We start from the raw sequence: 113,536 nt of genomic DNA on the forward strand, positions 1-113,536 counted from the left end.
TCCTCGAAAACATTGTTCAAGTTGACCGTGGCGGACTGGCTGAAAACCTCACCGAAGATCGCCGCCATCCTGTTCGTGAACGAATCTCCCATAAGCGCCACTTTGACCTTTCGGACGTGGCTGTTTTCGTAATAAGTGAGGCGACTCCCCACCGGCAGCAGGGCCGTTGACGCCGGCGGCGGCGGTGAAGTGAAGCGATATTCACCGTCCGGAACGGGGACCCAACTTGCATCTTGAAATGGCAACCCCATCATCCTCCCGAAGGCGGTTGGCTGGTAATAGTCGATCTTGAGGCTGTAGGGAGGGAAGGCAGATGGGGCAATTTGCGGAAAGTATCGCTCAATATGGGAGGCCAGCTGCTGGAAGGCCACGAAGGTACCGTGCTGGGTAGCATGCGGGTCTGTGCGATAGTAGAGTTCGGCGGTCTGCGAGGCTTTTATCATAGCCTGTCGAACCGGGACAATGCTTTCCGGCATGATGTCGTTGAGCGCTTTATAGAGTTGCTCCGACTCCGTTGGAAGGTTTTCATCGAAATGCCAGCTCTCGGGCATGTATCTATTGCCGTAGATCGCCGTTTTCGTAGGCATGAAGAGGACGAGCATATGAATGCCGCGCTTATCGAGCCAAGCCTTTCGCTCGATAAGGGCCTGCTTTGCCTTGGCTATATATTCGTCGCTTAGCGTACGCGGGCCGACCGAGCCCTGCCCATCGAATTCGGCGCCGAATATCCAGCCGTCCCTGCCAACAACAACGTTGCGGGCGAGCGTGGAATCGAAGCCGGAATAGAGCGTTTTATTGAAGGCAAAAACTAAAGGCTTTCGAAAAGCGAAGTTATCCGTGAGCCATGCGTCAAGACCTCTCACATAGGCGCTAAGGCTGTCGTTCCACGCCGGCGGCTTTGCCATCTCTCTGTTTTCATCAACGTTCGACGGGGCCTGCCATCCCATGAAGGTGAGAGCGGCGTTGCATGTCAACGCGGTCAATAGGACAGAGGGAAGTAGGAGTTTTAGAGCGACGCGCATGGCCTAGAACCTGAAATAGAGGAAGGCTTGCAGGGTGCTGGCGGCGGCGGCTGACAGGGCTATTGCACCTACAACGACCAACGTTAAGTTTCTCGTTGCCTCCTGAAGAGAGCTAGCAACAAGGACGTCCGATGCCTCGCCAGAGGCCACACGGCAACCGAATATTCCCGTCACTTTTGGATATGCTCCGATGGCAAGCGCTGCTCCAATGCAAAAAGCCGAAAGGAGGAAGGGATTGTAGAGCCGGAGTATGTCTGCAGGCGCCCCATCAAAGCCTCCGAAGAACAGCGCATAGAGATAGCCGGTTGCGTGATCGACGTTTTGGGATCGAAACCATACCCATCCTATCAGCACGGCAACAATTGTGTAGGAACGACGAACCACAAGTGGCCAGCGTTCAATGGACCTGCCCACTCTGGTCCGCTCCAGCGTCAGAAGGGCGCCGTGCCAGAGGCCCCAGATTAAGAATGTCCAATTGGCGCCGTGCCAGATACCAGTTGTTGCAAAGACAATCCAAAGGTTGATGGTGGTCCTCACCTGGCCGTGCCTATTCCCGCCGAGCGGTATATAGAGATAGTCGCGAAACCACCTCGATAGCGTCATGTGCCAACGCCTCCAGAAATCCTGAACGCTTGACGCCGTATAGGGCATGTCGAAATTTTCGGGAAAGTGGAACCCGAACATCTTGGCGAGGCCGATCGCCATATCAGAATAAGCGGAGAAATCAAAATAGATCTGCAGCCCGAATGATGCGATGCCCATCCAAGCGAGCGGGCTGCTGAGATCGCCGGCATCGGCGCGAAAGATGACGTCGACCGGGATGGACAGCGGATCGGCAATCAGGAGCTTTTTGGCTAAGCCGATGACAAATCGCTCGGCGCCCGCCGAAAAGCTCTCAAGTTTTACAGTTCTATCTCGCAGATCCCCAGCTATCTCCTTGTAACGGACGATCGGGCCGGCGATCAGCTGCGGGAAGAATGCTTTGAACACTCCCATGCGGATCAAGTTTCGTTCCGGCTGAACGTCTCGTCGGTAAATATCGACGAGATAGCTTATCGCCTGGAATGTGAAGAACGATACACCTAGCGGAAGCAAGATATGGGGCACGGGCACTTCCGGCAGGCTCACCTGTCTCAGCAGGATATCCAAGTTGTCCACGATGAACGCGGCATACTTGAAAATTATGAGCACAAGGAGGTTGACCGCGACGCCAATTCCCAGGAGCAGGCGCTTGTAACGACCTGCCTGATGGATCGAAAGGCCGAAGACATAGTTGAAGACGATAATAAAGATCAGAAGCCAAACCATGACCGGGTCGCCCCAGGCATAAAACGCCAAGCTTAAAATCAGCAGCGTCACGCTGCGGAACGGCAGCAAAAAGTAAGTGAAGATCGCTAGCGGAAGAAAAAAGCTGACGAATACGGGCGATGAAAACAGCATTCGCTTTTCCGAGAATTAGCCAAGGCGGGAATACATAGTAGGCACCGATAGGTCAACCGGTCGGCGGTCGTTTCCCACTACTTACAACGGGAGACGTCCATGCTCGTCCATAACTGGCGGGAGGTGCTGAAGCGTGCCTGGTCGGTGCGGTTGGTGGCACCGGCGTTGCTTATCATCATTCTAGAGGCCGTCTACATCTCTTTGCCGAGGCTTGGGTTTCTTACAACATCTATATCCAACTCGTGATGTCAGCGGTCACTGGCCTTCTTACCGCGGCCGCCGTCGTGGCGCGCATCGTCTTCCAGCAAAAAATCTCAGGAGATTTGAATGGCAAACCGCCTGCAGAAGCGTAGTGCCGCCGCGGCCATGGCCGTTGCGGTGGTCGCAAGTTTTGAGGGGCTGCGCCAGAATGCCTATCGCGATCCGGCAACGCAGGGACAGCCATGGGCGATCTGCTATGGCAGCACCAATGGCTTCTAGCCGGGGGATTACAAGACAGTGGAGCAGTGCAAGGCGCGCTGATGTCTCTGGAACTGCAGACCTATGTGGCCGGGATAGAGAAGTCCGTCAAGGTTCCATTGCCGGATGCCCGTTTTGTCGCCCTGACCTCGTTCAGCTATAATGTCGGTGTCGAAGCTGCGTGTGGATCCAGCGCGGTCAAACTCATCAACGAGGGCAAGACTGCTGAAGGCTGCGAAGCCCTTCTGAAGTGGAACAGTGCCGCCGGCATCGTCTTTCCCAGTTTAACCAGGCGCAGCCAGAAAGAAAGTCAGTTCTGCATTGAGTGCTTATGATGGGCATCCTTGATGCGCTCAAGCTCGGGGCAGGCGGGGCCGCTGGGCGCTGCTGTATCCCTCTATACCGTCTTGATCGGCTATCCGTCCGCAGCGCGCGAGGCGAGCGTAGGATATTTCCTCGTGGCCGAAAAGACTGCAGCAGAGGCCAGAGCTTTTCAGATGGAACGCCAGCGCAACGCGACAGCCCAGGCTAGCGACGAGCACCGCAAGCGCCTTGCCGCCGCCGAGCGGGCTGCCAGAGATACCTTCGAAATCGAGATCCAATCCTATGAGCTTCAGCATTCGGAAAAGAACTGCGCTTGCGCTGTCACTGCTGAGCGCCTCAACCGTGCGGCTACCCTCAAAGGGCAGGCGCAAGCCGGCATTGTCTTCCGCCGCTTCCTGATGATCTCCGCAAGGAGGAAGCCCACGCACCCGTCGAGGAAAGCCAGGCGTTGATCGCTGTCCTCGCCCGCGAGCGCCAGGCGCTTGACCGCGCCAACGGCCAGGGGCGCACCGGGATTTCACTGTGGTAAATTCCTGACACTCGTCAATTCTTATCGCGATGTAGTTGTCAAATCCGATTGAATTGCATCTTAAAGTCAATCTGAAAGAGCATTTGTAGGGGCGGCTTCATGCGGGCGAGCAATGTGTTTCACAGAACGAGGAAAAAGAAGCTTCTTTCAGGGATCTGCTTGGCGGCGCTGACCCTCGGCTGTCCGTTTGTTACTCCGGTTTCGGCGGCGACTTACACGGCGAACAGTGAGGCGCAGCTCAACGCTGCTATCACGGCGGCGAATGCCGATCCCGACCCAACCGCGACGATCCAGCTGACCACGAGTTTCTCGGTTTCAAGCGCAGCTCTCAATGCACCCGGCAAGCCGATCACCATCGACACCCAGGGCTTCACGCTGTCCGGCTCCGTCGACCCGAGCGGCGACGGCCTCGCGCCTCTCTTTCAAGGAGGAAGCGGGTCGTTCACGCTCGTGGGTAATGTGGTGGGCGGAGAAGGGTCGTTTCCTTTGCTGGGAGAAGGAGGCAGCGGCGTAAGGCTCGAGCAGAGCGCAAGTGTGATCAATAACGGCACGATCACGGGCGGTTTCGGCCCGGACAACGATGGCGGAGACGGCGTATTCATTGATGTGAGCGCAGCTCCGGGCGTGACCTTCATCAATAATGGAACGGTGCGAGGCGGGGACGGCAACCCGTTCGGCGGCAACGGTATTGTGGTCGCCTCTGCCACCAACGGCGCAATCGTCAATACCGGAACTATTTATGGTGGAGACTGGTCAGTCGCAATTTTCGCCAACTCAGCTGCCGTCAGCCTCAATTTGATCAACAGCGGCACAATCGTATCGGGCCCCAGGGAAGAGATTGCGATCCTGCTGACGCCGGGTGCCACGAACGGCATCACGCTGGAACTTCAGGCCGGCTCGAAAATCTTCGGCGAGGTCGTCGGCAATGCAGCCGCGGCCAACGACACGCTGCGGCTCGGCGGAAGCGGCACCGACAGTTTCGACGTTTCGGAAATCGGCCAAAAATACCGGAACTTCGATACCTTCGAGAAGACCGGCACTGGCACCTGGGCGCTGATTGGAACCGGCACGGTTGCGACGGACTGGGATATACAGGACGGCACCTTGCAGATCGGCGACGGCAGCATCCTCGGTGATATAAGGAACAATGCAACGCTCGCCTTCAACCGCTCGGACGTCTTCACTTTCGACAATCTCATCTTCGGCAACGGCACCATCCGCCAGGTCGGCACCGGTAGAACGATCCTGAGCGCCGACAATTCCGCCTTCGCCGGCAACACCATCGTCGAAGCCGGTACGCTGTCGGTGAATGGTATCCTCGGCGGTACGTTGGATGTTCTGGCGGGCGGACGGCTCCAGGGCAACGGCCAGGTCGGCACGACCGACAACGCCGGCACCATCGCGCCTGGCAACTCGATCGGGACGCTGACGGTATCAGGCGACTATGTCGGCAGCGGCGGCACACTCGAAATCGAGAGCGTGCTCGCCGGCGATTCTTCCCCTACCGATCGTCTCGTCGTCACCGGCGACACATCAGGCACGACCAATGTCAAGGTCATCAACCTCGGCGGCGTTGGAGCGCAGACCGTCGAAGGCATTAAGATTGTTGATGTCGGCGGCACTTCGGCCGGCTCCTTCTCGCTGCTCGGCGACTATGTGTTCGAAGGGGACCAGGCCGTTGTCGCCGGTGCCTATGCCTATCGGCTTTACCAAGGTGGCGTCAGCACCCCCGCTGACGGCGACTGGTATCTGCGCTCAGCGGTTCTCGCGCCGGCCGTGCCGCTCTACGAGGCCTTTGCTGGCGCGCTGCAGAGCCTCAACGAATTCGGCACGCTGCGCCAGCGCACCGGCGGGCGCGAGGTGGACGATGGTCAATCCGCCGACGCCGCCGCGAACGACCCTACCAAAGGGATCTGGACACGCATCGACGGAAGTCATTCGCATTTCGAGCCGGAGACCTCGACGACGGGCACCGAATACGACGTCAACAGCTGGACGCTGCAGGCGGGCGTGGACGGAATGCTGCATGAAAGCGGGGCGGGCGTCTTGATCGGCGGGATCAGCTTCCATGTCGATACTGCCTCGGCGGACGTCTCCTCGCGCTTTGGTAAGGGCGACATCGATACGACAGGCTACGGCTTCGACGGCACCTTGACCTGGTACGGGAACAGCGGCTTCTACATCGATACGCAGGCTGGCGTGACCTGGTACAGCAGTGATCTCAAATCCTCGACGCTTCACACCACGCTTGCCGACGACAATGGCGGCTTTGGCTATGGCCTGAGTGTCGAAGCCGGCCAGAAGATTGCGCTGTCTAACCGGTGGTCGCTGACGCCGCAGGCGCAGCTTGCCTATTCCTCCGTGCGTTTCGACGACTTCACCGATCAATATGGCGCTGCGGTATCCCTTGACGATGGCGACAGCCTGACCGGCCGCCTCGGCATCTCGGCCGATTACGACAGCGACTGGAAGGATGCCTCCGGAAAGATCGGCCGCTCGAAGCTCTACGGCATCGCCAATCTCTATTACGACTTCCTCGACGGCTCGGATGTCGATGTCTCGGGGACCAGCCTCGTCAGCGAGAACCAGGCGCTCTGGGGCGGCCTTGGCATGGGTGGCTCGCTCAGTTGGGCGGACGACCGCTATGCCGTCAACGGCGAAGCCTTTGCCCGAACCAGCCTCAAGGACTTTGGCGACAGCAACGCCATCGGGGCGAAGGTCGTGTTCAGCGCGAAATGGTAGAGTAATGCCACTCTTGTCATGCACTTCGGTCGAGAACATGATACCGCCGCCTTAGTCCGTTATGGGCCATTTCCCTGCCGGCAATGCAGTTCCAGCAGCTTATCATAATGCTCCTCGACCCTCCGGCATGCCTCCCGCGAGGTCTCCTCCTATCCGTTGTAAGGCAATAAGTGCTCTCTGACCCAACGTACGTGGGTGGCGTTCCACTTCCACATGCCCGACTTGCCGTCGCTCGTTTGGTCAGGCTGGATGCGGCCGAAAGACTCTCGCCGTCGAACCGGTGAAACTCTGATGTCCTTGTCCTGGCCACGTCTCGCGCCATCTGAACTTTGGCTGATATCGATCTCATTGGAGTAGGTGTCATATGGCCCCAGTTCCAAACCATTCCGATTTGCGTTATGTCAAAACGCAAGCGTTTAGGCTGCTGACATGATCAAAACTTTCGTCAAGGGTTCCACGATTTGTCAATCCACTCACGCAGCAGGTCAACAGCATGACTGCGAATCTCGCTTGGTTATGTCGCTGCCAATTATTCCTTTAAGGATCTCCAGGTGCCCTTTGCAAACCGTCTTGACCAGCCTCAGCAGTAACGCAGTTTGTTCTGCAAGCCAGCCAAGAGCCTCCTCGCTGATCTCGTAATGTGTGGAATAGCGAGCCTTCACATAGGCCTCGTTCAATGTGTTGAACCAGGCGCGTTCCTTGTGCTGATCACGCGGAAAGGCTTCGGCCAGGCGACGGTCCTGCTCCTCGGCGAGTGAGCGCAGGAACTTGATGTTGTGCGATGGCGGGCCGTAATTGGTCAGAGTGAGCAGAACGCAGGAATAGGCTTGTTCGAGTGCTTGATGCAGACTGAATGAGGACAGGTTTGACCAGGCATCCCCGGTCCTTTCCGACTTGCTGAGTTGAAATTCAGCTGTTGCAAGAAAAGCGCTGGCTTCGCTAAACCTTTGCTCGAAATGCTCCTTCGCCAGCCGCAGCCGATCCTCCTTCGAAAGGGGCTCGGGCTCGACCAACGGCTCATCGTCGAGCTCATAAAGGACGATGCCTTCCTTGCGAATATCTGAGAAAAAATACTGCCCTTCCTTGAGGTAGGTGTTCACCTCGCGTCTGGAATGGACGATGAAGCTCACCGGCGTTTCGACTGAGGCTTCGTGGATCAGCCGGTCCGCTGCCTTGTGCCAGTATTCGGCGAACTCGCAGAGCTTGCGGTTGTTGACGATGATCAACAGATCAAAATCGCAGCGATACCCCTTCATGGTGAAGGGTTAATCGACCCATCCGCCCTTGGCGTAGGAGCCGAACAGGATGATCTTTAGGATCCTGCCGCGCTTCTTGAAGTCGGCCGTGCCTTCCTTGAGCGCATCTTCGAATTCCTCGTGGACGATTTCGAGGACGCGGCCAAGTTCTCGCTGCTTGCGAAGCGGCATATGTTCAAGCGACGATTTCATGAGCAATCGATAGGCGAAAGATCCAACATCGTCTACTGGCAATTTTAGCATCGCTCAACTCCTTTTTTGCCCTTATGTCCCATCCCGTTGCCAACTCCACTCTAGGGATTGATGAAAAGCTTCAAGCGCTTAGGGACAAAAATTGTCTGATTCCGGCGTAGTTGGAACGCTGTGCCATAGGGCGAACAAAGTGTGAAACAGGTTTCAGATTAAACTACCTTGAATAGAACAGTTAAATCGCTTATTTGTCGCAGTTAATGGACCCGCGCGAAAACCGGAGACAAGCGCGGAGCGCGTCAGTCGTTCGGTCTGACTATTGTGAAAGACCGATGTCGCTCGTTGGTGCAACTGCTCCGGATATGCGAGGACAATCATGGCGATCATGTTCGTCAGAGCGCAGGTGATCAGCCGGGGAGCGGGACGCAACGTCGTCGCCGCCGCCGCCTATCGTCATCGCACCCGGATGATGGACGAACAGGCCGGCACGTCGTTCAGCTACAGGGCCGGGGCCTCCGAGCTGGTGCACGAGGAACTGGCCCTGCCGGATCAGATGCCGGATTGGCTGCGGTCGGCGGTCGACGGTCGTTCCGTTGCCGGTGCCAGTGAAGCGCTGTGGAATGTTGTTGAAGCTTTCGAAAAACAGGCAAACGCGCGGCTGGCGCGCGAGCTGATCATCGCGCTGCCGGAAGAGCTGACGCGGGCCGAGAACATCGCCCTGGCGCGCGAGTTCGTCCGTGATAATTTCACGTCCGAGGCAATGGTCGCCGATTGGGTCTACCACGACAAGGATGGCAACCCGCATATTCATCTGCTGACGACCGTGAGACCGCTGACGGAAGAGGGCTTTGGGCCGAAAAATGCTCCTGTTTTGGGAGAGAATGGCGAGCCATTGCGTTTTGTCACGGCCGGGCGGCCCACGGGTCGGATCGTCTATAAGTCCTGGGGCGGCGACAAGGAAACCTTGCAGGCCTGGAAGATCGCCTGGGCGGAGACGGCCAACCGACATCTGGCGCTTGCCGGCCACGAGATCCGGCTCGACGGCCGCTCCTATGCCGAGCAGGGCCTCGATGGCATCGCACAGAAGCACCTTGGCCCGGAGAAGGCAGCGCTCTCCCGCAGGGGTGCCGAGATGTATTTTGCTCCGGCCGATCTTGCCCGTCGCCAGGAGATGGCCGACAGGCTGCTGGCAGATCCTACGCTCCTGCTGAAGCAGTTGAGCAATGAACGCTCCACCTTCGATGAGCGCGACATCGCCAAGGCGCTGCATCGTCACGTCGACGATCCCGCCGTCTTCGCCAATATCCGCGGGCGGCTGATGGCGTCGGACGATCTCATCATGCTGAAGCCACAGCAGATCGATGCCGAAACGGGGAAGGCGAGCGAACCCGCCATCTTCACCACGCGCCAGATCCTGCGCATCGAATATGATATGGCGCGGTCGGCGCAGGTTTTGGCGGAGTACCGCGGATTTGCCGTTTCCGATCGGGTGGTTGCAGCCGCGATCAGCAACGTCGAGACCCGGGATCCCCAAAAATCCTTCCATCTCGATCCGGAGCAGGTCGACGCCGTCCGTCATGTCACGCGGGACAATGGCATTGCCGCCGTCGTCGGCCTTGCCGGCGCCGGCAAGTCGACCTTGCTTGCCGCAGCCCGCGTCGCCTGGGAAAGTGATGGCCGCCGGGTGATTGGTGCGGCCCTTGCCGGCAAAGCCGCCGAAGGGCTGGAAGACAGTTCCGGCATCAGGTCGCGAACACTGGCCGCCTGGGAACTCACCTGGGCCAGCGGACGCGAGTTGCTCGAACGCGGCAACGTGCTTGTCATCGACGAGGCCGGCATGGTGTCGTCGCAGCAGATGGCCCGCGTGCTTGACATCGCCGAGCAAGCGGAGGCGAAAGTCGTGCTGGTCGGCGATGCGATGCAGCTCCAACCGATCCAGGCGGGTGCGGCGTTCCGGGCAATCACCGAACGCATCGGTTTTGCCGAACTTGCCGGCGTGCGCCGCCAGCGCCAGCAATGGGCGCGCGAGGCGTCACGGCTTTTTGCCCGTGGAGAGGTCGAACAAGGCCTCGACGCTTATGCCCGACATGGCCACCTGGTCGAGGCTGGGACACGGGACGAAGTCATCGCGCGGATTGTTGGCGACTGGAGCGAAGCGCGCAAACTGGCAATCGAAACGTCTGTCCGCCAAGGCAATGATGGTCGTCTTCGCGGCGACGAGCTGCTCGTACTCGCCCACACCAACGAGGACGTAAAGCGTCTGAACGAGGCGCTGCGATCGGTGATGTCGCAAGAGGGCGCGCTCAGTGAGAACCGCACTTTCCGGACCGAACGCGGCGCGCGGGACTTCGCCGCCGGCGATCGCATCATCTTCCTCGAGAATGCCCGCTTCCTCGAGCCACGTGCGCCCCGTCTCGGTCCGCAACATGTGAAGAACGGCATGCTCGGCACAGTCGTGTCCACCGGCGACAAACGTGGCGACACATTGCTGTCGGTCCGTCTCGACAATGGCCGCGACGTCGTCATCAGCGAGGACAGCTATCGCAACGTCGATCATGGCTACGCCGCGACCATCCACAAATCACAAGGTGCCACCGTCGACCGGACCTTCGTGCTCGCCACCGGCATGATGGACCAGCACCTGACCTATGTGTCGATGACCCGGCATCGCGACCGCGCCGATCTCTATGCGGCAAAGGAAGACTTTGAGGCGATGCCGGAATGGGGACGGAAGCCGCATGTCGATCATGCCGCCGGCGTCACCGGCGTGCTTGTGGAAACCGGACTAGCCAAGTTCCGGCCGAATGACGAGGATGCCGACGACAGCCCCTATGCCGACGTCAAGACGGATGACGGCACCGTCCATCGTCTTTGGGGCGTCAGCCTGCCGAAGGCGTTGGAGGAGGGCGGCGTGTCGGAAGGCGACACAGTCACCTTGCGCAAGGACGGAGTGGAGCGGGTCACGATCAAGGTCCCGGTTGTCGACGAGCAAACCGGCCAGAGGCGGTTCGCGGAAAGAGAGGTCGACCGCAACGTCTGGACCGCTAAACGGGTCGAAACCGCCGCAGAACGCCAGCAACGCATCGAGCAGGAAAGCCATCGACCGGAACTGTTCAAGCAGTTGGTAGAGCGCCTGTCGCGCTCCGGCGCCAAGACGACGACGCTCGATTTTGAGAGCGAGGCGGGTTATCGCGCCCAGGCGCAAGACTTTGCGCGACGCCGTGGTCTCGATCATCTTTCGCTTGCCGCAGCCGGGGTGGAGGAGGCCGTTTCCCGGCAGTGGGCCGGGATTGTCGAGAAGCGCGAGCAGGTGGCGAAGCTTTGGGAGCGGGCGGGCGTTGCGCTCGGCTTCACGATCGAGCGGGAACGGCGGGTCGCCTACAATGAGGAACGAACCGAAACGCAAACCGTCACAAGCGCGGACATTGCTGGCGGCCGATATCTGATCCCGCCCGCCACAGGCTTCGCCAGGAGCGCTGATGAAGATGCGCGGTTGGCGCAGCTTGCGTCGCCAGCCTGGAAGGAACGGGAGGCGATCCTGCGGCCGTTGTTGGAGAAGATCTATCGTGACCCGGATGCAGCACTTGTCGCCCTGAACGCGCTTTCATCGGATACAAGCATCGAACCGCGCAGGCTTGCCGACGATCTCGCCGCAGCACCGGAGCGGCTCGGCCGCCTGCGCGGTTCCGATCTCATCGTCGCTGGTCGTGCGGCACGCGACCAGCGCGGTGTCGCTTTCACGGCATTGATGGAATTACTGCCGCTCGCCCGCGCCCATGCCACCGAGTTCCGCCGGAATAGCGAAAGCTTCGATCTCCGTGAGCAACAGCGCCGCACTCATATGTCATTGTCGATCCCAGCGCTCTCGAGAAAAGCGATGGCACGTCTCACGGAGATCGAGGCAGTGCGCAGGCAAGGTGGTGACGACGCCTACAAGACCGCCTTTGCGCTTGTCACCGAAGACCGCTCGATCGTCCAGGAGATCAAAGCGGTCAGCGAGGCGTTGACCGCCCGCTTCGGCTGGAGCGCGTTTACCGCGAAGGCCGATGCGGTTGCCGAACGCAACGTGATTGAGCGTATGCCGGAAGACTTGACGAGCATCAGCGGCGAGAAGTTGACCCGGCTGTTCGAGGCCGTGAAGCGCTTTGCCGACGAGCAGCATGCTGTCGATCGGCGGGATCGTTCGAAGATCGTCGCCGCGGCGAGTGCCGATCAGGGGATGGAGGCAGACAGGGAGAGTGCCGCCGTGCTGCCCATGCTTGCAGCCGTCACCGAGTTCAAGACCCCTGTCGACGAGGAGGCGAGGTCTCGCGCTCTCGCCACACCACTGTATCGCCAGCAGCGCGCCGCGCTGGCCGACGTGGCATCAACGATCTGGCGCGATCCGGCCGGCGCCGTCGGCAAGATCGAAGAGCTGCTTGCCAAAGGTTTTGCCGCCGAGCGCATCGCAGTCGCGGTGACCAACGATCCGTCCGCCTACGGCGCATTGCGCGGTTCCGATCGGCTGATGGACCGAATGCTGGCCGCCGGTCGGGAGCGCAAAGAGGCGGTGCTGGCCATGCTTGAAGCTGGGGCTCGGCTGCGCGCGCTCGGTTCGGCCTATGTCAATGTGCTCGAGGCCGAACGCCAGGCTGTGACCGAGGAGCGTCGGCGCATGTCAGTCGCCATTCCCGGCCTCTCGAAGGTGGCGGAAGAGGTGCTCATGCGGCTGACCGCCGAGGCGAAGAACAACCGCAAGCCGAGCGCCCCTGCCTCGGCGCTCGATCCCGGCATCCGTCGCGAGTTTGCCGCCGTCGGCACCGCGCTCGATGAGCGCTTCGGCCGTAGTGCCATCATTCGCGGCGAACAGGATGTCATCACTCGCGTGCCACACGCACAGCGCCATGCCTTCGAAGCGATTCAGGAAAAGTTGAAGGTCCTGCAAGAGGCCGTCCGAAGGGAAAGCAGTGAGCGGATCATCTCGGAACGGCGTCAGCGGGTTGTCAGCCGTAGCCGTGGCATCGATCTTTGAAGTCCATCGAAGAACCGAAGGATCGTTGCGATCAAATCGTATGTCGACGTAGGCATCAAGGAAGCTTATCGCGATTTGCCGCGGCCTCGCGAGTGTAATAATCCGCGGCATTCTCGACATCGTGTGGCGAGGAAAGACAGGGTTGACGGTCACTTTGAGCTTTTTCGCGAGCCGCGGTTTTCGCAGATCATCGAAATAGTTGGGCATCAACCGGCTCTATCGTTTCGGATGAAGAACCCTCAAGCGGGAGCGTAGGCAAATGCTCACGATCTTTGTCGCGACTAATCAATTCTCGTTCGTATTCGCCGCTGGTGCCATAGCCTCGCCCTGCGCGACCTGTTGATCGACGAACTGTTTCAGGTTATCCGGCGCGAGATATTCATAGAAAAACAGCCAGGATGGCAAAAGTTGGCAGGGTGGGAACTCCGGGTCGAAGTCGCCGTTCGAGGGTGCGCCACTCTCGCGAAATTAAATGGCAAGTTCAAATATCTCCAGCGTCTTTTTGAAGCTTGGTTAGATGTTCCTCGCACACGGTCTTGACCAGAATATGCAGGTCGGCCGCACGTTCGCCGAGCCAGGTCAACGCCTCTTCGCTGACTTCGAAGTGCTTCGAATAGCGGGCCTTCACGTAAGCCTCATTGATAGTATTGAACCAGGCACGATAGCGCTGTTGGTCGCGCGGCCAAGCATCCACCAAACGGCGATCGCGGCTTTCCGCCAACTTACGCAGGAAAGTCAGATTATGGGAAGCGGGGCTATAGTTGGACAGCGTCAAAAGTGCAGCCGAATAAGCGTGCTCGATAACTTGATGAAGGAAAAAGGCTGCGTGCTTGTAGCGCCGCTTTTCAACGTACAGCTTGAAACCGTCCAACAAATCAGTTGAGAACGGGAACCTCTCTTCAAAATGCTCCTTGGCAGTTCGGTACTCCTCGGCCTTCGAGAGTGGCTTCGGTTCGGGCAGCGGTTCATCATCGAGCTCGTAAAGGACGATCCCCTCGCGGCGGATGTCCGAGAAGAAGTATTGCCCTTCGTGGAGCGCCGTGTTGACCTCACGCCGCGAGTGAACGATGAAGCTGACGGGCGTCTTGATACCGCGATCGTGGAGAAAGCGGTCGGCCGCCTTGTACCAGTACGTGGCGAAGTCCGACAACTTCCTGTTGTTGACGATCACCAGCAGATCATAGTCGGAACGGTAGCCTTTGAGCGTGTGCGGCTCGTCGACCCAGTCGCCACGGGCGTATGATCCAAACAAAATGACCTTGAGGACCCGCCCCATTTTCTTGAACTCGGCCGAGCTATCCTTCAGCGCGTCCTGAAACTCCTCGTGCAGAATATCGACAACGCGGGCCAACTCGCGCTGTTTACGCTCGGGCAGATGGTCGAGGCTAGATTTCATCGGCGGTGGGCATCTTTCATGACAGAACTTTTAGCCATCGTATTCCAAGAAAACCAGTCCCCCTGCGCTTGCTGCGTGGATCATGATCCTTCGCTTCGGCGACCCTCCGTCTGCCCCACGCCTACGTGTCCGTCCTCGATCTCGGCCGTCAAACCGAGCGGCGTGCACGATCAGTGCGAAACCGGCCGACCTATAAGGCCGGCCAGATTCATAGTGCCGGATGCTGTCGGAACGAATATCCGCCCGACATAACTTTCAAAGTCTATGACCCGCGCCTTTGTTTTCGGATTTCCACAATCTCCTCTGTCCCCAGATGCTCGAAAACCCGGACCCAAAATTTGAAATCGCCCGAGCGACCGTCGGAGCGCGCGCCTATGGCACACCAGGCCGCCGCTGTTTTCGCATGTCGTCCGTAAAGCGAACTGACAGCAGTACATATGTCCCCAACATCTGCATCACTCCAAAAATCCGGTGTGGCCGCGGCGACGCAGCCGGTTGAAAACCTTTCGAACATTTCGCGCATTAAAAAGCCCCGTTACCGTCCGGAAACAGGCCATCAAATTATGCCGGACGTCGATGCCACCGAGTGGGCCACGATCACGTGTCGTCCCTGGCAAACATGCGCTTCTGTGCGAAGTGCTTCTCACGCCCAACATTATGTTGTAACAAAACTGAAACGCAAGTTATAAAAATACCCGCAATGAGAGCGCTTTCGCGATTCTCTCGCGGTATTTTACGAAGGAGGCTTGATATGCCACTGAGAGCGAGGCAATCCGGTGTAAGTTTTGTCGTATCAAAATTAGATATGATGGGGTTAACAGCTGGCGGGGCGAGCCGATGAGCGCACTTCTGGCGATCGTATCCCGGGATGCCGACTATTATTTGATGCTGTCATACATCTTGAGAGGGGCCGGATATAGGACGGTGCTGGTCGATATTCCAAACGAGGCCGTAGCGATCGCCGAGGAGCTTGACGCGGCAGCGATCATCGTCGACTGCCAGCCGGGTTCACAAATTCTGGCTGATATCGCGTCGGGTCTGAAGGAAAGGGGACTTGCCAGCGACGTCACGCTCATCGCGCTCGTCGCCGAAAAGGCCGCCTATCTCGACATCCTGAAAGCCAACGTGGATGAGAGCTTTACAAGGCCAATGCCGCCTGAACGGCTGCTGTCTTACCTCCACGGTGAAATAGGCAATTCCTCCGGCGAAGCGTCTGGCCGCCTCGTTCCAATATTTGACGATATGAAGCTGGACGTCAGCGGCCGGCGTGTCCTGGTAAGGGGTATGCCGGTCAATCTCAGCCCGATCGAGTTTCGTCTGCTGAGCGCTCTTATGGGTGACGCGGGGCGCGTTCTCAGCCGCGCGGAACTGATCTCGGTCGCTTGGCCGAAATCAGCCTTCGTCGAGCCGCGGACAGTCGATGTTCATATCGGCCGGCTCCGGCGTGCATTGAGACGGGCGCTTGGCCGCGATGTGATCCGCACCGTGCCAAAGGAAGGATATGCAATCGACGTTGGCCAAAGTATGTGACTTCGCCACGTTCACAAGTTCACCGAAATTTCCCGAAAACTTTCTGTCGCCGTCGTTGCATAAACAACGAGCACGCGCATAGCGTGAAGTCCGTTGAATATTTGGGAGCACAACATGCAAGAGGCAGTTTCGGGCGCCGGATCCGCGAAAACATCCCATAGAAACACCGCGGGCCTGATCAGCCACGCGAGTCCCCACTTTGCCGCCGCCCATCTCGACGGCTTGATGGCCCTCTATGTCCATCCGTCTGACGGTCGAGCGGTGGAGCTGCCGATTTCGGAGCACCGATCGGAACGCGTCGTCGACTTCGTCCGCTGCTCGTATCTCGGCCTCGACAATCACCCCTCAATCATCGAGGGCGCAATCGAGACCGTTCGGCGCTACCGAACACTGCACTGGTCCTGCGCCCGGACGCGGCTCAATTTTGCAGTCCTCGGAGACCTCGAGGATGCTCTGTCTGATCTCTTTGGCGCGAGGGTTATCACCTACACAACAGTGCTGGCCGCCAACTTAAGCGCGCTTCCTCTGATTGCGTCTGGTGTTCTGACCGGCGGCAAAAAACCAGTCATGGTATTCGACCGTCTCGCGCATGCAACGCTCGCCTTCAACAAGCCCGTCGTTGCCGAGGAATGCGAGGTGCGCACCATAGGCCACAACGATCTTCAGGCGCTCGAAGAAATTTGCCGCCGGAACGAGACGGTCGCCTATGTTTGCGACGGTGTCTATTCCATGGGCGGCTGTGCCCCGATCAAGGAGTTGCGGGAGCTTCAGGAGCGATACGGCCTCTTCCTTTACATCGATGATGCTCACGGCATATCGATCTTCGGGGAAAGAGGCGAGGGGTTTGCCCGTTCACAAATGCCCGAAGGTCTCGGTGAACGGACGATCATCGCAGCCTCGCTCGGGAAGGGCTTCGGAGCGTCGGGCGGCATGCTGATGCTCGCAACTGCGTTCCAGGAAGAGATCTTCCGGCGCTTTGCTCTCGCACACGCCTTCTCGGCCTCGATCAATGTTGCGGCGATCGGTGCCGCTCTCGCCTCCCAATCGATCCATCGCACACCGGAATTGGGCGTTCGGCAAAGGGCGCTCGCCGAACACATCTCTCTTTTCGACGAACTGGTGCCGACCGCACAGGCGGGGTCACGACTGCCGATCAGGACCGTCGTGGTCGGCGACGAGCTTGCGGCAATCGGCGCTGCCAGGCTGGTGCTTGATTCCGGTTACTATACGTCAGCCATTTTCTTCCCGACCGTGGCGAAGGCTACTACATTCGCAATGTGAACTCAGGTCATCCGACCGCATGATCGCAGAGGATCTGTTTCGAAACGATCTGTACCTCTCGCTTGTCTGGCATCCGGGTCTGGCCGCGGCGAAGGCCGCCGCGATATTCGCCGACGACCTGCGTACCCTTTTCCATCAGCACGACCCGGCCGTTTCCATGTGGCAATGGGAGGACAACAAGCCCACCGGGCAGGACGGTTCCGACGCTGTCCAGCCGATGGCGACCGGCCAGGTGTCTTCCTATGGTGAAGAGCCGCTGGCGCAGGAGCCGGCCGCCTTTTCGCATTTCGATGCCGTGGGCAACGGTTCGGTTCAGTCCCCGCGATGGCAGCTGCTGGACGGACGGCGACAGTGCATGGGCTATCCGACCGCCCGCCCGAACGTCAGATCTCAGCCCTGACTTTGTCGCCACGCGGGCAAACCGCGCGGCCAATTTAACTATCAGAATTCGCCGACGTTCACGCAGTCTCTGCATCTGCGCATCGAGATCAGAAATCGATGTTTTTACGGCCATTGGTGACTCCTTTCCTGAAAATAGCCTCTGAAGATCGATTATACTAACTAGAAAACGATAGTTAAACAGGCTATTTTGTACCAGCCCCAAGACGTCGCAGCCGGAATTTCGGCCGATGGCCGTCTTCCGGAAAAGCGGTATCGACCCTCCGGGCCGATCGGTTTGAGGGCGCAATGTACGTCGCTGTTGCGACGTGCTCGGATGAGGTGGAGGCGGCAGTGGCGATCATGTTCGTCAGAGCGCAGGTGATCAGCAGGGGAGCTGGACGCAGCATCGTCTCGGCCACCGCCTATCGCCACCGCGCCCGGATGATGGACGAACAGGCCGGTACGTCCTTCAGCTACAGGGGCGGGGCCTCCGAACTCGTCCATGAGGAACTGGCTCTGCCGGACCACATGCCGACCTGGCTGCGGACGGCGATCGACGGTCGTTCCGTTGCCGGCGCCAGCGAAGTGCTGTGAAACGCGGTCGACGCCTTTGAGAAACGGGCAGATGCGCAGCTGGTCATCGCGCTGCCGGAGGAACTGACACGGGCCGAGAACATCGCGCTGGTGCGGGAGTTCGTCCGTGACAATCTCACTTCAAAGGGAATGGTCGCGGATTGGGTCTATCACGACAAAGACGGTAATCCGCATATCCATCTGATGACCATGCAAGACCACTGACGGAGGAGGGGTTTGGACGCAAGAAGGTGGGTCACTAGCGAAGGCGGCGCTCCCTTGCGGATCGTCACCCCTGATCGTCCGAACGGCAAGAACGGCGCCGACCTGATACCGACAAGCCAACCCCTCTAGTGAGTCCAGGCGTCACCTGGCAATCGTTGAAGGAGAATTCCACGCTCACGAAAGCCTCCGTAGTGCCAAACGAACTGATGAATTTGGGACGCGAGACCAAAAGTTCGGTTCCTGAAGTTTCGATGGAACCCATGCCGCACCGGGTCGTTCTGCATGTTAACGGGAGAATACGCATGTCGAAAACCCTTCTCTACGGTGCGACGAAGATCGACGAGAACAACAGCGCTTATGCGCCGGCCGAAAGTCTCGCCCAGTTTCAGTGGAAGAACCGCGTCTTCGTTGTTTTCGCCGACAGGGATAATTCCCGCGCCGCCCGGCAGGAAAATCACCTGCTGGCCGATCGCTCGGCCCTCGACGAGCGTGACCTGGTGGTGCTCAAGGTTTCCGGCGCCGGCGTTCGACCGTTGTTCGGTGCGGCTGACGGCCTCGACGGCGAAGCGATCCGCCGCGATCTGGAGGCGCCGGAGGTGGGCGAATTCGCCGCCTTCCTTCTCGGAAAGGACGGCACCGTGAAGCTCAAGGCCAGCGAGCCGATTACCGAGGGCGAACTCTTCGCCATCATCGACAGCATGCCGATGCGTGCTGCCGAATCGCTGAAGCCGGACAAATAGCCCCGAACGTCGCGTAAACTGAAATCATCAAAGGGAGGCGGTCATGTCCGTGCCCAACGAACCCATTCCCGATCAGCCGCCGATGCCCGGGCCCAGCTGGAAGCCGGTGCCTCCGATCAAGGAACCGGAGCCGGACCGGCTGCCCGACGAAGCGCCGGTTCCCAATCCCGACGAGAACGACGAACCGGCAAAACACACTTTCGAGACTTAAAGAAAGATGTGCCGTTCGGCGCCGACGAGTTCCTGCAGGAAATCGGCAACGCTCCTGACGCGCATGAGGTCGCGCGCCGTTTCGTGATAGGTCGTCCAGTAAGCGCGGCGGATCGAAACCTCCGGCAGGATGCGCTGGAGTTCCGGATACTGGCGGGCGATATAATCGTGCAGGATGCCGATTCCAGCGCCTGATCGTACCGCTTCCGTCTGACCGATCGCTGTCGAAATTTCGAAGCTGGCATCCCAGCTCCGCATGACCTCGCCGGAGAAATTCAGCGAGGCCGTGAAGATCAGGTCTTCGACATAACCGATGCGCGGATGCGCTTTCAGCGCGTCGATATCGCCTGGCGTGCCCTGGGAGGCGAGGTAGTTGCGTGAGGCATAGAGACCGAGCGTGTAGTCGGTGAGCTTGGAGGAGACGAGCCGGCCTTGTTCGGGCCGCTCCAGCGTGATGGCGATATCCGCCTCGCGCTGCGACAGCGAGAAAGAGCGCGGCACCGGCACGAGCTGGATCTTCAGCTCCGGATGGCGCTCGATCAGTCTGCCCATGCGCGGCGCAAGAAAGGAAACACCGAACCCATCAGGCGCGCCGACGCGCACAGTCCCGGCAATTGCCGTATCCGTGTGGCCGAGGCTGGCTTGTGCTGCGAGCATTTCCGTTTCCATCCGCTCTGCGGATGCCAGGAACACTTCGCCTTCGGCCGTCAGCTCGCAGCCATTCGTGCGACGGATGAAAAGCCGCGTCTTCAGCGCCTCTTCCAGCGAAGTCAGTCGACGTGAGAGCGTGGCGTGATTGAGCCCCAGCCGCTTCGAGGCGGCAAGGATCTGCCCGGTGCGGGCGACGGCGAGGAAAATACGAACATCGTCCCAGTTCATGGCTTGGCACGCATGGCGATCGGATCGACCTCGATAAGCGTCAGCGACGTAACCATCTGCGCCGTCTGGTTCTTGTACTTAAGGAAATGCGGTGTTCGCAGATGGGCCTCGTATGCTTCCTGGTCGGCATAGACTTCAAGGATACGGATCCGGTTTGGGTGGTCCCTGATGGAAACAGCGCTCAGGGAAAGGACGCCGTCTTCCAGCGCCAGGGACGCTTCGATTTCTTCCGTGAGCAATGCACGATAGGTTTCAAGCGTGTCCGGATCGATCTCCAGCTCCGCCATTCTGACGACGGGTTTCCGGCTCATCGGTTTGACCTCCTCTTGGGGTTTGACTTGTCGGCGTGCCGTGCCAAGTTTGAAGCAGCCGCAGCGCCTGATGCAACGATAGGGCTATAATCTACGCACAACGGTTGCTTATATCAGCGCATTGATTTGTGCAAATTGAAGTGCGATTGTCGGTCATCCAAAAACAGGAGGAACATCCCATGCGTGAGATCGGTCATTTCATCGGCGGCAAGCAGGTTGCCGGCACCAGCGGCCGCGTGAGCAACGTCTACAATCCGGCGACGGGCGAAGTGCAGGCGACGGTCGCACTCGCAAGCGTGGAGGAACTGCGCGCCGCCGTCGAAAATGCCAAGGCTGCGCAGCCGAAATGGGCTGCCACCAATCCGCAGCGCCGCGCCCGCGTCTTCTTCAAGTTCGTCGAACTCCTGAACAAGCACATGGACGAGCTTGCCGAAATCCTCTCCAAGGAGCACGGCAAGACGATCGAGGATGCCAAGGGCGATGTCATTCGCGGCCTCGAAGTCTGCGAATTCGTCTGCGGCATTCCGCATCTCGCCAAGGGCGAGTTCACCGAGGGCGCCGGGCCTGCGATCGACATGTATTCGATCCGCCAGCCGGTCGGCATCGGCGCCGGCATCACCCCCTTCAATTTCCCGGGCATGATCCCGATGTGGATGTTTGCGCCGGCGATCGCCTGCGGCAACGCCTTTATCCTGAAGCCCTCCGAGCGTGATCCCTCCCTGCCGATCCGCCTCGCCGAACTGATGATCGAGGCCGGTCTGCCCGCCGGCATCCTCAACGTCGTCAACGGCGACAAGGGTGCGGTCGACGCGATTCTCACCGATCCCGATATCGGCGCCGTCTCCTTCGTCGGCTCGACGCCGATCGCCCGCTACGTCTATGGCACCGCGGCGATGAACGGCAAGCGCGCCCAGTGCTTCGGCGGCGCCAAGAACCACATGATCATCATGCCGGATGCAGACCTGGATCAGGCCGTCAACGCCTTGATGGGCGCAGGCTACGGTTCGGCCGGCGAGCGCTGCATGGCGATCTCGGTTGCCGTTCCGGTCGGCGAGGAGACTGCCAACCGCCTCGTCGAGAAGCTGACGCCGAAGATCGAATCCCTGCGCATCGGCCCCTACACCGACGATAAGGCCGACATGGGCCCGCTCGTCACCAAGGAAGCATATACTCGAGTTCGCGGCCTGATCGACCGCGGCATCGAGGAAGGTGCCAAGCTCGTCGTCGACGGGCGCGATTTCAAGCTCCAGGGTTACGAAGACGGCTATTTCGTCGGCGGTTGCCTGTTCGATCATGTCACGCCTGAGATGGATATCTACAAGACCGAGATCTTCGGACCTGTCCTCTCCGTCGTTCGCGCCAACAACTATGAGGAAGCGCTGTCGTTGCCGATGAAGCACGAATATGGCAACGGCGTCGCCATCTATACCCGCGACGGCGATGCCGCCCGCGATTTCGCCTCGCGTATCAATATCGGCATGATCGGCATCAACGTCCCGATCCCGGTTCCGCTCGCCTACCACTCCTTCGGCGGCTGGAAGGCCTCGAGCTTCGGCGACCTCAACCAGCACGGCACGGATTCGATCAAGTTCTGGACGAAGACCAAGACCGTCACCGCCCGCTGGCCCTCGGGCATCAAGAGCGGCGCCGAATTCGTCATGCCGACGATGAAGTGATCGTCACGACCCCGATTTGAAATCTGTAATTCGGGGGCCTTTTGGCTCCCGAATTTTTCCTCGTCATGCGATTGCCGACGATATCGGTCCGACATCGAGGATGTCCTGAGACAAGGGCGCGGTCTGCTCGCCATCTCCTACTCCCCCAGTGCCGAGGTCAAACTGATGCGCAAGGCACGCCCGAGCGCAAGCAGGCGATCCGGGATGACGTCGAGGTCCTGAAGCGGGATTGACGTCGCGGCAAATGGCCTCATAAGCTGAATGCGAATTTCATATTTTGGAATTGTTCAAAACTAGCAAACCGCCTATATAGGTCTGAACAGACGAGTCAGGAGAATGGCATGCGGTTGACGAAGCAGACGAACTATGCGGTTCGCATGTTGATGTATTGTGCTGCCAACGACGGGCACTTGAGCCGGATTCCGGAAATCGCCAGGGCCTATGGCGTTTCCGAGCTCTTTCTTTTCAAGATCCTTCAGCCGCTGAACAAGGCGGGTCTGGTCGAAACCGTGCGCGGTCGCAATGGCGGCGTGCGCTTGGGCAAGCCGGCCGCCGACATTAGTCTTTTCGACGTCGTTCGGGTGACGGAAGACAGTTTCGCCATGGCCGAATGCTTCGAGGATGACGGGGAGGTCGAATGCCCGCTGGTTGACAGTTGCGGTTTGAATTCGGCGCTGCGCAAGGCGCTCAACGCCTTCTTCGCCGTGCTGTCGGAATATTCCATCGACGACCTCGTCAAGGCGCGTCCGCAGATCAATTTCCTTCTCGGAATTACCGGCGAGCCGGCATATCGCAAACCCGCGATCGTTGCCCCCGCCGCCTGATTTAAAGATCAGAACATACTTCTGAACCGCGGTTGCCCCGGCAACCGCGGTTTTTGTTTTTGCAGCGTCTGGTTGGTCTCCGGCATAGGGAGGAAATGCCGTCGGCATGTCGCGATGGGCGCGTTTTTATACCAAATGCGACAAAATTTCGGTCATTTTTGTGCGAATATTTCCGAATGAGGCTGATTTTTGACGGAAAATTTCTAAAATTGTCCAGGTGGAAAAATTTTCTGCGTAGCCCGTTGCTTTCAGTAAATAAATATCGTTCCATCGAGCGTCGACCGAGATGCCAATCTACGGTCTCCAAACATCAAAAAAGAACAACCGGGAAACAATATTATGAAAAAGATCTCTGTCCTGCTGGCAGCGACGGCCTTGATTTCCGTCATGGCGACGTCGGCCTGGTCCAAGACCCTTGTTTATTGCTCCGAGGGCTCGCCGGAAGGCTTCGACCCGAGCCTCTATACGGCAGGCACGACCTTCGACGCGTCGTCGCGCACGGTCTATAGCCGCCTCGTCGAATTCAAGCACGGCGGCACCGAGATCGAGCCGGGCCTGGCTGACAGCTGGAGCGTTTCGGCCGACGGCACGGAATACACCTTCAAGCTTCATCCTGGCGTTAAGTACCAGACCACCGACTTCTTCACGCCGACGCGCGATTTCAACGCCGACGACGTCGTGTTCTCCTTCGAGCGCCAGCTGAAATCCGACAATCCGTGGAACAAATATGTCGAGGGCGGTTCTTACGAATACGCTGCCGGCATGGGCTTTCCCGAGCTGATCAAGTCGGTCGAGAAGGTCGATGATCTCACGGTCAAGTTCACGCTCAACCATCCCGAAGCGCCGTTCCTCGCCGACCTCGCCATGGACTTCGCCTCGATCGTCTCCAAGGAATATGCCGACAAGCTCGCCGCCGACGGCAAGATGGCGCAGCTCAACCAGCAGCCGCTCGGCACTGGCCCGTTCACCTTCGTCGCCTACCAGCCGGATGCCGTCATCCGTTACAAGGCGAACGAAAGCTATTTCAAGGGCAAGGAAAAGATCGACGATCTGGTTTTCGCGATCACCTCTGACGCTGCCGTGCGCGCCCAGAAGCTGAAGGCCGGCGAATGCCAGCTGATCCCCTATCCGAATGCAGCCGACGTGCCGGAACTGAAGAAGGATGAAAATCTGACCGTTCTGGAACAGGCCGGCCTCAATGTTGGCTTCCTCGCCTACAACACCCAGATGGCCCCGTTCGACAAGCCGGAAGTTCGCCGCGCCCTGAACATGGCGATCAACAAGCAGGCGATCATCGACGCCGTCTTCCAGGGTGCTGCGGCCGTTGCCAAGAACCCGATCCCGCCGACGATGTGGTCCTATAACGACGCCGTTCAGGACGACAAGTACGATCCGGACGCTGCCAAAAAGGCTCTTGCCGATGCTGGCGTCAAGGATCTCAGCATGAAGATCTGGGCGATGCCGGTTTCGCGTCCCTACATGCTGAACGCGCGACGTGCCGCCGAACTGATGCAGGCGGACTTCGCCAAGATCGGTGTCAAGGTCGAGATCGTCACCCATGAATGGGCCGAATATCTGAAGCTCTCCTCCGACGTGAAGCGCGACGGCGCCGTCATCCTCGGCTGGACCGGTGACAACGGCGACCCCGACAACTTCATGGATACGCTGCTCGGCTGCGACGCCGTCGGCGGCAACAACCGTGCTCAGTGGTGCAACAAGGAATATGACGACCTGATGACCAAGGCCAAGCTGACGGCCGATGTCGGTGAGCGCACCAAGGCCTATGAGCAGGCGCAGCTGATCTTCAAGAAGGAAGCTCCCTGGGCAACCATCGACCATTCGCTCGTCTTCGTTCCGATGAGCAAGAAGGTCTCGGGCTTCCAGATGGACCCGCTCGGCATTCACCGTTTCGACGGCGTCGACGTATCCGAATAACAAGAATAATGTAAGAATGCCCGGCAGAGCTGGGCGCAGCCGGCGGTCAGGGTCTCCTGACCGCCGGAAACTATTGGACACCTGCCATGTTGCGTTTTTTCATCGGCCGCTTTGCGGTGCTGATCCCGACATTCCTCGGCGTTTCCCTCATTGCCTTCTCGTTCATCCGCCTGCTCCCCGGCGATCCCGTCATGCTCCTGTCGGGGGAACGTGTCATGGCGCCGGAGCGGCACGCTCAGATCATGCATGATCTCGGTTTCGACCGGCCCATGTATGTGCAGTATTTCGATTATCTCGGAAAGGTGCTGCAAGGCGATCTCGGCACCTCGATCGTCACCAAGCGGCCCGTTCTCGGCGAATTCCTCACGCTGTTTCCGGCAACGCTCGAGCTTTCGCTCTGTGCCATCATCCTCGCCGTCTGTCTTGGCGTGCCCGCCGGCGTCTTTGCGGCCGTCAAACGAGGCACGTGGTTCGATCAGAGCGTGATGGGTGTTGCCCTCATCGGTTATTCCATGCCGATTTTCTGGTGGGGCCTGCTGCTCATCATCTTCTTCTCCGGCTATCTCGGCTGGACGCCGGTTTCCGGCCGTATCTCGCTGATGTATTTCTTCAAGCCGGTCACCGGATTCATGCTCGTCGACAGCCTGCTGTCAGGTCAGAAGGGAGCGTTCTCCTCGGCCGTCAGCTACCTCATTCTGCCGACCATCGTGCTGGCGACCATTCCGCTCGCCGTCATTGCGCGCCAGACGCGTTCGGCGATGCTCGAGGTTCTGGGGGAGGATTATGTCCGCACGGCGCGCTCGAAGGGCCTGAAGCCGCTGCGCGTCGTCGGCGTGCATGCGCTGCGCAATGCGATGATCCCTGTCATCACCACGATTGGTCTGCAGATCGGCGTTCTTCTTGCCGGCGCCATCCTCACCGAGACGATCTTCTCCTGGCCGGGTATCGGCAAATGGATGGTCGATTCGGTCTTCAAGCGCGATTACGCCGTGGTCCAGGGCGGTCTTCTGCTGATCGCCGGCGTCATCATGCTGGTCAATCTGATTGTTGATGTTCTCTACGGCTTCATCAATCCGCGCATTCGTCATTAGGAGCGGTTCATGAGCACCGTCACCGTCAAAACCGGCCAGCCATCCGCTGTTGCGGAGTTCTGGCATTATTTCTCCCGCAACAAGGGCGCCGTCATCGGCCTGGTGGTTTTCATCATCATTCTGGTCGTCGCAATCCTTGCGCCGCTCTTTGCGCCACATCAGCCGAACGAGCAGAACCGCGCGGTACTGCTGGCAGTGCCGTTCTGGATGGAGGGCGGCAGCGCCTCCTTCCCGCTCGGAACGGATGCCGTCGGCCGCGATATCCTTTCGCGCCTGATCTACGGCGCGCGGTTTTCGCTCTTCATCGGCGTCGTCGTCGTCACGCTTTCGGTCATTTCAGGCGTCCTGATCGGCCTCGTCGCTGGATTTTTCCGCGGCAAGGTCGATACGGCGATCATGCGCCTGATGGATATCATCCTGGCCTTCCCGTCGCTGCTGCTGGCTCTCGTGCTGGTGGCCGTGCTCGGGCCAGGGCTTACCAATGCGATGATCGCGATTTCGCTGGTCAATCAGCCGCATTTCGTGCGGCTGACGCGCGCCTCGGTTATTTCAGAGCGTGAGAAGGAATATGTGATCGCCTCGCGTGTCGCCGGTGCCGGCACCTTCCGGTTGATGTTCAAGACGATCCTGCCGAACTGTCTTGGGCCACTGATCGTTCAAGCGACGCTCGCCTTCTCGGCGGCGATTCTCGATGCCGCCGCTCTCGGCTTTCTCGGCATGGGCGCCCAGCCGCCGACACCCGAATGGGGGACGATGCTGGCCGAATCCCGTGAGTTCATCTCGCGCGCCTGGTGGGTGGTGACGTTTCCGGGTCTTGCCATCCTCATCACCGTTCTCGCCATCAACCTGATGGGCGACGGCCTGCGCGACGCGCTCGATCCCAAACTGAAGAGGTCGTGATGCCACTCCTCGAGATTGAAAATCTGACGGTCGAATTCCAGACCTCTTCCGGTCTCTTCCGCGCCGTCGACGGCGTATCGCTTGTCTGCGACAAGGGCGAGATCCTGTCGGTCGTCGGCGAATCCGGCTCGGGTAAATCCGTCGCCATGCTGGCCCTCATGGGGCTTTTGCCCTGGACGGCGAAGATCACCGCCGACCGCATGCAGTTCGACGGCAAGGATCTGCGCGACATCTCCGCCCGCCAGCGCCGCAGGATCGTCGGCAAAGACATGGCGATGATCTTCCAGGAGCCGATGTCGAGCCTCAATCCGTGCTTCACGGTCGGTTTCCAGCTCGGCGAGACGCTGCGCGTCCATATGGGCCTCAACCGTAAGGAGCGTCGCCAACGCTCGATCGAATTGCTCAACCTCGTCGGCATTCCGGCGCCGGAAGAGCGCCTGTCGAACTTCCCGCATCAGATGTCGGGCGGCATGAGCCAGCGCGTCATGATCGCCATGGCGCTCGCCTGCAATCCGAAGCTCCTCATCGCCGACGAGCCGACGACCGCGCTCGACGTGACGATCCAGGCACAGATCCTCGATCTGCTCGTCCGCCTGCAGAAGGAGCAGGGCATGGCGCTGGTGCTGATCACCCACGACATGGGCGTCGTCGCCGAAACCGCCGAGCGTGTGCAGGTGCAATATGCCGGCCAGAAGGTCGAGGAGCAGCCGGTGGGGGCGCTGTTCCGCGATCCGCATCATCCCTATACCGCAGCCCTGCTCGCCGCTCTGCCGGAACGCGCCAAAGTCGGCCAGCGTCTTCCCTCGATCGCCGGTGTCGTTCCCGGCCAGCATGGTCGTCCGACAGGCTGTCTGTTTGCGCCGCGCTGCGGCTTCGCCACGGTCGAATGCGATCGCGGCGTCGTCCGCCAGGGGCCGGAGCTCGGACTGGCGCTCTGCAACTATCCTTTGAAGGACGGCAAGCCGCTCGGGCATCCCGGCATCATGGCCGTTGAAACTGCAGGAGACCTCGTATGACGGACGCTGTTCTCGAGGGCAGGGATCTCGCCCGCTTTTACACCGTCAACCGCGGCCTCTTCAAAGCCGATGCCACCGTCAAGGCGCTGAACGGTGTCAGCTTCAGCCTGCATTCCGGCAAGACGCTCGCGGTCGTCGGCGAATCCGGCTGCGGCAAGTCGACGCTCGCCCGCCTGGTCACGATGATCGAGAATCCGACATCGGGGCAATTGCTGATCGACGGCAAGCCCGCCCATGTCGGCGATCGCAGCCTGCGCAGCCAGGTGCAGATCGTCTTCCAGAACCCCTACGGCTCGCTCAACCCGCGCCAGAAGGTCGGCTCGATCCTCGAAGAGCCGCTGAAGATCAACACCAATCTGGACGCCGCCGGCCGCCGCCGCAAGGTGGAGGAGATGATGGCCCGCGTCGGTCTGCGTCCGGAGCATTATGGCCGCTATCCCCATATGTTCTCGGGCGGCCAGCGCCAGCGCATCGCCATTGCCCGCGCCCTGATGCTGCGGCCGAAGGTACTGGTGCTCGACGAACCGGTCTCGGCGCTCGACCTTTCGATCCAGGCGCAGGTGCTGAACCTCTTGATGGACCTGCAGAAGGAGATGGGGCTTGCCTATCTCTTCATCTCGCACGGCCTGTCCGTCGTCCATCATATCGCCGACGAGGTGATGGTAATGTATCTCGGCCGTCCCGTGGAAACCGGTCCCGCCGCCGAGGTCTTCGCCAGGCCGCGCCACCCCTATACGGCAGCCTTGCTGTCGGCCACTCCGATCGCCGATCCCGATCGCGAAAAGACCCGCATTCGCCTGCAGGGCGAACTGCCTTCGCCGTTGAAGCCGCCGTCAGGTTGCCACTTCAATCCGCGCTGCTGGAAGGCGCAGGACCATTGCCGCCAGGTTTCTCCCGAATTAACTGGCGAAGGCACACATCAATATGCCTGTCATTTCCCGCTCGATTGAGCGGGAAGATAAGCCCGAGGAGTAAACATGCCGGATGAGCAGATGAACAAGCCTCATGCGATCATCGTCATGGGGGTCAGCGGCTGCGGCAAATCCTCCGTCGGCGAGAAACTCGCCGAAGCCCTGCACCTGGCCTTCGTCGAAGGCGATGCGCTTCATCCGGCCGCCAATGTCGAGAAGATGTCGAAGGGCATTCCGCTGATCGATGAGGACCGGATGCCCTGGCTCGACCGCATTGGCGAAGACATGAAGGCCTCGCTGGAGAAAAGCCAGGGCATCATCGTCTCCTGCTCGGCGCTGAAGCGCATCTATCGCGACAGGCTCAGGGCTGCTGCCGGCGGCAATCTGTTCTTCGTATATCTCGAAGGTTCGAGGGCGCTGCTGATGAAGCGTATGGGCGAGCGCAAGGGACATTTCATGCCGGTCTCGCTGCTCGATAGCCAACTGGCGACGCTAGAACCGCCGACCGGCGAGCCGGGCGTCGTCACTGTCGATATCGACGACACGATCGAAGGCATTGCGGCAACGGCGCTCAAGAGCCTCGCCGCGCTCGGTATTACGGGTTGAAACGCTGCGGCGAATAGGCCGCGATATCGATGAAGGGCGTCTCGCCGGTAATGAGTTCGGCAAGCGCGCGGCCGGTCACCGGCCCGAGGGTCAGCCCGTGGTGGGCATGGCCGAAGGCAAACCACAGGCCTTGATGGCGCGGCGCCTTGCCGATGATCGGCATCATGTCTGGCGTGCAGGGGCGCGCCCCCATCCAGGGTTCGGGATCGAGCCTGCCTCCGAGCGGGAAGATGGTGCGCGCCACGGCTTCGGCGCGGTCGAGCTGGACCGGCGTCTTCGGCGCGTCGAGTGTTGCAAACTCCGCCCCTGTCGTCAGGCGAATGCCGCGGCGCATCGGCGCAAGGAGATAGCCGCGTTCGGCATCGAGCGTCCAGTTGTTGAGCACGGCATTGCCCTCGGCGGCATAGTGCATGTGATAGCCGCGCTTGACGCCGAGCGGGAAGGAATAGCCAAGCCGGCGCGTTGCAACGGCCGCCCAGGGGCCGAGCGCCATCACCGCATCCTCGGCTTCGAGCGGACCTTCCCTCGTCATGATCTTCCAGCCGGAGCCAAACGGACCGAGCGAGGCGGCGTCACCCGTAACGAACCGGCCACCGAGACTTTCGAAATAGCGGCGATAGGCCGATGTCAGTGCATGCGGGTCGAGCACCGACCAAGGATCGCGCCAGCGAATACCGCCGGCGAAATCGCCGGTCATATGAGGTTCCATGCGGGCGATATCGGCCGGCGTCAGGCTGTCATACTCCACGCCGAATTCATTCTGCCAAAGTGCTGCCTCTGCAAAAGCCCCGTCGCGCTTGGCTTCACTGCGGAAAATCTTTATCCAGCCGTCCTTGCGGATCAGCGCTTCGGCCTGCGACGCCTCGATCAGATCCTTGTGTTCGACAACCGAATTTTCGATCAGCGGCGCATAGGCCCGGGTGATGATCGCGTGGCGGCGCGCATTGGAATTCCACCAGTAGCGAGCGAGAAAGGCGATCTGGCTCGGCAGTGTGCGCAGATGATAATGCGCGTCGATGCGGTTATTCAGCGCATAACGCAGCAAAAGTCCGAGCTGCTGGGGAAAGCCGTAAGGCGCGACACCTTCGCGCTGGATCAGGCCGGCATTGCCAAAGGAGGTTTCGTTGCCCGGATCCTTGCGGTCGATCAGCGTCACCTGCCGGCCGCGCCGCTGAAGATGGATGGCGGTGGAAACCCCGACGATGCCGGCGCCGAGCACGATTGCGTTCTTCGTCATTTCCGCTTGCATTCCGCTTTGTTTATCGGGGTGAAAATGCCCTTGCCGATACCGCGACGCAAACGGAAAATCGCATTCATTTCAAAATCATTGCGCTTTTCAGTGCGGCATTTTCAGCCTTCACGCGGACATGGAGGATAAGCGCGTTGAGAAGTGAAAAGACGATCGCGTAAAGCGGCAGGCCGAAGGCGAGCGGGAGGACGGCGATCTCGCCGACGACGATCGCATAGTTCGGATGGCGGAGGAGGCGATAGGGCCCGGATCTCACGAGCGGTGCGCCGGGCAGGACGATGATACGCGTCGTCCAGCGGCCTTTCAGTGTCGCCAGCACCCAGAGCCGCAGCGCCTGCAGCCCCATGAAGACGAGAAACCAGAAGAGTGCGACCGGCCTGCCCGGTGCAAGCAACCAAAGGCCGGCGATCCAGCCTGCATGCAGCGCCACCATGACGGGATAATGCTCGGGTGCGACCTCTCTGGCGCCTCTGGCAAGAAGCGCCGCCGTGTTGCGCCGGGCAAGCACGAGTTCCGCCAGCCGCTGCAGCGTCACGAATGTCAAAAGCGCGATCGACGGCCACATCATGCCGCCCTCCGCAGCGTCACGCAGCTGGCCGAAAAGCCAGGCCCCATGGCGATCATCGCGGAGCGCGCCGGCAACCCGGCGCGGATTGCCCGCTCCAGCACGAACAGGATGGTCGGCGAGGACATGTTGCCGTATTCGGCAAGCACGGCGCGCTCGTGATCGAGCGTCCCCGGCGTCATCGAAAACGCGCTCTCCATCGCGGCCAGCACCTTCATGCCGCCGGGATGGCAGATGAAGCGGTCGATATCCTCCACCCTCAGCCCGTTGCGGGCCAGAATGGCCGTTACCGCTGGGCCGAGCTGCTTTTCGGCAAACGGCGGCAGCGATTGCGCCAGCACGATACCGAAGCCGCCGTCATCGATCTTCCAGCCCATGATATCGAGCGTGTCGGGAAAGAGATGTTCGCCGGTCGATTCCACCTCCGCCAACCCGTCTTCGCCTGATCGCAGCACGCAGGCGGCAGCGCCGTCGCCGAACAGCGCCGTCGCGATGATGTTTGGCCGCGTCAGCTCATCCAGCCGAAAGGCAAGCGTGCAAAGCTCGATCGAGACGAAAAGCACAACAGTGCCCGGCCGCCCACGCGCTAGTCGCGAGGCGATCGCAAAGCCTGACACGCCGGCGGCACAGCCGAGCCCGAAGACCGGCACGCGCTCGATATCGGGTCTGAAACCCATCTTGCGGCTAAGCTGCGCATCGAGGCTCGGTGTCGTAAAACCAGTGGAGGAGACGGTCACGACACAGTCGACATCGCCGGCCTCAAGCCCTGCCTGGCGAAGGGCCGAGCTGGCAGCCTCGACGAAAAGCCCGCCTGCCACCTCTGCAAAGGCCTGCATCCGGTCTTGCCAGCCATGTGGCTCGTCGAACCAGGCAAGCGGGCGCGCCGCATGGCGCTTTTGGATACCGGCGCTGTCGAAGACGCGGGCAAGATGGCGGAAATCCTCGAAGCGGTCGGCAAACAGTCGGGCCGAGGCTTCGACCGCCTGTTTTTGGAAAATGACATGTTCGGGTGTGGCAACGGCGAGGCTGACGAGTTTGACGGTGTCGGTCACAGAATTCTCCTTGTCCCTCCGGCGGAACGAAGGAAAACACGCAGACGCCCAAATTATTCAGCTCTCAAGCTTCACGAAAGGGTGAAGAAAGAAATGCAAGCAGCAGCCGAATAAAGCTGGATGCAGCGGTGTTCTCTCGTCGCAACGTCACTTTCGAGGAGTTTCCCCATGACGATCATGACAGCCCGCATCGCTTCCATCATTCTCGGCGGCTGCCTTGCCGCTTCTGTTGTCTCCGGTCCGGTTTTTGCCGTCGGCGATGATAGCAGCACGACGCCGGTCTGCAAGAAGGGCGAGATCTACGACCAGAAGACCAAAAAATGCGTCAAGCAGCAGAGCGCCAACGTCTCCGACGAGAACCGCGCCGACTATGCCTATTCGCTGGCCAAGGCCGGCCGTTATGAAGAGGCGCTTGCCGTGCTCGACACGGTCAAGGATCAGAACACCGCCGAAGTGCTGAATTATCGCGGTTATGCCACCCGCAAGCTCGGCCGCACCGACGAGGGCATCTCCTATTATCTGCAGTCGGTGAAGATGGACCCGCAATACGCCAAGGTCCGCGAATATCTCGGTGAAGCCTATGTCATCAAGGGTCAGCTCGATCTCGCCAAGGACCAACTGAAGTCAATCAAGGCGATCTGCGGCACCGGCTGCGAGGAATATCAGGATCTGAACGCTGCCATCCTCGATCCCTCGAAGATCTGATCAGCAGGCCACGGGGCGGGAAAATGGAAGCACGAAAGGGATGTAAGAATGTCGGTCGCGCGCACCCATTTTCCTGCCTATAGTCGCGCGAGAATGGAATCGCCGGTTCACCCGGCGGTTTCGAAGAATGCAGGATCGGCGGAGGCGGCCATCGCGAGCGAAGCGGATATCAGGAGCGGCCTGACGGAAAATCTGGCAAGGCTCTGGCGTTATGGTCTCGTTCTCTCGCATCAGCGCGATGTCGCCGACGACCTGGTCCAGGCGACCTGCCTTCGCGCACTCGAGCGCGCCGATCAGTTCATTCCTGGCACCCGGCTCGACCGCTGGCTGTTTTCGATCCTGCATTCGATCTGGCTGAACGAGATCCGTTCCCGCCGGGTGCGCCAGGGTCAGGGTTTCGTCGATGCCGGGGAGACGCTGACCTTCGACGGTGCGCACGACACCGAAACGCATGTGATGGCGGGTCAGGTGCTGAAACAGGTGAATGCGCTGCCTGAGGCGCAGAGGACGGTGGTTTTCCTCGCCTATGTGGAAGGGCTTTCCTATCGCGAGGTTGCAGGCATATTGGATATCCCGATCGGAACCGTGATGAGCCGGCTGGCGGCTGCCCGCGCCAAGCTCTCCGGCGCGCCGGACCGGAAGGGGGACGGCAATGAATAGGAAATACACCATTCCCTCCGACGAGGACCTGACCGCCTTCATCGACGGCGAACTGACGCCCGAAGAGGCTGCGCGCATTGAAGCCATTATGAACGAAGACGAGAGCGTCGCTGAACGGCTGGAATTTTTGGCGCGCGCCAGCCTACCGTTCGAGCAAGCCTTCGCCCCGCTGCTCGCCGAAGCCCCGCGCGCGAAGCTGCAGACGATGCTCGCTGCCATCCCGGTGCAGCCGGGCGCAAGATCCGACCCCATGCCCGCTTTCGCCAGCCGTCGCCGCTTCCTCGGCGCGCTCGCCGCCTCGCTGGTCGCCGGCATCGCGATCGACCGCGCCGTCATCGGCATGGGAGCACGCTTTTCGGCAAAGGACGAAAACAGCGAATGGCGCAGCGTGGTCGCCGATTATATCTCGCTCTATACCCCGGAGACCCTGGCCGGCCCCGCGCCCGTCAGGGAGGTCCAGGCCGCCCAGCTCAGGCCCCTCGACGAAAAACTCGGCCTGTCGCTCTCCCCCGAAGCCGTCTCGCTCCCGGGCATCGATTTCAAACGCGCACTGATGCTGCAATATGACGGCAAACCGCTCGCCCAGATCGCCTATCTCGACCCCGAAACCGGCCCCATGGCGCTCTGCATCGTCAAATCAGATGCGGGCAGCAAGGCGCCGGACCTCGAAAGCCGCAAGGGCCTGAACGTGATCTACTGGTCGAACGAGACGCACGCCTTCATGCTGATCGGCCGCATTCCGGCCGACCGCATGAAGGAATTGGGAGAGGACGTCAGGAGGAGACTTTCAGCATGACCCCTTGGTAATGTGGACTCTTGGGATTCCCAAAGCCGAGCAAAATAGGACTCAAGACTGTCTTTTGGAGACAGTCATGGGGTGTTTTAGATCGTCCCATTCTTCGGGATGACCAGTGGGAACGGGATGTCTCGCCAGATCATTGGCGATGATCGCACGCGTGCTTCGTCTGGACGTGACAATCGAATGTTTGTGGAAGCCGTCCTGTTGATTGTGCGGACTGGTTCGCCCTGGCGCTATCTGCCGGATGTGTTCGGTGATTGGAACCGCGTATTTCGGCGCTTCACTCGCTGGAGCCGGAAAGGCACCATGATGGAAAGAAATCCGGCAAGGGCGGGCAGGGTACGCATCAGGGGGATATCTCCGGTCATGTTTGTCGGTACGTCCATTCTACGAGAACCCCAAGAGGAAATTCAACAGCGAGGATGGCGCGCCAGAAAAAGGCCCGCCTATCGGCTCTGGCTGCACTTTACGTTCTTCCGAACTCATCGACGATGCGAATGATGTCGTCCTCGCCGAGATAGGAGCCTGTCTGAACCTCGATGAGCTCGAGAAGAATCTTGCCGGGGTTGGCGAGGCGGTGGACTTCGCCGAGCGGAATATAGACGCTTTCGTTCTCGCGCAGCATCCGCACGGTTTCGCCGACCGTCACCTCAGCCGTTCCCTTGACGACGATCCAGTGTTCGGAGCGATGGTGGTGTTTTTGCAGCGATAGCTTCTTGCCCGGCGTGACGAAGATGCGCTTCACCTGGAAACGATCGCCGTTGAAGATGGAGGTATAGCCGCCCCAGGGGCGATAGGATGTCGGATGGGTTTCGGCGAATTTCGCCGTGGCGGACGTGGAGGCCAGCATCTTGACCAATTGTCCGACATTCTGGCTGTCTTTGAGCGGTCCGACATAGACGGCGTCTTCGCTGGCGATGACGGCGACATCATCCATGCCCTGGACGGCAAGATGCACGCCATGGGTCATGACGAGCGAGTTGCGGGTATTGACGACGGTGGTGTTTGAGGCGGCGACGTTGCCGTTTTCGTCGCGTGCGCCGGATTTCCAGACGGCATCCCAGCTGCCCATGTCCGACCATTTGAACGGCGAGGGGACGATTGCGGCCTTGGACGTTTTTTCCATGATCGCATAGTCGATGGAGATATCGGGGCTCTTGGCGAAATGGTCGGCGTCGAGGCGGGTGAAATCGAGGTCGCGGCTTGCTTTCGAAACGGCCTTGCTGGCCGCCTTCAGCACATCGGGCGCATATTCCTGCAGTTCGGCGATGAGTTCCGGCACCGGGAACATGAAGATGCCTGAATTCCAGTAGAAGCCGCCGTCGGCGAGCATCTGCTCGGCCTTCTCAAGTGCCGGCTTTTCGACAAACCGCTTGACCTTGTGTGCACCGTTTTCGAGGGCATCGCCGATCTCGATATAGCCGTAACCCGTCGCCGGCTCCGTCGGGGTGATGCCGAAGGTTACGAGCTTGCCGTCGGCAGCGGCATCGCGGGCGATGCGGATGCAATCGAAATAGCTCTTGTCGGCAAGGATCTCGTGATCCGAGGCGAGCATCTGGATGATGGTGTGCTTGCCGAACAGGTCGGCGGCAAGCGTTGCGGCCGCGGCTACCGCTGCGGCTGTGTTGCGGGCGACCGGTTCGAGCAGGATCGCTGCGAGCGGGATGGCGCGCTCGCGAGCCTGTTCGGCGACCAGGAAGCGGAATTCCTCATTGGTGACGACGATCGGGGCTTCATAGAGCTCGGGATCGGAAACGCGTTCGAGAGTTTCCTGAAACAACGTCTTGTCGCCGACGAACTGGATGAATTGTTTCGGTGCGGTGGCACGGGAAAGCGGCCAGAGCCGCGTGCCTTTGCCGCCGGCCATGATCACGGGAATGATTTTCTGCGTCATAGGCGGGTTCCTTGAAATAAACGGCTTGTTCGTCGCATGTTGCCGGGCGCCTGCCCAGTCTCTTATTCGATTGAGCCCTGTATTCAGCAGGTCCAGGGCTGCAGCTTCGCTGCCGGATGGCAACTATTTAATCCATGAAGCCACGCAAATATTGGCCATAATCGCCTTTGCCCGCTTTGGCGGCAATTTGGGCGAAGTGCTCCTTTGTTATAAAGCCTTTCGCCAGCGCGATTTCCTCTGGGCAGGCGATCTTGAAGCCCTGGCGTTTTTCAAGCGTGCGGACGAACTCGCCGGCCTCGAGCAGGCTTTCGGGCGTGCCCGTGTCAAGCCAGGCATAACCACGACCCATCATCGAGACGCGCAGCTTCCCCCGCTCCAGATATGTCCTGTTGACATCGGTTATTTCATATTCGCCGCGCGCCGAAGGCTTTAAATTGGCTGCGATATCAACGACGTCGGCATCGTAAAAATAAAGGCCGGTGACAGCCCAGTGTGATTTCGGCTTCGCCGGCTTTTCTTCAATCGAAATTGCAGTCATATCGCTGCCGAATTCGACGACACCGTAACGTTCGGGATCGTGCACGTGATAGGCAAATACCGTCGCGCCATCACCTTTGGATACGCCCTCTTCAAGCAGCTCAGGCAGGCCGTGGCCGAAGTAGATATTGTCTCCGAGGATGAGACAGGATGGTCCCCCCGCCACGAAATCTGCGCCAATAATGTAGGCTTGCGCCAGTCCATCGGGGCTTGGCTGCACGGCATAGCTCAGAGACATGCCCCAGTCGCTGCCATCACCCAGCAACCGCTGAAAAAGCGGCATATCGTGCGGGGTGGAGATGATCAGAACTTCCCGTATGCCAGCCAGCATCAAGGTGGTCAGCGGGTAGTAGATCATTGGCTTATCATAGATCGGAAGCAGTTGCTTCGAGACCGAATGAGTCATCGGGTGCAGTCGACTGCCGCTGCCCCCCGCAAGCACTATACCTTTCATACGGCCTCCTTCGGCTCTTCCAAGAGCTTTGTCACAGCAGCTCGCGTTGATACCTGCCACTCCGGCATGCTGACGCCATAGAGGCGCTTCAACTTATCGCAGCACAATCGGGAATTGGCGGGCCGGTTCGCGGCTGTTGGGTAGTCGGCGGTCGCAATGTCCCTGACAGTGACACGCCTGCCGGTCTTTTCCTCAAGAATGGATAATATATATCGAGCAAACTCGGCCCAGTTCGTTTCGCCGCTGCCGGCCAAATGAAAAACGCCGCGCAAGTCCGGGCTGGAATCCTTTGCTAGCCTGTCTGCTATTTTGACGATAGCCTCGGCGATGTCGTTGGCGGAGGTTGGGCAACCCAGTTGATCGCTGACAACGCTCAACTCTTCCCGCGTCTCCGCAAGCCTGAGCATGGTTTTCAAAAAGTTATGGCCAAACGTTGAATAGACCCAGGCTGTCCGCAGGATGACATGGTTTTCATTGGCTGCGGCGACCGCATATTCGCCCTCGAGCTTCGATCTGCCATAGACGGATACCGGTCCGACCGGGTCGCTCTCGACATAGCGTTCGGGCTTGTCTCCGTCGAACACATAATCGGTCGAGAGATGGATGATAGGAAAGGACAGCTCGGCAGCTGCGGCAGCGATGGCTCTTGCGCCGTCTCGATTGATGGCGAAAGCCGCCGCCTCATCACTTTCGGCTTTGTCAACGGCAGTGTAGGCGGCCGACGAGACGACGATGTCGGGTTTGAGCTTCGCAATGGTTTCATGCACCATCGAAGGCTCGAGCAAATCCAGCTCGGGCCTGCCGATGGCGATGACCTCGATACCTCCGGCGTTCAGCGCTTGCAACGCAGACGAGACCTGGCCGCTCTTGCCTGTTACCGCGATGCGCATCTCATACCTTTTTCAACACGCCAAGCCGTTCACCGGAATACACATGCTCACGCAGCGGCTGCCACCACCATGCATTTTCCAGATACCACTCGACGGTTTTGCGGATACCGCTGTCGAAATTCTCCAGTGCTTTCCAGCCGAGTTCGGTCTCGAGCTTGGTGGCATCGATAGCATAGCGTGCATCGTGGCCCGGCCGATCGGTAACGTAGCTTATAAGATCGCTATGCGGCGCGGTACCTGGCCGGACTTCATCCATGATCGCGCAAACGCGCTCGACAACCTCGATGTTTCGCCGCTCGTTGCGCCCGCCGACATTGTATTTTTCGCCGGGACGGCCTCGTTGCACGATCAGCCAGAGCGCTCGTGCGTGGTCATCAACATAGAGCCAATCGCGAATGTTGGAGCCGCTTCCATAGACGGGCAACGGCTTTCGTTCCAGCGCGTTCAATATGATGAGAGGAATAAGCTTTTCCGGGAAATGAAAAGGACCGTAATTGTTCGAACAGTTGGAAATGATCACGGGCAGGTTGTAAGTCCTTTCCCACGCCGTCGCGAGGTGATCGCTTGCTGCCTTGGACGCGGAGTAGGGAGAGGACGGATCGTAAGGTGTCGTCTCGGCAAACAGCCCGTCTTCACCGAGGGAACCATAGACTTCGTCGGTAGACACGTGCAGCATCTTGAATGCCGCCTTTTCGTCCGCCGGAAGACCTTGCCAATATTGCCGCGCGGCCTCCAGCATGCTGAAGGTGCCATTTATATTCGTTTCGATAAAATCCGCCGCCCCGGTGATCGAGCGGTCGACGTGGCTTTCCGCCGCCAGATGCATGACGTAATCGGGACGAAACTCCTCGAAAGCGCTGCTGACAGCGCTTCTGTCGCAAATGTCGGCCTTGAGAAACCTGTAGTTCGGAGCATTCTCGATCGCTTTCAGCGAGGCAAGATTGCCGGCATAGGTCAGCTTGTCGATATTGAGGACGTCGGCGCCGATCTCGCTGACGAGATAGCGCACCAAAGCCGAACCGATGAAGCCCGCGCCACCCGTTACAAGAACACGCATGAGGCCCTCCGTTTTACGAAAATTGAAAATATGCGGGGAGTTCGGAAAGCAGTGGCTGCTTATTGTCCTTATCAGAAAGAACGTAGGCATCCATCGGCGGCCACTCGATCCCGATCTCGGTGTCGTTCCACCGCACGCCACGGTCATGCTCCGCGCTGTAGGGAGCTGTGACTTTGTAGCTTATGATCGTATCAGGCTGCAAAGTTACGAACCCATGCGCAAATCCGGCTGGCACCCAAAGCTGTGAGCCATTCTCCGAGGACAGTTCGGCTGAGATCCACCTCCCGTAGGTCGGAGAGCCATATCTGATATCGACCGCCACATCCAGCAGGGCGCCGCGCAGGCAGCGTAGAAGTTTGCCCTGCGCAAAGGGAGGCAGCTGAAAATGCAATCCCCGGACGGTCCCCGGTTGGGCTGAAAGGGATTCATTATCCTGCACGAAGGAAACGTCGGCCACGTTGCTGCGGAACCAGGAATCCTTGAAGACTTCGCTGAAATAGCCCCTCGAGTCACCAAATCTGGCAGGAGTGACCTTCTTGACGCCTTCGATCGCCAGTTGCTCTACATTCAACGTATGCATCCTTGCACTAGGCTCGACCGCTGAATTGTGACAGCGGTTGAGGCCCGCAATATAGCCAATTGCAAAGCACATACATTGGCGAAGGCAAGACGGCAACTGGGGTGCGGCGTGAGATGCTATTCGTCCAGGTCGTCGCGTCCGTACTGGCGCTGGCCGTAGTTGAGGGGACAGTTCGTGCTTGTATCGCCAGTTGCAACCGGCACGGGACGCGTAGAGGATTTGGTTCAGTCGCTGGCGGAAGTAATGATATCTGGCGGAAGTAATGATATCTGGCGGAAGTAAAGATATCAGGACGCGAAATCGGCATATGCTCGCGCTATACCATCGCTAAGTGATGTGGTCGCCTTCCACCCAAGTGCCGACAAGCGGTCAACGCTCATCAGTTTGCGCGGCGTTCCGTCCGGCTTCGTCTGGTCGTAAACAATCTCGCCCGTGAAGCCTACAACCCCCATGATCGTCTCGGCAAGTTTGCGGATGGTAATGTCTTCGCCCGTCCCGATATTGATAAGCCCCTCGTTGACGTCCCTTTCCATCAAAAAAACGCAAGCGTCAGCCATGTCGTCGACATACAGGAACTCTCGCATTGGCCGACCGGACCCCCAGACGACCATCTGCCGGTCACCGCGAATTTTGGCCTCATGGACCTTTCTGATCAGGGCCGGCATCACATGGCTACTGTCCAAATCATAGTTGTCATTCGGCCCGTATAGATTAGTCGGCATCCCCGAGACATAGCGGGTCCCATATTGCCGATTGTAGCTCTCGCACAGCTTGACGCCCGCAATCTTGGCGATCGCATAGGGCTCGTTCGTCTGCTCGAGGGGGCCAGTCAGCAAATACTCCTCGCGAATGGGCTGAGGGCAGTCGCGTGGGTAGATGCAACTCGAGCCAAGAAAAAGCATACGTTCCACACCAGCCTGCCAGGCGGCATGAACAACATTCGTCTCGATCATCAGATTCTGGTAGAGGAACTCAGCGCGATAAACGTTATTTGCATGGATGCCGCCAACCCTTGCAGCGGCCATGAAGATGTAGTCCGGCCGCTCCGCCTTCATGAATTCGGCAACGGCCGCCTGATTTACGAGATCCAGTTCGGCGTGGCTTCTGGTGACGATGTTCGTGTAGCCGCCGGCCTTCAGCCTCCGGACAATGGCCGACCCCACCATGCCTCGATGGCCTGCAACATAGATCTTCACGTCTCTGTTCATCGGATCACTCGTGATAGTCGTATGCGGAGAAGCCGTGGCGTTTCACGAGTTCGTCCCGCTCTGCGGACTTAAGATCCTCGCGCATCATTTCCGCAACAAGCTGCTTAAATGTTATCCTTGGTTCCCAGCCGAGCTTTTCCTTCGCCTTCGACGGATCGCCCAACAGGGTCTCGACCTCTGTGGGACGGAAGTATCGGGGGTCAACCGCGACGATGCAGCGGCCGTTCTCGTCGTAGCCTTTTTCCTCGGCGCCTGATCCCTTCCATGAGATTGGAAGTCCAATCTCATGGGCCGCGGCGTCGACAAATTCGCGGACGCTGTACTGGACGCCAGTGGCAATGACGAAATCCTCCGGTTCGTCCTGCTGCAGCATCAGCCATTGCACCTCGACATAGTCCTTGGCATGCCCCCAGTCACGCTTTGCGTCCATATTGCCGAGATAGAGGCAGTCCTGAAGGCCGAGCTTGATGCGCGCCAGCGCACGGGTGATCTTGCGCGTCACAAATGTCTCGCCCCGCACCGGGCTCTCGTGGTTGAAGAGGATGCCGTTGCAGGCGTAAATGCCATAGGCTTCCCGATAGTTAACCGTGATCCAGTAGGCGTAGAGTTTGGCGACAGCGTAAGGCGAACGCGGATAGAAAGGGGTCGTTTCGCGTTGCGGGATTTCCTGCACCAGGCCGTAGAGTTCGGAGGTGGACGCCTGGTAGAAACGCGTCTTCTTCTCAAGGCCGAGAATGCGGATCGCCTCGAGGACGCGCAGCGCGCCGAGCGCGTCGGAATTGGCCGTATATTCCGGCTCTTCGAATGAGACGGCGACATGCGACTGCGCCGCGAGGTTATAGATCTCGTCGGGCTGGACCTGCTGGATGATGCGAACGAGGCTCGATGAATCCGTCATGTCCCCGTAGTGCAGCACAAGCCTGCGGTTGGTGTCGTGTGGATCCTGGTAGAGATGGTCGATGCGGTCGGTATTGAAGAGGGACGTGCGGCGCTTGATGCCGTGTACCTCATATCCTTTCTCGATGAGAAGCTCCGCAAGATAGGAGCCGTCCTGGCCCGTGATGCCTGTGATGAGGGCTCTTTTCATGTCACATGTCTCTCAAGGTAGATTGTCTTTCGAATTGCTGGGCCTTGTATCCGCGCATCTGCGAATTGTAAATGAACAACCTTCAGGCAGCGCGAAGAGGTTAGGCTGGACTATTTTTGAGCGGATCGTTCCACTGTTGGTCATTATCTGCACGCTTTGCGACGCAACTACGGCTTGTTCACTGAGTTTTCGACGCCAATGGCCACGCGATCGAAGCCGACACCCAGCGTCCTTGATACGGCACGGTACGTGAAAATTTTTGTGCTGCTGTCCCGTCCGGCCTTCCCCAAACCTGCACACGCAGAATCACACGAGTAAAACGTTACGAAACGGCTTGTCATTTCTGCGAGCCGACGCTATTGGCTGATGCCGAGCTTGATCTGGGCTTTTGCCAACTTTCCTACCTGCGCGTCGGACCGGCCAAAGCCATTGATCTCAGATGGCAGTTGCTGTTTCGAACGGTAGCGGCGCTCTAAATGGGGTGATTGAAAGAAGGGACTATCTGGCCTTACTCGGCGGCCAAACTTAAAACCCAGGTTGCATCCGACACCCCGGCGGCCGAGAGACGCACAGGAAATTGACGCTGCGTGCCGCCTGGGCATCCTCCCAGACTAACGAATTTGCTGGCTGCAGAAGAATCCAACGACAGAGGTTAAAATGTTTCGCAAAGATGTTCTCGATGAATCGCCCTTCGTGATTGCCGAAGTGGGCCAAAATCATCAGGGAGACCTGGATATCGCCCGGGAATATATTCGAATTTATGCATTCGAAGGCGCGGATGCGATCAAGTTTCAGACGCGCAACAATAGGTACCTTTTTTCTGAGGATGCTTATGCGGCGGGGTATGACAGCGAAAATGCTTTTGCAGAAACCTACGGAGCTCATCGAGAGAAGCTCGAGCTAAAACCGGAATGGTTGCCGATTCTGAAGGCTGATTGCGAAAAGCACGGCGTGAAGTTCATGTCGACACCCTTCGACGAGCCAAGCCTCGAGATCCTCCAGCAGATTGATGTCGATCTGTTGAAAGTGGCTTCGTTCGATCTTGGCAACCTTCCCTTCCTCAATCGGATCGCGAAACTCGGTAAGCCCGTTGTCATGAGCATTGGCGGCGGCAAGATCGAACAGATTCGGTCCAGCGTCGAGGTCGTGTTGAAGCATCACGATCAGTTGGCCATCCTGCACTGCGTCTCCGAATACCCGTGCGAGTACAACCGCCTTGGGCTGGACAATATCGAGGTTCTCATCAAGGAGTTTCCGGATTGTGTCATCGGCTCGTCCGATCACTTCAACGGTACGTTGTCAGGCCCGATTGCCTACATGAAGGGCGCGCGCGTGTTCGAAAAGCACGTTACCCTCAACCGCGCCTGGAAGGGCACCGACCACAGCTTTGCACTGGAGCCCGATGGCTTCCGCAAGTTCGTGCGTGACATCAAGCGCGTCCGCGCGATGATGCCCCAGAAGCCGGCGGACGAGATCGGCAACGAAAGAGTGTTCAAGAAGCTGGGCAAGTCGATCATCGCATATTCGGACATCCGCGTCGGCGAAGAGCTGACCCTGGATAAGCTTTCGGGTCGCATTTTCAATACCCATTACATACCTGTGCGGGAGAGCAATAAGGTTCTCGGAAAGACCGTGAAGCGGGATATTGCTAAGGGTGAACCCATTCAATACTCCGATTTCGGCTGAGCTTCCGATCCGGGGTGTCAACGGGATGCGCACCGAGCCTCAATACGGAACGTCCCCGAAGAACCCACGGATTGGCAGATCGGGTGAGGCGAGCGGCGCCCAGTCGCTCTCCGCCTGCGCGGCCTGCATCGAGACGAGGTGGCAATCATGAATGTCGATGGACTTTTTGACGTGAGCGGCGACGTCGTCCTTGTAACCGGTGTTTCCGGCCAACTGGGCGGCGAGTACGCCAAGGCTTTTCTTGCGCGCAATGCGCGTGTTATTGGCCTTGATCTCCGTCCCTCTGCCGGCAGCCTCGTGATGCAGGACGAATACCCCGACCATTTCATGTTTTGTGCGGCGGACGTGACCAAGAAGGCGTCATTGGAGCAGGCGCTTCAGGACGTGACCGGTAGATTCGGTACCCCCACCGTCCTCATTAACAATGCCGCTATCGATTCTCCGCCTTCCGCGCCGCCCGAGGAAAACGGCCCGTTTGAAGACTACCCGGAAGCGTCTTGGGACAAGGTTATCGACGTGAACCTCAAGGGCGTCTATCTCTCATGCCAGGTATTCGGCGCCGCGATGGCGAATGCCGGCAAGGGATCAATCATCAACGTCGCTTCCATTTATGGGCTCGTTTCTCCCGACCAGAGCCTCTACGAATATCGCCGAAAGCGCGGAGAGGTCTTCTTCAAACCCGTGGCCTATTCAGCATCGAAATCCGGTATCCTGAATCTGACGCGATACCTGGCGACTTATTGGGCGAGGCGCAACGTGCGCGTGAACTCGCTCACGATCGCGGGCGTCTTTAACAAACAGGAGCAGGACTTCCTCGATGTCTACTGCACCCGGATCCCGATCGGTCGTATGGCGAGCGTCGATGAATACAACGGCGCTATGTTATTCTTGGCGAGCCCTGCATCCCGATATATGACGGGCTCTAATCTCATCATCGACGGCGGCTGGACGGCAATCTGAACATGACCACGCTTCGCATTCTCAATTGGATCAACGGCCGGGCCAGCCATGCCTCGAGTGAAGGATGGCTTGAGAAATTCAATCCGCACAGTGGCGAACTCCTTTATCACCTGGCTGACTCCTCGCAGGGTGATGTTGAGCAAGCGATAACGGCAGCGCGTTCGGCGTTCGCAGCGTGGGCGGAGCTTACACCCGTAAAGCGCGGCCAGATTCTGATGGATATCGTCGCCCTGATGAAGCGACGTTCCGATGAGCTGGCGGAATGCATTGCGCTTGAAACCGGCAAACCTCCCCAGGACGCCAAAGGCGAGACGGGCGGAGCGATCATGCAGGCGGAATATTTCGCCGGCGAGGGTATGCGCCTATACGCCCGGTCGCTCACCTCAGGCACGCCCGGCAAATACAGCCACACAGTGCGCCAACCTCGTGGCGTAGCCGGCCTGATCGTGCCGGCAAATACGCCGATCGCCAATATCGCATGGAAGACTTTTCCTGCGCTTATTTGCGGCAACACGGTGGTTCTAAAAGCTGCCGAGGACTCTCCACGCATAGCCCAACTCTTTGCCGAGCTGACCAAGGAGGCGGGATTGCCCGACGGCGTATTCAACGTCGTACATGGGCGTGGCGAGCCGGCTGGCTCGACGTTGGTCACAGACGAGCGGGTCGACATTATCAGCTTCACGGGCTCGACCGGAGTAGGCCGCAGGATTGCGGAAGTCGCTGGAAAGCGTCTCGCACGTATTTCTCTCGAACTGGGCGGCAAGAACCCCTTCGTCGTCTGTGATGACGCCGATCTCGATCAGGCGGTGCACTGGGCGACGCTGTCGGCCTTCAGCAATGCCGGCCAGCGCTGCGCCGCCGGTAGCCGCATGCTGGTCTTTAAATCGGTCTACGAAGAGTTTCGGAACCGACTGACCGCAAAGGCCAGAAGCCTCAAGCTGGGTGTTGCCGCCGGATGCGATCTCGGGCCGCTCGTCAGCCTCCGCCAACAGCAGTCCGTGCTTTCCGCCATCGAACGCGCAAAAGAACAAGGCGGCCAGGTGCTTTGCGGGGCGCGCACACCGGACGCACCGGAGTTGGCCGGAGGCTATTATGTCGAGCCTACAGTTATCGATGGCCTTGCCACCACGTCGGATCTCAGTTGCAAGGAAGTCTTCGGTCCGGTGACGACACTCCATCCCGTCGGCAGCATGACCGAGGCGCTGGATGTAGCAAACGCCACCGAATACGGATTGACCGCTGCTGTGCACACCCGCAACGTCGATCGCGCGATGTGGTTCGCCCAAAGGGTCAAAGCCGGCGTCGCCAATGTCAACATGGGTACGTATGGCAGCGAGCCGCACATGCCGTTCGGCGGCTTCGGGTCGTCCGGGAATGGCACGCGCGAGCCTGGAGTCGAGGCGCTCGATGTGTATTCGGAACTGAAAAACATCTCCTTCCTTGTCCGCCCGGGGATGCTTTGATCATGACGACGAAACCGCGCTCTGTTGCCTTTATTCCCGCACGCTCTGGTTCAAAGCGGGTACCCAACAAGAATGTCCGGCCGCTGGCCGACCATCCCATGATCGCCTATTCGATCCGCGCCGCCATCGACAGCGGTGTTTTTGACGCGGTTATCTGTGCAACGGACAGCGAGATTTATGCGGACATCGCCCGCCACTATGGCGCCGAAGTGCCGTTTCTGCGCGCCGCGGAGATCTCCACCGACAAATCGCCGGATATCGAATGGGTGGTTTGGATGCTGGAACAACTTCGTGCCGAAGGGCGCGAGTTCGACATATTCAGCATTCTGCGCCCCACCAGCCCGTTTCGTCTTCCAGAGACGATCCAGCGCGCATGGCAGCAGTTCACGGCCGATCCAAGAGCAGATTCTCTTCGCGCAATCGAGAAATGCAAGCAGCACCCCGGCAAGATGTGGGTCATACGCGAGAACAGGATGCTCCCGCTAATGCCATTTAGCATCGGCACGACGCCATGGCACAGCAGTCAGTATGCGGCTCTGCCCGAAGTCTATGCGCAGGATGCCAGCCTTGAGATTGCGTGGTCGCGTGTCCCGCTCGAAAGCAACAGCATCGCCGGCGAATCGATCATCCCTTTCGTCAGCCAAGGCTATCAAGGCTTCGATATCAACGAACCTGACGACTGGTGGATGGCCGAGCGATTGCTGGCAACGCAATCGGCGGTTCTCCCAAATATCTCAATCAACCCCTATAACCTATTGAATAGACCGGAGTAAATCGTGGGCGATCTCGTAGGACAAGCGGTAGAAGGCACCCTTTATTACCTGCCATATAAGGAATTCCAGCGGGTACGTGCGATCAACGCGCCTCGCGAGCAAAGAGCAGCTCTATTTTCTGACATGTGTCGCCTGAACGCGCTCTACATGATCGGTCGGGCCGGCTCCGGTCATATCGGCAGCAGTTTCAGCAGTCTCGATATCGTCAGCTGGCTTCTCCTCGAAGGAATGACGGGCGATGATGTCTATTTCAGCTCCAAGGGGCACGATGCGCCAGGCTATTACGCGGCACTGATTGGCGCCGGTAAGCTCGATTTCGAGCTTACCCACAAACTTCGCCAGATTGATGGTCTGCCCGGCCATCCCGACGTCGGCACCCCGGGCATGGTGACAAATACCGGCTCGCTCGGCATGGGCGTCTCCAAGGCCAAGGGCATGGTGATTGCGAACAGGCTGAACAATCGCCCGGGGCGCATCTTCGTGATGACGGGCGACGGCGAACTTCAGGAAGGCCAGTTCTGGGAATCCCTGGTCTCGGCAGCCAATTCCGGGCTGCAGGAGATTACGGTCATCATCGATCACAACAAGCTGCAGTCGGACACTTTCGTGAAGAACGTGTCTGACCTTGGTGACCTTGAGGCAAAGCTCAGGGCGTTTGGATGGTGTGTCGCTCGCTGTGACGGAAACGATATCGCTGCTTTTGCCGCCACCCTGGCCGCCATCCAAGACGATCCGCGTCCGAAGGTTATCGTTGCCGATACCGTCAAGGGCAAGGGCGTCTCCTTCATGGAGCACACGTCACTGGATTCCGATGTGGCCATGTACCGCTTCCACAGCGGCGCGCCTGATGCGAGTAATTATCGCGCTGCCGCGCAGGAAATCATGGATCGTCTGCAAGCCAATCTGAGCAGCGCCGGTATCCCCGGGCTGGAGTTTGAAACGCTCGAGCGGCCTGCATCCGCGGCCCCGTCGGAAAAGGCTCAGCGCCTGGTTGCCGCCTACAGCAAGGCTCTGATCGCACAGGCTGAGAAGCATTCGAACCTCGTTGCCCTTGACGCAGACCTGGTGCTGGATACCGGCCTCATCCCATTCCGCGAGCAGTTTCCCGATCGATTTGTCGAATGCGGTATCGCAGAACAGGATATGGTTTCTACAGCCGGCGGCATGGCGCTGAACGGCCTGCTGCCGATCGTCCACTCATTCGCGTGCTTCCTGTCGACGCGGCCAAATGAGCAGATCTACAACAATGCCACGGAAAAGACGAAGATCATCTATGTCGGCTCCCTTGCAGGTGTCGTTCCCGGCGGCCCGGGGCACTCGCATCAATCCGTTCGAGATATCTCGGCGCTGGCAGCCATGCCTGGGATGGCGCTGGTGGAGCCGTCTTGCGATGCGGAAGTTGGTCTGCTTCTGGATTGGTGCGTGAACGAAGCGCCTGGCAGCAGCTATATCCGGCTGATTTCGGTACCTTGGGAAGTCGAGTATTCGCTTCCGGCCGACTACCGGCCGACAAAAGGCCGGGGACTCACCTTGGCCGAAGGAGACGACGTCGCCATCATCGGTTACGGCCCGGTGCTCCTGAGCAATGCGATCGCCGCCTCAAAAATGCTCGCTGAAAAGCACGGTGTCAGTGCCAAAGTCATCAACCTGCCATGGCTCAATCATGTAGACGCGGAATGGCTGCGGTCGGCAGTTTCGGGCTGCAGGGCAGTAGTCTCGCTTGACAATCACTACGTTATCGGTGGACAGGGTGACGCAATTGCCAGAGCGATGGTGCAGACGGGCGGTAACGTGCCAGTAGTTTGCTTGGGCGTAGGTGATGTCCCTCCAAGTGGGACAAATGCGCAAGTTCTTGGCGCATTGGGCCTCGATGCAATGGCCATCGTCGAGGCTGTAGCAGCAATGTCGATCAAAGTAGGGTCATAGCTTATCGTAGTAGTTTGCCCATCTGCGAACCTCGCTGGGCGGTCGATCAAGGAAATAAACGGGCGTGAGGTTGGTGCACCTCACGCGGATTGGTTTGAATGACGTCAAAAAAAGCTCTGATCTGTGGCATCTCTGGGCAAGACGGCACGTTTTTGGCCGATCTGCTACTGCGCGAGGGTTATGAGGTTATAGGCACCTCTCGAGATGCCGCGACAGCATCGTTTCGCAATCTTGAGCGGCTTGAACTAAGGGATCGCGTACAACTTGTTTCGATGGCGCCGACGGACTTCCGTAGCGTGCTCCAGACGCTATCGCGATTCCAGCCCCATGAGATTTACAATCTCGCAGGCCAGAGTTCTGTCGGCTTATCTTTCGAGCAGCCCGTCGAAACGATGGAAAGCATTGCTTTTGGAACTTTGCATATTCTGGAAGCCATCCGATTTCTCGGTCTGGATATGCGCTTTTACAATGCGGGTTCAAGCGAATGTTTCGGCAATACCGGTGGACATCCGGCTGACGAGAACACACCTTTTCGCCCCCGTAGCCCCTACGCAGTGGCCAAGGCCGCTGCGCAGTGGGAGGTGGCCAACTACCGTGACGCCTACGGGCAGTTTGCATGCACAGGCATACTGTTCAACCATGAATCACCTTTGCGACCCGAGCGATTTGTCACAAAGAAGATCGTCTCTACGGCCTGCAAAATTGCCCAAGGTTCGAAACAGAAGCTGAAGCTTGGTAATATAGAAATTACACGAGACTGGGGCTGGGCACCCGAATATGTTCAGGCCATGTGGCTGATGCTTCAGCAAGAGATTCCTGATGATTATGTAATCGCGACAGGTCGCAGCCATAGTCTCGAAGAGTTTCTGGACAAGACCTTTCGCCGGCTTGGGCTGGAATGGCAAGAACATGTGGAAACGTCTGCTGAGTTTAGGCGTCCCTCAGACATTGCAGAAGGCCACGCCAATCCCGCAAAAGCGAGAGCTCAATTGGGTTGGACTTCGACGTTGAGTCTGGACGACATCATCGATCGGCTCGTGTCTCACGAGCTTTCGTCTGCATCACCGTGAGTTCCCGTAAATGATCAAAGGTTTTATCTCTCGCTGTCGCCGATATCTGAGCCGTCTCTATCATACCGCGCGCAGCGACTCAGCCCCTGACGGCGAACTTGGCTGGCCGCATGTCGTGGTTACGACGAAGTTTTGGAAACGGGCGCTTACCGAAACGAAGAAGGGTGACGTTGTGCTGATCGCTACAACGGTCAGCGGCTTCCATGCCGGTGTGTTGGTTGAGAGCCTCCTGGGAATTGCGCTGACGCTTCGCGGAGCGCGTGTGCATTATTTGATTTGCGATGCGCAGATGCCTACCTGTCTGCAGGTTCACCAAGGCAAGATCGAGAGCGTTGACATCGTCACCGACTATAGGATGAAGGATAAGGTCTGCCCTGGCTGTATAAAAAGAGGCGCAAAACTTCTTGACCCACTTGGTCTGCCGATCATCCGATATAGCGATCATCTTTCCTCAAGCAGAGCCCGCGAACTGCGCGATCTTGCTCATCGGATCGATCTCAATGAGATACCGGACTACGTACACCATGGCGTCAATGTCGGACAGCACGCCTTGTCAGGCACACTCCGGTTTTTTTCCCGAGGCCACCTGCCGCCAACACCGGAGGGCGAGGCGGTTTTGAGGCGCTACTTCGAAGCCGCCCTCATTACGCAAGAAGTCACGCAATCTGTAATCAATGTGCTGCAGCCGAAGGTAGCTGTCTACAATCATGGCATCTACGTCCCACACGGAGTGATCTCCGACGTTGCGCGCAGCAACGCAATTCGTGTCGTCACTTGGAATGTCGCGTACAAGAGCAAGTGCTTCATATTTTCGCATGACGACACTTACCACCACACGCTCATCGAAGAGCCTACGTCCGTTTGGGAGAATATTTCACTCGACGGTAAGCTGGACAAAGAGCTCGACGCCTATTTGAAGAGTCGCTGGTACGGAACGAGCGACTGGATCTGGTTTCACGATCAGCCTCAGCACTCACTAAAAGCCATAGAGGATGAAATTGGTATCGACTTTACCAAACCAGTAGTCGCGGCGCTTACCAACGTATTCTGGGACGCTCAACTGCATTACAAGGCCAACGCCTTCAAGGATATGCTGGAATGGCTTCAGGCAACGATAGCTTATTTCGGCACCCGGACTGATCTTCAGTTGGCCATTAGAATTCATCCTGCTGAAGTGCGGGGGGCGATTCCGTCTAAGCAGCCACTTGTTGAAGAAATACGGAAGCTATTCCCGGAACTTCCGGCCAATGTGTTTATCATCCCGCCTGAAAGCCAAGCCAGCACCTACTCCCTCTGCGAAGGTTCGAATGCTGTAATCATCTACGGCACTAAGACCGGCGTTGAGATGACAGCGAAAGGCATCCCTGTCATCGTTGCCGGCGAGGCATGGATACGAAACAAGGGGCTGACACTCGATGCGGATACTCCTGAAAACTATCTGCGCTTACTTGAAAAGCTTCCCTTGGATTCACGTATGAACGAGGCCCAAGTCAGCCGGGCGCGGAAATATGCCTATCACTTCTTTTTCCGGCGCTTTATCCCGATGGATTTTGTCAACGAGGACAAGGCATCGCCGCCGTACAAGATCGAGCCCCCGACGGCCGAGACGTTGTTGCCAGGCGGTGATATTGGACTCGACGTTATTTGCGATGGGATTCTTCGGCGAACGCCGTTCATCTACCCTGCGGAGGTTCAATGACGCTTCTGGCCAAAATAGCAAAATTGCTACGCCCAGCAGTCCTCGAGACTACGGCGAGAGTGAGGTTCAATTCTTATGAGCAGGGCGGACGCATCCCTTGGTCGGAGGGCTATTCTAAATATCGGAGTGCGCTCGTCACCAGCGTCCTTAAGTCACCCGACGTACTCAGCGCTTTTGAAAATTCCCTGCCGCTGCCCGATAACTTCGGATTTAAAATCGATGAAAGGGTCGTTGAATTGCCCTGGGTCGCGTCGCGTCTAGGGCCGGGCAACAGCGTTCTCGACGCCGGGTGCGCTTTCTTCAAATATCCAGCAGCAAGGGAACGAATCTCCGAGCAGAATTCGGTTACCCTCATTGCGCTCGATGCCAAGGATATGACCTTCGATCTAAAGGCGCGATCGGTTGATCGAGTACAAGCTGACCTCCGCGAGATTCCCCTGCCCAGCGAGTCCTTTGACAACGCCATATGTATTTCCACGATTGAGCACGTGGGGATGGACAACACGCAGCTGTATACCAGCAACGATATGTTCCGGGAAAACAATGCTGATGACTATTTGAAGGTTGCCTCGGAGTTAGCTCGCGTCATAAGGACCAACGGCAATCTTTATATTACGGTTCCATTCGGCAAATTTAAGAATCATGGGTGGCTCCAGGTTTTTGACGGTGCGATGGTGGACAGGCTGATCTCGAGTACCGGCTGTCAGCTAATCGCCGAGACCATATACCGGCATGGGCCAACGGGCTGGCAGCTATCTAATAGGCAGACGTCCGCAGACGCTATCTACTTCGATGTCCATTCGAAAGACGCCGATGCCCGTTCTTCAAATCTTGCTGCCGCAGAGGCGGTGGTGTGTCTGCATCTGAGGCGAATATGACAACATACATCTACATGCTTGAATGGCATAAGACATCCAGTCCGGCATTCCATCGCATATTCGTCAACTATCTCCGCGGCAGTACTGATGTCGTGGAGGTTGTCTGGGATGGCAAGTCGATCCGTGACGAGTGGAAAAATATCGACGCCGAGTCTGCGTTCATTTTCTGTCAAAAACGGCCGCCGGATCATCATTTTAAGAAGTACCCTCATGCTCGCGTTACTTGGATTCCCATGTGGAATAACGTGATGCAGATGAATCACATGCAATGGGCAAGGCTTCCGAAGCACTACAAGATCATCTCCTATAGCCCATCAATCACGGCACCTGCCCGAAGGGCGGGGCTTCGGGTGCTTGAGGTTCAATATGTCCCCGATGTACCAGCCGATGGCGAGATCAGCTGGTCTGATGGCAACATCCTTTATTACTGGAACAGGGTTGGATTGGTGAAGCCGGATGTCCTTGCGACGATTTGCAAGGAACTCGATGTAAAGACGCTGTACTTCAAGCCCCGTCTGGATCCGGGTGTCCCGGAGGACCGGGGGTACCAGGTAAGCGACATTCCGGTCGACATTCCGGTCGTGGAGGTGCCGTTCTTCGATGACCCAGCGGAAGCCGACCAATTCGTGCACCGTGCCAACATCGTGATAGCGCCGCGGCCTGTCGAGGGCGTTGGCCTCTCTTTCCTGGAGGCTATGGCGCGCGGCTGCACTGTTCTTTCGGTGAAGCAACCGACGATGACGGATTACATCGAGGATGGTGTCAACGGGATATTCCTTGAAACTGTCACGGACGCCGCCGCCGGAGGCACACCCATGACGGCGCTGCTCGTATCCCCGGATCAGGACTGGGAACGCCTTCGCAGCCTGAACATGCAACAGCTGGGTAACGCTGCCCATGCCGGCATGTCCAGAAGTCATGCAATTTGGATCGGAGATCAGGAGCGCCTGAATGACTTCGTCTTCGATCCCATCGACATTGGCATGGATGAGGGTATTCTGGGCGAATTGCACCGGCTCATACCTGAAGCGCAGACATCTGCCCGTTTCGACGCATTCTATGCGCGCAAACTCCGCAACCTCAGGGAGCAGATACATCCCACGGGTGTCCTGGACAGGCGAATCGTTAAGGCGTCTGACGGAGCAAAATACTACGTGAACATGGGCGATCGCATGGGATGCGATTTCTACTACGGCGTCATGACCGAGGTCCAAGACCTGCGGGCCTTCCTCGGTGCAATCAGACCGACCGACGTTATCTTGGATGTCGGCGCGAATATCGGCCTTTATACGGTAGCCAGTGGTCTGGCTCTTGGAGGAAAAGGCAAGGTTTATTCATTCGAGCCCGATGCCCGTTCGCTAAAACTTCTTTCGGAAAATATCCAGTTGAATTCGCTTTCAGACAAAGTTCGCGTGTTCGACTACTGCATAGGGAGCCACAATGGGACGACCAGTTTCAGCCTGTCGTCCGAACCAAGCTTGAGTGGAATGAGCGACACTGGTCGAGCACGTCAATTTGGCGAGGTTACTCTCCCCATCCACACGGTCGATTGGGTCGTCGCGGAAAACGGTCTGACAAGTGTCGATGCGATCAAGATAGACGTTGAGGGCCATGAACCGGAGGTTCTCGAAGGTGCCATGGAAACGATCGCGAAATTTCAGCCTCTAATCATGCTGGAACTGACGCACAAGAACCTGCCGCGGTCAAAGCACGATGAGATGTTTCTACTCCTTGCACGGCTCTTCAAGAGTGGCTATACCTGCCGCCATCTGTCGGCGAAGCAGGACGAGTTCCTAAAATTGCCGAATGCGAAGGCTATTTTCCGAGGGCTGCTCAACGGCAACTACTTCTTCATAAAGGAAGGTTCTCCGAAGCTGAAGAAATTTGATGCGCAAATCGTGTCAGCACGGCTGAACTATTTCCCGTTCAAGGAACCGCCGGTGTTTAGGCTTCTCGAAAGATTGCGTAATCGGCGCAACGCCCAGCAAATATTCAGAACGTATGCCTTGGAGCTCATCAACACCCTCTCCAAACGAGGCTAGGGTGGCCGTACGGCAACGTTTGCAATAGCGAGAATCGAGTGTCTAACAACGAAATTATCATCCGCCCGCCCAAGCTTCTCGCGCAGTTCAGCGTCCGGGAGCTTTGGGAATGCCGCTCCCTCATCTATTCGATGATCAGCCGGCAACTCAAATCGGAGTTCGATCAGCAGTATCTAGCGTTCGTCTGGCCGGTCTTCCGTCCCGTGCTCATGGTAGTCTTGTTCACCTTGTTCAGGCATCTTTCGGACGCGAAGACCGGGGTCTCAATACCTTATCCTTTGTACGTGTATTCGGGGCTTGTTCTCTGGTTCATGTTTACAGAAGCGGTGATGCAGACCGCCGGTTCTATCCGGCGCGAAGCTGATATTGTGAAGAAGATCTATTTCCCCAAAGTGATCGTTCCCATCTCCGATATTATTTCGAATGTGGTGATATTCTCGCTCAACGTCGTGCCATTGGTGCTGATGATGCTGTATTATGGGGGCTTCCCCGGACTGAAGATCCTGCTGCTGCCGGTTTTCATCCTGCAGTTCGCCAGTCTCATTTTTGGGCTTGGCTGTCTGTTTGCTGCTTTGGGCTTGCAGAGCAATGACTGGGAGCGCTTCCTAGGGTTCGCTCTCTATGTGGGTCTCTTCGTTTCTCCGGTTATTTACGCGCCGGGGATGATCCCAGCGGATTTCCAGACGCTCTACGCCCTCAATCCAATGGTAGGAACGTTAGGCGCCTTTCGCGCATGCCTTTTTGCTGATTGGCCCTTTCCACTTTATGATTGGACGATAGCGGCGATGGTTAGTTTCGCTGTCGGTCTGATCGGTTTCATTGCGTTTCAACATATGGAGCGCCACTTTGTTGATAGGTTGTAAATTTGTCTGAGCTTGCAGTTGAAGTGAATGGCCTCGGCAAGTGCTACTCAATTGAGAAGGCTGGCATTAAGGGCGGAAAGTGGCGGCGTCTCGCGCACAAGTTGCGGTTCGGGGAAGATGAATCCAGTAAGTTCTGGGCGCTGCAAGATGTGAATTTTTCGGTTGAGCCGGGTCAGAGAGTTGGCGTTATTGGCAAGAACGGTGCCGGCAAATCGACGCTTCTGAAGATAATGTCGCGGGTTTCCTATCCGACCGCCGGTGAAGTGAGAATTCGGGGGAGCTTGGCGTCGCTGTTGGAGGTAGGAACCGGCTTTAACGATAATCTTACCGGACACGAAAATATCTATCTTAACGCGTCACTGTACGGCATGAGCCGCAGCCTTATAGCGCAGCGGTTCGATCAGATTGTTGCGTTCTCCGAGATCGGCCGGTTCATCGATACTCCGATCAAGCATTATAGCAGCGGGATGCGCATGCGGCTGGCGTTCTCGGTTGCGGCTCATCTTGAACCCGATATCCTGCTTTTGGACGAGGTTCTCGCGGTCGGGGACATGTCGTTCCAGCAAAAATGTCTTGAACGCGTGGATGAGTTGACGTCAGCAGGCAAAACACTCTTCTTCGTCTCGCACAGCATGGATTCGGTTCTCCGCTATTGCACCCGATGCCTCTGGATCGACGGTGGGAAACTGCGGATGGACGGCGATACGCGCGAAGTGACCGAGGCCTATGTCGAGGAAGTGTTGAAGGTTCGCTCGGAACGAACTGTTGTGTCAATCGGGGCGATTGATGGGGCCAGCACGGCGGATAGCCAGCACGAGGTCAAGGCCGAGTCAACCGGCTCGACCGTCGCTCGAGAAACCATCGAGTATCGAGATGGGGCGGAGCTGGTTTCAGCGAGGATCATTAATGCCACCGGAAACAAGGCGACGCTGGTTTCCGTCGCCGAGCAGGTTGGGGTAGAGCTGGTCTACGATGTGAAGGGTCCTGGATTTTATGCGCCGGCAATCCATGTCTATTGTCCATCGGGTACGCTGGCATTCGCTGCCACGCACCCGAGCACTAACATCGCCGACTTTGAGAAGGGCCAGCCGACTCGGGTAAAGGCGGTGGTGTGGATGCCGGCTCATTTGTTCAATATTGGAACGTATTCGGTGAGCCTTGTCGTCTTCAGCCCAAAGGAGGCGCCGTTCAAACGGTACTTTTCTGAGGAAAGATATTTGTCCTTTCACGTCGTGGAATCCGCTATTGGGGAGAAATCCGCTCGGGGCCTGATGCCGCGGCAGTTTCCTGGGCCAGTCAGGCCGCTGTTGGATTGGTCCGTAAACGATGTTGAACGATAGGTGTTATCTACCATGTCGAGCTCTGTGACGTTCTTTGATGAAGCTTATTATATAGAAATCAATCGCGCCCGCTGGGCAATGGCGGAAGCGGTATTAGACCGCTTGCCCCGCCTGGACCACTGCATTGATGTCGGTTGCGGGCCTGGATGGTTCTCTGAGCGATTGATCAACCGGGGTTTGAATGTACTTGGCTTGGACGGGCGCGATGAGCTTATCGTGGAAGCCTCGGCCAGAGTTCCAAAAGGGAAGTTTATAACTCAGGATATTACAGACCCAAATGCACTTCAGGACCTGCAACCCGCGGGACTGGTTTTTTGCTTTGGCCTCCTTTATCATCTTGAAAATCCCTTCGCTGCAATTCGAAATCTCCATCGGATCACCGCCCAATATCTTTTTATTGAAACACAGATCGCCCTCGGCGAGGGCAACGATCTTGTGCTGGTTTCCGAAGGCCAAAATCAAACACAGGGGTTAAAATTCCACGCCCTCATTCCATCACGACGGGCGCTCGTGAAGATGCTTTATGTGGCGGGTTTTACCTCGGTGTATAGACATACGAGTGTAGTGCAACATAGCGATTTTATCGACAGCCCCGAGCGACGCCACCGCCGGGAAGTCTTCATGGTCACAAAGAATGTTGCGCTCTCGCTGCCGGACTTCATTTTAGAGTCCGAACCTACAACTCCGAAAATAGACTATTCACGATGAAGCTTTCCGTCGTACTTGGAACCTACAACCGCCTCGATCAGCTCAAACGGTGCGTAGAAAGTATCGTTCGCGAAACGAGGGTGCTTACAAAGATCTACGTGACGGATGCGGGCTCCACCGACGGCACAATCGAATATCTTCAGTCGATTGCGTCCGAGACCATCATCCCGATCCTCGTTGGGGAGAAGCTCGGTCAGGCGAAGGCCTATAACGACGTCTTCGAGATCGTGGATACCCCGTATGTCTGCTGGTTGAGCGATGACAACGAGGTTACGGGGGCCGGATTAGACCGTGCAATAGGGATTTTGGAACGCGACCCTCGTATAGGGATGGTCGCGCTGAAGACCAGGGACGTTCAAGGGCCATTCCTCGGAACTCCTTATATTGGAGGAATATCTCCGGCGGGCATTCTTAACGTCAATCAGGGGATGCTTCCCACGTCCGTGCTCAGGGAAGTTGGTGGCTTCTCCGAAGAATTTCGGGACTACGGTATAGATCCAGCATTAACCGCGGAAGTTCTCTTCTCGGGTTACAAGATCGTCTACACCCGTGAAGTTGCACTGCTGCACTATAGAAACTGGAATGAAGATCCAAAATCTGAAAACCGCCAATGGATCAGGGAGCGCCACGCACGCGCAAAGGCGCTCTACCTTAGCCGCTATTCTCCTGAGGCTACGGGCAGCGGCAGGCCGGCCTCCAAATTCCGCAACGTTCTGAAGCGAGCTGGGCGTTTCTTCTTTGCACGAGCCTCTTTGCGAAACAGCGCATTGGCGAGAGACTTTCTCAACGTCACGACGGCTAAATATATAAATTTTATGGATCCTGTCCTGACTTGGAATAAGCCATACCATTTGGTTCAGAAAATTGCCGCGGGACGGCAGCGCATTGAGCAGACGTATTCAGAAGCGCAAGAGAGCGGCAATAAGACGGTTGAGGGCCTTAGTCTCGATTGAATAAGCGATGGATCCCGCAACCGCGGGAATTTCCATTAATGCCGGTGCGCGAGTCTCGCGCTGGAAGGGAGGCCTGTTGTTGTTCTTACGTTGGAGCACGGCTGAGGTTCGGCTCAGAAATTCAATCGCGATCGCCTACTACGCTTAAGCAGGTTTCCCATGACGTTTAATAGCTCTGCGGTGCTCAGGGGTTGCATGAGGCCATCAGTCGCTGCATAGAAACTACAAAGCGTAGCGCACTTCCTTGTCGCGGCATGGTAGGTTCGGTGAGGTCTGCGATTTCGCTGTCTGGGATCAAAGTCAACAAAGTTCGCCGAGCTCTTTGGCTTGTTGAAACGATCATTTTTGGCAACGAAAGCTAATCCGTTCAGTTGATCGGTGGCTCGGATGCCGGTCTAGTGAACGAATGAAGACGACAAGTGAAAATTGATACCTTCTCTGCCGCAGCTGCCAGACTGCTCAAGCCGGATTTGCGCGGCATTCGGAACCGATTGTTGCGCGACAGCTGGTATCGCCGCTTTCATCTCGCATATGCAAGATGGCGTGCCCGCCATGGTGGACTGCCCGACTGGACGGCATGGCAACCACAAGCGGGACTCGAGCCGGTACGCCCACCTTTGATCGGAGGCGCCAAGCGCGTTTTGGTTGCAACAGGCACTGCCGGACATCTGCCGTCGATGACGATGGAAAGCCTGCTTGGAATGGCATTGGCGGCTCGAGGCGTCGGTGTTGACTTCCTGCTCTGCGATGCGGCCCTGCCTGCCTGCATGATGTGCGAGATCAGTTGGTATTCTGACGTCGACAGGCTGGTCAAGCATGGCCCAAAAGACCGCTGTGTGACCTGCTACCGACCATCGGCTGAAATGCTCTACCGTGCTGGCCTCAACGCGATCGGGCTCAATTCGAAACTGACTGACGCCGATCGCTCTAAGGCAAAGGCGATTTCAATGCAGACGCCGCAAAGCGAGATCGCGGCGTATGAAGAGGACGGTATTCCTATCGGGGAGCACGCCGTGGCGGGCGCTCTTCGTTTTTTTTCAAGAGGCGACCTCGAGAAGGTGTCTGGAGCTGAACCGATCCTGAGGCGCTACCTGGAGGCGGCGCTTCTCACCTATTACAGCACACGCCGCCTGCTTGGCGAAGGTCAGTACGATGCCGTGGTGTTAAATCACGGGATATACGTTCCTCAGGGCATCATATCGGAAACAGCCCGACACCTCGGCGTGCGCGTGGTGACATGGCATCCGGCCTACAGACGAGGATGCTTTATCTTCAATCACCACGAAACCTATCATCATGGCTTGATGAACGAACCGGTCTCGTCCTGGGAAAACATGTGCTGGAACGTTATGCAGCAGGAGCAGATCACGCAGTATCTCCGCAGCAGATGGGTTGGTCAGCAAGACTGGGTGAAGTTTCACGATCAGCCGGAGTTCGATACCCACTCGATTCAGCAGGAAATCGGCATTGATTTTCGGCGTCCGACCATCGGGTTGCTCACCAACGTGATTTGGGACGCGCAGCTGCATTATAAGGCAAACGCCTTTCCGAACATGGTTGACTGGTTGATCAAGACCATTGCCTACTTCGAAAAGCGGCCCGACCTGCAGTTGCTGATACGGGTTCATCCGGCCGAACTTACGGGGACGCTTCCATCCCGGCAGCCTGCCGTTGACGAAATTCGGCGACAGTTTCCTAACCTTCCGGCAAATGTCTTCATCATTCCGCCCGAAAGCAAAGCAAGTACGTACGTCGCCATGTCTCACTGCAACGCCGTCCTGATCTATGGCACGAAAATGGGCGTTGAGCTTTCGGCGATGGGAATACCGGTCATTGTCGCCGGTGAGGCCTGGATCCGTGGCAAAGGCGTTACGATGGATGCAACTTCGGAAGAAAATTATCTGCGCTTGCTCGATGCTCTGCCGCTGCGGGAAAAGCTGGATGACGCCACGGTCGAACGGGCGCAGAAATATGCTTATCACTTCTTCTTTCGGCGCATGGTCCCGCTGGATTGTATTAAGGAGCGAAAGGGCTGGCCGCCATTCGCCGTGCATATAGATAGTCTGGACGACCTTGCACCCGGCAAGTCGCCCGGGCTCGACATCGTTTGCAACGGCATCATCGCGGGGACACCCTTCATCTACCCCGCAGAGGACCTCATGGGAGCGCCCTCAGACCGGAGAGCGACGTGAGAATTAGTATTGACGCAACCGGATTGGGCGGCCCCAAGACGGGTACATCAGTCTATCTTATAGAGATTTTGTCGCGCTGGAGCCGCAATACGTCCATCAACCACGAGTTCACGATCTTCGCGAGCGAGAAGGCCGTTTCCCTCTGCTCGGAAGCCGGATTGGACCATCGGTTTCGTTTCGTCCGCGCGCCCAACAACCGCCATATCAGAGTGATCTGGCAGCAGTTAATGATGCCGTGGCATATGCGCCGACTTGGAATCGATGTGCATTGGGGGACGGCCTTCGTATTACCGGTGGTTTCGCAAAGGCCAATGGCCGTCACAATACATGACCTAACCTTCCAACTGTTTCCCGAGGTGCACGAGCGCTTAAAGCGCTTTTACTTTCCGGCAATTATGCAACGCTCAGTGGCAAAGGCGCAGGCTGTATTTGCGGTATCGCGGACCACAGAAACGGACCTAAAACGGATGATTCCAGAGAGTAGAGGAAAGACAACCGTTACGCTGCTGGCTGCACGCAAGCTGGGCTCGGATTCGCAGGCTCCCCGCGACCAACGTCACTCAGGCGACTACCTGCTCTTCGTCGGAACTTTAGAGCCACGAAAGAATCTTCCACGATTGCTGGCCGCCTGGCAGATGCTCGATAATGCCACGCGGGGCAACACGCGGCTTGTTATCGTCGGCGCCACGGGATGGATGGTAAGCGACTTGCTACAAAGCCTCAAGACGAACAATACCATAGATTTTCTCGGGCACGTCAGCGATTCCTCTCTGGCAGAACTGATGCAAGGCGCTAGGGCCCTTCTCTATCCATCACTCTACGAGGGGTTTGGTTTGCCGGTGGTTGAAGCGATGGCGCGCGGAATACCGCTGTTGACCAGCAATACCGGCGCTACCGCGGAGATCGCCGAAGGCGCGGCGATCCTTGTCGACCCGACGAATGTGGATGCCATCCGTGACGGACTTGTGAGGCTGCTGACGGAACCGGAGCTGCTTGGCGCTCTGGCCGTCCAAGGCCGCGAGCGGGCAAAATCATTCTCCTGGGAACGCACAGCCCAACTAACATTGGAAACCCTGGAAGCGTTGAAGCGAGCATGAGCGATATATGCGTGTCCATTGTGAGCCACGGACAGGGGAAGATTGCGAACCCGCTGCTGGACGATCTAGACCATCGCTGTTCCGGGCTCAATGTTGTCCTCACCGAAAACATTCCGGAAGAATTGCCTATTCGAGATAGGCGGTATCCGCTCCTGCAGATCGAGAATCCTTCTCCCAAGGGCTTCGCAGCAAACCACAACCAGGCATTCAGGCACTGCGACAGTGGTTTGTTCTGCGTCGCGAATCCTGACATCCGGCTTCAGGCGGATCCGTTTGGCCACCTCAAGGCGGCGATGAGTGATCCCAGGGTCGGCCTTGTGGCCCCTCTGATAGTCAATCCCGAGGGAGCCATCGAAGACAGCGCTCGATACTTTCCTACCCCCTTTGGTCTTCTCAGGAAGGCGTTGGGCAAGAGTGACGGAAGGTTTCCGATTGATCCGAACCTGCCCTCAGCGGTTGATTGGACTGCTGGCATGTTCATGCTTTTTCGGTCCGAAGCCTTCGCGGACGTCGGCGGGTTTGATGAAGGCTTCTTCCTCTACTACGAGGATGTGGACATCTGTGCGAGGCTATGGAAGGCAGGCTGGAAGGTCATTCTGCAGCCAACGGTCTCTGTGGTTCACGACGCTCGCCGCGCAAGCCACACCGACCCGAAATACATGCGATGGCATGTCTCAAGTATGATGCGATACTTCACAAAACATCTCGGTCGCACGCCGAACATAAGGAGGATGAGCTGACGCTCGATACCATGGAGAGTTGCTAGCGGGAACAATACGCGAATTTCATTTCCAGACCGCTCCCTTTGCGCAAGGTAAGCTCATCCGCTGCTGCGGGGCTCTCTTCGACGTCGGGCTTCCCTAGAACTTCCGGAATTGCAGCTTGCATTGCAAGCACCCGCAACATCAAACGGGCAAGCTTGCCGCCCTATGTCTGGTTGTCGCATTGATTTACATGAGAAAATTTTTTGGCTGGGGAACCTGGATTCGAACCAAGATTAACGGAGTCAGAGTCCGTCGTTCTACCATTGAACTATTCCCCAGCAGTTGCCGCCGAAGCATGGCTTGGCTGCTGTGCGGCGCTTATAACCAAAAGCGGGCGGATTGCAAATAGCCGTTTTGAAAAAATTCGTGCAGTGCGGAAGACGTGAAACGATCCTCAAATCCCCTGTCCAAAAAAGAATTTGGCGATTTCGGCGGGCGCTGATATTCTTGCCGCAACGCAAAAATCGAATGAGCGCCTGCTGCATATCTCAAGACTTGCGCGGCGCGGTGGAAAAACAACGTGGAAGACCCCGAAGGCGGCGCAAAGCCGCAATTTGACGGGGCGTCGGCGGCAGGGCGCAAGGACGGCAAGAAGTCCAGGCGCCGCAAGGGCAAACGTGGCGGGCAATCCCGCAACGCGGCTCATCCCGCTTCGCATGAGCCTTCCGGCGGTGCCGGACAGCCAGCGCGCCCGATGGAAGATGCAGCCGGCAATCCGGCCCGCAAGCGCAAGCGTCGCCGTCGTGGCGGCCATGGTGCTGTGCAGGATGGTTCACTTCAACCTCATGTGATGGAACAGGCCGGAGCGGCAGATCATGCCACCCGGTCCGATGGCGATTCGGCGCCGAGCCGTCGCAACCGCCGCAAGCATCGCGGCAAGCGCGGTCTTCAGGGCCGGCCGCTGACATCGGCAAAACCATCTGCTGCCTCGCAGCAGGAACGCCGCGCGGAAGAGACGGCGCTCGGTGCCGAACTGCGTGAAACGCTGAATGGCGCGAGCGCCAACCGCAGGGGCCGCCAGGAAAGCCATGCCCATCCCGGTCACCAGGGGGGGGATCGCCAGGGCGGCGAGCATGCTTGGCCGGAGGAGCTCTATGCCGCTCTCGATCTCGGCACCAACAATTGCCGTCTCCTCATTGCCCAGCCGACCCGTCCGGGACAATTTCGCGTCGTCGATGCTTTTTCCCGCATCGTGCGCCTCGGCGAAGGCCTTGCGGCCAGCGGCCGTCTGTCCGACGAGGCGATGGAGCGGGCAATCGAGGCCTTGAGGATCTGCGCCTCCAAGCTCAGGAATCGGGAGATCCGCCGCATGCGGCTGATCGCCACCGAAGCCTGCCGCCAGGCCGTCAATGGCGAGGAATTCCTCAGCCGGGTCGTTGCCGAAACCGGCCTCGCGCTCGAAATCATCGATCGCGAAACCGAAGCGCGGCTTGCCGTCTCCGGCTGCTCCTCGCTGGTCGGTCGCGAGACGCGCTCCGTCGTGCTGTTCGATATCGGCGGCGGTTCGTCGGAGATTGCCGTCATCCGTATCGGCGACAATCGCTTCAGCCGCCTCGCCAATCACATCACCCACTGGACCTCGCTGCCGGTCGGCGTCGTGACGCTGTCGGAGCGCCATGGCGGGCACGACGTCACGCCGGAGGCTTTCGAAGGCATGGTGCGCGAAGTCGAAGGCATGCTCGGACGCTTCGATTGCCCGGAGATCGAGGTCGCCCAGACCGGCGACTTCCATCTGATCGGCACATCGGGCACGGTGACGACGCTTGCTGGCGTCCATCTCGACCTGCCGCGTTATGACCGGCGCAAGGTCGATGGCATCTGGCTGTCTGATGACGAGGTCTCCGCCATGCAGGCAAAGCTTCTCTCCTGGGATTTCGCCAGCCGCGCCGCCAATCCCTGCATCGGGCCTGATCGGGCCGATCTGGTGCTCGCCGGCTGCGCCATTCTCGAGGCGATCCGCCGCCGCTGGCCAAGCCCGCGCATGCGCGTTGCCGATCGCGGCTTGAGGGAAGGCTTGCTGACAGACATGATGGCCGATGACGGCGTGTGGCGGCGCCACCGCAACCGACGCGGCCAGCGCGCGAGATAGGAAGAAGGCATGACCAAGGCACCGATCGCGGGAAACCGCACCGGCCGCAAGCTCGGCCAGCGCGTCAAAAACAAGAAGATGAAGGCCTCCTCCCGCCAATGGCTGGAGCGCCACCTCAACGATCCCTATGTGCAGCGCGCCCAGCTCGAAGGTTATCGCGCCCGTGCCGCCTTCAAGCTGCTGGAGATCGACGAGAAACATCATATCTTGCGCGGCGCCAGGCGCATCATCGATCTCGGCGCTGCTCCCGGCAGCTGGTCGCAGATTGCAGCCAAGGTCACCGGCTCGACGGATGATGATATTCGTGTGGCCGCGATCGATTTCCTCGAAATGACCCAACTGCCGGGGGTCAAGATCCTGCAGCTCGATTTCCTCGATCCGACCGCGCCGGAAAAGCTGCTGGAGGCCGTCGGCGGCACGCCCGATCTTGTCATCTCAGACATGGCGGCGCCGACCACCGGCCACCACCGCACCGACCATCTGCGCACCATGCATCTCTGCGAAGTCGCGGCGCATTTCGCCGTCGAGGTGCTCCAGGAGGGCGGGCACTTCCTCACCAAGACCTTCCAGGGCGGCACCGAGCGTGAGCTGCTCGCCATGCTGAAGCAGAACTTCCGCCAGGTCGTCCATGTCAAGCCGAACTCGTCGCGCGCCGAATCGGTCGAGATGTTCCTGCTGGCCAAGGGGTTCAAAGGGCGCAAGGCTGAGGGCGACGCTGAAGAAGCTTGATCTTCGGGCCGGTCCTGACGGATGATGGCGATCGACTGCATAGCTCCTTAAAACGGCATCGATTTAAGGATGAGATATGCAGCAATGGAAAGCGTTGCCGCGTCCTTTGCGCATCTGAAAGGGCGCGCGCCGCTGTCAGGATTTGAACCGCTGATCCCATGCTTCTTTACGTCACGCTCGGAACCAACGACCTCTATCGCGCAGGGCATTTTTATGATGCCGTGCTGCCCGTGCTCGGCTATCGCCGCCAGCGCTCTTCCGAAGAGGAAATCGGCTATGCCGCCGAGGGCGATACGCGCTGCCGCTTCTGGGTGGTGACGCCCTTCAATCGCCGCCGGGCGACCGCAGGCAATGGCGCCATGATCGCGCTTGCAGCCGAAACACGGGCGGATGTCGACGCCTTCCATGCGGCGGCGATCGCGGCAGGCGCCGTGGATGAAGGCAAGCCCGGCCTGCGCTCCTACCATGCCCATTTCTACGCTGCCTATGTGCGTGATCTCGACGGCCACAAGCTCTCTGCGGTCTGCGAAAACCCGGGGTAACGGCTGCCTAAAGCGCGTCGCAATCTTTCAGATTCGCTCCTCGCGCCTTAAGTCTTTGTTTCCACGCATGTCGTTACCGCAAAACCGCTGCACACTTTTGCGCGACATGCTTTATTTCACCGCGTGCTGTTCGGCTTCAACAGTTGCTGCCGTCATCGTCTTCAAGCGGTGGCCGGAAACGAGCGCACCGGCATTGCGGTCCATCCGGATAAAGGGAATGGTCGCAATCACCGTCAGTCCGGCAATGATATAGAAGGCAAGGTGGAAATCGGCCACCTGTAGCGCTTCGCCGCTGATATAGATCGAGCTCTCCAGGATCGCGGCGGCGACCGCAACACCGAGCGCCAGGCTGACCTGCTGCATCACCGAGCTCATCGATGTCGCCTGGCTGGCTTCGGCATCATCGATGTCGGCGAAGGCAAGCGCATTCACCCCGGTGAACATGAAGGAGCGGGAGAAACCGCCGAGCAGCAGCACGCCGATGATGACGAGGTGCGGCGTCGACGGCGTGAACAGGCCGGTGATGACAGTCACCAGGGTGGTTACCATCGCGGCGCCGAGAAGCGTGGTGCGGAAGCCGGCGGCGGCGAAGACCCGCTTCGCCATAAATTTGGTGGTGATCGCGCCGATCGCCCCGGCAAAGGTGATGAGGCCGGATTGGAACGGCGTCAGCCCGAAGCCGAGCTGCAGCATCAATGGCGTCAGGAAGGGCATGGCGCCGACGCAAATGCGAAACAGCGTGCCGCCCAAGGTCGAGGCCCGGAACGTCGGGTTCTTGAACAGGTTGAGGTTGAGGATCGGCGCCGGGTGCCGCTTGGCATGGCGCACGTAGAGGAAGCCGCAGGTGAGGCCGATCAAGGTGGCGGTGACGCCGATGATCGGGGGCAGGGCCGGCAGACTGACCACCGACAGGCCGAAGACGACGCCCGCAGCCGAAAGCGAGGTCAGCACGAAACCGGTGAAATCGAGCCGCGGCGGCGCCGTCGCTTCCACCTCTGGCAGGAAGATCGTCGCAAGCCAGATACCGATAATGCCGACCGGCACGTTGATCAGGAAGATCCAGTGCCAGCTGAAATAGGTGGTGATGAAGCCGCCGAGCGGCGGTCCGGTGAGCGGGCCGACAAGTGCCGGGATGGTGAGCAGCGCCATGGCCGAGACCAGATCGCTGCGCTTCGTGGTGCGCACCAGCACAAGGCGGCCGACCGGCGTCATCATCGCGCCGCCCATGCCCTGCAGGAAGCGGGCAAACACGAATTCGACGAGGTTGGACGAGATGGCGCAGAAGATCGAGCCGATGACGAAGACGGAGATGGCAAGCCGGAAGATCTTCTTGGCGCCGAACCTGTCGGCCATCCAGCCGCTCACCGGGATGAACACCGCAAGCGCCACCATGTAGGAGGTCAGCGCCAGCTTCAGCGTGATCGGCCCGACATGCAAATCCGCCGCGATCGCCGGCAGCGCCGTCGCAATGACGGTTGAATCCATCTGTTCCATGAAGAGGGCGACGGCAAGGATCAGCGGGACGATGCGATTCATAGGCGGGAGCCTTGATGGGGCAGCGGATGGAGCTGGGAAGGCCAGTGCTGTTTAGTCCCAGTTCCCAGCCATGCCAATCCCCAAATCCGGGTCGACGACACGTTTGCTTCACGTCTGCGTGAGACGCCTTGCGCATCAACGTCGCCTGGCAAGATTGACATATGTTTACTTGGCCGGGGCAAAAAACCCGGCGGAACTGACATCGTGCGGCGACGCACCGCACGTCGTAGGAGGATGGACATATGGCAAACTCGTCGGGAATAAAGCGGCGCACCCTTTTTGCCGCAGGCCTTGGCTTGCTGGCGGCACCGGTCATTTTAAGAGAGAAAGCCGAAGCGGCCGCAACTGGAGAAAGCAACCATATGGATGGAACGCCTTTGCCCGAGATCAATCAATTCAAGCTCGGTTCCTATAAGTTCACCGTCGTTCGCGATGGCACCAGCATTGTCGAAAAGCCCTATGAAACCTTCGGCACCAATCAGGACCCCGAAACCGTCAAGGCGTTGCTGACCGCAAACTTCCTGCCGGCCGACAAGTTCATGAATGGCTATACGCCGGCTCTCATCGATACCGGTTCGGATGTCATCCTCGTCGATACCGGGTTCGGCGCCAGCGGCCGCGCACGTGGCGCCGGCCAACTGACCGAAGGCCTGAAGGCGGCGGGATATTCGGCCGAGGACGTCACGCTTGTGGCGCTGACCCATCTGCACGGCGATCATATCGGCGGTCTGATGGAAGACGGCGCGGCGGCCTTCAAGAATGCCCGCTATGTCGTCGGCCAGGCCGAATATGATTTCTGGTCGGACAAGGCGCGTGAGGGCACGCCGGCCGAGGGCGGCCACAAGGCGGTGCTCGCCAATGTGGTGCCGCTCGCCGAAAAGATCACCTTCGTCAAGGAAGGTGATAGCGTCGCGCCCGGCATAACGGCGATGCTGGCGGCCGGCCACTCGCCGGGGCATATGGTGTTCCACGTCGAATCCGAGGGCAAACGCCTTGTGCTGACCGGCGATACGGCCAACCATTATATCCTGTCGCTGCTGCGGCCGGATTGGGAGGTGCGTTTCGACATGGACAAGACGCAGGCTGCGGCCACGCGCCGCAAGGTTTTCGAGATGATTGCGAGCGAGAAGATCGCCTTCCTTGGCTATCACATGCCGTTCCCGGCGGTCGGCTTCGTCGAAAGGCAGGATGGCGGCTATCGCTTCGTGCCGAAGACCTATCAGTTCGACATCTGATCTGGAGTGGTTCAGCCTTTCACGGAAGCGCTGGACCGCTCTAATTTCTTGTTTTTATGCAATTCCGAACGGAAAAGCGCTTGGCGCTTTTCCCGCAATGCTCTTGGCGCATGGCACCCATGACGAGCCTGGCGGACATGCCGGGCTTTTTGCTATTTCCTTCCTGTCATAGACGTGTTACCAGCCCTCGCCAACTTCCAAGCAACCCATGCAGACCGCCGGGGCGGACGATTCGTTTCCGGACAGGGTCGCATTTTTATTAAACGAAGGAATTTGGCCATGGCACGCATCATTGAAACGGCAACCGGCGCAGACGCGCTTACCTTCGACGACGTGCTGCTGCAGCCGGGACATTCCGAGGTCATGCCCGGCCAGACGAATATCTCCACCCGCATCGCCCGGGATTTCGAACTCAACATCCCGATCATCTCATCAGCCATGGATACCGTTACCGAGAGCCGCCTGGCGATCGCCATGGCCCAGGCCGGCGGCCTCGGCGTCATTCATCGCAACCTGACGCCGATCGAGCAGGCCGAGCAGGTCCGGCAAGTGAAGAAGTTTGAAAGCGGTATGGTCGTCAATCCGGTGACGATCGGCCCCGATGCGACGCTTGCCGATGCGCTCGGGCTCATGAAGTCCTACAGCATTTCCGGCATCCCTGTCGTGGAGAAGTCCGGCCGCCTCGTCGGGATCCTGACCAACCGCGACGTCCGCTTCGCTTCCGATCAGGAACAGAAGATCCATGAGCTGATGACCAAGGACAATCTGGTCACCGTCAAGGAAAACGTCGATCAGCAGGAGGCCAAGCGCCTGCTGCATTCACATCGCATCGAGAAGCTGCTGGTGGTCGATACCGAAGGCCGTTGCGTCGGCCTCATCACCGTCAAGGATATCGAGAAGTCGCAGTTGAACCCGAACGCTTCCAAGGATGCGCAGGGCAGGCTTCGCGCTGCCGCCGCCATCAGCGTCGGCGATGACGGCTTCGAGCGTGCCGAGCGGCTGATCGAGGCCGGCGTCGATCTTCTGGTCGTCGATACCGCCCATGGCCACTCGCAGCGCGTCCTCGATGCCGTCAGCCGGGTCAAGAAACTTTCCAACTCGGTGCGCATCATGGCTGGCAACGTCGCCACTTATGACGGCACCAGGGCGCTGATCGATGCCGGTGCAGATGCCGTCAAGGTCGGTATCGGTCCGGGTTCGATCTGCACGACGCGCATCGTCGCCGGCGTCGGCGTTCCGCAGCTCGCCGCCATCATGTCGGCGGTGCAGGCCGCGAATGATCAGGACGTGCCCGTCATCGCCGATGGCGGCATCAAATTCTCCGGCGATCTTGCCAAGGCGATCGCCGCCGGCGCTTCCGCGGTCATGATCGGCTCGCTGCTTGCCGGCACCGATGAGAGCCCGGGCGAGGTCTATCTCTACCAGGGTCGCTCCTTCAAGGCCTATCGCGGCATGGGCTCCGTCGGCGCCATGGCCCGCGGCTCGGCCGACCGTTACTTCCAGGCCGAGGTGCGAGACACGCTGAAGCTCGTGCCTGAGGGCATCGAAGGCCAGGTTCCGTACAAGGGGCCGGTCTCGGGCGTCATCCACCAGCTCGCCGGCGGTCTCAAGGCGGCCATGGGTTATGTCGGCGGCAAGGATCTCAAGGATTTCCAGGAGCGGGCCACATTCGTGCGCATCTCCGGTGCCGGTCTTCGCGAAAGCCACGCCCATGACGTGACGATCACCCGCGAGAGCCCGAATTATCCGGGCGCCGGCCTCTGACCATGAAGGCGGGCAGCGGGGTTCCTCTCTGGATCGTCGCGCTGCTCGCAGCCCTCTGTCTTGCCGTGCTCGCCTGGACGACCTTCGGCTTCGTCGTTCCGTTCAAGCACGAAACCGGCCAGGCGGTGCTCGATACCTATTTCGCCGGTTACGACGAGTCGGCGGTCTTCCACATGCAGAAGCTGCTCGATGAGCACGAGACGGCGACCAGATTGCTGCGCGCCATGTATTTCGGGCCGGAGCTGATCTTTCCGGCATTGCTGACGGCGCTGCTGTTCCTCGCCTTCCTCAAGCTCGGTCCCGGCGGCGCATGGTTCGGCCGATCGGCGCATCCGCTCGTTGGCAAGGCAGTCTACCTGCTGCCGTTCATCTACGGCATCGCCGATTACGGCGAGAACATCTCGAGCCTGATCGCCTTCGGCGATGGTGCGCCCTCAGGTCTTGCAACACAGCTGCTGCCGTGGATGACGCGGCTGAAATTCGCAAGCCTCGCCATCTGCTTCATCCTCATCGCCCGGCTTGCCATCGCCCGCTGGCTCTCGCCGCGCCAGGACTGAGGCGCCGCATTCCATCCAGCTCCATGTCGAAAAGCCGAGACACCTGCGCCGACGTGCCTTAGCGACGCAGGTGCCGATGGGGCGTTGCCCTATGCTGGTATCCAGCTCCCCTTTCGGCTAATGCTCGCGTCGAAAGCGGAAGCGGAAAGGAAACGGCCACACATGACCGGCTATCAAATCTTCTGGCCACTCCTCGCCCATGTGGCCCTGGTCTATGGTCTTTATGCGCTGCTCGGCATGCGGCGCGCAAAAATGGTCCGCGCCGGCAGCATCGCGAAATCGGATTATCGCGAAAATCGTGACGAGCCGGCCGAAAGCCTTGTCGTCAAGAACTGCCTTGCCAACCAGTTCGAACTGCCCGTGCTCTTCTACGCCTGCTGCATTCTTCTCTATGTCACCGAGGCCGACAATCTCGTCGCCCTCGGCCTCGCCTGGGCCTTCGTGGCCCTGCGCTATGCCCACGCCGCCATCCATGTCACCAACAACGACCTGCGTTATCGCAGCCCGATCTTCGCCGCCGGTTACGTCGTGCTTGCCGCCATGTGGGTCTGGCTCGGCGCATGGATGGTGATGAGCTGAGGTAGCGGGTGGGTTTGCCTATCAACGATCATGCGGACGAGACCGCATGGATCTGGTTGTGAGGCGATAAAACCGCAGCCTGAAATCGCGATTACACACGCTTTTACCGGCCGTTAAAATGCGAACGTTTCCATTTACGGCGGATGAAGACCTGCATGTCATATCGGCCCGACGCGGTGGTTTGGCACATGCCTTCCGCCGCGAACAAAAAGAATGGGAACGACATGGGCGCGGAAAGCATGGATCGGATAGGCCTGCGAAGGAAGCCGAAGCAGGAGCGCAGCATCCAGAGGCTGGACCTCATTCTCGCCGCCGCCGCCAAGATCATCGCCGAAAAGGGCGTCAGCGCCATGCGGATGACGGAGCTCGCCGCTGCCGCCAAGGTGCCGATCGGTTCGGTTTACCAGTATTTCCCGGAGAAGGCGGCGATCGTCAAAGCCCTGTTCGACCAGCACGCCTCGGCGATCCAGGCGAAGATGGCGGCGATGTTCACCAACGTACAGTCACTCGACCAGGCGCTCGACGTCGTCTGCGCCACCATCGACTGGTATTACGATTCCTACCACAACGATCCCGTTTATCTCGGCGTTTGGATGGGAACGGAGACCGATCAGGATCTGTTGCAGCTGAATATCGAGCATAGCGGTCGCGTCGCCGGCATCTTCCATGACGCCGTGCGCCGGCTGGCTCCCGACCTTTGCGATGAAGAAATGTATGCGCGCACTTACCTATTCAGCCACCTGATCGGCGCCGTCATCCGGCTTGCCGCCGTGAGCGAGGAGGCCTTAGCGCGGCGTATGCTCGATGAGTGGAAGCGCGTCATCCGCGCCTCCCTTTTCACCACGACCGTGTCGCGCGCCGCCTGAGAGCTCTTACCAGCTTGGGACCATATTGGCCGCCTTCAGCCGCGGATAAAGGCGCGCCTGGGCGGATTTGACGTCTGCCTCGAGGCTGTCGTCGGCGACAGTGGGCGTGATGTTGTCGAGGCAGGCGGTGATATGCGCCGTGATCGCGTTCATCAGCGAGAGCGAAACGCCCGGTCGCTTCATGATGCCGATCTGCACCGGCGGCAGCGCCGGGAAGCCATCCGCTTGGCTCAACACCTTCATGCCCGTCCGCAGCGCCGATTCCGGCATCACCGAAACCGCCATGCCGGCAAGCACGGCGGCGGCAACGACGGTGCAGGACCAGCTGGTGAACAGGATCTGGTGCTCGCGTCCCACAGCATCGAGCGCCGAGCAGGCGAGCTGGCGCCACTGGCAGTCGCGCCGGCCGACGGCAAGCGGCACCGGCGCGTCGTCGCGGATCGGATGGTTGGCCGAGCCCACCCAGCAGAGCGGCTCGGTTCTCACCACATCGGACATGCGCTCGCGCGGATTGTGGGTGACGAGCGCGATGTCGAGCTCGCCCTTATGCATGCGTTCGGCAAGATCCACCGAGGGCTCGCAGACGATATAAAGCTCGACATTCGGATGCGTCTTGGCGAAGCGGCCGATGATTTCGGGCATGTAGCGGTCGGCATAATCGTCCGGCGTGCCGATGCGCAGCGTCCCCTCCAGCCTGTTGTCGTCGAAAGCCGCGATCGCCTCGTTGTTGAGGCGGATGATGCGCCGGGCATAGTTGAGCAGCTTTTCGCCCTCGACCGTCAGCCGGTTGCCGCGCCCGTCCTTGATGAACAGCTGCTTGCCGATGCGTTCCTCGAGACGGCGCATCTGCATGGAGACGGCCGATTGGGTCTTGTAGACCCTGTCGGCGGCCTTGGTGAAGCTGCCGGAATCGACGATGGCGATGAAAGTCTGCAATTGGTCGAGATCAAGAGGCGCGGACATGTTGTCACCCATAAAGATAGCTGATGATAATCATTAGAAACATTCGTTGGACTGATCAATAGGTCTTTGGCATCTTCGGGATGCAAATCAAGCAAAGTGAAGGACAGACACCCTGCCTGTCCGAGCCCAATTCAGCCTTGCTCCTTCCCGTGCGACCTCGCGGGAGGGGTGGGTTGTTGTGCGCCTAAAAGAAAATCGAAAGAAAGGAGAGTCCCATGCGGATGACAGACAGAACAATTGAACTCGACTGCGGCAAGCTCACCCCGACGTTTTCCCAGCGTCTGGTAGCAGGCCTCGCACCGTTGACCTCCCTCTTTCGCGGGTTCCGCAATCGCATCGAGATCAACGGTCTACATGATCTGAACGACACTCAGCTGAGGGATATCGGCCTTAGCAGGGCCGACCTGACCTCTGCGTTCCTGGCGTCGACCTTCTTCGAGGACCCGTCGGAACATCTGACGCGCTCAGCGCGCAATCGCTGGCGCCTGTCGCTCTTCCGCTCCCACGAAGAGTAGGAGCGTCGAGTTTCCCCGCAGGGTGATAGCCAATAGCCCTGCCGCTTGACCCGGTGATCGGCTTTCCCAAGCCATCTCCGGGTTTTTTTTATGCCGCAGCGCATCGGTCCGAAAATCGGAATCGATTGTCGGAAAGCACGATGCGAGGATTGAAAGAGTTAGAGCGTCCGTTGTGCGTCCGAAAGGACGCACGGCGCTCTAATGCGCCGCTTTTCGGGGTTATTCGCTGGTCTCAGAGGACGGCTTCGGCCGATAGGTTTCGAAGATCGCTTCCAGGTTCCTCTGGTAGTTCTTCTGCACTTCCAGTCCGCTGTCGAACATGGCGTTCAGCATTTCGGTGTAGCTGTCGGCATTGACCTTCGCCTCTTCCTTCGGCGCCTCCGGCGTCTTGGTCGCAGTCTTGGCCGCCGGTTGCTGGCCAAGCCCGCCCATCATCTCCTGGAAGGCTTTGGCGAAGGGATTGTCGAGGAAGGGGTTCGGCTGAGATGTCGCTTCCGGCTTCGGCACCGAAAACATCAGCTGCATCGCCTGCGTGAAGGGATTGTCGAAGATGCTGGGTTCCGGAGTTGTCTTCGGCTTCGGCGCAAAGCCGGTGCTTTCCAGCCACTTCTGGATGGTCTCGTTCATCGCGGTGTTGACGAAGGGGTTGACCGGCGAGGCCATCTGGCCGGTCGTCTGTTTGAAGAGCCCGCCCATCAGCGTATCGGCCAGCACCGGCAGCATCCGTTTGTAGATATCTTGGCCGATGCCGGTCATCTGTGCGGCCTGGGCGGCGACCGCACGCGAAACCTCCTTCGAGCCGAAGAGTTGGGCAAGGATGTTGTTGCCGTCGGAAATACCCTCCGGCGTGAACGCCCGGTTCATATCCTCGAAATATCGCGCGTAATTGCCGGAGGAGACCGCCTGCATCAGCCCGACGAAATCATAGGGATTGCTGGTGCTGCGCTTCAGCCCGGCGGAAAAGGCCGGCATCAGCGCCGCCATTGCCTTCGTCGCCTGTTCCTGCGCGAGGTTGAATTGCCGGGCGATCGCCTCCATCGCCGCGCCATTCTGCGCCTGCATCATCATGTCGAAGAGTGGCAGCATGGAAGTCCCTTTCCCCGGGTCGTGACGCGTTGTAACGCCACTATAACCGGAAATGGCAATGAGCAAACTGCTTTTTGCCATAAGAACTTAGGGAGGAATTTAGCGAGAGCATGCGGCCGAGGCTTCAGCGGCGGGCGGTGGAGCACTGGAGCGCCGTGCGTGCTTTCTGACGCACAAAGGACGCTCCAACTCTTTCAATCCTCGGATAGCACGATGGCTAGGTCGCCGGCCTTCACTTCCGCTGCCCGGAAACAGGCGAAAATAGGGGCTGTCAGAGCGATTCCGGGAAGAGGGGAATCGCTTTGGGTCGGACTCAGTACTGATAGTCCTCAAAGACGGGCTCCACGGAGCCGTGCCAGCGGCCGTGATAGAGCGAAAGCAGATCCTCGGCGAGCGTCGCCTTCTTGGCGAGCACCTCGTCGAGCGGCGCCAGGAAGATCGTCTCGTCCTGGCCTTCCCGGTTGAGCTTGCCGCGCGCCTTGAGGCCGGCCCTTGATATGCCGACCACCTCGCGCGCCATGTCAAAGAGCGGATGTCCGCGAAATTGCGCCTTCAAACCTTCCGCGGGAACGGCATTGCGCAGGGCGCTGATCTCGGCAAAGGTCCAATCCTTCGTCAACTCGTCGGCAGCATCGAGTGCCGCATCATCGTAGAGCAGGCCGACCCAGAAGGCCGGCAGCGCACAGATGCGGCGCCACGGGCCACCGTCGGCGCCGCGCATTTCGAGGAAACGCTTCAGCCGCACGTCGGGGAAAAGTGTCGAAAGATGGTTCGTCCAGTCACCCATCGTCGGCGCCGGATCGGCGACCTCGCCCTTCAATGCGCCGTTCATGAACTGGCGGAAGGTGACATGGGTACAGTCGTGATAGCGGCCGTCGCGGACGATGAAATACATCGGCGCGTCGAGCGCCCATTCGGCATAGTCGCGGAAGCCGAAATCGTCGCGGAAGGTGAAGTCGAGCAGGCCGGCGCGCCGGTTGTCGACGTCGCGCCAGATATCGCCGCGCCAGGAGAGCAGCCCGTTCGGCTTGCCCTCGGTGAAAGGCGAGGATGCAAACAGAGCGGTCGCCAGCGACTGCAGCTTCATCGAGACACGCATTTTCTTGCGCATGTCGGCTTCCGAGGAGAAGTCGAGATTCACCTGAATCGTGCAGGTACGGTACATCATGTCGAGACCCTGGGTGCCGACCTTCGGCATATAGCGGGTCATGATCTCGTAGCGTGATTTCGGCATCTGCGGGGTTTCCGCATAGGTCCATTTCGGACTGCCGCCGATGCCGAGGAAGCGGATGCCCATCGGCTCGGCGATTTCGCGTAGCGTCGCCAGATGCTGGTTCGATTCCTTGCAGGTCTCGTGGATCGTCTCCAGCGGTGCGCCGGAGAGTTCGAACTGACCGCCAGGCTCGATCGAGATCGCGCCCATGCCGTGCTGCTCGGCAAGCCCGATGATGTTGCCGCCGTCGGTGATCGGCTCCCAGCCGCTCTTTTTCTGCAGGCCCGTCAAAAGGGCCGAAATGCTGGCATCGCCGAAATAGGGCACCGGGCTGTTGTCGGCGCGGAAGAAAGCGAATTTCTCGTGCTCGGTGCCGATCCGAAAGCGCTCCCGCGGCTTGTTGCCGGCGGCGATATAGTCGGTCAAATCCTGGACCGAAGAGATCGGTGTCTGGTCGGTGGTGTCGCGGGCCATGCGGGATACCTGTATTCAAAAAGGCGCCCAGGGGGCCGGGCAGTTGGAAGGGTGATTAGGACCCAAGCCACCCATGTTGCAAGTGAAATTCTTTCAACGAGGCATCAAAAAAATAACAGCGATTTCCATGTCAACCCATTTTCGACCTTAGTTCCAGTCGCCGATCGCGGCCTGGACCACCGCCAGCGCCGCAACGGCTGCCGTATCGGCCCGCAGGATGCGCGGTCCGAGCGGAATGGCGGTGACAAAATCGAGGCTTCGAAGCCGCGCCCGTTCTTCTTCCGAAAAGCCGCCTTCCGGCCCAACGAGCAGAGCGAGATGTCTTTCCTTGATCGCTGACAGCACCGGCAGCGGGTTCTGTCCGGCATCGCCCTCGTCGCAATAGATGATGCGGCGCTCGCTCGGCCAGCGGTCGAGCAGGTCGAGAAGCCTCACCGGCTCGGCCACATCGGGAATGCCGAGAATGCCGCATTGCTCTGCCGCTTCGACGACATTGGCGCGCATCTTGTCGAGATTGGTGATCTTGCCCTGCACGTGCTGGGTCATGACCGGCTGCAGCAGGCCGGCGCCCATTTCGACCGCTTTCTGAACGAGATAATCCATGCGGCCGACCTTGAGCGGCGCAAAGAGATAATGCAGGTCGCAAGGCTGCGGCTGCGGCCGCGTCTCTTCGATTGCCGTCAAGAGGATGCGTTTGCGCGTGGGAAAGGTGAGGGTCGCCTTCCACTCGCCGTCGCGGCCGTTGAAGAGCAGGATCTCCGCTCCTTCCTCCATCCTCAGCACATTGGCGAGATAGTTGAACTGGTCGGCATTCGCCTCGAGGGCGGCACCGCTGGAAAGCGGCGCGTCGACGAAAAGCCGTTGCATACGGAAATTGGCGCGCATTTAAAAACTCGAGGTCTTGAAGCATGTCTCGCAAAACTGCGCAGCGGTTTTGCGACGAAGACATGCTAGAAAATAAAGACCTAAAGCACGGCACGCGGATCTGAAAGATCGCGACGCGCTTTAGACGAAGAGCGCGAACATAACCCAATAAATCATCGCCGCAAGCACTGCCGAAACCGGCACGGTGACGATCCAGGCGGCGATGATCGTCATGAAATGCGAGCGGCGCACGAGATAGCGCCGCCGTGTCTCGTGGATATTCGGCTCCTCCGGCTCGTCGATATCAAAGCTCTCGGCCTTGCGCCTGATATAGGCGATGCGGCGCTTCGAATGGCGCGTGTACCATTCGCGGAAGAATCCGACGCCGAAGACGGAGCCGACGGCGATATGTGTGGTGCTGACCGGCAGGCCGAGCCAGGAGGCGACGATGACGGTGAAGGCGGTCGACAGCGCGACGCAATAGGCCCGCATCGGATTGAGCTTGGTAATCTCCTCGCCGACCAGGCGGATGAGGCGCGGCCCGAAGAGCAGCAGGCCGACGGAGATGCCGAGGGCGCCGATCAGCATCACCCAGAGCGGTGGATGTCCGACACCGCCGTCGCCGCCGATGCCGACCGAATTGACGATCGCCGACAGCGGCCCGACCGCGTTCGAAACGTCGTTTGCGCCATGTGCGAAGGACAGCAGCGCCGCAGAGCCGATCAGCGGCAACCGGAACAGCGTCCGCAGCGAGCTGTTGCGGTTTTCGAGATCTCGCGCTTGGGCAAGAACGAGCGGTCGGGCGGCGAGCCAGCTTACCAGCCCGATGCCGATCCCGATGAGGAGGACGGTCAGCGGCGGGAACCTGCCCGGGGGCGACAGCTGCAGCACCATATAAGCCATGAAGCCGCCGGCCATCACCGCGACCAGCACCGGCACCCAGCGCTCGGCGGCCGCGATCTTGTCGTCGCGATAGATGATCAGCGTCTTGACGAGATAAAGCAGCCCGGCGGCAATCAGCCCGCCGATCAGCGGCGAGGTGATCCAGCTCGACGTGATTTCCAGCATCACTCGCCAATTCACCGGCTCCGGCCCGACGGCTGAGATGCCGGCCCCGATCACCGCCCCGACGATCGCGTGGGTGGTGGAAACCGGCGCGTTCATCCAGGTTGCGAGGTTGATCCAGAGGGCCGCCGCCATCAGCGCCGCCATCATAATCCAGCCAAGCAGCGCCGGCGGCACCTGGACCGCGTCGACGATGTTTGAGGAAATCGTCCTGACGACCTCGCCACCGGCGATCGTGGCGCCAAGAACTTCGAAAATCGCCGCGATGACGAGTGCCTGGCCCATCGTCATGGCGCGCGCGCCGACGGCAGCACCAACATTGTTGGTCACGTCATTGGCGCCGATATTCATCGCCATGTAGCCGGCAAGGGCTGCCGCCGCCACGACGAGCATTGCTCCCGGCCGGTCGAACACATAGACACCGGCAAAAAGCATGGCGAGACCGACGAAAATCAGCCCGAGACCAGGCGCCACCAGCCGCCGCAAAACATGCTTCGCCACGTCCTCGGCATGGGTGATCTTGTCGAGGTCCTTGTCGAGCGTGCGTTTCGTGAGGACTGCGGGACGTGGCGGCATTCTTGTTCCTGAGAATGAATCTGCTTCTACGCTGCTTTTCTAGCAGTGCAAGATGGCAGGAATCATTCCGCCGGAATTTGCTTGGCCGCCGGAATTTGGTTGTCCGTTGAAACTTGCTTCGCCGCCTTGGCCGAAAGCCTGTCGGTCATCTTTTTCTTGAAAGCAAGGAAGAGGTGACGGAGCTCCGGTTCGCGCACCCGCCCGGCCGCTTCGTCGAATGAAACCCATTCGATGCGGCGCTCGCCTTTTTCCTTGAAGTTCTTCGCCATGTCGGTGACTTCGAGCGCATAGACCTGCACCTTGCAGATCACCTGCACCCCGTCGCGCAGCACCTTCGAATAGGTGTAGGCACCAAGCGTTTCCGTTTCGACTACGCCGCGGACGCCGGCTTCCTCGAAGGCCTCCTGCATCGCGACCTCATGGGCGCATTTGCGCGTCATCGGCCAGCCCTTGGGAATGACCCAGCGGCCGGTATCGCGGCTCGTCATCAACAGCACCTCGACCTCGCCGCTCTTCTTCTTAACCCGGTAGCAGAGCGCACCATATTGCTGTCGCGGCGGGCGCCGGAACATCAGTTGCACATCGGAAGCCAGTCGGGCGAAAAGAGTCAATGGTCGGGTCACCTTCGCAGTCGTCGTTAGGAATCACTCATATACGTATATCACGGAAAGCTTACGCAATTCAAAAAGGCGCAGCACGACTCGAAACGCGAATTGATCGCCGTTCATAGGGGAAATCGAGGTGGGACAGGTTCGGAAAATCCGTCACACCCTGTCTCGAATGCGTCACATTGCACAGCTGTACAATATGGCGTGATCTTGCCTTTCGTTCAATGGCGAGATCTAGTGATCCACTATGATCTTGTGAATGTCGTCCTCATGCGTCTTCCATCGCTCAATGCCATCCGCGCCTTCGAGGCCGTCTGCCGTCATGGCAGCATTCTGAAGGCTGCCGAAGAGCTGAATGTGGTGCGCGGCGCCGTACGCCAGCAGATCGCCACGCTGGAGAATCACTTCGGCCGCAAGCTCTTCACGCGTGACGGCCGCAGGCTGGTCCCGACCTTGCAGGCCCGGGCTTTTGCCGAAGCTTCGGGTGCGGCTTTCGACATCCTGCAGCGTGCTGCTTCCGAGCTCGAAGGGACTGCGGCGAACCGCATCCGTCTCGGCGTGCCCTCCGCCTTCGCAGTCTGGTGGCTGATGCCGCGTGTCGCCGCGATGCAGGCAAGTCTCGGCGACACGGCGGTCGACATCGTGCCGATGACCATCGTCGAACCGTTGCAAATGCACCCAGAATTGGACGCTGTGATCATGGGCGGCGAATATCGGCCGGCCGCGGGCATCTCCGCCCTGCGGTTCATGGCGGACGAGTTCGGCCCGGTCGCGACGCCTTCGCTTGCCGCGACACTGTCGCGCGACCCGGCGGCAATGGGTGCGCTGACGATGCTCGCCAGCCGCAGCGTTCCCAAGCTCTGGGACGAATGGTTTGCCGAAAGCGGCACGCCGCCAGTCGTCTTTTCCCGCGCCCAGGAATTCGAGGATCTGCTGCTGGCGCTGGCTGCTGCCCGCTCCGGGCTTGGCATGGCGCTTGCCCCGCGTGCCTCGATCGAGGACGATCTTAAGCGCGGGCATCTGGTCGCGCCCTATGGCTTCATCTCCCGGCCATCGGGCTACAGCTTCTGCTGCCGCACGCCGGATGCGAAACGGCCGGCCTTTGCCGCCTTGTCCGGTTGGTTGCTTCGTTGTGGGACACTGGCCTGAAGGAGCAGATTTTCTGCCCCTTCGCCAGAATTACTTCCATATCGGCCGCCTCGTCGCTCCGCTAAAGCAATTCCAGCAAAAGTGTGCAGCGGTTTTGCGTCCGGAATTGCGCAAACCCCAGAAACCGCACGAACACGGAATTGGGAAGAGAGATGATTGAAAAGAGCGCAACCCGCATCGACTGGATCGGCAACAGCTGCAGGCTGCTCAAGGCGACGGCCGCCGAATTCGAGCGGACGCGTCCTTTCGAGGGCCTGTCGATCGGCACCGGCATTCATCTGGAGCCGAAGACGGTGGCGCTGTTGACGACGCTTCGCGCCGGCGGCGCGCGTCTTGTCTGCACCGGCAATCTCAACAGCACCCAGCCTTCGACAGTCGAGTTCCTGCGCTCGCAGGGCATCACGGTTTTCGCGACGCAGACGACGGATCCGGCCGCTCACCATCAGAACCTCGAAGCGGTCATTGCCGAAAAGCCGGATCTGCTGCTCGACAATGGCGGTGATCTCTTCGCCATCGCGGCGGAAAAACTCTACGCCAATCTCCGCGGCGGCACCGAGGAGACCACCTCGGGCCGTACGCGCCTGCTGCCGCTGCGCGCGCGGCTGAACATGCCGATCCTCGTCATCAACGACAGCCCGATCAAACAATTCGCCGAAAACAGGCATGCCGTCGGCCAGAGCCTGTTCGAAAGCTATCTGCGCTTCACCAACCGCTCCACCAACGGCAAACGCGTGACGGTGTTCGGCTACGGTGCTTGCGGCAAGGGCACGGCCACCTGTTTCCGCAATGCCTTTTCAACCGTCAGTGTCGTCGATATCAATCCGGTGACGACGCTCGAAGCCCATCTCGATGGTTTCGTCACGCCGCTGCGCAATGCAGCGATCCGCTCGGCCGATATCATCGTCACCGTCACAGGTTTTGCCGGCATCGTGACGGCAGCCGACCTGCCGCTCGTCAAGGACGGCGCGATCCTGATGAATGGCGGCCATTTCCCGCATGAGATCGATGTCGAAGCCTTCCGTCGCCATCCCGATGTCACCGGCACCGACCGCTACGAGGCCGATCATATCGAGACCTTCCATCTGAGCGACGGCCGCTCCTTCCATGTGCTGGGCGGCGGTCACATGACCAATCTCGCCGGTCCTCGGCCGCTCGGCAATACGGTCGAGTCGATGGATCTCGGCTTCACCCTTCAGGCCCGCTGTCTGGAACGTATCGCCAGGGGCGAAGCCGGTCCCCAATCCTGCCTCGTGCCTGTGCCCGCCGATATTGATGCGTTGGTAGCAAACGCCTATCTCGATCTGGCGCGCTAATTCTGCCGACGGATTGAGATCAGTCGATCTCGACGACGAGCTTCCCGTCTGCCTGCCGGTCTTCGATCAGCCGATGTGCCTCATCTGTATCGGCAAGGGTGAAGCGGCGCGGGTCGAGCTTCGGCATCACCTTGCGGGCTTCGACGAGCTTCGTCATCTCCCGCATGATCTCACCATGATGGGCGCGTCCTTCGCCGGTCAGAAGCGGCAGCAGCGTGAAGACGCCGGAATAGGTGGCGGCCTTGAAGGACAGCGGCGCCAGCGCATGGCTTCCCCAGCCAAGGCAGCTCACAACGTGGCCAAACTGGCTGACGGCTCGGAATGCCGTATCGAGCCCCTGGCCGCCGACCGTATCGTAGACCAGATCGAAACCCTTGCCGCCGGTGTGTCTTGCGACATAGGTTTCAACCGTTTCCGCGTCACGATCGATCGGCGTTGCGCCAAGGCCGGTGAGATAATCCGTTTTCGAAGCGCCGTCGACCACATAGACCGCGGCTCCGGCAGCCTTGGCGATCTGTGCGACGATATGGCCGACACCGCCGCCGCCAATCACAAGAACCTTCTGGCCGGCCTTGACCCCGGCGCGGTCGACCAACCCTTCCCAGGCGGTAATTGAGATCAGCGGCAGGGCGGCTGCCTCGCGCATCGACAGGTTTTGCGGCTTCAGCGCCAGCAGACCGGCGTCGACAGCTGCAAATTCGGCAAGCGATCCCTGAATGCCGCCGACCCCGCCGGTCATGCCGTAGACCGAGTCGCTGCGGCGGAAACCGCTGACGCCAGTTCCGATCTCTTCGACGACACCGGCCATATCGATGCCGACAATGGCGGGAAGCGGATGGCGGGCATGGGCCGCGTTGCCGGCCCGGATCTTGAGATCGAGCGGATTGACGCCGCTTGCCTTAATGCGCACCAGAACCTGGCCTTCGCCGGGCACCGGCTTTGCAATATCGGCGATGCGCAATGGCGAATTCGGCATTTGCGCCAGGAGCGCTTTCATCGTTGATTCTACAGGCATGGAACTCTCCTTCGTTCGCGGTGCGGCGTCTGCAGGGGCACCGCAATTGGCGTGGAAGAAAGATGGTTCATTGAAACGCGAATGAAAATGAAAGATAACGACTGAAGCCCATGCATTTTTGTTTGACGGATGCGAGCGATGGAATGGAGCGACCTCAAGCTGTTTCTGGCCATCGCCCGGTTCGGCACGCTGGGGGCAGCAGCCCGCAGCCTCGGGCTGACGCAGCCGACTGGGCAGGCGGCTGCGTGTCCTTGAAGCCTCTCTCGGCCAGACGCTTTTTCAGCGCACGGCCGATGGCTTCGTGCTGACCGACGAAGGCACAGCGGTGTTCGCCGGCGCTGAACGCATCGAGGAGGAGGCGCTCGCCATGGAGCGCGTCCTTGCCGGCGGCAGCCGTCAGCTCGATGGATTTCTCAGGCTGTCCTCATCCGACTGGTTCGGCGCGCATGTGCTTTCGCCGGTGCTGGCGGAATTCTCGCAAGTCCATCCGAAGGTAGAGATCGAATTGCTGACCGACAGCCGGCTTCTCAACCTGTCGCGACGCGAAGCCGACCTCGTCTTCCGCATCCGACCCTTCACGGAAGCGGAGATCATATCGCGCAAGCTCATCCATATCGAATACGGCCTTTACATCAGACGCGGCGCGCAGCACCCCGAAGCCGGCGACGGCACGGGCGCCCGCCTCATCACCATGGACGAGGCTTTTGGCGACATGCCGGATGTCGGCTGGCTGCAACGCCTGTTGCCGCGGGCCGACATCGTCATGCGCAGCAACAGCCGCGACGTGCAGGCGGCGCTCTGTGCCAACGGAGCCGGGCTCGCCGTCCTGCCGCGGCCGCTCGGCGATTCGCATGCCGCCATCGAATTGGTCGATCTCGGTGAGCCGCCGCCGGGCCGCGACACCTGGGTCGGCTATCACCGCGACATGAAGCGCCTGGCGCGGCTGCGTGCCCTGCTAGATCTCGTCATCGAGAGATTGGCGCGCTGAACCGGCGCTGCCATCAGCGCTCCCAATAGGGGACGGGGCCGTAAAGCTCTGCCAGATAGTCGATGAACAGCCGCACCTTGGCCGGCAGGAACTGCCGGCTGGGATAGACGGCCGACAGCGCGACATTGTGCGAACCCTCATAGGCCGGCAGCACCTGCACCAGCCGGCCTGCCTTGAGCTCTTCGCCGATATCCCAGGTGGAGCGCAGCGCGATCCCGAGGCCGGCGATGACAGCCTCGCGGATCACCTCGCTGGAATTGGTGATCAGCATGCCTTCCGGCCTGAGACTCAGCGCCCCGTCCGGCCCGTTCAGCCGCCAGGTGTCGTTATTGTGGGCCGGCAGGCAGCGGTGGTGTTTTAGCTCGTCGATATGCTTCGGCTCGCCATGCGCTGCAAGGTAGTCCGGTGAAGCGCAGAGCAGCCGGCGTACCGGCGCCAGACGGCGGGCAACGAGGCTCGAATCGGTGAGTTCGGCGATGCGGATCGCCAGATCGAAGCCGCCGCCGACGATGTCGCTGAATTCGTCGGTCAGCACCAGGTTGATCGCAAGCTCCGGATGCGCCTCCATGAAATCTTTCAGATGCGGCGCGATATGCATGCGCCCGAAGGAGGTCGGGGCCGAGATCTTCAGCGTGCCGTGCATCTGCGCCGAGCGGCCTGAGATATAAAATTCTGCCTCCTCCAGCCCGGCGAGAATGCCGAGAACGCGGTCGTAGAAGCCCTGTCCGGCTTCCGTCAGCGAAATTTGCCGCGTCGTGCGCTGCAGAAGCCGGGTGCCCAGCCGATCCTCCAGCCGCTTGATTCGTTTGGAGACGACGGCTGGGGAAAAGCCGAGCGCGCGGCCGGCGAGCGACATGCTGCCTGTTGAAACGACCTTGGCAAAGATTTCGAGATCACCCAGATTGGTCATAAGGTTTTGTGACTTTTTCCCCTTTTGGCATAAGTGCTTAGCATTTGCGCCACTTTCGGGAAAGTGCTAAGCCGGTCTATCGGCGGCAGGGAGGTTCGCGGCCGGTTTCCGCTGTCATCTTCCCGCTGCCATTCCCCCTCGTCAGGGCCAGGGAGAGCGCCATGTCCGACGCCATTTCGTTTCTCAGCCCCCGCGCCGACGTGCTGGCGCGCCGAGCCCAGATCGTTGCCGATCTGACCGATCTTCTGCCGCCGGAATGCCTGGTGCATGAGGCGCGCGAGCTGGTACCGTTCGAGACCGACGCCTTTGTGTCCTATCGTCGCCTGCCGCTCGCCGTTGCCCTGCCGCGCACCACGGCTGAGGTCTCGGCCGTCATGCGTTATTGCCATCGCTACGGCATTCCCGTCGTGCCGCGCGGCGCCGGCACCTCGCTCTCCGGCGGCGCCATCCCGCAGGAGGATGCCGTCGTGCTCGGCCTGTCGAAGATGAACAGCATCCTCGAAATCGATCTGCCGAACCGCGTCGCCGTGGTCCAGGCCGGCGTGACCAATCTCAATATCTCCGAATCCGTCTCCGCGGACGGCTTTTTCTATGCGCCTGATCCGAGTTCGCAGCTTGCCTGCACCATCGGCGGCAATATCGGCATGAATTCCGGCGGCGCTCACTGTCTGAAATATGGCGTCACCACCAACAATCTGCTCGGCGTCAGGATGGTGCTGGTCGACGGCACGGTGATCGAGCTTGGCGGCAAGGCGCTGGATGCGGCAGGCTACGATCTGCTCGGCCTCGTCTGCGGCCATGAAGGCCAGCTCGGCATCGTCACCGAGGCGACGGTGCGGTTGATCGCCAAGCCGGAAGGCGCGCGCCCGGTGCTCTTCGGCTTCGAGAACTCGGAAGAGGCCGGCGCCTGCGTTGCCGATGTCATTGCCGCCGGCATTATCCCAGTGGCGATCGAATTCATGGACAAGCCGGCGATCGAGATCTGCGAAGCCTTCGCCCATGCCGGATACCCCCTCGATGTCGGTGCGCTTTTGATCGTCGAGGTCGAGGGGTCAGAAGCGGAGATGGACGCCACGCTGAAGGACATCGTCGAGATCGCCCGCCGGCATCTTGTCAAGACCGTGCGCGAATGCCAGTCGGCGACCGAGGCGGCATTGATCTGGAAGGGCCGCAAATCCGCCTTTGGCGCCACCGGCCGCATCGCCGACTATATCTGCATGGATGGCACCGTGCCGCTTAGCCAGCTCTCCCACGTGCTGAAAAGAACCGCCGAGATCGTTGATCATTACGGCCTGCGCGTCGCCAACGTCTTCCATGCCGGCGACGGCAATATGCACCCGCTGATCCTCTTCAACGCCAACGATCCCGAGGATGCCGCCCGTGCCGAGGCGGCCGGCAACGATATTCTGAGGCTCTGCGTCGATGCCGGCGGCTGCCTCACCGGCGAACATGGCGTCGGCATCGAGAAGCGCGACCTGATGCGTCACCAATATTCGGAGACCGACCTCGCCCAGCAGATGGCAGCGCGTGCCGCCTTCGATCCGGGCTGGCTCCTCAATCCGTCGAAGGTCTTTCCGCTCGAAGGGCGCCCCGCTGCATGATCGATCTGATGCCGACGAGCGAGGAAGAGGCAGCAGGGATCGTCCGCACCCATGCGCAGAGCGGCCGGCCGCTCGTGATCTGCGGCGGCAATAGCCGCTCGGGCTTCGGCAATGCCGTTGCTGCCGAGGACCGGCTGCGCTCGACCGGGCTTACCGGCATCGTCGCCTATAATCCCGGCGAAATGGTCATGACCGTCCGATCCGGCACGCCACTTGCCGAGGTCGAGGCGGCACTTTCGGAGAGCGGCCAGATGCTCGCCTTTGAGCCGATGGATCATCGCCCTGTGATGGGCACATCCGGTGAGCCGACCATCGGCGGCGTCTTCGCCGCCAATGTCTCCGGTCCGCGCCGGCTGATCGCGGGTGCTGCCCGCGACAGCCTGCTCGGGGTGCGCTTCGTCAACGGCAGGGGTGAGATCATCAAGGCCGGCGGCCGGGTGATGAAGAATGTCACCGGCCTCGATCTCGCCAAGCTGGTCGCCGGCTCGCATGGCACGTTGGGTTTCCTCACCGAAGTCACCTTCCGTGTGCCGCCGCGCCCGAAGACGGAGCGGACGGTGATGCTGTCCGGCCTCAACGACGCCGAGGCGGCAAACGCCATGGCGGCGGCGATGGCGCTGCCGGTCGAAGTCTCGGGTGCGGCGCATCTGCCCTTGACGGTGACGTGGAAATTCCTGGCCGGCAAATTGCCCGAGGGCGAAGCGACGGTTCTGCGCATCGAAGGCCTGCCGGGCTCGGTCGACGTGCGCGTCGAAAAGCTTGCCGCGGCAATGTCGGCCTTCGCCACGGTCACGCGGCTGGAGCAGCCGGAAAGTCATAAGCTCTGGCAGGAAATTCGTGACGTGCTGCCTTATGCCGACGGCACGGCGCGGCCGGTCTGGCGCGTCTCGGTCGCCCCCGGCACCGGCCATCAGCTGGTCGCCGCACTCCGCCTCGAAGCCGCCGTCGACGCCTTCTACGACTGGCAGGGTGGTCTCGTCTGGATGCGCATGGAGGCAGGCCCAGAAGCCGAACTGGTCCGTCGCTATATCAAGGCGCTCGGTGGCGGCCATGCGACGCTGATCCGTGCATCGGATGAGGCGAGGGCGGTCACATCAGCCTTCCATCCCGAGCCCGAGGCGGTGGTGATGCTGTCAGGGCGGGTGAAGGAAAAGTTCGATCCGGCCGGCATATTCAATCCGGGGAAGATGGGGTGAGGGACAAGATGGATCCGTGTCTCCCTATCTCCAGCAAAACCTCCAATACCCGTGGGGGATCCCGCTAGATGCAAACCAACTTCACCCTGACCCAGCTCCTCGATCCCGATGTCGCCGAATCCGAGCAGATCCTGCGCAAATGTGTCCATTGCGGTTTCTGCACCGCCACCTGTCCCACCTATGTGACGCTCGGCAACGAGCTCGACAGCCCGCGCGGCCGCATCTACCTGATCAAGGATATGCTGGAAAACGGCCGCCCCGCCGATACCGAGGTCGTCACCCATATCGACCGCTGTCTTTCCTGCCTTGCCTGCGTCACCACCTGTCCCTCCGGCGTCGATTACATGCATCTGGTCGATCACGCCCGCGCCCATATCGAAAAGACCTACAAACGCCCGTTCATGAACCGGCTGACGCGCGCCATCCTTGCCGCCGTGCTGCCCTATCCCGGCCGCTTCCGCCTGGCGCTCAATCTCGCCCGCCTCGGCCGGCCCTTCGCCGGCCTGATGCGGGGTGGCGCGCTGAAACCCTTCGCCGCCATGCTGTCACTTGCGCCGCGCCGCATCCCCGCCGCTTCGGACTTCGCAAAACCCGGCACGCATCGGCCCGAAACGGAACGGCGGGGCCGAGTGGCGATCCTTTCCGGCTGCGCCCAGCCGGTGCTCGATCCCGGCATCAACGCGGCGGCGATCCGGCTGTTGACGCGGCTCGGCGTCGAGGTCGTGGTGCCGGAAGGCGAGGTCTGTTGCGGCTCGCTGGTCCATCACATGGGCCGCGCCGAACAGGCGCTCGCCAGCGCGCGCGCCAATGTCGATATCTGGACGCGCGAGATCGAGGGGCAGGGCCTCGATGCGATCATCATCACCGCCTCGGGCTGCGGCACGACGATCAAGGATTACGGCCACATGCTGCGCCTCGATCCCGCCTATGCTGCAAAGGCGGCCAGGGTCTCGGCGCTGGCCAAGGACGTCACCGAATATCTCGCAACCCTCGACCTGCCGGCACAGATGCCGAACGGTATCACGGTCGCTTATCATTCCGCCTGTTCCATGCAGCACGGGCAACGGATCACGCTTGCGCCGAAGCAATTGCTGAAAGCGGCGGGCTTTACGGTGCGCGATCCCGCCGAAGGCCATCTTTGCTGCGGCTCTGCCGGCACCTACAACATCATGCAGCCGGAGATCTCGGCTACGCTGAAGGTGCGCAAGGTCAAAAATATCGAGGCCACCAAGGCCGATGTCATCGCCACCGGCAATATCGGCTGCATCACCCAGATCGCCACCGGCACCGGCATGCCGATCCTGCATACGGTCGAACTGCTCGATTGGGCCTATGGTGGCGCTGTGCCGGAAAAATTAACAGGTTTGCCGTTAGGCTGAAGCTTGCGAAGGCCCGTCGGGCCGGTCTCGGGAGTTTAGACGATGTGGCGGGGAATGATTGTGCTTGCGGGACTGCTCGGTGTGGCAGGCACCGCCCATGCAAATAGCCGTTATTTCTGTTCCGCCGATGACAAGGAAGCACGCTTCACGCTCGAAAGCGGTTTCGAAAGCGATGCCGGCCACAAGCTGAACCATTTCCGCGGTGCGTTGATCGTCAAGGATGAGGCCCAATCGACAGTATTCGGAAAGCGTGTTTTCGAATCGCAGCACCTGACCAACCACTGGTCGCGCGACGGCGAACTGCTTATGGAAGTCTTTGACGGCGGCGGCGACGATACCGACGGAGCAACGCTGGATCTGGTGGTCGTCGCCGGTGAACGCGGCAAGCCGTCGGCAAATTTCAGCGGCACCTATTCCCTGACGATCGAAGGCGGTGAAAAACCCTATGCCGTCGAGGGCAAGGTCAGCTGCGGCACGAAATAGCACCGCAGCCGAAATTTATTTACCAGTGGAACGATACGCCGACGTTGACGGCATTCGTGAAGATGTTGGTCTTCAGGTCCACGCCGCTGTCGATCGGAACGTCGATGCGCGAATAGGTGCCCTTGTATTCGACGAAGGTCGACCAGCGCTCGGTCACCTTGAAGTCGACGCCGGCCTGGGCCTGCAGCGTCACGCCGCCGAATTCATAAGCCCAGGTCTTGCCCTCGGGGCGAATCACTTCAACATGCGGAATGTTCACGCCGATGCCGGCGCCGAGATAGGGGGTCCAGCGGCGGGTCGGATCCTGGAAACGGTAGAGACCGTTCACCGTGATCAGGTTCAGGCCGTCGGTGAATTCGAAATGCGACCAGCCGGTCTTGGCCAGCGTATCGTCGTCGGCATAGACTTTGTCATGGGTATAATCGAGCGAGATACCCCAGTTCGGCTTGTTGAAGTTCTCGAGCCACCAGGTGACGCGGCCGCCGTAATAAGGCGGGCTGCCGAAGGACTTGCCTTCCCAGCCGGCGGTGAAGTGCGTGCCGTCGGAAAGGTCGACGCCGCTGTGCGGCGCGGTCTGGTAGCCGCCGTAGATGGAGAATTGCAGATCTTCCGCCGAGGCGGAAACTGCCGAACAGATTGTGAAAAACGCGATGCCCGCAAGTACGGAAGCGGAGGAACGCAGCGCATATGTCATTGAATAGCCCCGATATTGCAAATGTGTCGACTCTTAGGCAGGTTTGCCAGCTTTCGGCCTGAAAGTCTAAGCAAAATAAAAGGCGCGTCAAAAAGCGCCTTTCGTTTTTTTTGAAAGTGTTGCTCAGCCGCCAAACATCGTGCGCAGCACGTCGATGCCCCGGTCCTCAAACGCCACATTGCCCTGCCGGTTGCCGGGGCCGATGACGATCACCTTGGTGCCGACAGGCGCGCGATCGTAGAGATGCGTCACATCCTCGTTCATCATCCGGATGCAGCCGGAAGACATGTTGAGGCCGATCGTCCAGGGCTGATTGGTGCCGTGAATACGGAAGATCGTGTCGCGGCCACCCTGGTAGAGATACATGGCGCGGGCGCCGAGCGGGTTGTCCTCGCCGCCTTCCTGGAAAGCAGGAATCATGTGTCCTTTGGCGGCTTCGCGGCGGCGCATTTCTGCCGGCGGCGTCCAGGCGGGCCATTCAGCCTTGCGGCCGATCTTGACCACCCCCGACCAGCCGAAGCCGTCGCGGCCGACGCCGATGCCATAGCGGGTGGCGCGGTTGTTGCCCTCGACGAGGTAGAGATATTTGTTGTTGGTGTCGATGATGACGGTGCCGGCGGCTTCCGTCGTTACCAGGCGCACTTTTTTGCGCTTGAACTGCGGCTTCACGTATTTCGGCATCTGCGCCACGCGCACGATCTGCGCCGGGCGTCGTGCATTGTCGGACGCGGAGCCCGCGGGTGCAGCAAAGGCGGATGTAGACATCAAGGACAGGACAAGTCCGGCAGCAGCCAGACCCGGCATTAGTTTGATCATGATCGATTCCCCTCAAGCAAATCCGCCCGAAGCTACATGAACTTCTGCCCGATTCAAGATCGGCGTGGCCGGATACAGCAATTTTGGAGAAGGGGAGCAGGATGTTCTTGCGGCCCCTGCTGCATAATTGATCCTCAAATCGGAATCGACTTAAGGAAAAATTATGCAGCAATTTAAAGGGTCACAGCGCCCTTTGCGGCTCTCGAAAAGACGCGCGGCGCTGTAAGTATTGCGCCGCCGTTACATGACGATGACGCGGGTTCCCACACTGACGCGGTCGTAGAGGTCGATGACGTCTTCGTTGCGCAGGCGAATGCAGCCGGAGGAGACGGCACTGCCGATCGACCAGGGCGCGTTGGTGCCGTGGATGCGGTAAAGCGTCGAGCCGAGATACATGGCGCGCGCGCCGAGCGGGTTTTCCGCACCGCCGTCCATGCGCGCCGGCAGGTAATGACCCTTGGCGGCTTCGCGGCTGATCATCTCGGAAGGCGGCGTCCAGTCCGGCCATTCGGTCTTGCGGGTGATCTTGTGGGCGCCCGCCCATTCGAAGCCCGGCTTGCCGACGCCGACGCCATAGCGGCGCGCCTTGCCGCCTTGCATCACCAGATAGAGGAAGCGGTTGTTGGTATCGATGACGATCGTGCCCGGCTTTTCCTGCGTGTCGTAGTCGACCATCTGCGGCAGGTATTGCGGTTCGATCGGATGGCGGATCGACGGGATGCCGGGATTGATCGCCGAAACGGTCTGCGGTGCGGCCTGCGGCGCCTGGCGCAGCACGCGACGCTGGAAAAGGCCGCGCTGCTGCTGGCGGACGATCGGCCGCTGATAGACGACGGGTCGAACGGTGCCGCCGCCCAGCTGGTTGATCCAGGGCGCGGTCAGATCGGGGCTGAGCACGACGGGCGGGCGAGTGGCGTAGCGGTCGTCTGCAAGGGCGGCCGTGGAGAAAATGCCGAAGAGGGCTGCGGCAAGAACAAGCTGTTTCATCATCGGACGAACTCTCTACAAATGACCGAAAATGCGCTGGCGGGACATGTCCGCCCGGACGGAGATGTTCCGCCCGGCAAAGACGCTGCCACCCAATCCGCCAGCGAATGGTAAAGATCGATTCACGAAAAGCCGACCGTTGGGATAAACTTTTCGTCAGGGTTACCGTTCGGTTTGGAAAGACGGTTTGCAAATGGTAAAGCCGGAATCAAAGACCGGAGAACGAGCGGACCCCCGCAGAATGAAGGATCATGAGCGCGACAGGCATCATCATCGGCGAGGACGGCAGGAGCCGTTGCCACTGGCACGCCAATCTGCCCGATTATCTCCGGTATCATGACGAGGAATGGGGCCGCCCTGTCACCAATGACATCCGCCTCTTCGAGAAGATCTGCCTCGAAGGTTTCCAGTCCGGCCTTTCCTGGCTGACGATTCTGCGCAAGCGGGAGAATTTCCGCGCCGCCTTCGCAGGTTTCGATTTCCACAAGGTCGCCCTCTTCGGCGAAGGGGATGTCGCTCGCTGCCTTGCCGATGCCGGCATCATCCGCCATCGCGGCAAGATCGTCTCGACCATCAACAATGCCAAGCGTGCGATCGAGCTCAGGGACGAATTCGGCTCGCTCGCCCATTATTTCTGGCGCTACGAACCCGGCCATAACGAGCGGCCGGCGGTGGTCGACCGTGATCACATCGTCGCCAATCCGACGACGCCGACATCCGTGGTCATTTCGAAGGATCTGAAGAAACGCGGCTGGACCTTTGTCGGCCCGACCACAGTTTATGCTTTCATGCAGGCGATGGGTCTCGTCAACGATCATCTGGAAGGTTGCTTCTGCCGGCCCGAGGTCGAGGCGATGCGCACCGCTCTGGTCCGCCCATGAAAGATCTATCCGTGAGAACAATTATCGCCGCCGCTGCCCTTTTCCTCCTGACGGTCTCCGCCATGGCGCAGACGCCGCAGCTCGATCCCGGCGAGAAGCTGGAGAAGCTGCAGTTCCCGGCCGTCACCATGCAGTTGAAGGGCTGGACGAAGTTCGGCAATAGCCATGTCTATACGCTGCCGGTGCGCGCCGGCCAGCATATGAAGATCAGTTTTTCCAGTAAGAGCAAATTTGCCTTCCTGGCGATTTTCGACCTGTCGAAACCGGATGACGAGGCCTTCTTCGGCACCGACGAGGACGGCATGAGCTTCGAGACAACGGTCAAGGAGAACGCCACCTGGCTGCTGCGCCCCTATTATTCCAAGGTCTCGCCGCGCCGTGGCCTCGGCGCTCCCTTCAGCATCCTGATCGAGCCGTTGGCGGCTGCCCCGCAGCAGCCGAAACCGGCCGCCGAGCCGGAGCGCCCGTCGCTGTTTCCAAAGGCGCCAGCCAAGCAGTGAGCCAAGAGCTACAAGCGCAGCTTGGCAGCTTATGAGAGCCGGTCGATCAGGTCGCGCAATTCGCCGAGGTGGTCGATCTTGCGGAAACGCGGCGCCTCTTTCGGCTCGTCCACATGTTCCAGCACCCAGGTCAGTTCGTGCGGCACGAAAACGCCGTAGCTGCCGGCGGCAATTGCCGGCACGATGTCCGATTTCAGCGAATTGCCGACCATCATCGCCCGCTCCGGCCCGTCGCCGACCTTGGCGAAGATGCGGCGATAGGTGACGGCCGTCTTGTCGGAGACGATCTCGATGGCGTCGAAGAAGTCGCCGAGCCCGGATTGCGCAAGCTTGCGCTCCTGATCGAAGAGATCGCCCTTGGTGATCATCACGAGCAGGTATTTGCCGGCAAGCGCTTCCAGCGTGTCGCGCACATGCGGCATGGTTTCGACGGGATGAGAGAGGAGCTCGCGGCCGGTATCGAGGATCTTGGCGATCACGCCGGCCGGAATCTTGCCCTCGGTGATTTCGATCGCCGTCTCGATCATCGACAGCGTGAAACCCTTTATGCCGAAGCCGTAGTGGCGAAGGTTCCGTTTCTCCGCTTCCAGCAGCCGTTCGGAAATCTTCGGTCCTTCGGCGAAATCGGCAAGAAGCCCGGTGAAATGCGCTTCCGTCAGTCGGTAATATTGTTCGTTCTGCCAGAGTGTATCATCGGCATCGAAGCCGATCGTGGTCAGTGGTCGCGTCGCCATATGCGCACCCTAGAGCATGATGCCGAAAAGTGTGAGCGGTTTTCGGACGACATTAATGCTCTCACAATTTAACTGAGAACAGGATTCAGATTTTAGGCCGACCCGGCCTAAAATCATCCTGTTCTTAAAATATGGCCGGCAATCTATCGGATGCCTGTGTCGAGACAAGGGCATCCGCCTTTACAGCGCCGCGCGTCGGCGTTGAAAAGCGCCGCCGCCGCACTACATGAAAATCGCCTCACCTTGCAGCCAGCCACGGCTGTGCCTGTCATATGCAGGCCAATAATCAAAAAATGAAGTTCAGCAGTTCGCAAGCCCCTCTTGCGGCAGACACAAAGGAATTTTTCGACCATGCGTTACAATCAACTCGGAAATACGGGACTTTTCGTCTCGGAAATCTGCCTGGGCACGATGACCTTCGGCGAAGCCAAACAAGGCAGTATGTGGGGCGCCATCGCCGACGTCGACCAGAATGCCGCCGACCGGATCGTCGAGCGCTCGCTTGCATCAGGCGTCAATTTCATCGACACGGCCGACGTCTATTCATCCGGCGAGTCCGAAAGGCTGCTCGGCCAGGCGCTGAAGAACCTCGACATCCCCCGCAAGGACGTCGTCATCGCCACCAAGGTCTACGGCGTCATGGGCGACAAGCCGAACGACCGCGGTGCCTCGCGCGGCCACATCATGGATTCCGTCGAGGCGAGCCTCAAGCGCCTGCAGACGGATCATATCGACCTCTATCAGATCCACGCGACCGATACGGTGACGCCGATCGAGGAGACGCTGCGCGCTCTTGACGATCTCGTTTCCCGCGGTCTCGTGCGCTATATCGGCGTCTCCAACTGGCAGGCCTGGCGCATTTCCAAGGCGCTCGGCCTCTCCGAACGCCGCGGCTTTGCCCGCTTTGAAACCGTGCAGGCCTATTACTCCATCGCCGGCCGCGATCTCGAGCGTGACATCGTGCCGATGATGCAGGAGGAAAAGCTCGGCCTGATGGTCTGGTCGCCGCTCGCCGGCGGTCTGCTCTCCGGCAAGTATGGTCCAGGCGCGCCCGGCAACGGCGAAGGCCGCCGCGCCAGTTTCGATTTCCCGCCCGTCGACAAGGACAAGGCCTGGGCCTGCGTCGCCATCATGCGCGAAGTCGCCGAAAAGCACGGCGTCAGCGTCGCCACTGTGGCGCTCGCCTATATCCTCGCCAAGCCCTTCGTCACCACAGTCATCATCGGCGCCAAGCGTGTCGACCAGCTCGACCAGAACCTTGCCGCCGTCAAGCTGAAGCTCGATGAAGACGATATGAAAAAGCTCGACGAGGTGAGCGCGCTTGCTCCGGAATATCCGGGCTGGATGCTGGCGCGACAGGGCGCCGGCCGCCGCCCGGCCGATTTCGAGCCGAAAGACTGACCTCGCCAACATAAGTCCTGGGGAACGCCGGACATTTCCGGCGTTCCCCTTTTCATAACGATCGATTATTTGCCGTGGGCTTTGAGCCAGGCGTTCATCTCGGCGATCTCGGCTTCCTGCGCCTTGATGACGGCTTCGGCGAGCTTGCGGATATCGGGATCTTTTCCATATTGCAGCTCGATCCGGGCCATATCGATCGCGCCCTGATGGTGCGGGATCATGCCGCGCACGAAATCCGCATCAGCATCGCCGCTGTACTCGATCATCATATCCTTGTGCATCTTGGCGTTGGCCTCGCTGAAGGCGTGGCTTGCCGCATCGTGGTTGCCCATCGGCTTGCTCATATCCATCGGTTTGTCTTCGGCAAGGACAGGAGCGGCAATGATGGCGAGCATTGCGGTGAGGGCGATGATTTTCAAAGACATGAGAGTTCCTTCCTCTGTCTGACAATAGGTTTGCCGGGCAGCTGGGCCACCCGATTGGCATGGATTGCTGTGGTGTCAGGACAGTCGGGGAGGCGGCGACTGCGGTGTCGGTTTGTTGTCATCGAGGGCGCGGGCAAGCGCCGGGGCGGGATAGCCGAAGATGGACTTCCCGCTGGCCATGACCATCACCGCCGGTGGCAGCAGCAGACAGGCGGCGCAAAGCGGCATATGCGCGGAATTACCGGTGGCGCAAGGGTCTTTCAACGGATCGGCCTTATCAGCCGCCCCCGGCATATTCATGCGTGATATCTCATGGTGCATACCGCCGGTTTCGACGGCGACCGGTGCGTTCATCGACGCACATGTCGGACAGCCCGCCCATGCAGACATGGCGCTGTAGACCAGCCAGCCGAGAAACATCGTGATGAGGGCGAGCATGCGCATGCTGTTTTATAGGCGAAGGCCGGATGCAAGCCAAGCCGACCGGCGATCACATCCTGATCACTACAGCGCCGCGCGTCTTTTCCGACGCGCAAAGGACGCTGTAACACTTTCAATCCTCGCATCGTGCTTTCCGAAAATCGATTCCGATTTTCGGAAAGCACGATGCGCTAGGCGGCAATGACCTTGTGCTCGACCCGGTAATCCTTGCTCTCTTCGCCGAGCGGCGCCACCGGCCATGTCCAGCTAGCTTTTGCCGGTGGCGGCAAAACGCCATGCAGCAGGTCGGCCTCCTCATGCGTCTTGCCGTTGCGATCGATGACGGCATAGGCGATATCGGTCACCAGGCAACTGCGGCAGGAAAGCCCGGAAAGCCCGGCCAGATGTGCCGCGATCAGCCTTTCCACCGTGTCCTCAGGCATTCGCCCGGCGTCAGTTTCATGGCGCCGTTTCACGCCGCGACCGATCTGTGACAAGAGGTTGGCGGAAACCACCAGATCGAGATAGGGCACAGCGCGCAGGAAGCCGAGCGGTTCGGGCTCGCGGCCGGCGGCAAGTTCATCGTAGCCGGAGAGATCGCGCTCGATCAGCCGGACATTGCGATAGCCCTTGGCCGACAGCCACAGGCGCACCGAGGCGAGATGAACGAGATCGACCAGCACGACGGTGTCGAAATCTCGCGCCAGCACCCCGATCGGTACATCGCGCAACAGGCCGGAACCGAGCACGACGGCGGTCCGCTTCTGCCTGAGATCGGCGGTCGCCGCCAGGATCGCCTTCCGGCTCATCTCCTCATGTTCGGCCCAATCCCCGGCGCAGCGCCCGGCGCGCGACCAAAGATTGACGGAATAGCGGATGAACTTTCGATGCGGCTTGCCGGTCAGCGGCAAGGTCGCGGCATAGAGAAGCGCCTCAGTGATCATGAGCATATCCGCATTTCTGATGGATGCCTCTTCGTTCAATCGATTCTCGCAGCCACATCAAGACCCTTCGCCCTTGCCGCTCCCCGCCCAATCCGCTAGGAAACCGCCACTGTCACAGTCAGTGGAATTCCCGGAAATGAACGACAAGCAGAAGAAACCACAAAAGCTCAAGGCCCGCCTGCCGCGCGGCTTCGTCGACCGGACGGCCGGCGATATCCGCGCCGTCAACGAGATGACGGCAAAGATCAGGGAAGTCTATGAGCATTATGGTTTCGATCCGCTCGAAACGCCGCTGTTCGAATATACCGATGCGCTCGGCAAGTTCCTGCCTGACAGCGACCGGCCGAACGAGGGCGTCTTTTCGCTGCAGGACGATGACGAACAATGGATGTCGCTGCGTTACGACCTGACGGCGCCGCTCGCCCGTCATGTCGCCGAGAATTTCAACGAGATCCAGTTGCCCTACCGCACCTATCGCGCCGGTTACGTCTTCCGCAACGAGAAGCCAGGCCCCGGCCGCTTCCGTCAGTTCATGCAGTTCGATGCCGATACCGTCGGCGCGCCCGGCGTCCAGGCCGATGCCGAAATGTGCATGATGATGGCCGATACGCTGGAAGCCCTCGGCATCAAACGTGGCGACTATGTCATCCGCGTCAACAACCGCAAGGTCCTGGATGGCGTGCTCGAGGCGATCGGTCTCGGCGGCGACGACAAGGCCGGCCAGCGGCTGAACGTGCTGCGCGCCATCGACAAGCTCGACAAGTTCGGCCCGGAGGGCGTGGCATTGCTGCTCGGCCCCGGCCGCAAGGATGAATCCGGCGACTTCACCAAGGGCGCCGGGCTTAACCAGGAGCAGATCGACAAGGTGCTGTTCTTCGTCGGCATCAAGGACTATGCCGAAAGTGCCGCCCGCCTCGCCGAGCTCGTTGCCGGAACCTCCAGGGGTGGCGAAGGCGTCGAGGAGCTGAATTTCATCGGGGCTCTCGTCGCGAGCGCCGGCTATGGCCCTGACCGCATCAAGATCGACCCCTCCGTCGTCCGCGGCCTCGAATATTATACCGGCCCGGTCTATGAGGCCGAACTGAGCTTCGACGTCACCAATGAAAAGGGCGAAAAGGTCGTCTTCGGTTCGGTCGGCGGCGGCGGTCGTTATGATGGCCTCGTCTCGCGCTTCATGGGTCAGCCGGTTCCGGCGACCGGCTTTTCGATCGGCGTCTCCAGGCTGATGACGGCGCTGAAGAACCTCGGCAAGCTCGGCGCCAGTGAGGTCATCGAGCCGGTGCTGGTGACCGTCATGGACGGCGATGTCGAGGCGATGGGGCGCTATCAGAAGATGACGCAGGAACTGCGCGCCGCCGGCATTCGCGCCGAGATGTTCCAGGGCAACTGGAAGAAGTTCGGCAACCAGCTGAAATATGCCGATCGCCGCGGCTGCCCTGTCGCCATCATCCAGGGCGGCGACGAGCGCGCCGAAGGCGTCGTGCAGATCAAGGATCTGATCGAAGGCAAGCGGCTCTCCGGCGAGATCGAAGACAATGCCAGCTGGCGCGAAGCGCGCGTGGCGCAGGAGACGGCGCCGGAAGCCGACCTCGTCGCCAAGGTGAAGGAGATCCTTGCTGCGCAGGCCGAGGATCGAAAGAGGGCGGGCGGCAATGTCTGAGGCATTTCCGACACGCTCTTTGCCTATCGTTCGGAGGCCCGCATGCCTCTGATCAACCTCCCCGAATTCTCCAACGACCTGCTTGCCGAATTTGTCGCGCGCAATGCCGAGCGCATCGATACGCCTGTCATTCAGCCGGCCGAACCTTTCCTTGATATCGCCGGCGAGGATCTGCGCCGCCGCATCTTCATGACCGAGAGCGAAACCGGCGCCAGCCTCTGCCTGCGTCCCGAATTCACCATCCCCGTCTGTCTGCGCCACATCGAGACGGCGACCGGCACGCCGAAGCGTTATGCCTATCTCGGCGAGGTTTTCCGCCAGCGCCGCGACGGCGCCAACGAATTCTATCAGGCCGGCATCGAGGATCTTGGCGATATCGACCTGTCAAACGCCGACGCCCGCGCCATCGGCGATGCCACCGGCATTCTCGCCCGCCTGCTGCCGGGCCGCCGCCTGGCGGTGACGCTGGGCGACCAGGCGGTGTTCGAGGCGGTCGTCCAGGCGCTCGGCCTGCCGCTCGGCTGGCAGAAGCGGCTGATCCACGCCTTCGGCAATATGACCCAGCTGGAAGCGCTGCTTGCCAGCCTCGTCAGCCCGCAATTCGTCACCGGGCTGGACGACGATATTGCCAGGCTTGTCGCATCGGGCGACGAGCAGGCGCTGGTCGCCCATCTCGAGCGGGAGATGCAGAAGACTGGCTATTCGACGAATGCCGGCCGTTCGGCCCTGGAGATTGCCCGACGGCTCAAGGAAAAGCTTATCCTGTCCGAAACGCGCCTCGACGACGCGGCCTTCCACGTGCTGGAAGAGTTCCTGTCGCTTGACGTGCCGCTCGTCAATGCGTCCGCGGCCCTTGCCGGTTTCGCCGATGCTGCCGGGCTGAAACTCGGCAACGCCCTCGCGCGCTTCAATGGCCGGGTCGCAGCACTTTCCAATGCCGGCGTCGATCTTTCCTGTCTCGACTATCGCGCCGCCTTCGGACGGCCGCTCGATTATTACACCGGCCTCGTCTTCGAGGTGACGGTGGAAGGCTCGACCGCGGTGCTCGCCGGCGGCGGCCGCTTCGATCGGCTCCTGACTTTCCTCGGCGCAACGGACCGCATTCCGGCCGTCGGCTTCTCCTTCTGGCTCGACCGTATCGAAACCGAAAGGGCAGCCGCATGACCATCACCATCGCGCTTCCCTCCAAGGGCCGGATGAAGGAGGACGCTTCGGCGATCTTCGAACGTGCCGGCATGACGATCTCGGCGGTTGGCAACGATCGCTCCTACCGCGGCCGCGTCGAAGGCTGGGATGATGTGGAGATCGCCTTCCTCTCGGCTTCCGAAATCTCCCGTGAAATCGGCAACGGCACCGTCGATTTCGGTGTCACCGGCGAGGATCTGATGCGGGAAGGTTTTGCCGAGGTCGATAAGCGCGTCGAATTCTGCGCCCGGCTCGGCTTCGGCCATGCCGATGTCGTCGTTGCCGTGCCGGAGATCTGGCTCGATGTCGACACCATGGCCGATCTCGTCGATGTCGCCGCCGATTTCCGCGCCCGCCACTCCAGGCGCCTTGCCATCGCCACCAAATACTGGCGGCTGACCCAGCAGTTCTTTTCGAGCCAGCACGGCATCCAGCTTTATCGCATCGTCGAAAGCCTGGGCGCCACCGAGGGGGCCCCCGCGTCCGGCTCGGCCGATATCATCGTCGATATCACCTCCACCGGCTCGACGCTGCGCGCCAACCATCTGAAGGTGCTCCAGGACGGCGTCATCCTGCATTCGCAGGCCTGCCTAGTACGCGCCCGCAAGGAAAGCCATGCCGGCGAACCGGCTGTGCAGGCAATCATCGAGGCAGTGCGCGACGCCCTCTAGCTAGTGCCATTCGAAAAGCATGCAAAAACCCGCCGTCGGATGACGGCGGGTTTTCGCATTTATGGGAGGATGTCTGCTGGTATCAGGCGGCTGCGTAGGAGCCGCGGCGTGCGTCGATCGAATAGGCGCCGGCACCGACGGTGGCGAGTAGTATGTACGCGCCGGCCAGCGTGATATTCTTCATGACCATGATCTGGTTGAGAATGTTCACGAGTTCCGTACCACTCGCGTAGGGCAGGTGGAAGGCAATGCCCGTGAAGACACAGAAGGCGGCGAGCAGCCAGCCGGCAATGCGGACCTGGAAGCCTGTGAGAACCGCAAGCCCGGCCAGCAGTTCGAAAAGGCCTGCGACATAGGCCAGCAGGGTTGCTGCCGGTAGGCCGGCACCAGCGATCATGCCCGCAGTACCGGCAGGATCGGTGAGCTTCATGAAGCCGGAAAGAATGAACATGAAAGACAGAAGAATGCGGGCAATCAGGATGATGACGTTGGACATGGATGTTGTCTCCGTTTGAAGGACTCTGGAGATCTGGGTGCCCCGGCACCGGATGGACCTCGGATGTCACCTATGTCGCCTTTTTCTTGCTTTATGGAAAGATAAACGGAAGCGGACAGTTCGTTCAATAATATGGAACGATGATCGGCCATCGCTTGCCTTTGTGAAGCCTCGTCTCCTATGGTCGGCTGATAACATGGAGGCTCCGATGGCAGATCTTTCCGCATTTCCGATCACGACGCGCTGGCCGGCTAGAAATTCCGATATCATCCAGCTCTATTCCCTGCAGACGCCGAATGGGGTGAAGGTCTCCGTCGCCCTCGAAGAGCTCGCTCTCGCCTATGAGCCGCATTATATTTCCTTCGCCGCCAACGAGCAGAAGTCGCCAGAATTCGAATCTCTCAATCCGAACGGCCGCATTCCGGCGATCATCGATCCAAACGGTCCCGACGGGAAGCCGATCGGTCTTTTCGAATCCGGCGCCATCCTGCTTTATCTCGCGGAAAAAACCGGCAAGCTCATCCCTGCTGATGCTGCCGGTCGCTACGAAACCATCCAGTGGGTGTTTTTCCAGATGGCGGGTATCGGCCCGATGTTCGGCCAGTTCGGACATTTCCACAAATTCGCTGCCGACAAGGTCGCCAACAACGCCTACCCGGTGGAGCGCTATCGCGATGAATCCAAACGCTTGCTCGGCGTGCTCGAGGGCCGGCTGAAGGGTCGTCAGTGGATCATGGGCGATCAGTATACGATCGCCGACATCACCACCTTCACCTGGGTTCGCGGCGCCGATGTCTTCTATGGCGGTCGCGAGGTGCTCGAATATGCGAAATTCCCCGCCGTCTCGGACTGGCTGGAGCGCTGCATCGCCCGTCCGGCAAGTGCCAGGGGCCTCAACATCCCGGTCAAGCCGGAGTAACCAACAGATCGCTGGAAAGTAGAAAGGCCGCCCTCGAAGACGTCGGGAGCGGCCGTTGATTTTGCTCTTCCGGCCTATCGCCGGCTCCTGCACAACTCTTTAGATCGGAACCGATTTAAGGAGTTTGCAGCAATTTGCGGGCTACAGCGACTTTTGCGCATCTGAAAAGACGCGCGGCGCTGTCGTGATCTGGCTTGCCCCTTCCAGCTTGAAGCGTGGAAAGATGAAGACGCCAACCATGCTGCCGCTGTATTTCTGCTCAAGCCCGTTCGACTCGCCCATGCAGAACAGCGGCTGGCGGAAGCCGTTCGGCATGATGATCGTCGTCGAAAAACAGAAGGAGGAGCAGAGCGTCGCCGCCTGCTCAAACAGCTCCAATATGTGGCTGCGCTCCTTGGCGTCGTAGCAGCGGATCAGGCTTAAGAGTCCACATTCCTGTGCGGCAAGGCCGTGCAGCATCGCGCTCCATTCGCCGAGACGGAGCATCCCGCTCGAAAAATCTCCAGTCCAGGCTTCGGAAACGGAAAACTGCGCCAACATCTCGTGATTTTGATTGGCGTCATCAAGCGAGCCGGGCGTCAAGGGTGCGGCTGCATTGGCTCTGGCGATCTTAAACAAGGCGTTCCCCAGTTCGGATGCGGCTATTCCGCCGCACGCTCGGCAAACACAAAGAAACAGGATCACGCAGCAGCGGGCATGATGCCCGCGCTTACCTCCGGCGATGATTGCCACGGCCATCTGGCCTCCGTAACCGGAGCCCTTCGAAGCCGAACGTTCACGCATCGCCTTCCGCGCTCCGGTCTCGTCTATTGGCGAAAAATTATCGCCGGGCGCGCTTTAATTGCAGCGCGGATTTATAGGGGCTTTTGGACAAACGGCAACGGCTTTTTAAGGGGTATTCGGATTCGCATCCTTTCACGGGATGTCTGCATTTGCGCGCGATTTCGCGAGAAACAGCATCGGAAGATCATCCTTGAGGGTTTTGGAAGCGTTTTCACTCCGCGTCAGGCCGGAAATCTTGCCGCAACACTGTGTTCTCTCGCATGTTGGCAAGCTGAGAAAGACGCGGGCAGCGCAAGCCTGGCGCAAGCTTCGCGCCGCGGAGTCGGCAATAGGAGCCAGGCAAACGTTTCATCGCTATGCCAATTGGGCCGGGCGTCGAATCGCTTTGGACAAAAGAAAGGGCGACCCGAGGGCCGCCCTTCCTGTTCCGGATACCGGAATGGTGGTCAGTGATGGCTTTCGCCGATCACATCATGTCCATACCGCCCATGCCGCCCATGCCGCCCGGCATGCCAGCTGGGGCATCCTTCTTCGGCAGTTCGGCGATCATGGCTTCGGTGGTGATCAGCAGCGATGCGACAGAAGCGGCGTTCTGCAGCGCCGTGCGAACGACCTTGAGCGGGTCGACGATACCCATGGCGATCATGTCGCCATATTCGGATGTCTGGGCGTTGTAGCCGAAGTTGTCTTCGTTCTTGTCGAGGACCTTGCCGACAACGATCGAGGCTTCGTCGCCTGCGTTTTCAGCGATCTGACGAACGAGCGACTGCAGGGCGCGGCGAACGATGTTGATGCCGGCTTCCTGGTCGTCGTTTGCACCCTTGACGGTGATCTTCGTGGAGGAGCGGAGCAGAGCGATACCGCCGCCGGGGACGATGCCTTCCTGAACAGCAGCGCGGGTCGCGTTGAGCGCGTCGTCGATGCGGTCCTTCTTTTCCTTCACTTCAACTTCCGTCGAGCCGCCGACGCGGATGACGGCAACGCCGCCAGCGAGCTTGGCAAGGCGTTCCTGCAGCTTCTCGCGGTCGTAGTCGGAGGTGGTTTCTTCGATCTGAGCCTTGATCTGGGCAACACGGCCTTCGATGTCGGTCTTGGCGCCCGAACCGTCGACGATCGTGGTGTTTTCCTTGGAGATCGAAACCTTCTTGGCACGGCCGAGCATGTCGAGCGTGACGGATTCGAGCTTGATGCCGAGATCTTCAGAGATGACAGTGCCGCCCGTCAGGATGGCGATGTCTTCGAGCATGGCCTTGCGGCGATCGCCGAAGCCGGGCGCCTTGACGGCAGCGATCTTGAGGCCACCGCGCAGCTTGTTGACGACGAGCGTTGCGAGGGCTTCGCCTTCTACGTCTTCAGCGACGATGAGGAGCGGCTTGCCGGTCTGGACGACAGCTTCGAGAACCGGGAGCATCGACTGCAGGTTCGAGAGCTTCTTCTCGTGAAGGAGAATGAAGACATCTTCGAGGTCTGCGATCATCTTTTCCGGGTTGGTCACGAAGTAGGGGCTGAGGTAGCCGCGGTCGAACTGCATGCCTTCGACGACTTCGAGTTCGGTTTCGGCGGTCTTGGCTTCTTCAACCGTGATGACGCCTTCGTTGCCGACCTTCTGCATGGCTTCAGCAATGTCGAGACCGACCTGCTTGTCGCCATTGGCCGAAATCGTGCCGACCTGTGCAACTTCTTCCGAGGTGGAGATCTTCTTGGCCTTGGCCTGGAGATCCTTCACGACGTCAGCAACAGCAAGATCGATGCCGCGCTTCAGGTCCATCGGGTTCATGCCGGCGGCAACGGCCTTGTTGCCTTCGCGAACGATCGCCTGGGCAAGAACGGTTGCAGTCGTGGTGCCGTCGCCGGCGATGTCGTTGGTCTTCGAAGCAACTTCGCGGACCATCTGGGCGCCCATGTTTTCGAACTTGTCTTCGAGTTCGATCTCCTTGGCGACCGAAACGCCGTCCTTGGTGATGCGCGGAGCGCCGAAGGACTTGTCGATGATGACGTTACGGCCCTTCGGGCCGAGCGTGACCTTCACTGCATCGGCGAGAATGTCGACGCCACGCAGCATCTTTTCGCGCGCGGTGCGGCCAAACTTGATTTCTTTAGATGCCATATTCTTAACTCCTGAATTCGAGTTGTTCGGGCAAAGAGCCCGTCAGCCATTTCGGGAAAGCAGGTCGGCCGATCAGCCGATAATGCCCATAATGTCGGCTTCCTTCATGATCAGAAGGTCTTCGCCGTCGATCTTGACTTCGGTGCCGGACCACTTGCCGAACAGGATGCGGTCGCCAGCCTTGACGTCGAGTGCGACAACCTTGCCGGACTCATCGCGCGCGCCGGAGCCGACGGCGACGATTTCGCCTTCCTGCGGCTTTTCCTTGGCGGTATCGGGAATGATGATGCCACCCTTGGTCTTGGCTTCGGACTCAACGCGGCGAACAACGACGCGGTCGTGAAGGGGGCGGAAGTTGGTGCTTGCCATTGTCTAATCCCTCGATCGAATGACATTCGCGGACCGGAGTGGCCCACATGGATAGGTGTTAGCACTCCCTTGCGGTGAGTGCTAGCGACGAGCATTTAGGGATGGCTCCGAAAGGAGTCAATGAGAGCAATCACGAATTTTTGCGCCGGAATTGTGAAGAGGCCGGAGAATAGTCGGAGATTGCGGCCGAAACCCGGCGCAGCCGTACCCCTCCGCCTCGGGATGGGATCGTCAAGCTTTGCCCATCCACTCCCGCCGATCGCCGGTCGAAATCTTCCCATTGGCCGGCAGCAAAGAAAATGCCTTGCCATCGCCTTGCGCCTTTGCAATGTCACCGGTGACTGAAGCAAATCGGGAAATCGGAATGGCGAAGCGGATAGAAAACTTCTCGGAGATAACAAGTCACTATGATGTGGTGCTCTGTGATGTCTGGGGCGTCGTTCACAACGGCGTCGATCCGTTCCCGAAGGCGGCAGCCGCCCTTGAAGCGGCACGCGAGAGTGGCGTCGCCGTCGTCCTCATCACCAATTCGCCGCGTCTTTCCTGGCAGGTGGTCGAGCAGCTGCGCCAGATCGGCGTTCCCGACAGCGCCTATGACAGGATCGTCAGTTCAGGCGACGTCACTCGCGGTCTGATCTCCGAAGGGCCGAAGACGGTCTTTCTGCTCGGTCCCGAGCGCGACACCCCGCTCCTCGACGGCCTCGACGTCGAGCATAAGCCCGCGGGCGAAGCGCAATCGCTGGTCTGCACCGGCTTTTACGACGACGAGACCGAGAAGCCGGAGGATTACACCGATATGCTTCTCGACTTTAAAGCCCGCGACGTGCCGATGATCTGCGCCAATCCCGACCTCATCGTCGAGCGCGGCCATCGCATCATCCCCTGCGCCGGCGCCATGGCCGCCTATTACGAACAGCTCGGCGGCAGCACCCGCATCGCCGGCAAGCCGCACCGGCCGATCTACGAGGCGACGCTGGCCGCTGCCCGCGAGCTTCGCGGTGATTTCCCCGTCGACCGAGTGCTGGCGATCGGCGACGGCATGCCGACCGATGTGCGCGGTGCCTTGAATTATGGCCTCGACCTTCTTTACATCAGCGGCGGTATCCACGCCAAGGAATACACCCTCAACGGCGAAACAGACGAGGCGATCCTCAACGCCTATCTCGAACGGGAAAAAGCCGCGCCGAAGTGGTGGATGCCACGCCTTGCATGAAGAGAAGCCAGCCGATGACCGTCTTCCACCGCAATGAAACCCGGGAACCCTTGCCCGCCCATCTGAAGGGCGGCGTCATTGCCATCGGTAATTTCGACGGCGTGCACCGCGGCCATCAATCGGTGCTGAGCCGCGCGCTCGAAATCTCCAAGGCGCGCGGTATCCCCGCTTTGGTGCTGACCTTCGAGCCGCATCCGCGCACGGTCTTTCGGCCGCAGGCGCCGGTCTTCCGCCTGACGCCCGCGCCGCTGAAGGCCCGCATCCTGGAAACGCTGGGTTTCAGCGCCGTCATCGAGTATCCCTTCGACTACGAATTCTCGCAGCGCTCGGCCGATGATTTCATCCATTCGATCCTGAAGGATTGGCTCGGCGCCTCCGAAGTCGTCACCGGCTTCGATTTCCATTTCGGCCGCGGCCGCGAGGGCGGTCCCGCCTTCCTGATGAATGCCGGCCATAGCTACGGCTTCGGCGTCACCTTGATCGATGCCTTCCGCGACGAAAACGCCGATGTCGTCTCTTCAAGCCATATCCGCGCGCTCCTGAAGGAGGGCAGCGTCAGCGAAGTCGCCGGCATGCTGGGCTACCGCTACACGGTGGAAGCCGAGGTGATCGACGGCGAAAAGCTCGGCCGCCAGCTCGGTTTTCCAACAGCCAACATGCGCCTGCCGCCGGAGGTCGATCTTGCCGCCGGCATCTACGCCGTCCGCTTCCGCCGTCAGGACGGCACGCTCCACGATGCCGTCGCAAGCTACGGCCGCCGGCCGACGGTGACGGAAAACGGCGCGCCGCTGCTCGAAACCTATCTTTTCGATTTCAGCGGCGATCTCTACGGCCAGCTCTGCTCAGTCTCCTTCTTCGGCTATATTAGACCCGAGCTGAAATTCGACGGCCTCGATCCGCTCGTCGCCCAGATCAAACGCGATGAGGAAGAGGCGAGGGCGCTGCTTGCGGGTGTTACGCCGCTCAGTGCGCTTGATGGGAAACTGTGCTTTTCCTAAGGTCGCCTTGAGTGCGGCTGTCGCTGGCATACCGTCAATTTCAGCCGTTGATGCCGATTGCTAGCCGCCAATTCTTCTCTTCCTTTTCCCGGCAAAAACGCCTATGAACCGGCGCGATGACGAAATTTCGGCTGGCAATGATGATGCGAATTATCGGCCCGGCCTTCCGCGCGCGCTAAGCGGCCGGAAGGTCCGGGTTTTCAGCGCTTGGAAACGAGCGCTTCCGCCACCAGCTATTTCACGCCCGCTGCGCCCTTTCCGGGCCGCCAGAAACGATTGCCAGACATGACCGACACAGCCGAAAAGATCGACTATTCGAAGACCCTCTATTTGCCCGAGACTGATTTCCCCATGCGCGCCGGCCTGCCGCAGAAGGAGCCGGAACTCGTCAAGCGCTGGCAGGAGATGGGTCTCTACAAGAAACTGCGCGCTTCCGCCGCTGGCCGCGAGAAATTCGTCCTTCACGACGGTCCGCCCTATGCCAACGGCAACATCCATATCGGCCACGCGCTGAACAAGATCCTCAAGGACGTCATCAACCGCTCGTTCCAGATGCGCGGCTACGACGCCAATTACGTGCCCGGCTGGGATTGCCACGGCCTGCCGATCGAATGGAAGATCGAAGAGAAGTACCGCGAGAAGGGCAAGAACAAGGACGAGGTCCCGGTCAACGAATTCCGCCGGGAATGCCGTGAATTTGCCGCCGGCTGGATCAAGGTCCAGGCGGAAGAGTTCAAGCGTCTCGGCATCGAGGGTGACTTCGACAATCCCTATACGACGATGAACTTCCACGCGGAGTCGCGCATCGCCGGCGAACTGTTGAAGATCGCCGCAAGCGGTCAGCTTTATCGCGGCTCCAAGCCGATCATGTGGTCGGTCGTCGAGCGCACCGCGCTGGCCGAGGCCGAGGTCGAATACCAGGACTATGAGAGCGATACGATCTGGGTGAAATTCCCCGTCGTCGAAGGTCCGGCTGCGCTCAAGGATGCATTCGTCGTCATCTGGACGACCACGCCCTGGACGATCCCCGGCAACCGCGCGGTCTCCTTTTCCGAGCGTGTTTCCTACGGCCTCTATGAGGTGACGGCCGCCGAGAACGATTTTGGCCCGCGCCCGGGCGAAAAGCTGATCTTTGCCGATAAGCTGGCCGAGGAATCCTTTGCCAAGTCCAAGCTGCAGTACAAGCGCTTGAGCGATGTCTCTTCGGCTGACTTCGCAGCGATGACCTGTGCGCATCCCTTCAAGGGTCTCGGCGGTGGCTATGAATTCCTCGTGCCGCTGCTCGATGGCGATCACGTCACCGACGATGCTGGCACCGGTTTCGTGCACACGGCGCCAAGCCACGGTCGCGAAGACTTTGATGCCTGGATGTCGGCTGTCCGCACGCTTGAGGCCCGCGGCGTCGAGACCAAGATCCCGTTCCCGGTCGACGACGGCGGCTTCTACACATCAGACGCCCCCGGCTTCGAAGGCGCCCGCGTCATCGACGACAACGGCAAGAAGGGCGATGCCAACGACCGCGTCATCAAGGAGCTGATCGCCCGCGGCGCGCTCTTTGCCCGCGGCCGGCTGAAGCACCAGTATCCGCATTCCTGGCGCTCGAAGAAGCCGGTCATCTTCCGCAACACGCCGCAATGGTTCGTCTATATGGACAAGACCCTTGCCGACGGCACGACGCTGCGTTCGCGCGCGCTCGGTGCAATCGACGATACGCGCTTCGTGCCCGCCGCCGGCCAGAACCGCCTGCGCGCCATGATCGAAGGTCGCCCGGACTGGGTGCTCTCGCGCCAGCGCGCCTGGGGCGTGCCGATCGCCGTCTTTGCCGACGAGCAGGGCGAGGTCCTGGTCGATGAAGCCGTCAACGCCCGCATCCTCGAAGCCTTCGAACATGAGGGCGCCGACGCCTGGTTTGCCGAAGGCGCCAAGGAGCGATTCCTCGGGAATGATCATGACCATTCCCGCTGGACGCAGGTCATGGATATTCTCGACGTCTGGTTCGATTCTGGCTCGACGCACACCTTCACGCTCGAAGACCGTCCGGATCTGAAGTGGCCGGCCGATCTTTATCTCGAAGGTTCCGATCAGCATCGAGGCTGGTTCCATTCGTCGCTGCTGGAATCGGCTGCCACCCGTGGCCGTGCGCCTTACGACGCCGTCCTCACCCATGGCTTCACCATGGACGAGAAGGGCGAGAAGATGTCCAAGTCGAAGGGCAACGTGACCGCACCGCAGGAGGTGATGAAGGATGCCGGCGCCGATATCCTGCGCCTCTGGGTCATGACCTCGGATTATGCCGACGACCTGCGTGTCGGCAAGACGATCATCCAGACCAATGTCGACGCCTATCGCAAGCTGCGCAACACCATTCGCTGGATGCTCGGCACGCTCGCCCACGACAAGGGCGAGGAGATCGCGTTTTCCAATCTGCCAGAGCTGGAGCAGCTGATGCTGCACCGGCTTGCCGAGCTCGACGAGCTGGTGCGCGAGAACTACGATGCCTTCGACTTCAAGAAGATCGCCCGCGCGCTGATCGATTTCGCCAATGTCGAGCTTTCGGCCTTCTATTTCGATGTCCGCAAGGATGCGCTCTATTGCGATGCGCCGTCGAGCCTGCGCCGGCGTGCCAGCCTGCACGTCATCCGCCAGATCTTCGATTGCATGGTGACCTGGCTCGCCCCGATGCTGCCCTTCACCACCGAGGAGGCCTGGCTGTCGCGCAACCCGTCCGCCGTGTCCGTGCATCTTGAGCAGTTTGCTCCGGTCGCAAAGGAATGGCGCAACGACGCCTTGGCCGAGAAGTGGAAGAAGATCCGTACAGTGCGTTCGGTTGTGACCGGCGCCCTGGAAATCGAGCGCAAGGACAAGCGCATCGGCTCCTCGCTGGAAGCGGCTCCGCTTGTCCACATTGCCGATCCGGAGCTGTTAAAGGCGCTGGAAGGCCAGGACTTCACCGAGGTCTGCATCACCTCGGCAATCGAGATCAAGGCCGGCGAAGGACCGTCGGATGCTTTCCGCCTTGCCGAGGTGCCTGAGGTTAGCGTCGTGCCGAAGCTTGCAGAGGGTGAAAAATGCGCTCGGTCATGGCGCATCACCAGGGATGTCGGCTCCGATCCGGAATATCCCGATGTTTCGGCCCGCGACGCTGCTGCCCTTCGCGAGCTTGCCGCGCTCAAGTGAAGAATATTGCCGGATGAATTGCGCTTTCGCGGTTCATCCGGTAAAAGCTGCCTGAAAATGGCCGGATTTTTGCGTCAGGGGGACGGTTGTCCGGTTGGGCGAGGATTGCACCGGCAGGGCTGGAAGGGTTTTCATGTTAGCAACGCATTGGTTCCGTATGGGCGCCTGCCTGTCTGTTGTAGTGGCGGGATGCTCCCTGGTGTCCAGTTGCGCCAGCAGCCCGACCTACGGCACGGACAAGACCGCCATGGAACAGCTGACCGACGATCTCGGCCAGTCCGTGTCGTTGACCGGACCGGACCCGAAGAACAAAGGCGTCAAGTACACGCCGCGGCCGACGCTGGTGCTGCCGGCACAGGCGCAGAAAGAGACCCTCGTTGCGCCGCAGCAGACCGTCGCCAACAAGGACAATCCGCAATGGCTTGAATCGCCGGAGGAGACCCGCGCCCGTCTCGTTTCGGAAGCCGACGAGAATTCGGACAATCCGAATTACCGCTCGCCGCTCGCAAGCTCTGCGATCGAAGGCGGCCGACGGACGACGGAAGCCCAGACCAAGGCCTATCGTGAAGCCCGTGCCCTGCAGAAGGGCTCCTATGTCGATCAGCGCCGCTATATATCAGATCCGCCGCCCGGCTACCGCACCGTCGACGATCCGGCAAAGCTCGATGATGTCGGCGAGCCCGAGCTCAAGAAGCAGAAGAAGCGTAAGAAGGATGCAGCTGTCGCCAACACCGGCAAGCAGTGGTGGAACCTCCTGCAGTAGCTTTTTCGGCGCGCCGGCAAGGATGACGGCGCTGCGTACCGGCGCTGGAGACTAGGGCGCCTCTCTCCTTTGCGAAAAGAACTTTCGCAGCATATCGGCCGATTGGACCTCGTTGAAACCGGAATAGACCTCCGGGGCGTGGTGGCAGGTCGACTGCCCATAGAATCGTACGCCATTGTCGACGGCGCCGCCCTTCGGGTCCTCGGCGCCGTAATAGAGCCTGCGGATACGCGCAAACGAGATGGCTGCTGCGCACATGGTGCAAGGCTCCAGCGTCACGTAGAGATCGGCACCGGTAAGACGTTCCTGTCCGAGCGCTTCGCAAGCGAGCCGGATCGCGGCGATTTCGGCATGCGCGGTGACGTCTTTGAGCTCGCGCGTACGGTTTCCCGAGCGTGAAACGGCAATATCGTCGATAACGACGACGGCGCCGATCGGCACCTCACCGCGTTTTCCGGCCGCGCGCGCTTCTTCAAGCGCCATCTCCATGAAACGATTTGTCTTCACGATCGCAAGAATTTCCACTTAACCGCAGATGCGTGACCTGATAGACAGGCCCAAAAGGCAGGCAAACAACAAATGACACCCAAAGACAAGCCAAAACGCCCGGGCGCAAAGCCCCTTTCACGGGATATCAGGTCGAAAGCCGGCCCGAAGGCGGACGGCGAGAAGCCGGCAAAGCCTGCGGCCGCACGCGCGATCGCCGCCGAGACCGATGGTGAGGCCAAGGCCGAACGCATTTCCAAGGTGATGGCGCGCGCCGGCGTTGCCTCCCGCCGCGACATCGAACGCATGATTATGGAAGGCCGTGTGACGCTGAACGGCAGGGTGCTCGAAACCCCCGTCGTCAACGTCACGCTAGCCGATCGGATCGAAGTCGACGGCGTGCCGATCCGCGGCATCGAGCGCACCAGGCTGTGGCTCTATCACAAGCCCGCCGGTCTCGTGACCACCAATGCCGATCCGGAAGGCCGCTCGACCGTGTTCGACAACCTGCCGGAAGAGCTGCCGCGCGTCATGTCGATCGGCCGCCTCGACATCAATACCGAAGGCCTGCTGCTGCTGACCAATGATGGTGGTCTCGCCCGGGCGCTCGAGCTGCCGGCGACCGGCTGGCTGCGGCGCTACCGCGTCCGCGCCCATGGCGAGATCGATCAGGACGCGCTCGACAAGTTGAAGGACGGCATCGCCGTCGACGGAGTGCTCTATGGCTCGATCGAGGCGACGCTCGACCGCACGCAAGGCTCGAACGTCTGGATCACCATGGGCCTTCGCGAAGGCAAGAACCGCGAAATCAAGAACGTGCTCGGCGCGCTCGGCCTCGACGTCAATCGCCTGATCCGCATTTCCTATGGCCCGTTCCAGCTCGGCGACCTGCCGGAAGGCCATGTGATCGAAGTGCGCGGCCGGACACTGCGCGACCAGCTCGGCCCGCGCCTCATCGAGGAGGCCAAGGCGAATTTCGACGCGCCGATCTACAATGCGCCGGC

At 59.8% G+C, this 113,536-nt stretch carries 98 protein-coding genes, 1 tRNA gene and 10 pseudogenes (2 of these 109 cut by a window edge); 68 read left to right on the forward strand and 41 right to left on the reverse strand.

The features are described 5' to 3' along the window. Both AB8B31_RS02240 and AB8B31_RS02245 read right to left on the reverse strand, forming a co-directional pair. Positions 1-1,022, reverse strand: partial view of an alginate O-acetyltransferase AlgX-related protein gene (locus AB8B31_RS02240; protein ID WP_131703048.1) — the 5' portion only. Its footprint begins 151 nt before the window's first position; the window shows 1,022 of its 1,173 coding nt (coding positions 1-1,022); the start codon lies at positions 1,020-1,022; its stop codon lies beyond the left edge, outside the window. 3 nt (positions 1,023-1,025) lie between these two features. Then, positions 1,026-2,462, reverse strand: coding sequence for an MBOAT family O-acyltransferase (locus AB8B31_RS02245; RefSeq protein WP_131703047.1), 1,437 nt, complete (start codon positions 2,460-2,462; stop codon positions 1,026-1,028). A 99-nt stretch (positions 2,463-2,561) separates the two neighbouring features. On the opposite strand from AB8B31_RS02245, the pseudogene AB8B31_RS02250 reads away from it, so the two are divergent. From AB8B31_RS02250 to AB8B31_RS02265, 4 genes and pseudogenes are all read left to right on the forward strand, one after another. Beyond that, a pseudogene (locus AB8B31_RS02250) lies at positions 2,562-2,815 on the forward strand (hypothetical protein). After that, positions 2,790-3,256 (forward strand): annotated as a pseudogene (locus AB8B31_RS02255) (lysozyme). The pseudogenes AB8B31_RS02250 and AB8B31_RS02255 overlap by 26 nt, the downstream one beginning before the upstream one ends. Beyond that, positions 3,253-3,574, forward strand: a pseudogene (locus AB8B31_RS02260) (hypothetical protein); the annotation flags it as partial. The pseudogenes AB8B31_RS02255 and AB8B31_RS02260, both read left to right, overlap by 4 nt. Positions 3,575-3,933: 359 nt before the next feature. Beyond that, entirely contained in the window at positions 3,934-6,516 is a 2,583-nt protein-coding gene (locus AB8B31_RS02265; RefSeq protein ID WP_165548373.1) for an autotransporter family protein, read from the forward strand. Positions 6,517-6,575: 59 nt separating this feature from the next. On the opposite strand, the pseudogene AB8B31_RS02270 reads toward AB8B31_RS02265, so the two are convergent. The 3 genes and pseudogenes from AB8B31_RS02270 to AB8B31_RS02280 all read right to left on the reverse strand — a co-directional run. Then, positions 6,576-6,861 (reverse strand): annotated as a pseudogene (locus AB8B31_RS02270) (hypothetical protein); the annotation flags it as partial. Positions 6,862-7,001: 140 nt separating this feature from the next. After that, complete coding sequence (locus AB8B31_RS02275) at positions 7,002-7,772, reverse strand: HEPN domain-containing protein (protein ID WP_425376514.1); 771 nt, start codon at positions 7,770-7,772, stop codon at positions 7,002-7,004. A gap of 9 nt (positions 7,773-7,781) precedes the next feature. Continuing rightward, positions 7,782-7,964 carry a hypothetical protein gene (locus AB8B31_RS02280; protein ID WP_425376513.1) on the reverse strand — a complete coding sequence of 61 codons (183 nt, stop codon included), beginning with the start codon at positions 7,962-7,964 and terminating at the stop codon, positions 7,782-7,784. Between the two features lie 373 nt (positions 7,965-8,337). On the opposite strand from AB8B31_RS02280, the gene traA reads away from it, so the two are divergent. Next, positions 8,338-12,972 (forward strand): Ti-type conjugative transfer relaxase TraA, encoded by a 4,635-nt coding sequence (gene traA / locus AB8B31_RS02285; RefSeq protein ID WP_131703045.1) that lies wholly within the window; start codon positions 8,338-8,340, stop codon positions 12,970-12,972. Positions 12,973-13,453: 481 nt separating this feature from the next. Here the strand turns inward: traA and AB8B31_RS02290 are convergent, their stop codons facing one another. Next, positions 13,454-14,368, reverse strand: a complete 915-nt coding sequence (locus AB8B31_RS02290; protein ID WP_131703044.1) for a nucleotidyltransferase and HEPN domain-containing protein — start codon at positions 14,366-14,368, stop codon at positions 13,454-13,456. A gap of 837 nt (positions 14,369-15,205) precedes the next feature. Here AB8B31_RS02290 and AB8B31_RS02295 point away from each other — a divergent pair. From AB8B31_RS02295 to AB8B31_RS02305, 3 genes are all read left to right on the forward strand, one after another. Next, complete coding sequence (locus AB8B31_RS02295; protein ID WP_131703042.1) at positions 15,206-15,898, forward strand: winged helix-turn-helix transcriptional regulator; 693 nt, start codon at positions 15,206-15,208, stop codon at positions 15,896-15,898. A 114-nt stretch (positions 15,899-16,012) separates the two neighbouring features. After that, on the forward strand, positions 16,013-17,179 hold the full coding sequence (locus AB8B31_RS02300; RefSeq protein ID WP_245515229.1) for an 8-amino-7-oxononanoate synthase family protein: 1,167 nt from the start codon (positions 16,013-16,015) through the stop codon (positions 17,177-17,179). 19 nt (positions 17,180-17,198) lie between these two features. Beyond that, the gene (locus tag AB8B31_RS02305) at positions 17,199-17,579 is read left to right on the forward strand and encodes a hypothetical protein (protein WP_205928187.1); all 381 of its coding nucleotides are present in this window, start codon (positions 17,199-17,201) and stop codon (positions 17,577-17,579) included. Here AB8B31_RS02305 and AB8B31_RS02310 read toward each other — a convergent pair. After that, positions 17,571-17,693: pseudogene (locus AB8B31_RS02310) on the reverse strand (TraC family protein); the annotation flags it as partial. The gene AB8B31_RS02305 and the pseudogene AB8B31_RS02310 sit on opposite strands and share 9 nt — an antisense overlap. A gap of 218 nt (positions 17,694-17,911) precedes the next feature. Between AB8B31_RS02310 and AB8B31_RS02315 the strand changes: the two are divergent. The 3 genes and pseudogenes from AB8B31_RS02315 to AB8B31_RS02325 form a co-directional block, all read left to right on the forward strand. Beyond that, positions 17,912-18,448 (forward strand): annotated as a pseudogene (locus AB8B31_RS02315) (MobA/MobL family protein); the annotation flags it as partial. A gap of 212 nt (positions 18,449-18,660) precedes the next feature. Then, positions 18,661-19,098 (forward strand): DUF4174 domain-containing protein, encoded by a 438-nt coding sequence (locus tag AB8B31_RS02320; RefSeq protein WP_130792420.1) that lies wholly within the window; start codon positions 18,661-18,663, stop codon positions 19,096-19,098. A 43-nt stretch (positions 19,099-19,141) separates the two neighbouring features. Further along, entirely contained in the window at positions 19,142-19,309 is a 168-nt protein-coding gene (locus AB8B31_RS02325; protein ID WP_165548372.1) for a hypothetical protein, read from the forward strand. Here AB8B31_RS02325 and AB8B31_RS02330 read toward each other — a convergent pair. Next, a complete protein-coding gene (locus AB8B31_RS02330) occupies positions 19,306-20,187 on the reverse strand; it encodes a LysR family transcriptional regulator (RefSeq protein ID WP_130658412.1) in 882 nt (293 codons plus the stop codon). The two genes, AB8B31_RS02325 and AB8B31_RS02330, sit on opposite strands and share 4 nt — an antisense overlap. Beyond that, positions 20,184-20,498 (reverse strand): putative quinol monooxygenase, encoded by a 315-nt coding sequence (locus AB8B31_RS02335; protein WP_130658413.1) that lies wholly within the window; start codon positions 20,496-20,498, stop codon positions 20,184-20,186. Before AB8B31_RS02335 ends, AB8B31_RS02330 begins: the two co-directional genes overlap by 4 nt. Positions 20,499-20,677: 179 nt before the next feature. Between AB8B31_RS02335 and AB8B31_RS02340 the strand changes: the two genes are divergently transcribed. The 8 genes from AB8B31_RS02340 (at position 20,678) to AB8B31_RS02375 (ending at position 29,457) form a co-directional block, all read left to right on the forward strand. Further along, the gene (locus tag AB8B31_RS02340; protein ID WP_018070268.1) at positions 20,678-22,174 is read left to right on the forward strand and encodes a CoA-acylating methylmalonate-semialdehyde dehydrogenase; all 1,497 of its coding nucleotides are present in this window, start codon (positions 20,678-20,680) and stop codon (positions 22,172-22,174) included. Positions 22,175-22,515: 341 nt separating this feature from the next. Then, positions 22,516-22,998 (forward strand): iron-responsive transcriptional regulator RirA, encoded by a 483-nt coding sequence (gene rirA, locus AB8B31_RS02345; protein ID WP_003545647.1) that lies wholly within the window; start codon positions 22,516-22,518, stop codon positions 22,996-22,998. Positions 22,999-23,337: 339 nt separating this feature from the next. Further along, positions 23,338-24,933, forward strand: a complete 1,596-nt coding sequence (locus AB8B31_RS02350) for an ABC transporter substrate-binding protein (protein WP_130658414.1) — start codon at positions 23,338-23,340, stop codon at positions 24,931-24,933. Positions 24,934-25,019: 86 nt separating this feature from the next. Further along, positions 25,020-26,024, forward strand: coding sequence for an ABC transporter permease subunit (locus AB8B31_RS02355; RefSeq protein ID WP_105005003.1), 1,005 nt, complete (start codon positions 25,020-25,022; stop codon positions 26,022-26,024). A gap of 9 nt (positions 26,025-26,033) precedes the next feature. Continuing rightward, positions 26,034-26,924, forward strand: coding sequence for an ABC transporter permease subunit (locus tag AB8B31_RS02360; RefSeq protein WP_128401357.1), 891 nt, complete (start codon positions 26,034-26,036; stop codon positions 26,922-26,924). Then, on the forward strand, positions 26,924-27,940 hold the full coding sequence (locus tag AB8B31_RS02365; protein WP_131703041.1) for an ABC transporter ATP-binding protein: 1,017 nt from the start codon (positions 26,924-26,926) through the stop codon (positions 27,938-27,940). Before AB8B31_RS02360 ends, AB8B31_RS02365 begins: the two co-directional genes overlap by 1 nt. Further along, complete coding sequence (locus AB8B31_RS02370; RefSeq protein WP_128401359.1) at positions 27,937-28,890, forward strand: peptide ABC transporter ATP-binding protein; 954 nt, start codon at positions 27,937-27,939, stop codon at positions 28,888-28,890. The genes AB8B31_RS02365 and AB8B31_RS02370 overlap by 4 nt, the downstream gene beginning before the upstream one ends. 27 nt (positions 28,891-28,917) lie before the next feature. Further along, complete coding sequence (locus tag AB8B31_RS02375; protein WP_131703040.1) at positions 28,918-29,457, forward strand: gluconokinase; 540 nt, start codon at positions 28,918-28,920, stop codon at positions 29,455-29,457. Here the strand turns inward: AB8B31_RS02375 and AB8B31_RS02380 are convergent. The 3 genes from AB8B31_RS02380 to AB8B31_RS02390 form a co-directional block, all read right to left on the reverse strand. Continuing rightward, a complete protein-coding gene (locus AB8B31_RS02380) occupies positions 29,447-30,694 on the reverse strand; it encodes an NAD(P)/FAD-dependent oxidoreductase (protein ID WP_131703039.1) in 1,248 nt (415 codons plus the stop codon). The two genes, AB8B31_RS02375 and AB8B31_RS02380, sit on opposite strands and share 11 nt — an antisense overlap. A gap of 76 nt (positions 30,695-30,770) precedes the next feature. Beyond that, positions 30,771-31,274: an isoprenylcysteine carboxyl methyltransferase family protein gene (locus AB8B31_RS02385; RefSeq protein WP_131703038.1), complete on the reverse strand. Its 504-nt coding sequence runs from the start codon at positions 31,272-31,274 to the stop codon at positions 30,771-30,773. Beyond that, complete coding sequence (locus AB8B31_RS02390; protein WP_131703037.1) at positions 31,271-32,323, reverse strand: type III polyketide synthase; 1,053 nt, start codon at positions 32,321-32,323, stop codon at positions 31,271-31,273. Before AB8B31_RS02390 ends, AB8B31_RS02385 begins: the two co-directional genes overlap by 4 nt. Positions 32,324-32,491: 168 nt before the next feature. Here AB8B31_RS02390 and AB8B31_RS02395 point away from each other — a divergent pair, with 168 nt between their 5' ends. The 4 genes and pseudogenes from AB8B31_RS02395 to AB8B31_RS02410 form a co-directional block, all read left to right on the forward strand. Further along, a complete protein-coding gene (locus tag AB8B31_RS02395) occupies positions 32,492-33,028 on the forward strand; it encodes a tetratricopeptide repeat protein (protein WP_131703036.1) in 537 nt (178 codons plus the stop codon). A 48-nt stretch (positions 33,029-33,076) separates the two neighbouring features. Continuing rightward, positions 33,077-33,684 (forward strand): annotated as a pseudogene (locus tag AB8B31_RS02400) (RNA polymerase sigma factor). Then, positions 33,681-34,484: an anti-sigma factor family protein gene (locus AB8B31_RS02405; RefSeq protein WP_131703034.1), complete on the forward strand. Its 804-nt coding sequence runs from the start codon at positions 33,681-33,683 to the stop codon at positions 34,482-34,484. Before AB8B31_RS02400 ends, AB8B31_RS02405 begins: the two are co-directional and overlap by 4 nt. A 44-nt stretch (positions 34,485-34,528) precedes the next feature. Beyond that, positions 34,529-34,790: pseudogene (locus AB8B31_RS02410) on the forward strand (transposase); the annotation flags it as partial. Positions 34,791-34,953: 163 nt separating this feature from the next. On the opposite strand, the gene AB8B31_RS02415 reads toward AB8B31_RS02410, so the two are convergent. From AB8B31_RS02415 to gmd, 7 genes are all read right to left on the reverse strand, one after another. Continuing rightward, a complete protein-coding gene (locus tag AB8B31_RS02415; RefSeq protein WP_197727791.1) occupies positions 34,954-36,381 on the reverse strand; it encodes a mannose-1-phosphate guanylyltransferase/mannose-6-phosphate isomerase in 1,428 nt (475 codons plus the stop codon). 127 nt (positions 36,382-36,508) lie between these two features. Next, the gene (gene rfbA / locus AB8B31_RS02420) at positions 36,509-37,372 is read right to left on the reverse strand and encodes a glucose-1-phosphate thymidylyltransferase RfbA (protein WP_131702211.1); all 864 of its coding nucleotides are present in this window, start codon (positions 37,370-37,372) and stop codon (positions 36,509-36,511) included. Further along, positions 37,369-38,262 (reverse strand): dTDP-4-dehydrorhamnose reductase, encoded by an 894-nt coding sequence (gene rfbD, locus AB8B31_RS02425; RefSeq protein ID WP_131702210.1) that lies wholly within the window; start codon positions 38,260-38,262, stop codon positions 37,369-37,371. Before rfbD ends, rfbA begins: the two co-directional genes overlap by 4 nt. Before the next feature lies 1 nt (position 38,263). Further along, positions 38,264-39,319, reverse strand: a complete 1,056-nt coding sequence (gene rfbB, locus AB8B31_RS02430) for a dTDP-glucose 4,6-dehydratase (protein WP_439007343.1) — start codon at positions 39,317-39,319, stop codon at positions 38,264-38,266. A 13-nt stretch (positions 39,320-39,332) separates the two neighbouring features. Next, positions 39,333-39,899, reverse strand: a complete 567-nt coding sequence (rfbC, locus tag AB8B31_RS02435; RefSeq protein WP_131702208.1) for a dTDP-4-dehydrorhamnose 3,5-epimerase — start codon at positions 39,897-39,899, stop codon at positions 39,333-39,335. Positions 39,900-40,186: 287 nt separating this feature from the next. Continuing rightward, the gene (gene fcl, locus AB8B31_RS02440) at positions 40,187-41,107 is read right to left on the reverse strand and encodes a GDP-L-fucose synthase (protein WP_131702207.1); all 921 of its coding nucleotides are present in this window, start codon (positions 41,105-41,107) and stop codon (positions 40,187-40,189) included. Positions 41,108-41,111: 4 nt separating this feature from the next. Beyond that, positions 41,112-42,194, reverse strand: coding sequence for a GDP-mannose 4,6-dehydratase (gene gmd / locus AB8B31_RS02445; RefSeq protein WP_131702206.1), 1,083 nt, complete (start codon positions 42,192-42,194; stop codon positions 41,112-41,114). Between the two features lie 657 nt (positions 42,195-42,851). Here gmd and AB8B31_RS02450 point away from each other — a divergent pair. From AB8B31_RS02450 to AB8B31_RS02530, 17 genes and pseudogenes are all read left to right on the forward strand, one after another. Then, on the forward strand, positions 42,852-43,880 hold the full coding sequence (locus AB8B31_RS02450) for an N-acetylneuraminate synthase family protein (RefSeq protein ID WP_131702205.1): 1,029 nt from the start codon (positions 42,852-42,854) through the stop codon (positions 43,878-43,880). Positions 43,881-44,027: 147 nt separating this feature from the next. Next, complete coding sequence (locus tag AB8B31_RS02455; RefSeq protein ID WP_131702204.1) at positions 44,028-44,840, forward strand: SDR family oxidoreductase; 813 nt, start codon at positions 44,028-44,030, stop codon at positions 44,838-44,840. 2 nt (positions 44,841-44,842) lie between these two features. After that, the gene (locus AB8B31_RS02460) at positions 44,843-46,303 is read left to right on the forward strand and encodes an aldehyde dehydrogenase family protein (RefSeq protein WP_131702203.1); all 1,461 of its coding nucleotides are present in this window, start codon (positions 44,843-44,845) and stop codon (positions 46,301-46,303) included. Positions 46,304-46,305: 2 nt separating this feature from the next. Beyond that, the gene (locus tag AB8B31_RS02465) at positions 46,306-47,076 is read left to right on the forward strand and encodes an acylneuraminate cytidylyltransferase family protein (RefSeq protein ID WP_131702202.1); all 771 of its coding nucleotides are present in this window, start codon (positions 46,306-46,308) and stop codon (positions 47,074-47,076) included. Positions 47,077-47,079: 3 nt separating this feature from the next. Further along, the gene (locus AB8B31_RS02470) at positions 47,080-49,002 is read left to right on the forward strand and encodes a transketolase C-terminal domain-containing protein (protein ID WP_131702201.1); all 1,923 of its coding nucleotides are present in this window, start codon (positions 47,080-47,082) and stop codon (positions 49,000-49,002) included. Between the two features lie 98 nt (positions 49,003-49,100). Continuing rightward, positions 49,101-50,072 carry a GDP-mannose 4,6-dehydratase gene (locus AB8B31_RS02475; RefSeq protein WP_062942528.1) on the forward strand — a complete coding sequence of 324 codons (972 nt, stop codon included), beginning with the start codon at positions 49,101-49,103 and terminating at the stop codon, positions 50,070-50,072. A 10-nt stretch (positions 50,073-50,082) separates the two neighbouring features. Next, on the forward strand, positions 50,083-51,771 hold the full coding sequence (locus tag AB8B31_RS02480) for a capsule biosynthesis protein (protein ID WP_245515190.1): 1,689 nt from the start codon (positions 50,083-50,085) through the stop codon (positions 51,769-51,771). Further along, positions 51,768-52,649 carry a class I SAM-dependent methyltransferase gene (locus AB8B31_RS02485; protein ID WP_131702200.1) on the forward strand — a complete coding sequence of 294 codons (882 nt, stop codon included), beginning with the start codon at positions 51,768-51,770 and terminating at the stop codon, positions 52,647-52,649. Before AB8B31_RS02480 ends, AB8B31_RS02485 begins: the two co-directional genes overlap by 4 nt. Beyond that, entirely contained in the window at positions 52,646-54,691 is a 2,046-nt protein-coding gene (locus AB8B31_RS02490) for an FkbM family methyltransferase (protein WP_131702199.1), read from the forward strand. The genes AB8B31_RS02485 and AB8B31_RS02490 overlap by 4 nt, the downstream gene beginning before the upstream one ends. Positions 54,692-54,729: 38 nt before the next feature. Next, positions 54,730-55,554: an ABC transporter permease gene (locus AB8B31_RS02495; RefSeq protein WP_062942531.1), complete on the forward strand. Its 825-nt coding sequence runs from the start codon at positions 54,730-54,732 to the stop codon at positions 55,552-55,554. 2 nt (positions 55,555-55,556) lie between these two features. After that, positions 55,557-56,894 (forward strand): ABC transporter ATP-binding protein, encoded by a 1,338-nt coding sequence (locus AB8B31_RS02500; protein ID WP_131702198.1) that lies wholly within the window; start codon positions 55,557-55,559, stop codon positions 56,892-56,894. 12 nt (positions 56,895-56,906) lie between these two features. Then, positions 56,907-57,602: a class I SAM-dependent methyltransferase gene (locus AB8B31_RS02505; RefSeq protein ID WP_131702197.1), complete on the forward strand. Its 696-nt coding sequence runs from the start codon at positions 56,907-56,909 to the stop codon at positions 57,600-57,602. Beyond that, complete coding sequence (locus tag AB8B31_RS02510) at positions 57,599-58,555, forward strand: glycosyltransferase family 2 protein (RefSeq protein ID WP_245515189.1); 957 nt, start codon at positions 57,599-57,601, stop codon at positions 58,553-58,555. The genes AB8B31_RS02505 and AB8B31_RS02510 overlap by 4 nt, the downstream gene beginning before the upstream one ends. 419 nt (positions 58,556-58,974) lie before the next feature. Next, positions 58,975-60,747 (forward strand): capsular polysaccharide export protein, LipB/KpsS family, encoded by a 1,773-nt coding sequence (locus AB8B31_RS02515; RefSeq protein ID WP_439007344.1) that lies wholly within the window; start codon positions 58,975-58,977, stop codon positions 60,745-60,747. Further along, complete coding sequence (locus AB8B31_RS02520; RefSeq protein ID WP_131702196.1) at positions 60,744-61,844, forward strand: glycosyltransferase family 4 protein; 1,101 nt, start codon at positions 60,744-60,746, stop codon at positions 61,842-61,844. The genes AB8B31_RS02515 and AB8B31_RS02520 overlap by 4 nt, the downstream gene beginning before the upstream one ends. Continuing rightward, positions 61,841-62,584, forward strand: a complete 744-nt coding sequence (locus tag AB8B31_RS02525; RefSeq protein ID WP_131702195.1) for a glycosyltransferase — start codon at positions 61,841-61,843, stop codon at positions 62,582-62,584. Before AB8B31_RS02520 ends, AB8B31_RS02525 begins: the two co-directional genes overlap by 4 nt. 25 nt (positions 62,585-62,609) lie before the next feature. Beyond that, positions 62,610-62,702: pseudogene (locus AB8B31_RS02530) on the forward strand (dTDP-4-dehydrorhamnose 3,5-epimerase); the annotation flags it as partial. Between the two features lie 110 nt (positions 62,703-62,812). Here AB8B31_RS02530 and AB8B31_RS02535 read toward each other — a convergent pair. Continuing rightward, positions 62,813-62,886, reverse strand: a tRNA-Gln gene (locus AB8B31_RS02535). Between the two features lie 242 nt (positions 62,887-63,128). On the opposite strand from AB8B31_RS02535, the gene AB8B31_RS02540 reads away from it, so the two are divergent. The 3 genes from AB8B31_RS02540 to AB8B31_RS02550 all read left to right on the forward strand — a co-directional run bounded on the left by AB8B31_RS02540 (position 63,129) and on the right by AB8B31_RS02550 (position 65,968). Beyond that, positions 63,129-64,697: a Ppx/GppA phosphatase family protein gene (locus AB8B31_RS02540; RefSeq protein WP_131702193.1), complete on the forward strand. Its 1,569-nt coding sequence runs from the start codon at positions 63,129-63,131 to the stop codon at positions 64,695-64,697. A 9-nt stretch (positions 64,698-64,706) separates the two neighbouring features. Continuing rightward, entirely contained in the window at positions 64,707-65,426 is a 720-nt protein-coding gene (locus AB8B31_RS02545; protein WP_128403054.1) for an RlmE family RNA methyltransferase, read from the forward strand. Positions 65,427-65,584: 158 nt separating this feature from the next. Next, entirely contained in the window at positions 65,585-65,968 is a 384-nt protein-coding gene (locus AB8B31_RS02550) for a VOC family protein (RefSeq protein WP_130658438.1), read from the forward strand. A 111-nt stretch (positions 65,969-66,079) separates the two neighbouring features. Here the strand turns inward: AB8B31_RS02550 and AB8B31_RS02555 are convergent, their stop codons facing one another. Beyond that, on the reverse strand, positions 66,080-67,504 hold the full coding sequence (locus AB8B31_RS02555) for a DHA2 family efflux MFS transporter permease subunit (protein WP_128403056.1): 1,425 nt from the start codon (positions 67,502-67,504) through the stop codon (positions 66,080-66,082). A 242-nt stretch (positions 67,505-67,746) separates the two neighbouring features. Here AB8B31_RS02555 and AB8B31_RS02560 point away from each other — a divergent pair, with 242 nt between their 5' ends. The 5 genes from AB8B31_RS02560 to AB8B31_RS02580 all read left to right on the forward strand — a co-directional run bounded on the left by AB8B31_RS02560 (position 67,747) and on the right by AB8B31_RS02580 (position 72,505). Further along, entirely contained in the window at positions 67,747-68,739 is a 993-nt protein-coding gene (locus AB8B31_RS02560; RefSeq protein ID WP_131702192.1) for an MBL fold metallo-hydrolase, read from the forward strand. Positions 68,740-69,018: 279 nt separating this feature from the next. Next, positions 69,019-70,503 carry an IMP dehydrogenase gene (gene guaB / locus AB8B31_RS02565; RefSeq protein ID WP_130765971.1) on the forward strand — a complete coding sequence of 495 codons (1,485 nt, stop codon included), beginning with the start codon at positions 69,019-69,021 and terminating at the stop codon, positions 70,501-70,503. Between the two features lie 2 nt (positions 70,504-70,505). Next, the gene (locus tag AB8B31_RS02570) at positions 70,506-71,060 is read left to right on the forward strand and encodes a hypothetical protein (protein ID WP_131702191.1); all 555 of its coding nucleotides are present in this window, start codon (positions 70,506-70,508) and stop codon (positions 71,058-71,060) included. Between the two features lie 162 nt (positions 71,061-71,222). Continuing rightward, positions 71,223-71,639, forward strand: a complete 417-nt coding sequence (locus tag AB8B31_RS02575; protein ID WP_128403059.1) for an MAPEG family protein — start codon at positions 71,223-71,225, stop codon at positions 71,637-71,639. A gap of 224 nt (positions 71,640-71,863) precedes the next feature. Beyond that, on the forward strand, positions 71,864-72,505 hold the full coding sequence (locus AB8B31_RS02580; RefSeq protein WP_075224352.1) for a TetR/AcrR family transcriptional regulator: 642 nt from the start codon (positions 71,864-71,866) through the stop codon (positions 72,503-72,505). Between the two features lie 6 nt (positions 72,506-72,511). Here the strand turns inward: AB8B31_RS02580 and AB8B31_RS02585 are convergent, their stop codons facing one another. Then, positions 72,512-73,468 carry a LysR substrate-binding domain-containing protein gene (locus AB8B31_RS02585; protein WP_032989108.1) on the reverse strand — a complete coding sequence of 319 codons (957 nt, stop codon included), beginning with the start codon at positions 73,466-73,468 and terminating at the stop codon, positions 72,512-72,514. Positions 73,469-73,683: 215 nt separating this feature from the next. Between AB8B31_RS02585 and AB8B31_RS02590 the strand changes: the two genes are divergently transcribed. After that, positions 73,684-73,983, forward strand: coding sequence for a DUF1127 domain-containing protein (locus AB8B31_RS02590; protein WP_128403061.1), 300 nt, complete (start codon positions 73,684-73,686; stop codon positions 73,981-73,983). Positions 73,984-74,202: 219 nt separating this feature from the next. Here AB8B31_RS02590 and AB8B31_RS02595 read toward each other — a convergent pair whose 3' ends face one another. The 5 genes from AB8B31_RS02595 to AB8B31_RS02615 form a co-directional block, all read right to left on the reverse strand. Further along, on the reverse strand, positions 74,203-75,069 hold the full coding sequence (locus AB8B31_RS02595) for a DUF937 domain-containing protein (protein ID WP_128403062.1): 867 nt from the start codon (positions 75,067-75,069) through the stop codon (positions 74,203-74,205). A 313-nt stretch (positions 75,070-75,382) separates the two neighbouring features. After that, positions 75,383-76,756 (reverse strand): glutamate--cysteine ligase, encoded by a 1,374-nt coding sequence (locus tag AB8B31_RS02600; protein WP_130765974.1) that lies wholly within the window; start codon positions 76,754-76,756, stop codon positions 75,383-75,385. A 147-nt stretch (positions 76,757-76,903) separates the two neighbouring features. Next, entirely contained in the window at positions 76,904-77,641 is a 738-nt protein-coding gene (locus tag AB8B31_RS02605) for a 16S rRNA (uracil(1498)-N(3))-methyltransferase (protein ID WP_130808764.1), read from the reverse strand. A 120-nt stretch (positions 77,642-77,761) separates the two neighbouring features. After that, on the reverse strand, positions 77,762-79,261 hold the full coding sequence (locus tag AB8B31_RS02610; RefSeq protein WP_131702190.1) for an inorganic phosphate transporter: 1,500 nt from the start codon (positions 79,259-79,261) through the stop codon (positions 77,762-77,764). Between the two features lie 62 nt (positions 79,262-79,323). After that, on the reverse strand, positions 79,324-79,872 hold the full coding sequence (locus AB8B31_RS02615; RefSeq protein WP_128403066.1) for an NUDIX hydrolase: 549 nt from the start codon (positions 79,870-79,872) through the stop codon (positions 79,324-79,326). A 234-nt stretch (positions 79,873-80,106) separates the two neighbouring features. Between AB8B31_RS02615 and AB8B31_RS02620 the strand changes: the two genes are divergently transcribed. Together AB8B31_RS02620 and AB8B31_RS02625 are read left to right on the forward strand one after the other, a co-directional pair. Continuing rightward, positions 80,107-81,018, forward strand: a complete 912-nt coding sequence (locus AB8B31_RS02620) for a LysR substrate-binding domain-containing protein (RefSeq protein ID WP_130765977.1) — start codon at positions 80,107-80,109, stop codon at positions 81,016-81,018. A 155-nt stretch (positions 81,019-81,173) separates the two neighbouring features. Continuing rightward, on the forward strand, positions 81,174-82,331 hold the full coding sequence (locus AB8B31_RS02625) for an adenosylhomocysteinase (protein ID WP_026188631.1): 1,158 nt from the start codon (positions 81,174-81,176) through the stop codon (positions 82,329-82,331). 19 nt (positions 82,332-82,350) lie between these two features. Here the strand turns inward: AB8B31_RS02625 and AB8B31_RS02630 are convergent, their stop codons facing one another. Then, positions 82,351-83,346, reverse strand: a complete 996-nt coding sequence (locus AB8B31_RS02630) for a zinc-dependent alcohol dehydrogenase family protein (protein WP_018244948.1) — start codon at positions 83,344-83,346, stop codon at positions 82,351-82,353. Between the two features lie 138 nt (positions 83,347-83,484). Here AB8B31_RS02630 and AB8B31_RS02635 point away from each other — a divergent pair. Next, positions 83,485-84,334, forward strand: a pseudogene (locus AB8B31_RS02635) (LysR family transcriptional regulator). A 13-nt stretch (positions 84,335-84,347) separates the two neighbouring features. Here the strand turns inward: AB8B31_RS02635 and AB8B31_RS02640 are convergent. After that, on the reverse strand, positions 84,348-85,244 hold the full coding sequence (locus AB8B31_RS02640; RefSeq protein WP_047621919.1) for a LysR family transcriptional regulator: 897 nt from the start codon (positions 85,242-85,244) through the stop codon (positions 84,348-84,350). A gap of 161 nt (positions 85,245-85,405) precedes the next feature. Here AB8B31_RS02640 and AB8B31_RS02645 point away from each other — a divergent pair, with 161 nt between their 5' ends. The 4 genes from AB8B31_RS02645 (at position 85,406) to AB8B31_RS02660 (ending at position 89,903) form a co-directional block, all read left to right on the forward strand. After that, the gene (locus AB8B31_RS02645; protein WP_439007345.1) at positions 85,406-86,845 is read left to right on the forward strand and encodes an FAD-linked oxidase C-terminal domain-containing protein; all 1,440 of its coding nucleotides are present in this window, start codon (positions 85,406-85,408) and stop codon (positions 86,843-86,845) included. Then, on the forward strand, positions 86,842-88,041 hold the full coding sequence (glcE, locus tag AB8B31_RS02650; protein WP_439007346.1) for a glycolate oxidase subunit GlcE: 1,200 nt from the start codon (positions 86,842-86,844) through the stop codon (positions 88,039-88,041). Before AB8B31_RS02645 ends, glcE begins: the two co-directional genes overlap by 4 nt. Before the next feature lie 68 nt (positions 88,042-88,109). Further along, positions 88,110-89,420, forward strand: coding sequence for a glycolate oxidase subunit GlcF (gene glcF / locus AB8B31_RS02655; protein ID WP_047621922.1), 1,311 nt, complete (start codon positions 88,110-88,112; stop codon positions 89,418-89,420). Positions 89,421-89,462: 42 nt separating this feature from the next. Then, positions 89,463-89,903, forward strand: a complete 441-nt coding sequence (locus AB8B31_RS02660) for a hypothetical protein (RefSeq protein WP_047621924.1) — start codon at positions 89,463-89,465, stop codon at positions 89,901-89,903. A 19-nt stretch (positions 89,904-89,922) separates the two neighbouring features. Here AB8B31_RS02660 and AB8B31_RS02665 read toward each other — a convergent pair whose 3' ends face one another. From AB8B31_RS02665 to AB8B31_RS02675, 3 genes are all read right to left on the reverse strand, one after another. Beyond that, entirely contained in the window at positions 89,923-90,597 is a 675-nt protein-coding gene (locus tag AB8B31_RS02665; RefSeq protein ID WP_018244954.1) for an outer membrane protein, read from the reverse strand. Between the two features lie 123 nt (positions 90,598-90,720). After that, complete coding sequence (locus AB8B31_RS02670; protein WP_018244955.1) at positions 90,721-91,413, reverse strand: L,D-transpeptidase; 693 nt, start codon at positions 91,411-91,413, stop codon at positions 90,721-90,723. 240 nt (positions 91,414-91,653) lie between these two features. Next, a complete protein-coding gene (locus AB8B31_RS02675; RefSeq protein WP_018244956.1) occupies positions 91,654-92,403 on the reverse strand; it encodes a L,D-transpeptidase in 750 nt (249 codons plus the stop codon). A 248-nt stretch (positions 92,404-92,651) separates the two neighbouring features. On the opposite strand from AB8B31_RS02675, the gene AB8B31_RS02680 reads away from it, so the two are divergent. Beyond that, positions 92,652-93,281, forward strand: coding sequence for a DNA-3-methyladenine glycosylase I (locus tag AB8B31_RS02680; RefSeq protein ID WP_047621926.1), 630 nt, complete (start codon positions 92,652-92,654; stop codon positions 93,279-93,281). After that, positions 93,278-93,781, forward strand: coding sequence for a hypothetical protein (locus tag AB8B31_RS02685; protein ID WP_018244958.1), 504 nt, complete (start codon positions 93,278-93,280; stop codon positions 93,779-93,781). The genes AB8B31_RS02680 and AB8B31_RS02685 overlap by 4 nt, the downstream gene beginning before the upstream one ends. A gap of 29 nt (positions 93,782-93,810) precedes the next feature. On the opposite strand, the gene AB8B31_RS02690 is transcribed toward AB8B31_RS02685, so the two are convergent. Further along, on the reverse strand, positions 93,811-94,515 hold the full coding sequence (locus tag AB8B31_RS02690) for an HAD family hydrolase (protein ID WP_018244959.1): 705 nt from the start codon (positions 94,513-94,515) through the stop codon (positions 93,811-93,813). Between the two features lie 351 nt (positions 94,516-94,866). Here AB8B31_RS02690 and AB8B31_RS02695 point away from each other — a divergent pair, with 351 nt between their 5' ends. Then, positions 94,867-95,916, forward strand: coding sequence for an aldo/keto reductase (locus tag AB8B31_RS02695; protein WP_018244960.1), 1,050 nt, complete (start codon positions 94,867-94,869; stop codon positions 95,914-95,916). A 65-nt stretch (positions 95,917-95,981) separates the two neighbouring features. Here the strand turns inward: AB8B31_RS02695 and copM are convergent, their stop codons facing one another. From copM to AB8B31_RS02710, 3 genes are all read right to left on the reverse strand, one after another. Beyond that, entirely contained in the window at positions 95,982-96,341 is a 360-nt protein-coding gene (gene copM / locus AB8B31_RS02700; RefSeq protein WP_018244961.1) for a CopM family metallochaperone, read from the reverse strand. 75 nt (positions 96,342-96,416) lie between these two features. After that, positions 96,417-96,785, reverse strand: coding sequence for a hypothetical protein (locus tag AB8B31_RS02705; RefSeq protein WP_018244962.1), 369 nt, complete (start codon positions 96,783-96,785; stop codon positions 96,417-96,419). Positions 96,786-96,952: 167 nt separating this feature from the next. Beyond that, on the reverse strand, positions 96,953-97,711 hold the full coding sequence (locus AB8B31_RS02710) for a hypothetical protein (RefSeq protein WP_026188632.1): 759 nt from the start codon (positions 97,709-97,711) through the stop codon (positions 96,953-96,955). Between the two features lie 130 nt (positions 97,712-97,841). Here AB8B31_RS02710 and hisS point away from each other — a divergent pair, with 130 nt between their 5' ends. The 3 genes from hisS to hisG are packed head-to-tail and all read left to right on the forward strand — an operon-like array spanning position 97,842 to position 101,221. Continuing rightward, positions 97,842-99,365, forward strand: coding sequence for a histidine--tRNA ligase (gene hisS, locus AB8B31_RS02715; protein WP_018244964.1), 1,524 nt, complete (start codon positions 97,842-97,844; stop codon positions 99,363-99,365). Positions 99,366-99,407: 42 nt separating this feature from the next. Further along, positions 99,408-100,529: an ATP phosphoribosyltransferase regulatory subunit gene (locus AB8B31_RS02720; RefSeq protein WP_018244965.1), complete on the forward strand. Its 1,122-nt coding sequence runs from the start codon at positions 99,408-99,410 to the stop codon at positions 100,527-100,529. After that, positions 100,526-101,221: an ATP phosphoribosyltransferase gene (gene hisG, locus AB8B31_RS02725; RefSeq protein ID WP_018244966.1), complete on the forward strand. Its 696-nt coding sequence runs from the start codon at positions 100,526-100,528 to the stop codon at positions 101,219-101,221. Before AB8B31_RS02720 ends, hisG begins: the two co-directional genes overlap by 4 nt. Before the next feature lie 82 nt (positions 101,222-101,303). Here the strand turns inward: hisG and AB8B31_RS02730 are convergent, their stop codons facing one another. Then, positions 101,304-101,717 (reverse strand): DoxX family protein, encoded by a 414-nt coding sequence (locus AB8B31_RS02730; protein WP_018244967.1) that lies wholly within the window; start codon positions 101,715-101,717, stop codon positions 101,304-101,306. A 208-nt stretch (positions 101,718-101,925) separates the two neighbouring features. Between AB8B31_RS02730 and AB8B31_RS02735 the strand changes: the two genes are divergently transcribed. Continuing rightward, positions 101,926-102,636, forward strand: coding sequence for a glutathione binding-like protein (locus tag AB8B31_RS02735; RefSeq protein WP_018244968.1), 711 nt, complete (start codon positions 101,926-101,928; stop codon positions 102,634-102,636). A 141-nt stretch (positions 102,637-102,777) separates the two neighbouring features. Here AB8B31_RS02735 and AB8B31_RS02740 read toward each other — a convergent pair whose 3' ends face one another. The 3 genes from AB8B31_RS02740 to groES all read right to left on the reverse strand — a co-directional run bounded on the left by AB8B31_RS02740 (position 102,778) and on the right by groES (position 105,895). Next, positions 102,778-103,254 carry a hypothetical protein gene (locus AB8B31_RS02740; RefSeq protein ID WP_026188633.1) on the reverse strand — a complete coding sequence of 159 codons (477 nt, stop codon included), beginning with the start codon at positions 103,252-103,254 and terminating at the stop codon, positions 102,778-102,780. Positions 103,255-103,885: 631 nt separating this feature from the next. Next, complete coding sequence (groL, locus tag AB8B31_RS02745; protein ID WP_018244970.1) at positions 103,886-105,526, reverse strand: chaperonin GroEL; 1,641 nt, start codon at positions 105,524-105,526, stop codon at positions 103,886-103,888. A 72-nt stretch (positions 105,527-105,598) separates the two neighbouring features. Beyond that, positions 105,599-105,895: a co-chaperone GroES gene (gene groES / locus AB8B31_RS02750; RefSeq protein ID WP_003545797.1), complete on the reverse strand. Its 297-nt coding sequence runs from the start codon at positions 105,893-105,895 to the stop codon at positions 105,599-105,601. 364 nt (positions 105,896-106,259) lie between these two features. Between groES and AB8B31_RS02755 the strand changes: the two genes are divergently transcribed. The 4 genes from AB8B31_RS02755 (at position 106,260) to AB8B31_RS02770 (ending at position 112,046) form a co-directional block, all read left to right on the forward strand. Continuing rightward, positions 106,260-107,108, forward strand: coding sequence for a TIGR01459 family HAD-type hydrolase (locus AB8B31_RS02755; RefSeq protein ID WP_018244971.1), 849 nt, complete (start codon positions 106,260-106,262; stop codon positions 107,106-107,108). A gap of 14 nt (positions 107,109-107,122) precedes the next feature. After that, positions 107,123-108,106, forward strand: a complete 984-nt coding sequence (locus tag AB8B31_RS02760) for a bifunctional riboflavin kinase/FAD synthetase (protein ID WP_026188634.1) — start codon at positions 107,123-107,125, stop codon at positions 108,104-108,106. Between the two features lie 285 nt (positions 108,107-108,391). Continuing rightward, positions 108,392-111,283 (forward strand): isoleucine--tRNA ligase, encoded by a 2,892-nt coding sequence (ileS, locus tag AB8B31_RS02765; RefSeq protein ID WP_026188635.1) that lies wholly within the window; start codon positions 108,392-108,394, stop codon positions 111,281-111,283. Between the two features lie 133 nt (positions 111,284-111,416). Next, positions 111,417-112,046, forward strand: coding sequence for a hypothetical protein (locus AB8B31_RS02770; RefSeq protein WP_018516568.1), 630 nt, complete (start codon positions 111,417-111,419; stop codon positions 112,044-112,046). Between the two features lie 51 nt (positions 112,047-112,097). Here the strand turns inward: AB8B31_RS02770 and AB8B31_RS02775 are convergent, their stop codons facing one another. Next, a complete protein-coding gene (locus AB8B31_RS02775) occupies positions 112,098-112,535 on the reverse strand; it encodes a nucleoside deaminase (protein WP_032981423.1) in 438 nt (145 codons plus the stop codon). A 90-nt stretch (positions 112,536-112,625) separates the two neighbouring features. Here AB8B31_RS02775 and AB8B31_RS02780 point away from each other — a divergent pair, with 90 nt between their 5' ends. Continuing rightward, positions 112,626-113,536: the start of a pseudouridine synthase gene (locus tag AB8B31_RS02780; protein ID WP_018244976.1), read on the forward strand. The gene runs 1,201 nt beyond the window's last position; only the first 911 of its 2,112 coding nucleotides appear in the window; the start codon lies at positions 112,626-112,628; its stop codon lies beyond the right edge, outside the window.

It is taken from the genome of Rhizobium sp. 62_C5_N11_2, from assembly GCF_051811185.1.
GTDB classification, from domain to species: domain Bacteria; phylum Pseudomonadota; class Alphaproteobacteria; order Rhizobiales; family Rhizobiaceae; genus Rhizobium; species Rhizobium leguminosarum.

Bases quoted from the DNA above. Each gene is read 5' to 3' on its own strand.
- hisS (WP_018244964.1), top strand. From the start codon at position 97,842: ATGAACGACAAGCAGAAGAAACCACAAAAGCTCAAGGCCCGCCTGCCG.
- AB8B31_RS02770 (WP_018516568.1), top strand. From the start codon at position 111,417: ATGTTAGCAACGCATTGGTTCCGTATGGGCGCCTGCCTGTCTGTTGTA.
- AB8B31_RS02570 (WP_131702191.1), top strand. From the start codon at position 70,506: ATGAAGGCGGGCAGCGGGGTTCCTCTCTGGATCGTCGCGCTGCTCGCA.
- AB8B31_RS02360 (WP_128401357.1), top strand. From the start codon at position 26,034: ATGAGCACCGTCACCGTCAAAACCGGCCAGCCATCCGCTGTTGCGGAG.
- AB8B31_RS02325 (WP_165548372.1), top strand. From the start codon at position 19,142: ATGTCCGTGCCCAACGAACCCATTCCCGATCAGCCGCCGATGCCCGGG.
- rfbB (WP_439007343.1), bottom strand. From the start codon at position 39,319: ATGCGTGTTCTTGTAACGGGTGGCGCGGGCTTCATCGGTTCGGCTTTG.
- AB8B31_RS02575 (WP_128403059.1), top strand. From the start codon at position 71,223: ATGACCGGCTATCAAATCTTCTGGCCACTCCTCGCCCATGTGGCCCTG.
- AB8B31_RS02335 (WP_130658413.1), bottom strand. From the start codon at position 20,498: ATGAGCCGGAAACCCGTCGTCAGAATGGCGGAGCTGGAGATCGATCCG.
- AB8B31_RS02630 (WP_018244948.1), bottom strand. From the start codon at position 83,346: ATGCCTGTAGAATCAACGATGAAAGCGCTCCTGGCGCAAATGCCGAAT.
- groL (WP_018244970.1), bottom strand. From the start codon at position 105,526: ATGGCATCTAAAGAAATCAAGTTTGGCCGCACCGCGCGCGAAAAGATG.
- AB8B31_RS02525 (WP_131702195.1), top strand. From the start codon at position 61,841: ATGAGCGATATATGCGTGTCCATTGTGAGCCACGGACAGGGGAAGATT.
- AB8B31_RS02735 (WP_018244968.1), top strand. From the start codon at position 101,926: ATGGCAGATCTTTCCGCATTTCCGATCACGACGCGCTGGCCGGCTAGA.
- AB8B31_RS02405 (WP_131703034.1), top strand. From the start codon at position 33,681: ATGAATAGGAAATACACCATTCCCTCCGACGAGGACCTGACCGCCTTC.
- AB8B31_RS02490 (WP_131702199.1), top strand. From the start codon at position 52,646: ATGACAACATACATCTACATGCTTGAATGGCATAAGACATCCAGTCCG.
- AB8B31_RS02705 (WP_018244962.1), bottom strand. From the start codon at position 96,785: ATGCGCATGCTCGCCCTCATCACGATGTTTCTCGGCTGGCTGGTCTAC.
- AB8B31_RS02610 (WP_131702190.1), bottom strand. From the start codon at position 79,261: ATGCCGCCACGTCCCGCAGTCCTCACGAAACGCACGCTCGACAAGGAC.
- AB8B31_RS02485 (WP_131702200.1), top strand. From the start codon at position 51,768: ATGACGCTTCTGGCCAAAATAGCAAAATTGCTACGCCCAGCAGTCCTC.
- AB8B31_RS02305 (WP_205928187.1), top strand. From the start codon at position 17,199: ATGATCGCAGAGGATCTGTTTCGAAACGATCTGTACCTCTCGCTTGTC.
- AB8B31_RS02560 (WP_131702192.1), top strand. From the start codon at position 67,747: ATGGCAAACTCGTCGGGAATAAAGCGGCGCACCCTTTTTGCCGCAGGC.
- AB8B31_RS02290 (WP_131703044.1), bottom strand. From the start codon at position 14,368: ATGAAATCTAGCCTCGACCATCTGCCCGAGCGTAAACAGCGCGAGTTG.
- AB8B31_RS02685 (WP_018244958.1), top strand. From the start codon at position 93,278: ATGAAAGATCTATCCGTGAGAACAATTATCGCCGCCGCTGCCCTTTTC.
- AB8B31_RS02670 (WP_018244955.1), bottom strand. From the start codon at position 91,413: ATGATCAAACTAATGCCGGGTCTGGCTGCTGCCGGACTTGTCCTGTCC.
- AB8B31_RS02330 (WP_130658412.1), bottom strand. From the start codon at position 20,187: ATGAACTGGGACGATGTTCGTATTTTCCTCGCCGTCGCCCGCACCGGG.
- AB8B31_RS02675 (WP_018244956.1), bottom strand. From the start codon at position 92,403: ATGATGAAACAGCTTGTTCTTGCCGCAGCCCTCTTCGGCATTTTCTCC.
- AB8B31_RS02590 (WP_128403061.1), top strand. From the start codon at position 73,684: ATGCGGATGACAGACAGAACAATTGAACTCGACTGCGGCAAGCTCACC.
- AB8B31_RS02480 (WP_245515190.1), top strand. From the start codon at position 50,083: ATGATCAAAGGTTTTATCTCTCGCTGTCGCCGATATCTGAGCCGTCTC.
- ileS (WP_026188635.1), top strand. From the start codon at position 108,392: ATGACCGACACAGCCGAAAAGATCGACTATTCGAAGACCCTCTATTTG.
- AB8B31_RS02395 (WP_131703036.1), top strand. From the start codon at position 32,492: ATGACGATCATGACAGCCCGCATCGCTTCCATCATTCTCGGCGGCTGC.
- AB8B31_RS02660 (WP_047621924.1), top strand. From the start codon at position 89,463: ATGTGGCGGGGAATGATTGTGCTTGCGGGACTGCTCGGTGTGGCAGGC.
- AB8B31_RS02605 (WP_130808764.1), bottom strand. From the start codon at position 77,641: ATGCGCGCCAATTTCCGTATGCAACGGCTTTTCGTCGACGCGCCGCTT.
- glcE (WP_439007346.1), top strand. From the start codon at position 86,842: ATGATCGATCTGATGCCGACGAGCGAGGAAGAGGCAGCAGGGATCGTC.
- AB8B31_RS02580 (WP_075224352.1), top strand. From the start codon at position 71,864: ATGGGCGCGGAAAGCATGGATCGGATAGGCCTGCGAAGGAAGCCGAAG.
- AB8B31_RS02475 (WP_062942528.1), top strand. From the start codon at position 49,101: ATGACGTCAAAAAAAGCTCTGATCTGTGGCATCTCTGGGCAAGACGGC.
- AB8B31_RS02710 (WP_026188632.1), bottom strand. From the start codon at position 97,711: ATGCTCATGATCACTGAGGCGCTTCTCTATGCCGCGACCTTGCCGCTG.
- AB8B31_RS02555 (WP_128403056.1), bottom strand. From the start codon at position 67,504: ATGAATCGCATCGTCCCGCTGATCCTTGCCGTCGCCCTCTTCATGGAA.
- AB8B31_RS02695 (WP_018244960.1), top strand. From the start codon at position 94,867: ATGCGTTACAATCAACTCGGAAATACGGGACTTTTCGTCTCGGAAATC.
- AB8B31_RS02340 (WP_018070268.1), top strand. From the start codon at position 20,678: ATGCGTGAGATCGGTCATTTCATCGGCGGCAAGCAGGTTGCCGGCACC.
- traA (WP_131703045.1), top strand. From the start codon at position 8,338: ATGGCGATCATGTTCGTCAGAGCGCAGGTGATCAGCCGGGGAGCGGGA.
- AB8B31_RS02730 (WP_018244967.1), bottom strand. From the start codon at position 101,717: ATGTCCAACGTCATCATCCTGATTGCCCGCATTCTTCTGTCTTTCATG.
- glcF (WP_047621922.1), top strand. From the start codon at position 88,110: ATGCAAACCAACTTCACCCTGACCCAGCTCCTCGATCCCGATGTCGCC.
- rfbC (WP_131702208.1), bottom strand. From the start codon at position 39,899: ATGCATACGTTGAATGTAGAGCAACTGGCGATCGAAGGCGTCAAGAAG.
- fcl (WP_131702207.1), bottom strand. From the start codon at position 41,107: ATGAACAGAGACGTGAAGATCTATGTTGCAGGCCATCGAGGCATGGTG.
- AB8B31_RS02320 (WP_130792420.1), top strand. From the start codon at position 18,661: ATGTCGAAAACCCTTCTCTACGGTGCGACGAAGATCGACGAGAACAAC.
- AB8B31_RS02355 (WP_105005003.1), top strand. From the start codon at position 25,020: ATGTTGCGTTTTTTCATCGGCCGCTTTGCGGTGCTGATCCCGACATTC.
- AB8B31_RS02690 (WP_018244959.1), bottom strand. From the start codon at position 94,515: ATGGCGACGCGACCACTGACCACGATCGGCTTCGATGCCGATGATACA.
- AB8B31_RS02370 (WP_128401359.1), top strand. From the start codon at position 27,937: ATGACGGACGCTGTTCTCGAGGGCAGGGATCTCGCCCGCTTTTACACC.
- AB8B31_RS02455 (WP_131702204.1), top strand. From the start codon at position 44,028: ATGAATGTCGATGGACTTTTTGACGTGAGCGGCGACGTCGTCCTTGTA.
- AB8B31_RS02460 (WP_131702203.1), top strand. From the start codon at position 44,843: ATGACCACGCTTCGCATTCTCAATTGGATCAACGGCCGGGCCAGCCAT.
- AB8B31_RS02380 (WP_131703039.1), bottom strand. From the start codon at position 30,694: ATGACGAAGAACGCAATCGTGCTCGGCGCCGGCATCGTCGGGGTTTCC.
- AB8B31_RS02280 (WP_425376513.1), bottom strand. From the start codon at position 7,964: ATGAAATCGTCGCTTGAACATATGCCGCTTCGCAAGCAGCGAGAACTT.
- AB8B31_RS02300 (WP_245515229.1), top strand. From the start codon at position 16,013: ATGCAAGAGGCAGTTTCGGGCGCCGGATCCGCGAAAACATCCCATAGA.
- AB8B31_RS02760 (WP_026188634.1), top strand. From the start codon at position 107,123: ATGACCGTCTTCCACCGCAATGAAACCCGGGAACCCTTGCCCGCCCAT.
- rfbD (WP_131702210.1), bottom strand. From the start codon at position 38,262: ATGCGCATCGCGGTAACAGGCAAGAGCGGCCAGGTCTCGTCTGCGTTG.
- rirA (WP_003545647.1), top strand. From the start codon at position 22,516: ATGCGGTTGACGAAGCAGACGAACTATGCGGTTCGCATGTTGATGTAT.
- AB8B31_RS02450 (WP_131702205.1), top strand. From the start codon at position 42,852: ATGTTTCGCAAAGATGTTCTCGATGAATCGCCCTTCGTGATTGCCGAA.
- AB8B31_RS02465 (WP_131702202.1), top strand. From the start codon at position 46,306: ATGACGACGAAACCGCGCTCTGTTGCCTTTATTCCCGCACGCTCTGGT.
- AB8B31_RS02510 (WP_245515189.1), top strand. From the start codon at position 57,599: ATGAAGCTTTCCGTCGTACTTGGAACCTACAACCGCCTCGATCAGCTC.
- AB8B31_RS02505 (WP_131702197.1), top strand. From the start codon at position 56,907: ATGTCGAGCTCTGTGACGTTCTTTGATGAAGCTTATTATATAGAAATC.
- AB8B31_RS02595 (WP_128403062.1), bottom strand. From the start codon at position 75,069: ATGCTGCCACTCTTCGACATGATGATGCAGGCGCAGAATGGCGCGGCG.
- gmd (WP_131702206.1), bottom strand. From the start codon at position 42,194: ATGAAAAGAGCCCTCATCACAGGCATCACGGGCCAGGACGGCTCCTAT.
- AB8B31_RS02585 (WP_032989108.1), bottom strand. From the start codon at position 73,468: ATGTCCGCGCCTCTTGATCTCGACCAATTGCAGACTTTCATCGCCATC.
- AB8B31_RS02640 (WP_047621919.1), bottom strand. From the start codon at position 85,244: ATGACCAATCTGGGTGATCTCGAAATCTTTGCCAAGGTCGTTTCAACA.
- AB8B31_RS02680 (WP_047621926.1), top strand. From the start codon at position 92,652: ATGAGCGCGACAGGCATCATCATCGGCGAGGACGGCAGGAGCCGTTGC.
- hisG (WP_018244966.1), top strand. From the start codon at position 100,526: ATGACCATCACCATCGCGCTTCCCTCCAAGGGCCGGATGAAGGAGGAC.
- AB8B31_RS02350 (WP_130658414.1), top strand. From the start codon at position 23,338: ATGAAAAAGATCTCTGTCCTGCTGGCAGCGACGGCCTTGATTTCCGTC.
- AB8B31_RS02385 (WP_131703038.1), bottom strand. From the start codon at position 31,274: ATGATGTGGCCGTCGATCGCGCTTTTGACATTCGTGACGCTGCAGCGG.
- AB8B31_RS02720 (WP_018244965.1), top strand. From the start codon at position 99,408: ATGCCTCTGATCAACCTCCCCGAATTCTCCAACGACCTGCTTGCCGAA.
- AB8B31_RS02275 (WP_425376514.1), bottom strand. From the start codon at position 7,772: ATGAAGGGGTATCGCTGCGATTTTGATCTGTTGATCATCGTCAACAAC.
- AB8B31_RS02295 (WP_131703042.1), top strand. From the start codon at position 15,206: ATGAGCGCACTTCTGGCGATCGTATCCCGGGATGCCGACTATTATTTG.
- AB8B31_RS02365 (WP_131703041.1), top strand. From the start codon at position 26,924: ATGCCACTCCTCGAGATTGAAAATCTGACGGTCGAATTCCAGACCTCT.
- AB8B31_RS02245 (WP_131703047.1), bottom strand. From the start codon at position 2,462: ATGCTGTTTTCATCGCCCGTATTCGTCAGCTTTTTTCTTCCGCTAGCG.
- AB8B31_RS02665 (WP_018244954.1), bottom strand. From the start codon at position 90,597: ATGACATATGCGCTGCGTTCCTCCGCTTCCGTACTTGCGGGCATCGCG.
- AB8B31_RS02775 (WP_032981423.1), bottom strand. From the start codon at position 112,535: ATGGAGATGGCGCTTGAAGAAGCGCGCGCGGCCGGAAAACGCGGTGAG.
- AB8B31_RS02415 (WP_197727791.1), bottom strand. From the start codon at position 36,381: ATGACGCAGAAAATCATTCCCGTGATCATGGCCGGCGGCAAAGGCACG.
- rfbA (WP_131702211.1), bottom strand. From the start codon at position 37,372: ATGAAAGGTATAGTGCTTGCGGGGGGCAGCGGCAGTCGACTGCACCCG.
- AB8B31_RS02645 (WP_439007345.1), top strand. From the start codon at position 85,406: ATGTCCGACGCCATTTCGTTTCTCAGCCCCCGCGCCGACGTGCTGGCG.
- copM (WP_018244961.1), bottom strand. From the start codon at position 96,341: ATGTCTTTGAAAATCATCGCCCTCACCGCAATGCTCGCCATCATTGCC.
- guaB (WP_130765971.1), top strand. From the start codon at position 69,019: ATGGCACGCATCATTGAAACGGCAACCGGCGCAGACGCGCTTACCTTC.
- AB8B31_RS02755 (WP_018244971.1), top strand. From the start codon at position 106,260: ATGGCGAAGCGGATAGAAAACTTCTCGGAGATAACAAGTCACTATGAT.
- AB8B31_RS02375 (WP_131703040.1), top strand. From the start codon at position 28,918: ATGCCGGATGAGCAGATGAACAAGCCTCATGCGATCATCGTCATGGGG.
- AB8B31_RS02600 (WP_130765974.1), bottom strand. From the start codon at position 76,756: ATGGCCCGCGACACCACCGACCAGACACCGATCTCTTCGGTCCAGGAT.
- groES (WP_003545797.1), bottom strand. From the start codon at position 105,895: ATGGCAAGCACCAACTTCCGCCCCCTTCACGACCGCGTCGTTGTTCGC.
- AB8B31_RS02545 (WP_128403054.1), top strand. From the start codon at position 64,707: ATGACCAAGGCACCGATCGCGGGAAACCGCACCGGCCGCAAGCTCGGC.
- AB8B31_RS02550 (WP_130658438.1), top strand. From the start codon at position 65,585: ATGCTTCTTTACGTCACGCTCGGAACCAACGACCTCTATCGCGCAGGG.